Consider the following 108,384-nt stretch of genomic DNA (forward strand, 5'->3'; position numbering starts at 1 on the left):
CTCCGGCAATCCTGGTGGTTCCGGCAACTCCGGGCGCTCCGGCAACTCCGGCAGCCCCGGCGGTTCCGGCAGCCCTGGTGGTTCCGGCAGCCCTGGTGGTTCCGGCGGCTGCGGCAACTCCGGGTGCTCCGGTGGCTGCGGCAACTCAGGTGGTTCCGGCTGTGGCTGTGGCTGTGGCTGTGGCTGTGGCTGTGGCTGTGGCTGTGGCTGTGGCTGTGGCTGTGGCTGTGGCTGTGGCTGTGGCTGTGGCTGTGGCTGTGGCTGTGGCTGTGGAAGCAAGGGTGGCAGGTGCTGCACCGGGATGTGCAGTGCATCCGGCATGTCGAAGTCGTAACGCTTCGGCAGGTGCGGGATGTGCGATCGCAACGACGAACCGGGCAGGTAGGAACGATCCGGAACGCCCTGCGGGTCCGGCTGCGGGCCTGGTGGTTCCGCGCCGCCGTCGACGTTTTCGCCAATGGTTCCGTCCGGCGGGTTCGGTGTGCCTCCGCGCCCGGAACGTGCTCCGGTCTCCGGGCTCTCCGACGGTTCCGCGTCCGGGTCCCTCGGGGAGTCGGCGTCCTCCTCGTCCGGCTGCTGCTCGTCGCGGCCGGAGCGTCCTTCCGCACTGTCGGACCCAGTGCGTTCAGCGGATTCGTCTTCGGACGATATGCGGTCGTTGGCCCTGCCCTCGGCCGTCTCGGGTCGTGCGGCCTGGCGCCCTTGCGGCTCCGGCCGTTCGCCGCCTTCCGCCGGTGCCGACAACTCGTTTCGGGCAGGACTGCTGGCGGGGGGAACCGTATCGATGTCTCCCGCAGTCGATTCCGACGCCTGGCGGCTGGCGCCCTCGGATCCCCCATCGGTACGGCCGCCTCGTTGGCGATCCACCACTGGAGTCTGTTCGTTCTCCGACCGGCCCACCGCCTGCGGCGATTCACCATCCGACCCGTCCGCGCCCTCGCCCACCGGCGCACCCACCACCTGCGGCCGTTCACCATCCGACCCATCCGTGCCCTCGCCCACCGGCGCACCCACCACCTGCGGCCGTTCACGATCCGGAAGGTCGCCTGCCACGCTCCGCTCATGTTCCGAGTGAACTACCGCCTCGGGCTGCTCGGGCTCGTCACCGCGCGATCGGCCGCGCTCCGGGCGATCGGCACCGGGCGCGTCATCCTGCCGCACCGGCGGTTCGGCGGCGGTACCTGACCCCGGTCGATGCGGTTGCGGACCACGCGATGCGACCGTACCCGCACTGCCTTCCTCCGGTCCGCCACGCTCGGCATCGGGATCGGCGGGCGGGCGCGCACCCACGGATTCCTCCGGCACATCCCGCGACCGGTCGGCGCCTTCCGTCCCCTCACGTGGCGCCACCTGACCGATCGGTTCGCCACCGCGCCGGTCCGCCTCGGGGGATCCGTCGTTCTCCTCGGACGGCGAAAGACGCTCCGCACTTACGCTATCCGCGTCCCGCATGCCGTCGGTGCGCGACCCCACACCAGGCTCGGCTGCCGGAGGCGCGGGCTGTGTGACGCCGTGCTCGGCATCGGAGTCCGACGGGAGAGGGCGCGAGCCCGCCGAAGCCTCCGGAACGCCTCCCACCTCGTCGGCAACACCGCCGGTCGGATCAGGCGACGTCATCTGCCCGGCCGGATCTGGTTCCGTCGACGTGCCATCCTCCGGCCGGGGAATCGCCTCGGCAGTCGCTGTGTCCGCTTCCGGTGTGCCGTTCGGACGCGGGACCGGTGCGGTAGTGGCGTCCGGAGACGCGCTGTGCGGCGGCTCTGCTGCGGGACGGTCGGAAGGCGACGACTGTTGTGTGGCAGCTTCGTCGGGAAGCGTGCTCGGCGGACTGTCAGGAGTGGGCTCTGGGCCGGGCGGGAGCTCCGGCGTGTCCGGGCGGGGCGGGAGCTGGCGGTCCGGTGTGAGCGGCGCTGGCGCGTAGGGGATTCCGGCGCGCCAGCCGGTCAGCGGTGGGCGGTTGGCGTTCCAGTCCAGGCCGATCATGATGACGTGCTGGTTGGCGTCGCGCCAGGTGGCGGTCGGGTTCGCACGCAGGTAGTTCGACTCGGCCAGCCCGTCGCGCAGCATCAAGATGTCCTGGGGCAGCGGCTCGCCCGCGATGAGGCGGTTCCATGCCTCGGCGACGTCGGCGACCGCGTCCAGCGGACGGCGGACCAGCACGCCGTCGCGCGGGTCGCGCACCAGGTGCTCGTCGCGCATCAGGTGGTTCTTGATCTGCTCGATCTCGGCGCGGGTGAACTCCGGCGTGCTGTCGGCGAGCTGATCGGCCACCGGCCGGGCGAGATCAGCGAGGTCGACCACGCCGGTGGCCTCGCGCAGCACGTCGCTGATGTCGGTCACCAATTGGATTGCGTCGCCCGGCTGTTCGTCGCGCAACTGACCGGCCAGGCCTTCCGCGAGCCCGTCGACATCGACCTCGCCTCGGGTCGCGAGCTGCTGCGCGATGCGGGCGATGAGATCCCGTGCGCGGGCGGTCCGGTCGGCCGCACGGTGTGCGGCGAGGTTGTCGGTGATCGTGGCGATGTCGCTGTCGTCGGCGCGGAAACGCTGGTACTCGCCGTCGGCCCACTCCTGCACCCGCGCCCAGTTCTGCTGCGCCTCACGCTGTCTGCGCAGGAACGGCTCGGTGAGGTCGCCGCGGTCGGGCACCTCGTCGCGCACATTCCACTCCCGCGCCATCGGCTGCACGTCGGGACGCGGCGCCCGGAACCACGGATGCCCCTTGAATCCCGGGCGGATGCGTCCGGGATGGTTCTTGTCACTGAACCAGGTGAACCCGGAGAGCTTCGCCGACTCGAGGATGATCCGCATCGTGTTGTAGAAGACGTCGGCGAATGGCAGCTCATAGGTCGGCACGCCCGGGTCGAGCGGCTTGCCACCCGGAATCACCGGCAGGAAGTCCGTGTTGACGCCGGGCCCATTGTCGACGAACGGATCCACCAGCGCCGCCTGGAACGGATCGACCGCCCACCCGCTGACGCCCTCGGGCAGATCGCGCGGGGAGAACTTCTTCGGCACGGTCCCCGAATGGCCGCGCTGCTCCCAGCCGGGCCGGTCCGGGTCCACCGGATGCCATTCGCCCTCGGCGTCCTGCCAGCGGGTCAGGTGGATGCCGGGGTCGCCGTCGCGCCAGCGCGAAGTGACGAACTCCCGGCGCGGCGGCGCCAGATCCTCGGTGTGCCAGCCGCCTTCGCGGTCGGCGATGATCTGCCGGTACTCGATGGTCGTCTCCGGCCGGGTGAAAGCCTGCGCGAGAGCGGCATTGCGCCGCAACGCGTCGTGCAGCGCCGCGTCGTGATCGGCGCGCGGGCTGTCCAGCGCGCCCCGCGGAGCGACGACGATGATGCGCGGCCGCTCCCCGTCGACGATGCCGACGCGATCGGTGACGCGGCGCGCACCCGCCTCGGCCAGGACGTCCCGTCCGGCGCCGCCCAGTTCGGCGATGCGGTCCTGGAGCCTGCCGATCTCGTTCTCGGCGCGGTTGACCCGTTCGGCCGCCTCGCGCAGCAACTCCAGGTTCCTGGCTCGCTCGGCAACCTCGTCAGCACGAATGGTGCGACCGGCCACCTCGTCGAGCGTGTCGGCCAGATCATCCGGACCCAGCCGGTCCGGATCGATGCGCAGCCGCGCGGCGATGTCGTCGCGCATCACCCGCCACGGCTTGATGCCGAGTACCAGGTCGGCACGCTCGCGTCCGAGCCGGTCGAGCTCGGCGGCGACCTCCGCGGATAGCGACGGCTGCTGCCGCGCGAGTTCGGCTCGCAACGCGTCGATGCGCCGATCCAGTTCCGCGAGAGCGACGTCCGGGTCGGCGAACTTGTCTTTGGCACTGGAGATCTCGGCGCGTTCGGCGACAAGTCGTTCCAGCTCGGCCACGGTCTCCGCGTCCGGAGGACGATGCGCACCGGCCGCTTCCAGCCGGGCGATGCGCTGGTCCAGTTCCGCCAGCCGCTGGTCCGCCTCGTTGAACCGCTCCGCCGCGTCCTGGAGTTTGAAGATCGCCGCCAAGCGCTGCGCGCGCTCCGCCTCGCCGATCACTTCCGGGATCTGCGTGTCGGTCTCGTCACCGAAACCGGCGACATCCCGGACGCCGACCAAGTCCGCGGTCAGCTCCTCGATCATCGCGGTCAGGTTGTCCTGGTTGAGCGCCACGTTCGGGTCGTGGATGGTGCGGCCGGGAGTATCGAAGCGGGAGAACCGGTCATCGCGCTTCGCCCGCCAGAACTCGCGTTCCGAGGCCAGGGCGGCACGCTCACGCAACAGCGCGTGGTAGACGCCTTCGGGTGTTCCCGCCAGATACGCCGCCTCGATCCGCTCGTCCACCGCGGCGACGCGCTCGTCCGCCTCGTTGCAGGCCCTTGCAGCATCCTCCAGAGCATCGATGGCCGCGTGCCTGCGCGCCATTTCGTCGACCCGCATCGTCTTGCCGCGCAGTGCCGCCAACGTCTCGTCGAGCCGCTCGGGGGTCAGGTCGGTCGCGGGGTCGACCGGCAACAGTTCGGCCCGCTGATCGCGCAGGGCGCGCAGTTCATCGGCGCGTGCGACGGCGTCCGCGCGCTCGGCACGCAGTCGGTCCAGCTCGGCCTGCGCCTCGGGCGTGACCTGGTCGGTGCGGGCGTCCTCCGGCGCGGAGGGCTGCCCGGGTCGTGCCGATTCGCCGTCCGGATGTACGTTTCCGGGGGCGGGCGGGGATTCCGGGGCAGGGCGAGCGGTTTCGCCGCCTGCTGTCTCCGCGCCCGCGGTAGGCGGCTGCCCAGGCCGCTGGTTCGACTCGCCCCCGGTAGGCGGCTGCCCAGGCCGCGATCGGGGCGCACGCGAGTCGCCCTGCGTGGGGCCGGAACCGGGCGTGTCCGGTGCGGGCCGCGCGGGCGCTCCCCCCTCCTCGGGCGGCCGGATCGTTGTGACATGTACGCCGTTCTCGTCCACCGTGACGAGGCGGAAGTCGATGCGCACACCCTGATCGGTCAGTTGCCGCCTGGTCTCCGGCGCCAGCACCGGATCCGGCTCGGCCAGCGGAGATGCCACCACGACCCGCTGCCCGTCCGGCAGCACACCGACGCCCTCGGCGACCATCCGCGCGCCCTCGGCGGCCAGTACGTCGCGTGCCGCGAGGAGCCCGGCCTCGGTCCTGGCGTTGTTCTCCTCGGCGACCGCCTGGTGCAATCTGTTCAAGTCGGATCGGATGGCGCGGATCTCGGTGGTGAGATCGGCGACGCGTCGCTCGGCCGCGCGCAGATCGTCGAAGTACTGCACCATCTCCTCGCGCGGCACATGCTCGCGGTCGCGCAAGGCTTCCGCGCGCCCGATCTCCGCCTGCATCAGCGCGTCGACCGCACGCGAGATCTCGTGCGCCGTCATTCCCTCCGGACGCACACCGAGCAGCCGGGCGCGTTCGGCGATGCTTCGATCGAGCGCGGCGCGGGCGGCCGCGGCGTCGGCAATCCGCTGTTGCAGCTGGGGCAGCGCGTTGCGCAGTTCCGGCGTGACGGGTTGGTGCGAACGCGCCGGTCCGTCCTGCCGCCACCCATTCGGTTCGGGCTCACCGGGCTCGGGCCGCGCCGCGCTCGGCGGCTCATGCGGTGGATGCTGCGATCCGCCCGCACTATGCGGCTCGGGCGCGGTGTTCTGCTCCGCGTCCTCCGGCGGCCACACGCGGATGTCACCGGGCTCCGCGGTCGGGTTCTCCGCAGGGTTGGGAGTGTCCTCGCCGACTGTGGGTTCTGCCTCGGGAACGCGGGCGGCGCCGGACGATGGGCCTTCCGGTGGTCGCGACGGCGGTTCCTTCGGCCGCGGGGCGGTTCCGTCGTCGTCGGGTTGCGGCCGGTCCGGCGGGTCGGGTTCCGTTGTGGCATGAGGGCCTTCGGTGTGCGCCGGGCCCGAAGGTTCCGGCAAGCCCGCCATGTCCCGCAGCCAAGCGGCGCGCTCGGCGCCCATGCGGGCCTCCCACTCGGCCTGTTCGGCCTGCAGACGCGCCCAGCTGTCCTCCGGATCGCGGTCGGACAGACCGCGCAGCCACTCGGCGCGCTCGGCGTCCATCCTGGCTTCCCATTCGGCCTGTTCGACGCGCATCCGCTCGAACCAGTCGTCCGGGCTTCCCGGGCGGACCGGGGTGTCCGAATCGGCCCGTGCGGACCGCGACGAGGCGTCCGGACGGGCAGCGGACGATTCCGGCTCGGACACCTGGCGTTCGGGCTCGGACGTGCGGCGCGTGGCGGCGATATCACGCAGCTCCTGCACCCGCTCCCGCGCCACACGAGCCGCCATATCGGCGTTCTCCGCGCGCATGCGGGCGGCGAACTGCCGCATCTCGTCGACGATCGTCGCGTCCCGCGGCAACGGCTGCTCGGCCATCTCGTGCAGCCACGCCGCGTGCTCGGCCGCCATCCTGGCGTTCCACTCGGCCTGCTCGATCTGCATGCGATGGAACCAGTCCGATGGTTCCCCGGGCAGCTCTGGCCGCGACGGCCCGTCCTCGGGCGGCGGCGCGGGCGTCGGCGGCTCACCGGGTGGCTTCTGCGCTGCACCACCCGCATTCGCCTCAGGTCGGTCGGCGGTGCCGGACTGCTCCGCGGTGTGCCGCGGTTCGGGCGGCCACACCCGGACATCCCGGGGCTCGCCGCCCGTACGCGCTGGGGCCTCCGCCGCGTCGTCCCGTCCAGCGGTCGTGGACTCGGGCGGTTCGCCTGCCCCGGCCTCCGGTCGACCAGCCGAAGGCTCACCCGACTCCGCAGCCCCGGCCTCCCTACGGGCCGAAGGCTCGGACGCGTCCGTGACTTCCTGCTGCGTCGGAGTTGGCCGCGACTCCGGCGGCCACACGCGCACATCACCCCGCTGACCGTCCGAACGCGCCGGATCATCGGACGCGTCATCCTGGCGGCTGGCCGAAGCCTCCGGCCGCACACCGGATTCGGACTCCCGCCCGCCGGTCGCTGACTCGGGCGCCTGGTCCGGATGAACTGCCGGGGGTTCGTGCGGCGGAGTCTCGCGTCGGCCGGTCGCCGACTCCGGCGATTTCGCCGCATCCGGATCTGAGGTTTCCGGACGTCGGGTCCCGCCGGAACTCGGTGCGTCGGGGCGCGGTGGAAGTGCGGCAGGCTGCGGTCCATCGGGGGGCGGCAGTTCGGGACCGTCTGTCCGCGAAGCGGGCGGCAACCAGGCAGGATTCGGCGCGACGGGGTGCACGGCGTACGGAATGCCCGCGCGCCATCCGGTGAGCGGCGGGCGGTCTGCGTCCCAGTGGTAGCCGAGGCCGATGGCGTGCATGTTCGCCTCGCGCCAGCCCGCGCTTGGATTGGCGCGCAAGAACTCCGACTCGGCCAAGGCGTCTTGCAGTAGCACGAGGTCTTGCGGCAGCGGCTCGCCTGTCATGAGGCGATTCCACGCTTCGGCGATATCGGCGAGCCGGTCCATCGGCCGCCGCACGTACGCGCCGTTGGGGTCGGTGTAGTCGCGCACCCGATGCTCATCGACCATGAGGTGGTTCTTGATCTGCTGGAGCTGCTCGCGGGTGAGCACCGGGACGTCGTCGCGCATGTGTTCGGCGAGCACGGCCGCGATGGCGTCGGGATCGGTGCCGTAGTACAGCAGTTCGCGAATGTCCTCGATGGTGTCGCGCACCGCGTCCGCATCGTCGGAGGCGAAGCGGCCCGCCAGCCGCTCGGCCACCCGATCGATGGCATCCTGCATCTGCCACAGCTGGGCATCCACGTCGAGCAGCGGATTGACGCCGCGATCGCCCGTGACCAGCTCGTCGCGAACGATGTCGACCACGTCGCGCGCGGCCGCCTGCTGCTGGGCCTGCCGATGCGTCTGCAGCCCTTCGGCGATCCGGTCCAAGTCGGTGTCGTCGGCCAGGAACCGGTCGTATTCGCTGTCCGCCCATTCCTGCACGCGGCGCCAATTCGCGACGTCCGTATCCCATTCGCGCTGCAGAGATTCCGGGATCTCCACGCGATCGGCGGGGTCGCCGTGCTCGGCGGGATCCCATGGCCGATGCATCGGCTGGATATTGCGCTCCGGCGGCGCGAACCACTCGTAGTCGCGGAATACCGTGCCGAACGGCGGAATCTTCTGCAGCCACGGCCGCGCCTGCACCCACTCGCCGATCTCCGGATGACGCTGGATCCAGCCCTTCACCGCCGGGTGGTTCGGCACCAGCGCCGCCATCAGGAGCAGGCGCACGATGTTGTAAGAGTCGGCGCCCCAATGCTGCGCGAAAACGTCCGTGCCAGGCGGCACCTGCGAGGTGTCGTACTGCGCCGGAGCTTGCGGCATGTGCACCGGCAGCGAGCTTTCCGGGATCTGGCCCGCTGGTACATCATCGGTGGGCAGCGTGATGTCGTTGACGACGTCCTCCATCGCCCATCCGCTCACGCCGTCCGGCAGGTCCTTCGTCTTGTACTTCTTCGGCATGGTGCCGCCATCCCGGTTCGTCGTCCAGGTGGGGCGGGTCGGGTCGACCGGGTGCAGGTTTCCTTCGGCGTCGCGCCAGGCCGTCATGTGCAGCCGCCTGCCCTCGTGGAAGCCGCTGCTGAGATGCTCCACTTCCGGCGGTGCCAGGTCCGCCCTTCGTGCGTTGCCTTCGCGGTCGGCCAGCACCTGCCGGTATTCGACCGTCGTCTCCTCGCGCACGAATGCCTGGGCGACCGCGGCGTCGCGGCGCAGCGCGTCGGCGAGGGCGCGATCGTGATCCGCGCGTGGCGCCGCCGGGTCGCTGCGCGGACCGAACACGATGATCCGCGGCCGCTCGCCTTCCACGATGCCGACCCGGTCGGTCACCATCCGCCCCCCTTCGGCCTCGACGAGCCGCCGCCATACACCGGCGGCGCGCGCCATCTCGTCCTGCAAGCGGCCGATCCGGTTGTGCGCTTGGTTGACATCGTCCGCGGCATCGGCCAACCCGTCGATCTGGAGCAGCCGGGTGGGCAGTTCGTCCGCGCCCAGCGTGCCGTCGCGCAGTTCGTCCCGCACCCGCGCGCGCAGGTCGTCGATCGTGTCGCGCAGCCGGTCCTGGGCCAGCGCGGCCTCGTCGGGGTTGCCTGAATCGTCGACCACCCCGAGCCGGACGGCGAGGTCGTCGCGCATGCCACGCCGGGGCTTGATCCTCCGGAGCTCTTCGGCCCGCTCCCGCGCCATTCGGTCCAGATCGGCGGCCGCGTCGTCGGACGGCGGGCGGTGCCGGGCAACGCCCGCCTCCTCCAGCTCGGTGAGGCGCTGGTCCACCTGGCGGATCCGCTCGTCGAGGGTGGTGAACTCCTCGGTCGCGGCAACCAGTTTGCGCAGGGCCTCGGTGCGCCGTTCCCGCTCCTCGGCGGTCACCGGCTTGCGCACCTGCCGGTCGGCTTCTTCGAGACCGCCGCTCACCTCGACGACATCGGTTCGTGCGCTCGCGTGCAGCGCCTGGATCGCCTCGTCGCGGGAATCCGCGTCCCGGCGCACCCATTCGGTGGAATCGTCCACACCCAGGTTGGCCGCGCGTTCATTGGCCTTGGCACGGACGAACTCACGTTCCCGAACGAGGTCCTGGCGCTGCCGGAGCAACCCGTCGTATTCCTCGATCAGGCCGATTCGCGCCGCCAGTTCGCCCACCTCGGCGGCCGCGCGCTCGAATTCCGGCACCAGCATGCGGAGTTCCGCCACCAGGGCGTCATCACCCTCCGGCAGCAGCTTTCTGCTGGACAAGTCGGCGACGGCCGCTCGAATCCTTTCGGGAGCAAGGTCTTCCGGGTCAACGGAGGTCTGTAGTGCATCGACCAGTTCGCTGACTCGCGCGGCCAGCTCGTCGCGCTGGGCGACGGCATCCGCGTGGGCGCGAACCGCCTCCTCATGCGGCGAGCGTGGCTGCCCGCTGTCGGGTTCGCCGGGCCCGGGCGGCGGCGAGTCGCCGCCGGCATCCGGCGGGACCGCCATGTCATCGAAGTCGGTGCGCGGAGTCCCGGTTCCTCGGCGTGGTGTCCCGTACTGCTCCAGCGCACGCAGCAAGGCGGCATTGAGGACCTTCGCGGGCTCGGAAGCACTGTCCCCGTTGAGTTCTACGTCCGCGAATCCTTCGGGCAATGCCTCCGAGTTGTAGAGGGCGTCCATGGCGTCGAAACACAGCCTGGGCATCTGGCGCAGCCACGCGTCGTAGCCGTCGGGCGTCGGGTTCTCGTGCGTCGCCGTGTAACGCCGCACCAGGTCCGCGTCGACGCGGAAGCGGGTCAGCGGCGAGCCCGAGGTGTCCATGGCGTGGCCGACCTCGTGCACGATGATGCTGTAGACGGGCCTGCGGTTGTAGGCCGGATGGAACCGCCCGTCGTCGACATTGAGCGCGACAGCGCGGCGCAGCTTCGCCGGGTCCGTCGCGAGGGTCTCGTTGAGCACGATGGCTTCGGCATACGGCGGGCGACCGTCGGTCGGCCGGTGGATCGAGACGGTTTTCGCGAAGATTCCGTCCGCCAGCGGCTCGATCCGGACGCTGTCCAGGTGGATCCGCGGGAACCGGATGAGGCGTTCATCGATCGCCCTGGCGAATTCTCTGAGGGCGTCGACATCCACCCGGGGGTTGTCGAACCCGATGACCTGAAGCCCATGCCGCTGTTCCAGCGTGTGCTGGATCTCGGCGGCGTCCATGCGCGACCATTCATCGTCGAACACGGGCTGCTCGTCGGGCGCATCGAGCGCGTCGTTGTCGCGGTGTGGTTCGTCGTCGCCTGTCCGGGGCGGTTCCTGGACGCCGCCCGGGTCAGCGGTATCCGGCCGTGGAGCGATGCCGAGACCGTCCGGCGGCAAGCCCGCGGCCCGGCGCACCAGGTCGTAGATCAGCCGGGCGGGCTCGCTGGCGTTCGGGCCGCGCAGCACCACGTCACGGAATGCCTCGGGCACCGCCTCTTTCGGGTCGAGGACACCGTGTTCGTCGAAACTGTAGCCGCTGAGCTGACGCAACCACGCCTGGTAACCCTGGATCGTGGCCGGGTCGTGGTTCGCGGTGTAGTGCCGCAGCAACGCGTCGTCGACCACGTTGTGGACCGCGCGATCGCCCGCGTGATCCATCGCGTGCCCGTACTCGTGCACGAACACGCTGTAGATCGGCCGGTCGACGACGCTCGGGTCGAAGCGACCGCGATCCGCATTGCGCTGCAGGCGATCCCGGAACGCACCGGGGTCGGAAACATCCCGGTCGCTCAGCACGATCGAGTCGGTGTACGTCCGGCCGGTCGCCGGATCGATGGCCGAATATGCCCGTCCGGCGACCCAACCGCGCAGCGGGCCGATACCGACCCGGCGCAGATCGACATCCGGATGATCCGTGCGCATATCCACGACGGCCCTGGCGTATTCGCGCACCGCTTCGGGATCGAGTCCGGGCAGGTCGAATCCGAACGTCTCCAGACCTGTCAGCGCCGAGAGTCGTTCGCCGACCTGCCGCGGATCGAGTCGTGACCACTCGTCCTGGATCGGTGCGCCGGTCCGGTCCGGCGCATGGCCCGTGCCGTTGTCATCGACCGCCATTTCATCCGGCCGGTCCGGGCGTGTTTCCGCACCTGGGTTCTGCCGAGAACGGTCCGGCAAAACAGGCTTCTCGCCCGTTCTGGCCGACTCGGCACCGTCGTCATGGCGCGATCCGAACGACAACCGATCCGAGACCCGGCCCAGCAAACCGCGCGGCGCAGCACGCTCATTCAGGTCAGCCGAACCATCCTGCAGTAGTCGGCCGATCCGATCGGTGAGCCGTTCCGGGCTTCGGTCGGACAAACCCTGGAATTGCCGAGCCAGCACATCGGAGATCGAGCTGGAACCGCGCGGCGTCGGCACCCGCCACCCGCCGTTACCGTCGCTGAGGAGCCGGATGGGCAGGGACTCCCCACGCACCCTGACGTGTTCCGTCGTCCACCGCATGTCGTACCTTGGCGCGGGCCCGTCACCAGCCGGCAGCCGCACCGGCAGCCTCAGCTGGCGGGTGTACAACCGATGCGCTACCTCCGCGGGATGCGGCGGCCCGATAGTCGGGTCGGCCTGGACCGCTCGGTGGCCGATCGCGGTGAAATTGTCACGCAGCCTGCCCTCGGCACGCCACGCCTTCAGCGTCGGGCGGGCATCCCGCTGATCCGCCTTGGTATAGAACGCATCCCGGTCGAGCTGTCCGATCCATTCGTCGTAGCCGAGGTTGGTCAGGCCTTCCGCGCGGTAGCGCAGGTAGTGGGCGAGCATGTGCGCGACTGCGTCGTCCCGATTCGGGCGGCGGTGCGGTCCCTCGGCCTGCGGCGCGGTGATCTCCTCCGTCACGAGCTCGCCGTCGGGTCCGCGCGACACCTGCCGGTAGTCGAGCCAATGCGTGCGGTCCCACAGCACATCGCTGTACTCCGGCCGGGCCGCCGCCAGCTCGCGCAAGGCGTCCATGTGCCGCCCTTCGGTGGCCATGACAACCAGTCGGGGGGCTCTGCCCCATCCCTCCGGGCGCGGATAGGCCAGGACGTGATCGGTCAGCGGTTCACCGCCCGGTTCCAAGCGCAACTGCCCTTCGACGGCACGGCGAACGAGATCGGCGGCGTCGGACTCCGACAGTGGAGGCGTCGCATCGGCGGATTCGCGGATCGGGACGCTGTCTGAAACGTTCGGCTCCTCGGGGCGCGGGTTCGCCCACCGAAGGCCTTCGTTGTCGACGGAACGCGCGACATCGAAGGCGATCTCGGTCGCCTCCAAGCCGACCTTGTCGATATAGCGCCGAAGCGCCGCCTGCCCGGCCTCGTAGGCGACGCGTTCCGGCGGCGGTGCGTCGGCCGAACGCGCGGCGGCTCGGCTCGCCTTGCGATACGCCTTGTCGTAGGCATCGGCGTACGCGCGTTCCGCGGGACTGATCGGAACGAATCTGCCCGCCTCCCGCAGCATCCGGAAGGTCTCGATATCCAGCGCGTAATCCCGGCTGCGCTGGTTTCGCATCGCGGGGGTGTCACCGCGCGGAGCCCGCGGAGCATCCGACGGTGTGGCCGCGTCCGTGCCCGGCCTGATGCCATGGGCCCGGTCCCACTCCGCCCCATACCGCTGGGCATAGTCGAGGCCGTCGACGAGCGGGCCGAGATCGCTCAGGTGCGCGCGCACCGCGCGGACGCCGGCGCGGTGCGCCGCCGCGTCGAGCCAGTCCCCGGCGATGATGAACCGATTGCCGTAACGCCGCCTGCGGTAGATCTCGCTCGCCGTCTGCCTGGCCTGCTCATGCGCGGCCAGATACTCCCTCGCCAACGGATCCGCCAGCGACCCGATGGCACCGGTGGTATCCCGCAGCTGCCTGCTGAAGGCGAACCCAGCGGCCTGGGCCTCGGCCTGGCGGTCCAGCATCAGAGCCACGTATTCGTCGCGCGACAGCGTGAACCGCTCCAGCGGGTGGCCTTCGGTCACGCTCAGCTGATCGGCCAGTACCGCCGCGCGGACCAGAGCCACCGCTTGCTGACGGGCATTGTCCGCCAGGTCCAGCACCACGGTGTTCGTGACCGGGTCGTAGCCGGCGACCCGGCCCAGCTCGAACCGGCCGCCGTCGCTTCGCCGGGCGTGCGCCTCCGGCTCGGTGCTGTACCGGATGCGCACTCCGTGGCGCTCCAGCGCGTCGGCTGCCCAGCGACCGAAGTCGGTGGAGTCGAGCAGTTTCCGGGTCCGGACGAGTGCCTCGTCCGCTCGATCGGCGACCGCCCTCGAGTTGCTCGGCAGGTCCGCTTCGGATGGCGGCGCTGCGTCGTCCGGTCCGTCGGATCGCACCGGGTCCGGTCCGTCGGATCGCACCGGGTCCGTGCCGTCACGAGACACGAAGAGGACGCCGGATTCATCCAGGTGGATCCGGACCGGTCCGGTCGGCGCGGCGTCGGTCCGCACGGGCGTGTCGCGCTGAACGGCTGTGGAGATCGCGTCGATGATCCGGGTGCGCTCGGTTTCGGCCCGGGCATGCCGCTCGGCCAGATCGGCCAGCAACCGCACATCGACATCGGAGTTCCGGAAGACGACGAACTTGGAGCGATCCATCAGCAAGTCGAGCACGGCCCGCCGGTCCGGTCCGACGAGGTGGTCCGGAACGAGGAATGCGCCCTGTAGGCGCTGCACGAGTCGATCCCATTCGGCATCGATCCGGGTGATCTCCCGCACGAGGACCGCGTGCTCGCGCACCAATTGCTGTAGTGCACGAGCGGATTCCGGTGACGAAGGGACGTGCTCGTGAATGCCGTCCGGCGCGGTGCGATGCTGCTGGGCATCCCATTCCCGGCCCGCCACATCGCGGTGGCTGTGGCCGGCAGTTGGGAAGTCCGGCGAATCGAACAGCTCACTCGCCAGCAGGTCAGCCATACCGGCCGCGCGACCGATACGACGCAGCTGATCGGCATCGATGCCCGGATCTCGGTGACGGGCGGCGGCGACCGCCGCGTCATAGGCGTCCAGGTACGCCGATTCCAATGCCCTTCGATACGCCACTTCCGTTACGTCATGCAAGGGGCCGGGTGTCGGATCGTAGCCCGCCGCAAGCAATTCCCGGTTGAACTCGGCTTCGCGGCCCAGAGCGGCAGCCTCCGCCCGCAGATGCGCCGCGACATGATCCGCGCGATCCATCGCCCGGATCGCCGCCGGTGTCACCTCGACCCGACCGGCGAGCACCGCTTCGGCCAGCACCGCGGCACGCACCACCGCGGCGGCCTGAGCCAACTGGCTCCGGTCCCGAGTCCCGACGACAACATCCATTGTCCTGCCGTTGAACGAATCCGGCCGCACCGCGCCGTCGCCGGAGTCGCCGAACCGAACCGCCGCACCGGCCTCCCGCAATGCGGCCGCCGCCGCGCGGCCGACCTCGGTCTGGTCGAGCACCTGCCAGACCTGCGCCGCCTCCTCGTCCGGCGGCCTGCTCAGCCAGCCGTCCGGATCATGCTGCTGCTCGGGCGGTTCCACTGCCATGTCGTCGGAGTCCGACGGCCGGTCGTGCGGCACATCGCGATTCGATTCGCGCGGGTGGTCGGCGTCGCGTTCGGGCGCAACGGATTCCTCCGGTGGCGGCGAAGCCGTCCGCTCCGCCGGCTTGATCACCAGGTAGCCCTTGGCGAGGGCTTCCTCTTCCGTAAAGACCCCGGCGACGTCTTTGACCATCGGAATCGGGCTCTGTCCCTCGCCGTGGGTATCCATCAGCGCGAACAGCGATTCCGCGGTCGTCCCTGCGACGTCCAGGTCGCTGTCCGGACGGAACGGAAGGCCGGATTTCTCTGACACACCCGTCTGCCGACTGCCGAAGACCACCAGCGGAACGCCACTTTCGGCTACCGACCGCATGGCCGCGCGCAGCATCTCCGGCGTGACGCCGGGTCCCGGTTCGCCGAGTACGTCGACATTCGGAGGATTCGGTTGCGACGCCGCGTCCTCCGGCAGCGGTGCCGCGGTCGGCGGCTCATCCGGCTGCCGTTCCCGCCGATCCTCCGAATCGCCGACCCGGCGCTCGTCTCGGTCCCCGGTCCGGTCGCCGGACCACACGGCATCGGAACCGGCGGGATGCAACGGATTGCCCTGCGCGTCGTAGAGGATCACCGAGACGCGGCGCAGTTCCTTCGGCACGTGCGGCGGGAAGCCCTCGCGGACACCGGCGCCGGGATCGGACACCTCCACGAAGAGCTCGCCGGTCTGCGGATGCCGCCGCACCGTCAGCACATAGGCGTGCGCGCCGACGCCGTGCTCATCGGTGGGGCCCGCGTATTCGTCCACGACCAGGGCGCGTGCGCCCTCCTCGTTCCGCGCCAGCAGCGCGTCGGCGATCGGCTGGTGCCGCGGTTGGCCGGGCTTCGCCTCCGGGACGTCGCGCAACGGAGCTCCCGCCGCGTCCTCCACTTCGCTCCGCGACATACCCGCAGGACCCACCGGCTCCTCAGGCACCCGGATCACGTCGCTGCCGGTGCCCTGCTGGATCTCGTCGAGCGCCAACCTGGCGCATTCGCCCCGGTTTTCCGGACGGACCTGCGGCGCACCGGGTTCGGCCGTTGCGGTCGGTTCCGCGCGGGTGGCGCTGTTCGTGTCGCCGCCCGGGTCGGCCCGCGACCCGCCCCGCGACGGCTGGCCGCTGCTGGAGTCCACCGCGGGCAGCGGCGGGGCGACCAGCAGACTTTCCGGCGGAATCGAAACATCCGGGTCCGGGTCGACACGGGTTTCGGGGACATCGACGGCGTCTGTGCGGGCACGGGCTTCCGCCGTGTCCGCCGACCGCGTCCGGGGCGCCTCGGAGTCGGCCAGCCGGGCCTGTGCCGCCCCTTCGCGGGCAGCGGATCCGGCGGCCCGTTCCGCGGCGCCCGCGCGGCTCTCCGGCACCCCTGACGGCCTGCGCGCCGGATCGCTTGCCCCGGTCTGGGTGCGCGGCTCGCCAGCTCCTGTCTGCGTGCGCGGTTCGCTCGTCGTGGGTGCGTTCGTGCGGGTATCGGAAGTCGTGTGCGTCGGGGTGGCGTTGTTCGATGGTCCGGCCGTGGTAGCCGTTGGTCCAGTGGAGTGCGTGGGCGCCGAAGGCGGCGCGGCCGTTGCCGGTCCCTGCGAGGCGAGCGGAGCGGCGACCGTACCGTCGGTCCGGGGCACAGTACCGTCGATACCGATGCCGTTGACACCGCGGGTCGCGGTTGCCTCGGGATTGTGCGCCGCTGTTGTCTCCGGGTTGCGCGTGGAGGCGATGGTGTCCTGCTGTGGCGCAGCAGTATTGGTGTCTTTCGGCGCGCTCGGCTGGTTTGCGCCTCTATCGGGGTCAGCCGCGGGACTCGCCGTGTTGTCGGAACCCGCCGGTTCCGCTCGACCCACCGAATCGTCGGCGCCGCGCGCGTGCGTGTCGCCCGAGGACGGACGATCAGTCGCTACTTGGTCGTCGGAACGAGCACCGCCCGCGTCATCCGGCGAACGGGTGGCGGTCTCGTCGCCCGCTCCGCGTCCATGCGCTGCGCTGTCACCTGCCTGCCCGTTGGTGTCCCCGTCAGCGGCGCGACCGTTCGTGGCGCCGTCACCCGCCGCGTCGCTATCCGCGGCATTGCGATCGGCAACGGAATCGTCCCCGGCTACACGCCCATTCGCGTCGTCCGCCCCGCGGCCATCGGTCGTCTCGTCCCCAGCCCGGCGCCCACTCGCGTCGTCCGCCCCGGGGCCATTGGCCGTCGCATCGCCCGCCCCGCGCCCGTCGGCCGTCGCGTCCCCAGCCCCGCGCCCATTCGCCGTCGCATCACTAACCCCGCGGCCAGCCGCATCACCAGCTCCGTGCCCGTTCGCCGGATCGCCTGCACCAGGGGCGATTCCATTACCGGACGCGGGCGTCATCGCACCGTCGTTACCGAAACCCGAACCATCAGGCCGAAATCCGATACGTGGCTCCGGAATGGGGCTGTTGCCGCCGGAAGGCGTATACCACTCCGGATGCCGGGAGCGGTAGAACATATCCGCCTGCGCGCGGCTCGCTCCGGACATCGCGCCATTGGACACGCCCGCCGTGATCATCCGCGGGTCGAACTCCGTGTTCTTCGCGTTCGCTACCGCCGCATCCCAGCCGTCCTGCGCCCAGTCGATGCCGAACTGGGTGACCACGCTGGCGCCGAATCCCGCGACCGCGCCCACCCCGCCCGCGGAAGCACCGGTGATCGCGCCACGCAACCAAGGTCGCATCTCCTGGCCGAGCTTGTTGCCGAGCCAGTCACCGAACGGGCTGGCCGCACCCGCGCCTGCCGCCGAGCTCACCGTGGTGACCGCGACCTGCTCCCAGTTGATCGCGTCCCGATGCCCCGCGTTCACCTGGTAGGCCTGGATGCCCAGGTCCTGCATGGTGCCGATGAGTGTGTCGAGGGCAAGGTGGCGCACCAGGAAGGTGGCGAGCTTCTCGCCGAGGAATCGCGAGGTCCACTGGATGATCTTGTTCATCACGCGCTGGGCCAGCAGCCGGATCCCGATGCGCGTGAAGCCGATCGCGGCCGCCTCCACCGCGGGCGCGGTCGGCGGGAAGATCCAGGCCGCGGCGATCTCCGCCGCGAGCAACGCCAGCGACGAAATCATCATCAGCTGCGCGTATTCGATCTCGGTTCCGACCTGATTGGCGCCCTCGCCGACGTTGTCGAACACCTCGGCCAGCTTTGCCAGCGACTGATCGCCGCTGCGCAGTTGGTCGAACAGCTTCATGGCCTCGTCGCTGCCCCGGCCGTCCGGATACGCCGCCAGCGTGGCGCTCTTGGCGGCGTCGATGTCGGCCAGGATGTCGCGCAGACCGTCCGCGGCGGTACGCCAGTCGCCGGCGAGCGCCCACATGCCGTCAGGGTCACCGGCGGGCCAGTCGGAGCCGGCCACCCATTCCAGCCACCGCAGATATCCGGGCAGCTCAGCCATGCGCGATTACCTCAGATCACCAGCTGGAATCGGTGACTCCGCGGTCCGTGGTCCCGTCGTGGTCGTAGGCCTCCACATTGCTGAATCGCATGCTGCCGTCGTCCGGACCGGCGGCATGCACCTGCCGCTCGGCCGCTCCCGGCGGCGCCGTGGACGCTCTGGGCGGTTGCGGGACCTGACTTGCGAAGTCGGGCATGTCCTCGATGAGATCCGACAACTTCGGCAGCCGCGCCCGTCGATCGTGCAGCGGCGCCAGCAATTGCTGTCCCTTGTGGGCGACGTCCACGGCCGCCGCCTGCGCAGCCTCGGTGATCGCCTTGGCGATCTCCGCATAACTCAGATCTTCGATGCCGGGCCCGAACCGCGTCTCGATGACCGTACCGTCGGCGTTCACGAACACCGTCACCCGTTTTCCGCGCGCCGAAGCGCTGCCGACCAGCTGGGCGCGCTCCTGCTGCACCTTGGCGACGGTGCGCAGCTGCTCCTGGACTTCCTCCAGCAGCGCGGCCATCTCGGACTTGGCGAGTTCGTTCGTCATCGTCGGTGTCGCGGGATCAGCGGCGGAAACCGTCGGCGTTGCGGCGGTCCTGACGCTCGAGGTAGTCGGCGGTGCGCGTCTGGTTGGTGGAGAAGTTGCCGAACGTGGAAGCCATGTTCGCCGAGTTCGTCGTCAGATTCTTGCGCGAGGCGGAATAGCCGTCGTTGCCGTTGGGCCCGTTGACGAACTGGTCGCCCATCTTGTCGTTGCCCCACGGCGCTCCGCGACCGGCCAGCGAGGTCTGCAAGGTGGACAGCACGGAGTTGATGCGGTCGCGAACGTGGCTGGTCTTCTGCGCCGCCTGCCGCAGCAGGTCGGGGTCGAGTTCGATCCTCTCCGCCATTGCGTCGTCCTCCTGCGCTCGCGCGGGGCGGACCCGCCCGCTCATTCGGTTGGTGTGTTCGACGATGACAGTCGAGGGCAACTCACCCGTAGCCCGGACGTGAACGGAAAGTGCCCGCGCAGTTACATGCGACTTCGACGTACACCTATCGATGGGCACGTCGAATTGCGGTATGTCCGTGTGGGTTTGGCGAGGCGGGCCACCTGGGCCGATTCGCAAGCCCCGATCAGCAGTTCACATCTCCACCAGCAGAGTGACCGGGCCATCGTTCACCAGATCGATGTGCATATGCGCACCGAACCGCCCGGTGGCCACAGTGGCGCCCAGCTCACGCAGCGCCCGCGCGAAAGCTTCGACGAGCGGTTCGGCGACGGCGCCGGGCGCGGCCGCCGACCAGGACGGGCGCCTGCCCTTGGTGGTGTCGGCGTACAGCGTGAACTGACTGACCACCAGAATCGGGGCCAGCAGATCCGCGGCCGATCGCTCCCCGTCGAGGATGCGCAACCGCCATACCTTGTCGGCCAACGCCTTCGCGGTGGCTTCGGTGTCGGAATGCGTCACGCCGACCAGGGCGACCAAGCCGTGCGGAACACCGCAGGCCACCGGATCGATGCGACCGACGACCTGGTCGTCGACGGTCACCCGCGCCGAACTCACACGCTGCAGAAGGGCTCGCACAAGGCTCGATCATGCCGCCACGCCCAGCCGGGACGAGCATCTGGGTGGCGACCCGCCGTCCTGCCTGATCGGCCTGGCCGGATACAGGTGCGCGCGGGCGGCAACCATGACAAACTCGGTGCCCAGAAGGATGCGTGCGCGGGTGCCGCGCGGTGGCGGAGGATCATGCTGGAAACGAGGAGCGCGATGGATCTGGACGCGTTGGAGCGCCAGATCGCGGCGGATCGGTATGCGGCACTCGACCGTTCGGTCGATTCCGAGCTGCGTCTGGCGACTTCTCTCGGCGAACTCGCCAAGGGTCTGATCGCCACGAAGACCAACGGGTCGGTGCGCGACCGGACCAGGGAGGCGCTGGCGCCCGCCGAAGAAGCGGTGGCGATCCGCCTGCGCCTGCTGTCCCGGGGCCAGGTGCTGACCGCGCGCTTGGCCGGGGAGCTGAACGATGCGCTGCGCTCCTTCGAGCAGGCGGCGCGGCACAGTGGCCGCCGGGAACTCGCGACCACGACGATCCGCCGCGCCTGCGATGTCTATCGTCAAGTGGCGCAAGCACATCCAGAAGTCGCGGGTCCATGTGCGGACGGATTGTCCAAGTGCGGCGTATGGCTGGGCCGGCTGGACCAGGACGCCGCGGTGGCGGCCACCGAGGAGGCGGCCCGCATTCGCGCCGGCCTGGCCGCGGCGAACCCCGAACTGTCCGGCAAGTACCTGGCCAGCCTGAGCACGCTGCTGCGGACGCTCATGATCGGTCGTTCGCGCAAGCAGGCCATCGCCATGTATCGCGAACGGTACGCCGCGCTCACCTCGACCAGCATGTCGATCCGATTGCGCGCGTGCGGCATCCAGGACCTCGATCTCACCCCCAAGTCGCACCGGGCGCTGGTCGAACTGAACTGCCGCACCCTGGAGCAGGCCGGGAGGCTGACCCAGCAGCAGATCATGTTCAAGTCCTCCGGCGATCTGTCCACCGTCGAGGAGATCAACTGGAAGCTGGCCCTGGTCGGCCTGCGACCGCTCGCACCCGGTGCGGAGCCGGATCAGCCGGCGATGCCGGTGCAGATCGGCGCGACCTTCGGCGCGCTGAGTGTCTACTGCCCGGAGCGGGATGCCATCTCCCAGGTGCGCGCGGCGATCATCGCGGCATATGCCATCGATGACGCTTACCCCCTCGACCGCGAGAGTTACCTCGGCACGCACGAGTCGAAGTGGAAGATCCGCGAACCCGAGCTGAACACCTCGGCCACCCTCGGCGACGACATCGTGCTGATCGATCAGCCCTACGGCGGCTGGGTGACGGTAATGAGCCTGAACTGGGAGCTCACACCGGTTGCGAAACACCCACTGGCCCTGCGCCTCTCGCAGGACTGGCCGGTGGCGGCGATCACGGTCACCGAGAACGTGGCCTACGAGCTGTGCTGGTACGAGCACGGCGCGGCCACCCAGTACGCCGCGCTCGGCCGGCCGGCCGGCCAGGCTCCTCTCGACAAGCCGCTCGCGCCCCTGGACTTCGAGACGCTGGCCCTCTACAACCCCGACCGGGCGACCGAGAGCAAACTGCGCGCGGCCTTCGGCAATACGAAGGTGTTCGCCAACCTCACTTATCTGCCCGACAGCGGCCTGCGCCAAATCAGTGTGGACACCCCGCTGTCCGAGCACGGTGACCGCGTGCTGTTCTTCCGCACAACACCCTGAGCGCCCCGCCAGCAAGACTCCGGTCCGGCTGACCGGCGCGAAACAGCGCGCCGGTTGGATCGGCGGTGAACAAAATGCCGGAGGTCTGGACTCCAGTTCTGCGCAGGTCATTTGACCAGGTATTACGTACGCCGACGTGAATACGGTTCTCGGCGCAGCAGGATACCAATTACCGAAACTAACGGTAACCCCTAAGCACGTAAAATTCTCGCGAACTAATTGAACGGAACGTTTATCCCGTTCCATGGAGTGCTCTACTGAGACAGCCCCCAATGGTGAGACGGATCACAGCACTGATGTCCCATCACCAGCCGGGCACCTGGAGAAAAAGTCAGACGAAGTTACCCGAGGCCCCCCATGGACCAAATGGCGTTGGCGGATACCCCGACCGCCCGATGCGCCTACTATCGACACACTTGCGACCTGCCCGCCGGAGTCCATCCGGAGATCGGCCGAATCACCGTCCGCGCCGGACTTGTCGGCGCGATCACGATGCCCGCCGCGCTGGGGCAAAAGGTCCGCGATGATCTCACCCACCGCCGAATCGGCCTGGGTCCGATCATCTGTCACGAACGATCCGAACGATGGACCTTCCTGACCCGCCCAGACCTATCCTACGACGTTCGGCTGTTCGCCGAGCTGTTCCGCCTCAACGTCTCGATCGTGCCGTGCGGCGGCGAGATCGCACTGCCATCCCCCGATGACGCCAGCGTGCGGTATCGGCACTGGATCGTGGCCCCGCGCAGCGATTTCCGCCCCTCCGGCTCGTCCGTCGTCGATGCCGTCCGGTCCTGCGTGAGAGCGGGGAAGCGATGACGACCGGCGCCCTGCCCGCGAAGCATCAGGTGCTGCAAGCATGCCGAGGTGAGCTCCAGGAAGGCAATCAGCTGCTGCGCTGTGCACACCAGCTCACCACGTTGCACGAGCGCAGGCTCAGCGCGGAATGCGACTCGTTGGACGAGATCGATGCGTTGCGCGCGAGCCTGGTTCGCGATATCGACCGCTGGATCACCGTGCAGTTGCCGCCCGCGCACGGCGCTGCGCATGTGCACACCGAGACCATGGGCTCCGTGATCGACCGCATGGCCCAGTTCACCGCGCACGCCTATGCTGCGCTGGCCAGCGCCTCGGAATGGGATCTCTGGGATGCCTGGCAGCGCTTGGCCGAACTGGCCGTCGGCTACGACGACCTGGCCGCCGAGGTCTGCGCGGGCGTCCGCCGACTACCGGGCGCCTCCTAGGGTCCGCAGCGGTGTCCCATCAATAGGGTGGGACACCGAGGCCGACCACAGTCACATCGCCGGCAGCCTACGTCGGTCGGCTGCCGCATCAATCCGAGCGATCTCGGCGCTCGGCTCACCCCGGTGCACCATCGGCCGAGTCGCTACCTACGCATACGAAATACGCACCCCACAGCGGTTCCCGACGCTGCGGGCGGACCCACACGCAGCGTGTATCGAATCGAACTGGGTGGTCCCCCAACCGAATTCGAGTAGCGATCTACTCACGTGCCCCGTACCCGGCCGGCCATACGCTGACGGCATCGTTCAGGACAGTTCGGCACGAAGGAGGGACACATCCCGCACCGGCACCGCCGCGGGCATATCGCTTCGGCCAGACGCACAGGACGCGGGTGCAAGGAACGACGTCACCGATCCAGCGCGAGCTGGGTATCGCCTGGTGATCCGCGGTCGGCGCATGGTGCCGATACCGCGCACCCGGCGAGATCGACCAGGATGCCTGGCGTCGGTGCGGCTCGGATCCTCGCCGCGCAGCGTCACCGAATCGGGACATCCGACCGGCGACCGCCAGGTGCTACTCGGGACGCAGGGTCAGGATCCGCGGCCCGTCCTCGGTGACGGCGACGGTGTGCTCCCAATGTGCAGCACGACTGCCGTCGACGGTGACCACGGTCCAGTCGTCGTCCAGCACCTTGGTCTGAGTGGTGCCGAGCGTCAGCATCGGCTCGATCGCGAGAACCGACCCCACCACCAGCTTCGGGCCCTTGCCCGGTTCGCCTTCGTTGGCGAGGAAGGGATCGAGGTGCATTTCCCGGCCGATGGCGTGCCCACCGTAACCGTCGACGATGCCGTAGGCGCGCCCGTGTTCCTTCTCGGCTGCCCGGGTGCCCAGTTCGATGGCATGCGAGACGTCGGTGAGCCGGTAACCGGGCAGCATCGCCGCGATACCGGCCTCCATCGACAGCTTGGTCGCCTCGCTGAGCAACCGGTCGGCCTCGATGATCGTGCCGACGCCGAAGGTCCAGGCCGAATCACCGTGCCAGCCGTCGAGAATCGCCCCGCAGTCGATGGACACCAGGTCGCCCTCGGCGAGAATCTCCTCGCCGGTCGGAATCCCGTGCACCACACGGTCGTTCACCGACGCGCAGATGGACGCGGGAAACCCGTGGTAGCCCTTGAACGACGGTACCGCGCCCGCGTCCCGGATCACCTGCTCGGCGACCTCGTCCAGTTCCAGGGTGGACACCCCGGGCTTGGCGGCCGCGCGCACGGCGACCAAGGCCTGACCGACGATCGCGCCAGCGGCCGCCATGGCATCCAGTTCACCAGCCGTCCGGAATGGCACGACCTTCTTCTTGCGGTGGAAGACCATGCGGCCTCAGTGGCCGAGCGCGCGCAGTGCGCGCGTGTTGACGTCGTCGACCTCGCCGACGCCGTCCACCGAGACGACCAGGCCGTCGTAGTGCTGCAACAGCGGCTCGGTCTCCTCGCGGTACACCCGCAGCCGGTTGCGGATCACGTCTTCGTTGTCGTCGGCACGGCCGCGGGCCAGCATCCGCTCGACCACCGTGTCCTCCGCAACGACGAAGCACAGCACCGCGTCGAGCTTGGTGTCCATGTCCTTGAGGATCTTCTCCAGCGCGTCGGCCTGGTCCACCGTGCGCGGGTAGCCGTCGAGCACGAAACCGTTCGCGGCATCGGGCTCGTTGACCCGGGCTTCGACCATTCGGTTGGTCACGTCGCTGGGCACCAGGTCGCCCGCGTCCATGTACTTCTGTGCTTCGCGACCCAGCGGCGTCTGCTGGCTGATATTCGCGCGGAACAGGTCCCCGGTGGAGATGTGCGGAACGCCCAGCTTCTCCGACAGCAGGACAGCCTGGGTGCCTTTACCGGCGCCCGGCGGACCGAGCAGTACAACTCTCACTTGAGGAACCCTTCGTAATTTCGATTCATCAGCTGGCTCTCGATCTGCTTCACGGTGTCCAGACCGACGCTCACCATGATCAGCACCGCGGTACCGCCGAACGGGAGGTTCTGGACGCCACCGGAAGCACCGATATCGAGGAACACGTTCGGCAGCACAGCCACCAGACCGAGATAGATCGAGCCGGGGAGCGTGATACGGCTCAGAACGAAGTTGAGATAGTCGGCCGTCGGCTTGCCGGGGCGATAGCCCGGAATGAAGCCGCCGAACTTCTTCATCTCGTCGGCGCGCTCCTCCGGATTGAAGGTGATCGCGACGTAGAAGTAGGTGAAGAACACGATCAGACCGAAGTAGATCGCGATGTAGATCGGGTTGCTCGGATTCACCAGGTATTTCTGGATGATGTCCTGCCACCAGCTCGGATCCGGATTGTTCTGCGACGAGGTCAGCTGCGCCACCAAGTTGGGCAGATACAGCAGCGACGAGGCGAAGATGACCGGGATGACGCCCGCCTGGTTCACCTTCAACGGCAGGTAGGTCGAGGAGCCGCCGTACATCTTCCGGCCGACCACGCGCTTGGCGTACTGGACCGGAATCCTGCGCTGACCCTGCTCGACGAAGATCACGGCGGTGACGATCGCCAGCGCGGCGACACACACCAGGGCGAATACCAGGCCGCCTCGGCTGTCCAGGATGGCCTTGCCCTCGGTCGGGATGCGGGCGGCGATACCGGCGAAGATCAGCAGCGACATGCCGTTGCCGATACCGCGCTCGGTGATCTGCTCGCCGAACCACATCACCAGCGCCGCGCCCGCGGTCATCACGAGCACGATGATGATCATGCCGAAGATGCTGGTGTCGGCGAGGATGTCTTCTTGGCAGCCCTGCAACAGCTGGCCGCGGGCCGCCAGCGCGACCAGACCCGTGGCCTGCAGGATCGCCAGCGCGATCGACAGGTACCGGGTGTACTGCGTCATCTTGGTCTGGCCTGCTTGGCCTTCCTTGCGCAGTTCCTCGAACCGCGGGATGACGACGGTGAGCAGCTGGATGATGATGCTCGCGGTGATGTAGGGCATGATGCCGATCGCGAAGACCGACAGCTGCAGCAGCGCACCACCGGAGAACAGGTTGATCAGCTGGTAGATGCCTGCGTTCTCACCACCGGAGACCAGGTCGACACATTTCTGGACCGCCTGATAGTCGACGCCGGGGGAGGGCAGCGCGGCACCTACGCGGTACAACGCGACCAACCCCAGCGTGAAGAGAATCTTCCGCCGTAAGTCCGGAGTCCGGAAGGCCGATACGAAGGCGGAAAGCACTGATCCTCCTGGCGCGAACGACATGGTCATGACATGGGTTGTTCAGCGATTTGTGTCCCTGCTAAGCACAGAAGGGACGCCGAAACCCATGACGAGGCTTGGCAGACAACAATTGAACTCTAACAGTGGCACCGGACGAGCCTTCACTCGTCCGGTGCCACTACTTGCAGAGTACCGTCAGCCCAGCTCGGTGACGGTGCCACCGGCGGCGGTGATCTTCTCCTTCGCCGCGCCGGTGACCTTGTCGACGGTGACCTGGACCGCGACGCCGATCTCGCCGTCGCCGAGGACCTTGACCAGCCGGTTCTTGCGAACCGCGCCGGCGGCCACGAGCTCGGCCTTGCCGACCTCGCCACCCTCGGGGAACAGCTTGGCGATGGCGCCGACGTTCACGACCTGGTATTCCGTGCGGAACGGGTTCGTGAAGCCCTTGAGCTTGGGCAGCCGCATGTGAATCGGCATCTGCCCACCCTCGAAGGCGGCGGGCACGTTCTTGCGCGCCTTGGTGCCCTTGGTACCGCGGCCCGCGGTCTTGCCCTTGGAGGCCTCACCGCGACCCACGCGGATCTTCTCGGTCTTGGCGCCGGGAGCAGGACGCAGGTGATGCAACTTGATGGTCATGTCAGACCTCCTCAACGGTCACGAGGTGGCGCACGACGTTGATCAGCCCGCGGTTCTGGGCGTTGTCCTCGCGGACCACGGTCTTGCGAATGCCGCGCAGACCGAGCGTCCGCAGACTCTCCCGCTGATTCTTCTTGGCGCCGATCGAACTCTTGATCTGGGTCACCTTGAGATCTGCCATTACTTGACACCTCCGGCAGCCTGAGCGCGCGCACGCAGCATGCCCGCCGGAGCGACGTCCTCGAGCGGCAGGCCACGACGGGCCGCGACCTCTTCCGGACGCTGCAGCAGCTTGAGGGCCGTAACCGTCGCGTGCACGACGTTGATGGCGTTGTCGCTACCGAGCGACTTCGCCAGAATGTCATGGATACCGGCGCATTCCAGCACGGCACGAGCCGCGCCACCGGCGATCACACCGGTACCAGGCGAGGCCGGACGCAGCATGACCACACCGGCCGCCGCCTCACCCTGAACCGGGTGGGTGATGGTGGAGCCGATCATCGGGACGCGGAAGAAGTTCTTGCGAGCCTCCTCGACACCCTTCTGGATGGCCGCGGGAACTTCCTTGGCCTTGCCGTAGCCGACGCCGACCAGACCGTTGCCGTCACCGACGATCACCAGGGCGGTGAAGCTGAAGCGCCGACCACCCTTCACGACCTTGGAGACGCGGTTGATCGCGACGACCCGCTCGAGCTGGTTCTTCTCGGCGGCACTCTCGCGACGGTCGCCGCCACCACGACGGTCGCCGCCACCGCGACGATCGCCGCGGCCGCCCTCGGGGGCGCTGCCATTCTGTCCGGCGGGTCCGCTTCCGCCGTCACGCCTCTGACGTCCCGGCATCAGACGTTCCTTCCGTTCTTGTTGGTCACGATCATCAGAATTTCAACCCACCTTCGCGAGCGGCGTCGGCCAGTGCGGCGATCCGGCCGTGGTAGTCGTGGCCACCACGGTCGAACACGACGGCCTCGACACCGGCGGCCTTGGCACGGGCGGCGAGCAGCTCGCCGACCTTCTTGCTCTTGGCCGACTTGTCGCCGTCCACCGCGCGCACATCGGCCTCGATGGTCGAGGCGGCGGCGACGGTCTTGCCGACCGAGTCGTCGACCAGCTGGGCGTGCAGGTGCCGCGAGGAGCGGTTGACCACCAGGCGCGGACGCTCGGTGGTTCCGGCGACCTTCTTGCGCAGGCGGAAGTGACGGCGCGTCTTGGACAGACGGCGCTGAGTCGACACGTCCTTGCCCACGGGGATGCGCTTGGCCTTCTGGTTTTCGGTTTGCGCCATGATCACTTACCCGTCTTTCCGACCTTGCGGCGAACGACCTCGCCGGCGTAGCGGATGCCCTTGCCCTTGTACGGGTCGGGCTTGCGCAGGCCGTGGATGACCGCCGAAATCTGGCCGACCTTCTGCTTGTCGATTCCGGACACGGAGAACTTGGTGGGCGATTCCACCGCGAAGGTGATGCCCTCGGGCGCCTCGATCGGCACCGGGTGGCTGTAGCCAAGGGCGAACTCGAGGTTCTGGCCCTTCAGCGCGACGCGGTAACCGACGCCGAAGATTTCCATCTTCTTCTCGTAGCCCTGGGTCACACCGACGATCATGTTCGACACGAGGGTGCGGGTCAGGCCGTGCAGCGCGCGGCTGCGGCGCTCGTCGTCGGGACGGCCGACCTGGAGCTGGCCGTCTTCCTTGGCGACCGTGATCGGCTCGGCGACGGTCAGCGACAGGGTGCCCTTGGGCCCCTTCACCGACACGTCCTGGCCGTCGATGGCGACATCGACGCCGGCCGGGATGGCGATGGGCTTCTTACCAATACGCGACATTAGTCCTGACCTCCCTTACCAGACGTAAGCGAGGACTTCGCCGCCCACGCCCTGCTTGGCCGCCTGCTTGTCGGTCAGCAGGCCGGAGGACGTGGAGATGATCGCCACGCCGAGGCCGCCGAGCACCTTGGGCAGGTTGGTGGATTTCGCGTACACGCGCAGACCGGGCTTGGAGACACGGCGCACACCGGCGAGGCTGCGCTCCCGGCTCGGGCCGTACTTGAGGTCGACGATGAGCGTCTTGCCCACGGCCGCGTCCTCGGTCCGGTAGTCGGCGATGTAGCCCTCGCGCTTGAGGATCTCGGCGATGTTCGCCTTGAGCTTCGAGTGCGGAGCCTTCACCTGATCGTGGTACGCCGAGTTGGCGTTGCGCAGACGTGTCAGAAAGTCTGCGATCGGATCAGTCATGGTCATGGTTCGACCTAGACACCTTTCTCGCCGCGGTTCCCATACAGCGCTCACATGCGTATCCGCAGGTCAGCGGTGGGCCTACGACAATTCGGATGGTCCGGCCTGCACTTGCCGACCGGATAAGGTATGTATCGCCCGAGCGCACGCATGCGGACATGGAGGTGCCCAGGCAACCGCTCTAGTGTAGGCAAGGGCGTCACCAGGACAAAATCGGGGTCCGTCGGCGGCCGCCTTCTTGTGCATCAGGTGACCAGCAGAAACAGCCTGTGATCGGCATAACATGTCACCATGCCGAGCCCAGGCATCCAACGACCCGACCTCCCCGAGACCATGACGTGGGAGGATCTCGAGCAACTGCCCGAGGAGATAGCCGAGCAGATCGAGCTATGGGATGGGCGGGTCGTGTGGCGAGAGCGCGGACCGGCCGAGCACCAGGAATTCACCAACCTCCTGTGGAGCGGGTTGCGCCGATGCCTGCGCGAAGCGGTGGTCACGGATCCACAGCAGTGCTGGAAGGTCCACACTCGAACGGTCTTCTTCGACGCTTCGGAAAAGTCCGACTTCGTGACGCCGACGTCCTGATGCCGCAACTCCCGAGGCCCCTACCAGGACGTTCGCGCCGACGATGTGCTACTGGTCTGCGAGGTGTTGTCACCGAACCCGCACACCGACCTGGAGGCCAAGAAAGCGCGCTACGCGAAGGCGGGCATCACCTGGTACTGGGAAGTGACGCTCGAGCGCGAGAAGAGCGCCATCGAAATGGTCCGCGCGTTCGCATTGGAAACCACCCACGGCGAGCTTCCGCAGGGAGCGCGCCCGCTTTACCCAACCAACTACCTACTCATCAGCGAGTGGTCGCCGAAGGATTCCGACGCCATCACCACCGACTTCCCGTTCGCGATCCACATCCCATGGTCGGAGTTGGAGTTCTGAGTCGGCGAAGGCAGCAGCATCGATAACCACGAGCTCCGCCAGAGTCCTTCTTGTTGGCGGTACCAACTACGCCCTCACGCGGGACTTTGCATGTCGGCCGCCAACATGTCGTCAACGACATACAGACTGCCTCGACCCCCTGCTCATGCAGGACGGTGGCCGCGGCGGCGGTGAGCCGTTCCCGCTTGCCCGGTTCTCGCGCAGTTGAGTGAGTCGCATGACTAATGCCTAGACAAGTCGCCGCGGCCTTGCTAACTTCCTAAATAAGTCAGTCAACTAACTAATTCTGAGGAGTAGCGGTGATCGTGGTAACTGGCGCGACCGGAAACGTCGGCGGCGAGCTGGTCCGGATTCTCACGGCTGCCGGCGAGGAGGTAGCCGCGGTGTCCCGCCGACTCGGGCCACTGCCGGACGGTGTGGCGCACCGGGCGGCCGATCTCGGTGACCTGGACGGCCTGCGGGACGCGTTCGACGGAGCCGACGCACTGTTCCTGCTCGTCGCCGGCGACGACCCGGATGCGATCCTTGGCATCGCCAAGGAGAAGGGGGTCCAGCGGGTTGTGCTGATGTCGTCCCAGGGCGTCGGTACACGACCAGCGGCGTACGGACACGCAGCGATGTTCGAGGTCGCGGTGCGTGGCAGCGGGCTGGACTGGACGATCCTGCGCTCCGGCGGCCTCGACTCCAACGCGTTCGCGTGGGTCGAGTCCATACGCGCCACCCGCACTGCCGCAGCACCGTTCGGCAGCGTCGGGCTGCCGAACGTCGACCCAGCCGACGTTGCGGCGGTCGCCGCAGTGACGCTGCGCGAGGACGGACACGTCGGCCGGACATACGAGCTGACCGGCCCGGAGCTGGTAACCCCGCGTGACCGGGCCGCAGCCATCGGCGCCGCACTCGGCGCCGCGGTGCGCTACGTCGAACAGACCCGCGACGAGGCGCGTGCCCAGATGCTCACGCTCATGCCCGAACCGGTCGTCGACGGTACCTTGGCCATCCTCGGTGACCCGCTTCCCGCCGAAGTGCACATCAGCCCCGACGTGGCGCATGTCCTCGGTCGTGCCCCGCGCACCTTCGCCGACTGGGCCACCCGCACTGCCGACGCTTTCCGGTGAAGCCCAACATCAAGGCGTTCCTCGCCGAGCCTCGGATCGCGACCCTCACCACGATCCGCTCGGACGGTACACCGCATGTCGCACCGGTGCGGTTCACCTGGGACTCCGTGACGAGCACCGCCCGCGTCCTGACGGTAGCCACATCTCGTAAGGCACGGAACGTGGCCGGCGGCGGGCGCGTGGCCCTCTGCCAGCCGGACGGTTTCCGGTGGGTGACGCTCGAAGGTGCCGCTACCCTGTCCGACGCCGCCGACCGGGTGACCCTCGCCGCCCAGCGCTACCAACGGCGCTACGGATCCGCTCCACCCGACCCCACCGGCCGTGTCGTCATCGAGATCGCGGTCGATCGCATCCTCGGTCTCAACCTCTGAAAGGACGCCCATGCCCGACACCCGTGTACTCGACTCAACCATCCACCACCGCGAAACCGGCACCGGCGTGCCGATCGTGTTCCTGCACGGGAACCCGACCTCGTCGTACCTGTGGCGCAACGTCCTGCTCGGCGTTGGCCCCGGCCGGCTGCTCGCCCTGGACCTGATCGGCATGGGGGACTCGGGCAAACCATCGATCGATTACACGTTCGCCGACCACGCGCGATATCTGGATGCCTGGTTCGACGCGATGAGGTTGGACCGCGTGGTGCTAGTCGGCCACGATTGGGGTGGCGCGCTCGCGTTCGACTGGGCGGCCCGACATCCGGACCGGGTACGCGGGATCGCGTTCACTGAGACCATCGTCAAACCGATGAGCTGGGACGAGTTCCCCGAGGCCGGTCGAGACCTGTGGCGCGCCATCCGGACCGACGGCGTCGGCGAGTCCATATTCCTGGACGACTCGTTCGTCCAGGACGGGCTACGTGCGATCTCGGATCAACTCGACCCCGCCGACCTAGAGGTTTACCAGCGGCCGTACCCGACGCGGGAAAGCCGGCTTCCGCTGCTGCGCTGGGCACGTTCGATGCCGCTGGACGGGACACCGAACGACGTCGTCGCGCGCGCCGAAGCGTACGACGAATGGCTGGCGTCCAGCCCAGACGTACCGAAGCTCATGGTGACCTTCACGCCGGCGTATGGAACGATGACCGAACCCGCCGTCATCGACTGGTGCGCGAAAACTATCTCTGGCCTTCATATCCAGCGGTACGACGAGGTTGCCGGCCACCATACGCCCGAGGACCAGCCGGACCTGCTCGCCGCCGCCATCTCCGACTGGCTGGACCACAACAACCTCCGCTGACCCGTCACGCGACCCCAGGCTGACCGATCTTGTTGCCGACCCGCGGCAACCGGTCGGCGTGTCGGCCACAACAGGGCAAAGGTTCCCGGGCGCGGCACTAGCCGAACGCGCCACCACACTCGGCGAACCCTTCTCCCGCTATCTGGGCGAGGCTGTGCGGGAACTCCGACCCACGCTCGACGGAGCTGCGACGCGGATCACCTATTGGCTCCGACCTGACCGCACAATCGTATTGCTGACAACATTCCGCAAGACCAAGAACCGCGAGGACGCCGAGGTCAAACGCGCGATCGAAGCGCGAAGAATCTGCGAGACCGATCACGGCCCCGCTCACGAAGAGTTCCTGCGCACTATCGAAAAGGGAGAGCTGTGATGCCCCACAGTCGATGGAAGACCAGAAGGGACGGCGAACTGACCGAACCCGAGGCCGTCACCGAAGTGCGTCATGAGATCCGACTGGCTATGGAGCTGGCCGCCGCCGTCTACAACCGCCGAACCGAGCTCGGGCTCACCCAGGCCGAACTCGCTGCCAGGGCAGGTCTGACTCAGGCGAAGATCTCCCGCATCGAGGGATCGGACTCAGTCCCTACCCTCCCCCTGCTGACCAAGCTGGCACGAGCCTTGGATGCTTCGCTGAACATCGCCATCGATGCCGACGACGCCCGCGTCAGCTTCACACCACACAGCAGCGCGGCATAACGCTGGCGCGTCGACTTCGAGACTCGTCCTCGGCACGACTCATATGCCACAGTGCTCATATGCCTCTCGAGCGCACCTTCATCTACGCCGATGCCGACGACTTGGCCGTCATCAAGGACGCAGCGGAGCGGAGCGGTGTCAGCGAAGCTGAGATCATCCGCGAGGCCGTACACTTGGCCGCGATGCGGGTGCGCCGCCGATCGCAGCCGTTACTTCTGACGCGTTTCGCAAGCGGTGATCCCACGCTTGCCGAACGCATCGACGACCTTTCCGCGGATGGCTTCGGCGAGGACTCCGACGGCCGATGATGCTCGGCGTCAGAAGGCATCGCAGCCATTGACCAGAGAGTTGCCTTGCGCGAGCCAAAATCATGCAAGGCATGCAGGGCCCTTCGGAAAAATCGACCCGGCCGTCACGGTTCGAGAAATAGACGCTCACAAGGCAACCTTGCCAATCCGGTTGCGCTGCCTGGAATCACAGCGATGCCGTCAGCGGCTCGCACAGCGCACCACTCCCGCACGAACCGCATGGCCGCAGTGTGGCACGCGGCGAAGTCCAGGCTGATGCCGCCGAGCAGGACGCGTACATGAACATCGGGCTCGTGTGGGCACGGGCTGGTCATGGTTCCAGATCGTTCGTGTCCGGCTCCGAATGCGTATACCGCGCGATGCCGCATCGAATCCGTAGCCGTACGCGCCCAGCCGCCACCGCTTCCACCATGGCGTTGAACCCGTCCCAGTGCCGCACGTGATGAAGCACCTGATCATCGGTGATTCCGCCGGGTTGCCGCTCTTCACGGAAGAGATGCGAAGGTAGGAAGCACAATGCCGTGCCGATATGGCGCGAAATCATTCAGCGAGCCAGGAACACTTCCCTGACCCGGATGGGGTACACCTCTACGGTTAGTTCCCCGGCCAGATCGGCTCCCTTTGTGGAGATCTTGATGATCCCACTTCCTTCGACTGCGATTCGGTGCACCTGCTCGCGAAAAAGATCGACGATAAGCGTCGAATCCTGCATCCACCGGATACGGACAGACCGCGCGATCACATCGTACGACAATTCCAGCTTGTTCCTGTCGCCGGAATCGATGTTGACAACAAAGGCAGAAGTCGTTCCCGGAATTGCGACACGTTCCGCACCGAACGCCTCGAGGAAGTCGGACTCCTCCGGTTCAACGAATTCATGGTCAGGCAAAATGCCCCGTCCTTTGGGATCGCAGCGGTTATTACTTGTGCATGAGTTCGCGCAGATTCCTTAGACCGGTTTCCGCGTCCGCAGAGAGCTTGGACCGGTCTATAGATAATGCATTGCTGAGCACCGGAAATTCATCGAAGTTATCCAGCTCACTCAGCATATATGCGGTGTAGTCGATGTCGGGATCGTCGCAGCGCCGACCCAGTTCAGTAAGTACCGCTAGGAGACCATCCTCTCCACCATAACGAACGAGTTGCTCTGCCGAATCGACTCGCACGGTCACAATATTGTCATTGGCCATCATCTCTTCGAGTCGTTCACGCGCAATGCTCGACTTGATATTCCGGCCGAGATCGGGTATTGCATCGATCCTCGTTGCATTGTTGTCGCTTTTGGATAGAGCCAATATAGTCGACAGGTCTATTTCGGCACCATGCACTACCGACTCCGACAGGTCTTCAAGCTGGCTGGATTCATCGAGAACTGAACCAGGCGCATATTCTTCTCCAATTTGAACGAGCCCGCTCGAGGACCGGCACTTCCTCGACGGCGGGATCTTCGTCATCCCGTAAGCGACGATCCTGCTGAGGCGCCAAATAGCCGAATAGCTGCTCGATCTGATTTATACCTTCGCTCACGTCAGACGGAGGGGACTGATTCAGAATTTCACGCGCGTTCTGCAAGATCGGAAATCGGTTATTGGTCTGCAATTCTTGCAAACGATAGGCGATATAGTCCGAATCGGGGTCATCCACTCGTCTCCCCAGTTCGCCGAGGATAGCGACCATTCCAGCCTGGCCACCGAATCGCGCTAGGACCTCTGTTGCCTCCAATTCGACCGCCATATCCTCATCACCGAGGAGCTCGGCCAGTCGGTTGATCGCTTCGTCGCACGGAAGCAGTCGACCAAGTTCAACAGCCGCACCCGCTCGGGCTTTCCAGGCCAGTGAGCGCGAATCAGCGAGCGCCTGGGTCAATCCCACGATTCTCCTATCACGGAATCTCCGTCGCTACTTTGCAAGTCCATCAGCGCCCCATGAGCTGGTGCAGATCGGTTAGACCTCGTCGCGCATTGGGTGATATCGCTGATTCAGCGATTGAGGATGCAGCCTCCAGAACGGGGAACTCTCCCAAATTGTCCAGATCGCTGAGCCGGTAGGCGATGTAATCGACATCAGCGTCGTCTCGCCGACCCAACTCCTCGAGAACCGACAGCAGACCCAACTCTCCGCCATGTCGGACCAGTGCCTCGGCGGCTTCGATTTGCATCGTGACTATGTCATCATCCAGCATTTCCACGAGGCGGCTGCGCGCCTGGGCGTCGGAGATCCAAGCACTCAACTCCGAGATGGAGCGAAGCCGTACCAGCCCATCGTGACTTCGGGAATGCTCCAAGGCCGCGCGCAGGTCGACGTGCCCGTCATTCGCATTCACTATGGGATCTCCTCAGGTAGAGCGGGTCGGACACTGTCATTTAGGGTACGCGCAAAGATTCGACCTGTCGCTGGATCAATATTTTTCTGGATCTCCACAACATGAGGCGTCGGGATGTACTGTCCTGTCGCCTTGTCCATATGCGGCTTTCCAACAAGATCTACGCGACTAGTCGCGACGCCATCGGCATCGAAAAATGAATAGTGCGTCACATTTCCCTGAGCGTCACGCTTTACAAGGTACCCATTCGGAGGACCACCCTGAGTCGGCAAATTCCGTCCAGTCCATGTCTGCGCATTGTCCAACTCTGCTCTGAGAGGCTTTTTCGGCGGCCTCGGGGGACCTTCGACCTTCTTACGCAGCCGATCACGAAGGTCGGTAACCACCTTCCTCGCTTTGACGACCGCGTCCTTGGCTTCCTGCTTGAGACCCGCGATCTGGAGCGCCTTGCGAGCTCGCCAGGCGATGATGCCGTCTTTGATCCTCCCGGCCCATTGATGGAGCGTGTGGACAGCCTTGGCGGCGGTGACCGCGCCAGCGCCGAAGCTTATCAGCGCGAGCCCGACCGTGATCGCGGCGTCGATGGCGAGGTCTTTGGCGAGACCCTCTAGAAAGACCCTGATCTCGGCGCGGAGTTCGTTCAGCGCGTCGCGATATTCGATGCAGGACTGGCTGATCTGCTTGCAGGCGGTCAACAGTTGATCGATGGAGTTGGCCAGGGATTTGAGATCGTCTCGGATGTAGGAGGCGTCGGCGGCGGTGACGGTGTCGAACAGTCCGGCGGCGATGGTGATTTTGTCGCGGGCGTTCGTGTTTGGTAGATCGTGCCGAGCCGGTCCCAGGCGTCGGCCGCGTTGGCGAGCTTTCCGGTGTCGCCATCGGGGATCGGTATGCCGATGTGGCTGGCGATATTGATGCCCTTGTCGAGGATGCCTTGTCCGGGGCCGCCTGCCGAGGCGGGGACCGAGAACGGCCCGAAGACCGGCATGTCGGGAGTCGTCGGCTTGTCCGGCTGCGGCGCGCCCTTCATCGAGGCGTCGGCTTGGGCGTGCGTGAAGCCGATGTCGTTGAGGGCACCGCCGTATGCGTACAGGGTGGAGTGGACATCCTGGAAGAACCCCACCGCCTCGAACGCGGAGGCGTTGTACGAGCCCGCCCACTGTTGGCCGTTCTCGTCCACACCCGCCATCGACCCGCAGTCGGACAACTCCGCGAAGATGTACAGAAAGCTGTCACGCAGCGCCGACGCGGCGTCGAAACAGTTGGTGGCTGCCTGGTAGTAAGCCTTCGGATCGACAGCCAGAGTCATATGCCGGGAATCCGCAAGCCCTCGGCTACAGCGCCGGTATAGCTTTCGTGGGCCTGTTTCGCCGCCTCTTCCAGGGCCGTGAGCCCTTCCCGGATATCGGTGGCACCTGCCAACCACTCGTCGTGCGCTTCGCGGTAGGCCGCCATCACCGCTCCGGCCGAGGCGGCGTCGACTTCTTTGGCTTTCCGGTCGATTGCCGCCAGCTGATCGGCAAGCAATCCGGCGAAAGCCCGGATTCGGGCAGCGAGGTTATCGAGTTTGTCGAGATCGACCGAGAAAGCTTGCGCATCCGCTGACATGAGATGTCCGTCCTCGCTCAGGGCAGTTCGAGCGAGCTGACGCCGGTGGCAAAGGTTTGATCGGTCTGACGCACGGTGTCGGCGGTCACCCCCAGCTTCTCCGCCAACTCGAACAGTGCGTCCCACACCTGCACCGCTCCTTGGTGAAACTCTTCCCAGCCGGTTGAGAACGCGCGGGCGTTGTTACCCGCCCAGCTCGCCAGCATGTCTCGAGCATCGGTCTCCAAGGCCGAGTAGCCATCACGGCACTGAGTCGCGACATCGAACGCCAAGCGCCCCAAGGCTTTGACATCATCGGTGTCGACCGACAGCGATGGCACTTCCCCCGCCAACCTCGACCCCCTCCATCGCAGAGTAGTTCAGCCGCAAACGTACCCGAAGGCCGGCGGCAGCGAAACCTGCAGCTCCCTACCACGCTTCGGAAGGTAGCGCCATGATCTTATTGTTCCTCAAGACTTTCCGTATGTCCGAAGTTCGCGAGGACGCGGAGGCTGGACACGCTGTCGATCGCGGCCGCTGACCGAGACCTAATCCGCCCGATGCTTCATGCCCTAGCGTCGACACAGGTCGTCGTACTTACGCGACAGCGAATCCATCTTCCAGATACGCCAGCGCTCCCTCAGCCCGAGCCCGGCGTGCTGCTGCCACGCGCCGAGCCAACACGTCCGGCAGTCGCTCCGCAGCCTCAAGGTCATCGCACCACGCCCAGCTCCGAAGCTCCTCAGTCTGAAGGACTATGTCCGCTGTCTGATCGGCGCCGAGCACTCCACCATCAAAGACCAGCATCACCCCATCGCTGGGATAGAGACCAGGCGGCACCCAATCCACCACCAACAGCCGCCCCAAAGACACCGCCAGGCTCAGCTCCTCATGGATCTCGCGGACAACCGCGGCATAAGGCGACTCACAAGCCTCCACAACGCCGCCCGGCAGCTCCCAATAGTTCTTATACGTCGGCTCGACCAACAGCACCCGGTCCGACGCATCGACGAACAACGCTCCCGCCCCCATCCGCTTACGAGGCAGCCTGGCGATATCTTCAGCTCGTTCGGACTCCACGGAGCACAACACTATCCGTCGCATATCACGTAAGGACGAACGTGCTGCGTTCGATGAGCCTGCCCATGAAGCAGCCCCAGGCGCATGACGGTGCAGAGGCGGCACTGGGGCGTTCGTCAGCCAGCCTAGCGAATGGGGCGGCGCGGCACCGGGCGATTCGGTCCCGAGCTTCGGGTGTCGCCGTCCGGACTGGCCAGGCGCCGTTCCAGAGCGGTGAACGCGGTGATCGCCTCCGGTGACTCGAATGCCCGGTTGCGGCGGCCGACGGTGAGCTGGCGAAGGATTCCGGCTTCGGTCAAACGCTCGATGGCGGAGTTCGTAGCGGGGAAACTGCGTCCGATCAGGGTTGCCGCAGTGGCGACGGTGAGGATCGGGGCGCCGACGAGCTTGCCGAGGAGCAAGTCCAGGGCGGAGTTCGCCCGCACCGGTTCCACCCGGTCTCGCCATGATCTTTGCAAGTCAGCAGCTTTCACTTCGAAAGCAGTCGCGTCCTCAGCCGCACAAGTGCACGCGGCGGCGAAGCGCGACACCCAGGTATTCAGATCGTCGATGGCTTGCTCCGAATCGGCTGCACCGATGTGCCGGAAGCGATTCAGACCGTCGATGTAGCTGTCGCTCCACGTGGCGAGGATCAGCGACACCGGCGCGACGACGCGTTCGGCTACACCGCGGCGGCGCAGTACCAGATGGATCAATGCCCGCCCGGTTCGGCCGTTGCCGTCGATGAACGGATGGATGGTCTCGAACTGCGCGTGTGCGATGGCGGCTTGGGCGACGGCTGGCAGGTCGTCGCTGTTACAGAAGGCGACCAGGTCCTTCATCAACCCAGGCACATAATCCGGCGGTGGTGGGACGAATTCGGCGGAGCAGGGGTTGAAAGAGCTGCCGCCGATCCAGTTCTGCACGTCCCGCAGGCATCCGCCGTGCTGCGCGATTCTGGTGCCGGACAGCAACCGTCGATGAATCTCGAGCAGATCATCCACGGTAATCGACTCACCACGAGCGACCGCAGTGGCCGCCACGGCCATCGCGTCGATGTTTGCGAGCACCTCGGCGGCGGTCACGTCGGATGGTGTGCCCTCGAGCTCCCGCGCTGCCTCCGCGCGCAGAAGTCGACGCGCGCCGATTTCCAGGCCCTCGATCCGCGAGGATGCGATGGCCTCGGCGCGCAGCAGCAATCGGGACAGCGCCTCCGTCTCGACCAGCGCCTTCGCCTCGGTATCGAGGCGGGTGATCGCCACTTCCGCGTCAACGACGTCAGCGGCGGTCTCGCTGGTCAGCGCAATGCGGCGGCCGACCAGAGGATCGGGCAGATATACCTGGTACGTGCCGGAGCCACGGTCTCTGCGGGACAGACCGCTGCCATCCAGGTTGCCGATCCAACTCCGCTGTGCAAACTTAGCCATGACTCCTCCTTATTTAAGGTTAGCATCTAACCTTAAATAAGGAGGCCAGGTGTAGAAGCGCCATTTCGCGCAGGCACACGCGGGCAGAGACCGAACTTGCGGTAGACCGCGTGCGGGCGGCCGCACCGCTGGCGGCGGGTGTAGGCGCGGACCGCGCACTACGGCTTGGCGTTGGCTTTGTTTCTCCTTGAACGGGAAGCCGAGGTGCTCAAGCAGGGCACGGCCTTCTCCGTTGTTGATCGGGTGGTCACTACGGCGATGTCCGTACCGCGCGGGCGGTCGATCTTGCGCGCCGACGACCTCCACGCCGCCCCCGTACCGGCGGCGTTCCCGCCAACTCAACTGATCACGCAGTCCGGCTGGAGTATCAGATTGCTGCACAACGCCGAGACGCACCGGTAGACCGAGAACGCACCGAACGATATCGGCATGCTCGCCCCGAAGTAGTGCGTCTTGACAGCGCCGAAACGAAAGTTTCGGGCAGCCGCCCGATGTGACGGCGAGGTCGGCGACAGCATTCGCTCTCGATTTGCCGAACCCTCATGCCGGAGGCGAATTATCCTGCTGCTCAATCGGTTCCACATTGTGGACAATCTCACAAGGTTTGCCTTGTTGACCGTGCAGTCGCTACCAATAGTGCGTTCGGTTCACACGACACGACGTTCGATTCGTCCACGTCGGGGGGTATCGGGGGTCGGGAGGGAATGAATTCAATGTTCTATCGCGCTGCAATGCGTATCGGTCGTAAGGCGCTCATCGGTGCGCTGCCGCTGGCCGTGGCGACTACGTTCGCCGGTGCCGGAGCCGCATCGGCCACCAACTACGCCGATCAGCAGGCGAAGTTGGCCCAGGCGATCTCGACGTCGGGCACGTCCGAGGACATCGGCTACAACACTACGGTCGCGCCGGACCTGCGCACCGTCTCCACCACGCTGGATGCCGCCACGTTCCAGCTCGGCGAGGCCTCGATCAAGGTCGTGAACAAGGCCGGCGCAGCGGTCACCGAGGTTCCGCGCACGCTGGCCACGCCGTCCGGTACCACCATCGCCCTTGATGCCAAGGTGTCCGAGGACGGCCGCACGCTGTCGGTGACCACACCTGAGGTCTCGGCAGCGACGGGCGCGGAGTTGAAGGACATCGCGACCAATCCGGGGGCGCAGTACCCGGATCCGGTCATGAACGGTGCCGCCGCGGGCGCGGGTGTCGGTGCGGTCGTCGCCCTCATCACCTGCATTCCGACCGTGGCGGCCTTCGTCGTCGGCTACGTGCTGTGCGCGGCGGTCGGCGTGGTGACCACCGCCATCCTGGGTGCGGTGGTCGGCGCGGTCGTGGGTACGGTCGCGCCCGATGTCATTCCGCAGGTGCTGCCCTGACAATCAGCGATTGACCTGCTGAGCTGAAGTCGCGAAAGGCGCTGCGGCGGACACGATCCGCCGCAGCGCCTTTCTTGGTATCAACCCCGATCACCCGCGTCTCGGGCAGAAGAACTGCGCGGCCTGTTTCGTGCACGCGCTTCACTGGTCGGCAATCACGGTTCATCCGGCGTCACAACTGTTTCGGCGAGATTTCATCCGTCGCTCGATGGCTGCGAGGCAGCTTGTTCGGCGGTACCGGCCGTGCCGAATCTGATATTCGCGCGTCCCCATCGAGCACCCTGTCCCACCGGTGAGAGCGGTCAGCGCCGGGCAGCTCTGGAGTTGGTGGCGGTAGCCGAGTTCGGCGAATCTGAGCAAATGGTCTGTGAACTGCGGCTGACGCAGAGAGAGGCCCATTCAGGAAACCGGCGGCCAACCGACCGGAACAGCTCAACCTCTGTTCACGGATTGGCACGGTTGCCCCAATAACGTCGAGTCCGTCGATGCTTCGGCGAGACCTACGTCAGGGGTTGCGATGGGCTACCACGAGCCTTCCCGCAGGACCATGCTCACCGCGCTTGCCGCAGTAGCCGCGCTTCCGGTCGGCGGATTGGCGCTGCTCGCGCCCCAGTCGCTGTCGATGCGAGCCCGGGATCTGGAGCTGATCACCGTGAGCGATCAGTCGGTTGCGGTCAGCTGGACGACCGCCGCGGCTGACCCGATCGGGCGCTGGCGGCCGGTCGAAGCGGACACCGAACTCGCACTCGGACCGGCGGATTCGCGTAAGCCGCTGCCGGTGGTGCACTTCGACGCCACACCCACCGCGTTCCACTACGTCGAAGTCACCGGGCTCGAACCCGGCAGACGCTACCGGTTGGAGGCCCGCTCCCGAGGCGTGCCGGCAGTTTCGGGTATGACGATGCGCTGGTGGAATGACGAGCAAGAACACGAGTTCGCCACCCTTACACCGCCGCCGGGGCGGCTGCTGCGCACCATCGCGCTAGCCAATGACCTGCACTTCGGCGAGGAGGTAAGCGGGCAGCTCGTGGCCGCGCTGCCGACCGGTGTGCGGCAGGAGCCCGGGACGGACCCGTATCCGGAGGTGATGCTGGACGCGCTGCTGACCGACGTGCGCGAGCTGGATCGCAACGTCGACCACCTGGTCTTGGCAGGCGACCTGACCAATGCCGGCACCCCGACGGAATCGCGCGATCTGAGGCGCTGGCTGGACAATTGGGGCACCCTCGGCCGAGACCTGTTGGTGTGCCGCGGCAATCATGACCGGCCGCGGGTCGGCGCGGGCTGGCGGTCGGGTCAGCGACTGCCGGGGACCGAGCACCACGACTGCTGGGGCCCGCACTTCCTCCCTCGACAGCGACTATCCAGCTATGACCTGGACGGCCTGCGGGTGATCGGGCTCGACACCACCGAACTCGACGGCTCCGGCGGGCGAATCGACGCCGAGCAGATGTCCCGGCTGCGCAGCGTGCTGCGCGATGAACCCGAGCAGCCGACACTGGTTTTCGGCCACCATCCGGTGACTCGGGAGTCGGCGATGACCAACCTCGGCGGTCCCGGCTTCGTACTCAACCGGCACGACGCGGCCACCTTGCACCAGCTCTACGGGCGCTCCCCCGGAGTATTCCTGCACCACAGTGGGCACACGCATCGCAATCGGCGCACACGCCCGGACACCCCCATCCCGGTGGAGTTCCTGGAGGTGGCCTCGATCAAGGAATACCCCGTCGGCTACGCGCTGCTGCGGCTGTACGAGGGCGGGTACATGGTTACCTTCCAGACCACCCGCACGTCCGCCGCCCGGCGCTGGAGCACCCGCACCCGCAGCCAGCTGTTCGGGCTGCAGCCACGCTACAGCCTGGGATCGCTAGCCGACCGAAACCATGTGGTGCGCCGCGATCTGTCCGGGATCGAGCAGGTACCGCGCCCACGCAAGGCCGCGGCGCATCAGTGCCAGCACCGTGGACTTCGCACTGCCGCTCAGCGATAGCAAGCGGAGCCGCGGTTCGAGTTCGGCGCGATCCGCGCGGCGAGACGAGATGTGCTGGGCGACATGGTGTTGTCCTAGCGTTCGGCGGCTGCCCGCAGGTTGGCCAGCCAGGCTTCGAGTCCTGCGCCGAGGAAATGGGTGGAGGTCGGTACATCTGCTTCGACTTGGGCTCCGTTCCAGTTCTCCTCGGTGCGTACGAGGACGCCGTCGTCGACGGGGGTGAAGGTCCAGACGTGAGTGCCGCCATCGATGCTCAGCCCGTCGCCGGTCGCCGGGCCGGTCCAGCGGATGCACCGGCCGGGTTGTATTTGCTGGACGGTGGAGGTGATGGTCAGGGTGGTCGCGGGAGTGGTGGCGGTGGCGGGAGCGGGCGTGGTCCATCGGAACTGCGAGCCCGGCTGTAGTGGCCCCGAGTCCAAGCGCTCCATGCTGGTGACCGGCTTCTGCCAGGTCGGCCAGCGTTCCACATCGGTCTGCAGGTGCCAGATGGTTTCCAGCGGCGCCTTGATCAGGGCCTCGGTCCGGTAGTGGATCGGCGCGGCGGGATCGATGCCCTTCCCCTCGCAGGTCAGCGGTGCCGGGTCCGCTGTGGGGCCGTCGGCGAGCGCGGGAGTCGCGGTGGCGCACAGGATTCCGGCGGTGAGCGCGAGCAGGGCATGCCCGGAGCGACGGGCGATGCCGGAGGTGAGTCGAGCCTTGGGGGTTCTGGAGGGGCGAGTGTCGATCATGGTCCTACTCCTCGTTGACGGGCGATTGGTTATCACCTCTTTTGTAAGTTAGAAGCTATAACCAACCTTGGTGAGAGTCAAGAGCAAAAGTGATAACCTCTAACCAGTTCGGTGACGCGCAGCCGGGAAAGGAGTTGTCCATGACGGACACAGATGCGAAGAGCCCGCGTGAGCGCTATCGGGTACAGATGCGCGCCGAGATCAAGGAGTGCGCCTGGCAGCAGATCGCCACGGCGGGTGCGTCCGCGCTGTCGCTCAACGCGATCGCCAAGCAGGTCGGCATGAGCGGGCCCGCCCTGTACCGGTACTTCGCCAGCCGCGACGAGTTGATCACCGCACTCATTCGTGACGCCTACCGAAGTCTCGCCGACACCCTCCGGGCAGCGCGCGACTCCGGTGCCGATGTGGCCGGACTCGCCTACGCCATTCGGGAATGGGCCTTGGCACATCCGCAGCGGTACTTCCTCATCTACGGCACACCCGTCCCCGGCTACCACGCGCCCGACGACACCACGGAAATCTCCGACGAAATCATGACGATGCTGATCGAGGCCTTCTCCGCGCTGCCCTCCGGCAAGTCGGCGACACCGTTCGACGCCGATCTCGAGCACCATCACCGATCGGGCGACGGCGACTCGGTGCCGGTCGCCACCCTCCACCGCGCCGTGTCCTTCTGGACCCGCATGCACGGCGTGCTCTCACTCGAACTCGCCGGTCACTTCAGCGGCATGGGGTTCGACCCCGCCCTGCTGTTCGCCGACGAGTTGAATTCCCTGGTGGACGCGCCGCAAGTATGACGACGCGGTTCAACAGATGCCCGCCGGCGGTCATTCGTCCAGGAACCGCAAGAGCTCGGTGGTGACGAATCGGGGGTTCTCTTCGACGAGCCAGTGCCCCGCGTTCGGCACGTCGACAGCGCGCACAATGTCGGTCATGCGGGGGGCTACCGTGGCTCGGACCGCGTCGAGTTGCCCCTGGGCGGTCATCAGCAGAGTCGGGACCGATATCGGTGTGGCTGCCACGGTGTCGCGGACGTCTTTGTCGAGAGCGCGGTAGAGCTCGAAGCCAGCCGACAGGACCGGAAGGCGACGGTAAGTCCGTGCGTACTCGTCGATTTCGGCGTCGCTGAACGGGGACCGATCAGAGGTGCCGCCGAACGCCGTGCCACCGAAGGAGACTTGAGGGTAGAACAGCGCCAGGTATTCCCGCACGTCGTCGCTGACGACCTCCTCGGCGACACGTCTCTGGGCGTGGAAGGCGATGTGCCAGCTCAATGAGCGGTACGTGGACGCGTCGATGGCGGGCCCGGGCAGCGGCAGGTCGAGGTAGCCGAGACGTGCGGTGTCACCGGGAAATTGGCTGGCGTACTGGAAGGCTACCGCGGCGCCGAAATCGTGCCCGACGACGCGGGCGTCGCGGACTCCCAGCCGGTCGGCGATCAAGGTGTGCACGTACCGCGCCAGGGTGGCCTTGTCGTATCCGGTCGGTGTGCCCGTGCTGTCCCCCAGCCCGGGAAGATCGACGGCGTAGACGGTGTGATGTTCGGCGAGTGCGGGCATGATCGGCCACCAGCCGTACCAGGTCTGCGGCCAACCATGGATCAGCACTACCGGCGTTCCGCTGCCGCCGGTCACGTAATGCATGCGAACGCCGGAGATGTCGGCGAACTCGTGCCGGAAAGTGTTCTCGAACGCGGGGTCGCCCTGGGTCGCAGCGGCATAGGGAGCGACGTCGGGGGTGGTCGTGGAGCAGGCCGCGGCGCCCATCGTGATCAGGAGGGTGAGCGCGACGGTAGCCATCGCGCGTGCGGATCGGAGGAGGCCGTGCGGCCGGGTCGCGGTGATCATGTGTTCCTGTCTTGGAGAGGGTGATCGGGTCAGCGCCCGGTCGTGCCGTCGATGAGTTCGCGGAGGATGTCCGCGTGGCCCGCGTGGCGGCCGGTCTCCTCGATCATGTGGGTAAGCGCCCAGCGGACGCTGGGAGCGGGGCGCCCCGGCCGCGACCGCGGGAGGGGTGCGCCGAGATCGGTGCACCCGTCGAGAATGTCGTTCGCGCGCTCGACCGTGGCTCGGTAGCGCGCGACGACATCGGCCACGCTGTCCGCAGGCGACGCCAGGAAAGTCGCCTGCCAATCGGTCACAGTGTCCCCGAGGAAGATCGAGCGCTCGACGAAGGTCAGGTGCTCGAGCAGCCCGAGCAGGTTCGTGCCCGACGGCACCGCGGCCGTTCGCACCTGCGGTTCGGGTGCGCCGTCGACCTTCGCGGCAATCGAGGCCCGGAGGTAGTCGAGGAATGCGCGCAGGGTCTTGGTCTCACTGCTTCCGGTTCGGGGCGGCGGGGTGTCGTCCCAGCGCTTGCGGCGCGAGATGGCAGGCACGGTGGTCTCCTTCGTCGGAGGCGCATCAGGCGGTGCGGCGGATGAGCAGGACATGGTCGGTGACCTCGGCGGTGCGCGCGTCCGGTCCCGTCGCGATCCGCCGGGGAGCGTCGGCCCGCTCGACCGTCCACGCCGCCGGATCCAGAGCGATACCCGCGGCGACCTCCTGCGGGCTCGGGTACCGGTGGCCGTGATCCTGATTCCACGACCATGGCGCGGTCGAGCCGTGGTCGACGACCAGCAGTCGGCCGCCCGGACGCAAAGCGTGCGCGGCCAGGCGCAGGACGGTGGCCCTGTCCAGGTCGAACGGGGTGTGCAGGTAGTGGGCGGAGATCAGGTCGAACCGGTCCTGTGGGAAGGACTCGCGCAGATCGTGCCGCTCCGCGACGACGCGGTCGGCCAGGCCGTGCGTGCGGGCGAGGTCGGCGAGCCGCGCGACCGCCACGGCTGAGATGTCGATGGCGGTGACGTGCCAGCCCCGGCGGGCGAGCCACAGCGCGTCGCCGCCGTCTCCACATCCGAGGTCCAACGCGACTCCCGGCGATAGGCTCGAAACCGTTTCGGCGAGACGGTAATTCGGTTGCGGGTCAATGGCCGGTGTGCGGGCGGCGTAGACGCCGTCCCAGAACGTGACCGCATCGGTGGTGTTCATCGAGGCTCCTTCGGTCGGGACACGCTCAGTCTTTCCCGACGCAGCACGATGTGGCACGCAATCTTGCGGTTCCGGCAAGATGCTCTCGTGGACCCCGAAACAACTGACGTGCTCGACGCGGTGGGGCCGCGGCTGCGCGCGCTCCGGCGCGGTCGTGGCATCACCCTCGCCGACCTCGCGACGCGGACCGGGGTGTCGGAGAGCACCCTGTCCCGCCTGGAGAGCGGGCAGCGCCGGGCGACTCTGGAGTTGCTGCTGCCGCTCGCTCGCACCTACGACGTCCCGCTGGACGACCTCGTCGGCGCTCCGCGCACCGGCGACCCCCGAATCCACCTGAAGCCGATCCGCCGGTTCGGGATGGTCTTCGTACCGCTGTCCCGGCGGCCGGGCGGGGTGCAGGCGTTCAAGATGATCATCCCCGCACGACCCGAACCGGTGGAGCCATCACCGCAGACCCACGACGGCTACGAATGGCTGTACGTGCTCAACGGTCGCCTGCGGCTGGTGCTCGGCGAGCGCGACCTGACCTTGCCGCCGGGCGAGGCCGCCGAATTCGACACGTCCGAGCCGCACTGGCTCGGCAGCGCCGACGGCGGCGTAGTCGAGCTACTCATCTTGTTCGGCTTGCAAGGGGTGCGTGCCCACATCCGCGCCGACCCGAATCGGTGAAAATGCCGGAGTAATTCGTCGCGGTGCAGCCGATGCAGGCGATACTCGGCGGCGTTGGCGTCGCACGACCGTGAATGCGAACAAGGGCACGGACTCGGGTGGAGTCCGTGCCCTCGTTCGGGTTCAGTGCTGGAAGACGCTCACCAGGAGCGCGAGCTCACCAGGAGCTCCTATGCACGCCCGGCAGCTCGCCGCGGTGCGCCATTTCGCGCAGGCACAGCGGCCTCCGTCGTCGGTTACGTGTCTGCGCGGCGGTCGGCGTGGTGACCACCGCCATCCGGAGTCAACGGGAAGATCACATCGGGTACACCGGGTGCTTGCGCGGGTTGAACTCCGGCTTGACGGGCGGCTTGTCCCGCAACAGGCGCAGCGCGTTCCGGATCTCCAGACGGGTGCGCGCCGGTTCGATGACCGCGTCGATGTAGCCGCGTTCGGCGGCGATCCACGGGGTGGCGATCGTCTCGTTGTACTGGTTGATCATGAACTCGCGCGCCGCTGCCCGATGCTCCTCCGGCACCGCCGCCAATTGCCGCTTGCCGATGAGGTCGACCGCGCTGTCGGCGCCGATCACCGCGATCCGGGCCGTCGGCCAGGCGAAACTGATATCGGCACCCACCTGTCGGGCCGCCATCATGCCGTAGGCGCCACCGTAAGACTTGCGCACGACCAGGTTGATGATCGGGACCGTCGCCTCGATGATCGCACGCGGGACCCGCCCGCCGCGGATGATCACACCGTTGGCTTCCTGCTCGAGGCCCGGCAGCACGCCCGGGGTGTCCGCGACGAACACCAGCGGGATATTGAACGCGTCGCAGAGCCGGATGAAGTAGGTCGACTTGTCCGAGCAGGCGGCGTCGATGGAACCACCCAGCACCAGCGGCTGGTTGGCGATCACACCGACCGGATAGCCGTCGACCCTGGCGAATCCGGTGATCAGATTCGGGGCGAACGCGGCACGGATTTCGTGAAATTCACCGTCGTCGAAGATCCGCAGCAGGATCTCATGCATGTCGTAACCGGCGCGATCGGAATCCGGAATGATCGTGTCGAGCTCCCGATCGGCAGCAGTGATCTCCGGCTCCAGGCCGGGGTTCACAATCGGCGGCTGCTCGAGACAGCTCGTCGGCATGTAGCTCAGGTAGTTGCGCGCCCACTCGTAGGCTTCCTGCTCGGTGTCGGCCACGTGATGCAGGGTGCCGCGTTCGGCCTGTACCTCGGCGCCACCGAGCTCCTCGGCGGTGACGTCCTCACCGTTGACGGCTTTGATCACCTCCGGCCCGGTGACGAACATGTAGGAATCCCTGGTGCCGATGAGCACGTCGGTGTTGATCGGCCCGTACACCGAACCCGCTGCGCATTTGCCGAGAATGATCGACACCTGTGGCACATACCCGGACAGTTTCTCCAAGACCCGGGAAATATCACCGAACGAAGCGATCGAACCCACCGCGTCCTGGATACGCGCACCGCCGGAATCATTGATCGTCACCACCGGGCATGCGTTGTCGAACGCGAGTTGCAGCGCCCGCATGAACTTGCGGGCGGATGTGATACCGACCGACCCGCCGTACACGGTCTGATCGTGGGCGATCACCACCACCGGACGGCCCCCGATCAGACCGCGACCGGTGACCAGACCGTCACCGTAGAGAGCATCCGGTTGGCCGGGCTGACGAGCCAACGCACCGGTCTCGATGAACGTCCCACGGTCGAGCAGCATGTCCACACGCTGGCGAACGCTCGGAATGCCCTTCTTCTCCCGCTTGGCGGCACCGGCCTCACCCGCCGGTTCGGCAGCGATCGTCAGGATCTTGACCAGTTCATCAAGCTTCGCCTCGGTACCTGTCACGCTCGCCGCCACCTTCCGAACCAACTGTTGTGCCTCCGCGACGTTAAGCGGTATCGACACAGAACGTGTCATTGAACCGGATATCCGGGACAAATCACAGCTGAGGCCGGCCGCGCATGGCATCCCCAAGAGTCCGAACACAGTCAGAGGAAGGAAGGACAGGCAAGACGCCGTTCCAGGGCCGGAAGCGAGTCAGACCGTCGATGTAGCTGTCGCTCGACGTGGCGAGGGTCAGTGACACCGGCGCGACGACGCGTTCAGCTACACCGCGGCGGCGCAGTACCAGATGGATCAACGCTCGACCGGTTCGAGTCCGCCGGTCGAGCCGGCGACCCGAGCCAGCGGCTAGCGGACCAAGTCGGCGAAGCTGATATCGCCGAGTACTACATGCTCTAAGCGAAGGAATCCGTCGCGGTGCAGCCGATGCAGGCGATATTCGGCGGCGTGGGCGTCGAGCCGGAATTCCCGCACCTCCTCGATGTCGAACTTCGTGTCGAGGACGACAACCAGGTAGAGCGGAATACCTGCTCGAGCGTACTGAACCTTTTTGTCCAGCAAGTCTTCTGCGGCGGTGGACGGCGAAGACACCGCCACGACGATCAGCGCGTCGCCGGCCTCCGGCTTCGCTCCACGCTCGGGCAGGCAGCGATACACCGTCACATCCGGTCTCCGAAAAGTGAACTTCGGTATCCGCCAAAGGACCACATCCATATCGGTCTCGACTCGAATGCACGGCTCAGTGCTCGGCAAGTCCTCCATGGAGCCGGCCAAGCGGCGTGCCACGCGATTGTGCTCGGGCACCGGCGATTCACAGACGATCACATGCCCGTGCACAACCTCGATCTCGCGCGCGACACCCTCGGGCAGCTGACGGTACTGCTCCTCGGTCATCTCGTGCGGCAAGTGGTCCGATGCCTGGATCGTCATGACCGAAGCCTACCTAGACCGCCGTTGCGAGCAGTCATCGTGAATGCGAACGAGGGCACGGACTCGACTGGAGTCCGTGCCCTCGTTCAGGTGTTCAGTTGGGGACGCTCAGAAGAGCGTCCGGCTCACCAGGAGCTCTTGTGCACGCCCGGCAGCTCGCCCCGGTGCGCCATTTCGCGCAGGCACACGCGGCAGAGGCCGAACTTGCGGTAGACCGCGTGCGGGCGGCCGCACCGCTGGCAGCGGGTGTAGGCGCGGACCGCGAACTTCGGCTTGGCGTTGGCCTTGTTGACCAGTGCTTTCTTTGCCATGTGCTCAGTTCTCCTTGAACGGGAAGCCGAGGTGCTTGAGCAGGGCACGGCCTTCTTCGTTGTTGGTCGCGGTGGTCACCACGGTGATGTCCATGCCGCGCGGGCGGTCGATCTTGTCCACGTCGATCTCATGGAACATCGACTGCTCGCTGAGGCCGAACGTGTAGTTGCCGTTGCCGTCGAACTGCTTCGGCGACAGGCCGCGGAAGTCGCGGATACGCGGAAGCGCGATGGAGACCAGGCGGTCGAGGAACTCCCACATCCGGTCGCCACGCAGGGTGACCTTGGCGCCGATCGGCATGCCCTCACGCAGCTTGAACTGCGCGATGGACTTGGTCGCCTTGCGGATCTGCGGCTTCTGGCCGGTGATCAGGGCCAGGTCCTCGACGGCACCGTTGATCAGCTTGGCGTCGCGAGCGGCGTCACCGACACCCATGTTCACGACGACCTTCACCACGCCCGGGATCTGCATCACGTTGGCGTAGTTGAACTCGTTGTTCAGCGCGTCCTTGATTTCCTCGCGGTAGCGCTGCTTCAGCCGGGGCTGCACCTTTTCCGTGGTGGTCATGTCAGATGTCCTTCCCGTTCTTACGGGAGATCCGGACCCGCTTGCCGCTCTCCTCGTCGGTCCGGTAGCCGATCCGGGTCGGCTTGCCGTCGGAGTCGACGACCATCACGTTCGACACGTGGATGGGGGCTTCCTGGGTCACGATGCCGCCCGAGGAGGCGCCGCGCTGGGTGGCGGAGTTCGCGACGTGCTTCTTGATCCGGTTCACGCCCTCGACGAGAACCCGGTTCTCCTTCGGGTAGGCCTGGATGACCTTGCCCTTGGCACCCTTGTCCTTGCCCGAGATGACGAGCACGGTGTCGCCCTTGTGCACCTTCATGTCAGAGCACCTCCGGGGCCAGCGAAACGATCTTCATGAACTTCTTGTCGCGCAGCTCGCGGCCGACCGGGCCGAAGATGCGGGTGCCGCGCGGGTCGTTGTCCGCCTTGATGAGCACGGCCGCGTTCTCGTCGAAGCGGATGTAGGAACCGTCCGGACGGCGGCGCTCCTTGGTGGTGCGCACGACGACGGCCTTGACGACGTCACCCCGCTTCACGTTGCCGCCGGGGATGGCGTCCTTCACGGTAGCGACGATGACATCGCCGATACCGGCATAGCGACGCGACGAACCACCGAGAACGCGGATGCAGAGAATCTCCTTCGCACCCGTGTTGTCGGCGACGCGCAGTCGCGACTCCTGCTGAATCACTTCAGCGTCCTCCTTGACCTGGACGTTTAGCACGCCGGATTGCCGACCCGACGGGCATGGTCGGTTGCCCTCCGGACGCGCGCCTGCCAGCGGTTTTCCTCGATCTGAGCGATAACGCGGAACCAACCACTGGGGGTTCACTGCCGGATTGCGGGCATAGCTCCCGCAGGCAACCGGTCTAGTGTATGGGAATCCGCAGGTCGTTCCCAAATCGGGGCGGTCGCCGACGTGCGGCGGACCTACCGGGGCCACGTTTCCGGGCTGTACCGGCCCCACGCCGGTAGCCTCGGTGTCCTGCAAGCAGCCTTCACGTACATCTGCGGCAACGCCGCGTCGGGGAGAGGACTCTCGTGACATCAACCGGTCGTCCAGGCAAGCTGGACCGTCGTGCGTTCCTGATCGCGCTCGGGGCGGTCCCTGCCGCCGCCGCGCTGGTCGCCTGCTCGAACGAAGCCGAGCCGGCGAGCCGGACGCTCACCGGTGTCGACATGAGCGGGGCGGACGAGACGATCCGGCCGCAGGACGACCTGTACCGGCACGTCAACGGCAAGTGGCTGCGGGAGTACCAGCTGCCGCCGGACAAAGTCGCCTTCGGTTCGACGAGCGAGGCCGCCGAGCGCACCCAGCAGCAGTTGCGGGAGATCATCGAGGGCATCCAGGACCCGAAACCCGGCTCGGAAGCCCAGCAGATCAAGGACCTGTACGACGCGCGCCTGGACTGGGACGAGATCGAACGGCTCGGCATGACTCCGCTCGCGGGGCTGTTCGCCAAGATCGATGGCGCCGCGACCAAGGCGGACCTGGCGAAGGTGATGGCCGAGCTGCCGATCGGCGGGCTGATCGGCCTTGGCATCGGCGTCGACCGGAAGAACTCCGACGCCTACATTCCTTCGGTCGGCCAGTCCGGTCTCGGACTCGGTGAGCAGTACTACCGGAAGCCCGAGTACGCCGAGGTGCTCGCGCAGTATCGGGTCTTCCTCGAGCGCATCGCGGCGGGCGCCGGGTTCGCCGATCCGGCCGGTATCGCACAGCGCGTGTTCGACCTGGAGAAGCGCATCGCGCCCGCGCACTGGGACAACGTGCGCAACCGCGACACCGACGCGACGTACAACCTGTACAGCTGGGCCGATATGACCGCACTCGCGCCGGGATTCGACTGGGACCCGTGGCTGGCGGGGAACACCGACCGCCCGCGCGAGCTGTTCGCGTCGATCGTCGTCAACCAGCCGTCCTACCTCACGGCGGCGGGTCAGCTGTGGACCGAGGTCGATATCGCCACCTGGCGGGACTATCTCAAGCTCTACGTGCTGCGGGAATTCGCGCCATACCTGCCCAAAGCCATCAACGACGCGAATTTCGATTTCCGGGGCAGGGTGCTCAACGGTCAGGACGAGCGCCCGGAACGCTGGAAGTACGGGGTCGGCATCGTCGACGAGCGGCTCGGCGAACAGCTCGGCAAACTGTACGTGGACAAGCACTTTCCACCGGAGGCCAAAGACCGCGCCAAGGAAATGCTCGCCGACGTCATCGCGGCTTACCGGGAGAACTTCACCAACTCCACCTGGATGTCGCCCGCGACCAGGACGGCGTCGCTGGCCAAACTGGACAAGATCGACCCCAAGATCGGTTACCCGGACAAGTGGATCGACTACTCCAAGCTGCAGGTCACCAGGGGCAAGCTGATCGAATCCTTGCTCGCCATCAATGAATTCGAGGTCAAGCGTGCCTTCGCGCGCCTGGGCACCCCGGTCGACAAGACCGAATGGGGCATGTCGCCGCAGACGGTGAACGCCTACTACTCGGCGACCTCCAACCAGATCGTCTTCCCGGCCGCCTACCTCCAGCCGCCGTTCTTCGACAAGGACGCGCTGCCCGCGGTCAACTTCGGCGCGGTCGGCTCGACCATCGGTCACGAGATCGGCCACGGCTTCGACGACCAGGGCTCCAAGTACGACGGTGACGGCAACCGCCGCGACTGGTGGACCCCCGAGGATCGAGCGGCGTTCGATGCCAAAGCCAAGCAGCTGGTCGAGCAGTACAACGTGCTGGTCCCGGAGGGCCTCGAGCCGAACCAGCACGTCAACGGGGAGCTCACCGTCGGGGAGAACCTCGCCGATCTCCGCGGACTGCAGATCACGCTGGCCGCATTCCGCATCGCGGAGAAGAGGCGCGGCATCGACAACCCTGATTACCGCACCATGTTCCTGTCCTGGGCCCGCAGTTGGCGGGAAAAGCAGACGGAGGAACTGACCGTCCGCTTGCTCGCCGGCGACACCCACTCCCCCGCCGAATTCCGGTGCAACCAGGTCGTGCGCAACCTGGAGGAGTTCTACAAGACCTTCGAGCTGAAAGAAGGCGACAAACTCTTCCTGCCCGCCGACCAGCGCGTCACGTTCTGATCGCCGAGCGGAGTGAAATGGCGGCTCGGGCGAGCCTGACGGCCACCATTTCACTGCGCTCGATCAATCGCGCACCGGATGGGCACCGTGAGCGCGTGTCTCGGCGCGGGTGTACTTGCAAGCACCTGTCGCGCGGTGAACACGCCGGACTGTTTGTCCCGCAACTGCTCCAAGCCGGGGTCGCACGCATTCAGCCTGCTTCGCCTCGCGCTCCAACCAGCGCACCCCACCAGCACCTACGCCGCCCTGTGGATATCCGGCCGGGTGTGGATTCCTCAGCGAGCGCAAGGAAAAGGTGGTTCGAGCGGCCGCACGAGCCACCATTCGACTCCCGTCACGAAAGCAGGCCGGTGATCAGGGCGCGGAGACCGAGTTCGTAGGTGTTCCCGGCGGCGAGGGTGAGGTAGTCGGGGCCGAGGGTGGCCAGGCGGGGGTAGATTTCGGCGTCCAGGTCGGCAAAGACCTGGGCGCGGAAGGTGGGGCGGTTCTCGGCGGCGCGGCGAATGGATTTCGCGCGCACGATCAGGTCGCCCGCTGTGTAGTGCCAGATGGTGCGATATGCCTGAACGGCACGGTCCAGCGGGAGGCCGCAGGCCACGAAGCCGTCGATGACGGATTCGCTGACCCACAGCGCGGAGACGCCGAAAAGGTCGTCGGCGGCGAGGACTTCGACGATCCACGGGCGTGCGGCGAGCACGTCGTGCATGGCTAGCGCCGCGATGCGGATGCGCTCCTTCGGGTCTTCCGGCAGATCCGGCCAGACCACTTGGTCCGCGTAATCGTTGAGTAGCAGCCGGAGCAGGTCTTCCTTGTCCCGGACGTGGTGGTACAGCGCCATCGGCGTGCAACCGAGTTCCGCGGCCAGACGGCGCATGGTCAGCTTCTCCACACCGTCGGCGTCGATCACGGCGTTGGCCGCCGCGACGATCTCCGTGCGGGAGATTCGCGCAGGTCGGCCGGTGCGTTGGGGCTGCGACGACGGGCTCGGCATGGCTCCATCATCACGCATCGAGCCGCATGGGTGTGGACATGGGGCAACCAATGCGGTTAATTTTTATACATGTATAAAAACTCCAGAGGGCGGCCGGGCGTCGCCTTGACCGCGGTGGCCGTGGCGCAGTTCATGGTCGCGCTCGACCTTGCGGTGGTGAATGTCGCGCTCCCCGCGATCCGGACCGATCTGGGCTTCGCACAGGTCGATCTGGCGTGGGTGGTGCACAGCTATGCGCTGACCTTCGGCGGATTCCTGCTGCTCGGCGGAAAGGCGTGCGACCTGTTCGGGCGGCGCAGGTTGTTCGTCGGCGGGCTCGTCGCGTTCGGCATGGCCTCGCTGGCGGGCGGTTTCGCGCAGGCGCCATGGCACCTCGTCACCGCGCGAGGGATCCAGGGGCTCGCCGCGGCGGCCGTCGCTCCCGCCGCGTTGGCGACGTTGACCACGACCTTTTCCGAGGGGCCCGCACGAGTGCGAGCGCTCGGTGTGTGGAGCGCGGTCAACGCGGCGGGTGGCGCGATGGGAGTGCTGCTCGGCGGACTGCTGACCGAGTACGCGAGCTGGCGTTCGGTGATGCTGATCAACGTCCCGATCGTGGTGATCGCGCTGGGCGCGGCAGTAGCGGGTGTGACCGCCGACCGGCCCGGCGCGGGCGGGCAGATCGATGTGCCCGGCGCGGTACTCGGCACCGGCGGAATCGGTTTGGTGGTGGTCGGCGTGGTGCGAACCGATCACTACGGTTGGCTGTCCACCGCGACCGGAGTCACCATCGGCGCGGGCGCGCTGCTGCTCGCCGCATTTCTCATGGTGGAGGCGCGGGCGGCGGCACCGCTGGTGCGGCTCGGGCTGTTCCGCAACCCATGGGTGGCGGGCGCGAACCTCTTCGTATTCCTCGCGGGCGCCGGTCAATTCAGCGCGTTCTACCTGCTGTCGCTCTATTTGCAGCAGGTCTTGGGCATGAGCGCGGGCGCGGCGGGTGCCGCTTTCGTTCCGTTCTCGCTCAGCGTGATCGCCGGGACGGTGGTCGCGACCCGTCTCGGCGGCCGACGCTCACCCAAAGCAGCACTCGTCACCGGCGGACTGCTCACCACGGTCGGCATCGGCTGGTTCGCCTTGATCAGTTCCAGCGGCAGCTTCCTCGCCGACGTCCTCGGCCCGTCCCTGCTCGGCGGCTTCGGACTCGGACTATGCCTTGCCCCGGTGGCAGCGGCAGCGACCACGGGCGTCACCCCGGGCGAAGCGGGGATGGCCTCCGGCGTGTTCAACAGCGCCCGCCAGCTCGGCGGGTGCGTCGGCGTGGCCTCGCTCGCCACCATCGCGGCCGCGCGGACCGGCGACAACACCGGGCTCGTCGCCCTCAACGAGGGATATGCCCTCGGACTCGGCTGTGCCACAGCACTTTTCGCGATCGCCTGCGCGGTCGCCGCGTTCGTCCTTCCGTCGGCGCGCCGCTATCCAGCACAGCCGCTGGCGGAAGAACCGATCTCGACAGAACTTTCCCCAGCACGCCGTTGAACAGCTTTCTCCCCGCAACCGAAAGGAAACCCGATGACCTCCACACCGATCGACCTGTTCGACCTCGGCCTGCACTTCCAGGCGACCGGCGACGTGCGAGCCGCGCAACGGCGGATGAGCAGCGGCGACGGCGACTGGCAGCTCGCCACCTTCCACGTCGAAACCAACACTGACGTGCACGCCGGTCACTGGGAAGTGCACCCCGCGGGCGACGAGGCAGTGTGCTGCTTGACCGGCGCGCTGCGGCTCTATTTGCGACCGGAGCAACCGGGCGACGCCGAGTCGATGGTCCGCCTCACCGCGGGCACCGCCTTCGTCGTTCCCCGGAACCGCTGGCACCGCATCGAACTCGACGAACCCTCCGACATCATGTCGATCGGCCAGCGCCACGGCACCCGCCAGGAGTCCGTAGCAGCCGGCTGACCCGCGCACACCGGTTCCCGCACACCGTCGCTACGTGGGCGGGAATCGGACTGCGCAGCGCAACGTCCGATAACCGCCAGTTCCGCGATAGGCCGATCGCGAGACTGGCCACATGACGCGGACTACCAGCGACCCGATGGACGTGCTGACCGGAATGTATGCGGCCGAGGCGGAATACCTGGCCGCAGGCGGCCCAGGTGCCGCCTCGTTCGACCTGCTCGCCCCGTTCTTCTCCCCTACCGTGGTGCTCTATCAGGCCGAGAGCCTGCCGTACGGCGGGACCTGGCGCGGTCACGAAGGCATGGAGCGCTTCTTCCTCGCGATGAGCGATACCTGGGCGAAGTTCGACCTGCTCGATCAACGATTCCTGACGACCGGCGATGCCATGGTGGTGCATACCGAAGTGCACGCGCGGGCCCGTGCGACCGGCCGGGAACTCTACTTCGCGATCCTTCAGACGATCATCTTCGCCGACGGCCGAATCGCTGAGGTTTATCCGTTCTACTGGGACACCGCGGCAATTGCGGCAGCATGTGGAGTGTCGGACTCATAGCCCCAAGGCCGCAATCGCTTTCGGCCATTCATGGGCAAGTTCGAACAGATACCGCAGCTCCGCCGCGCGATCTCGGAACTCGTGCACCGAGCCCCGACCAGCGCAGGTAGCTGCCGGTGTTTTGCCTTCATGCTTCGCGCACGGCTTGCGGAAACTGCCGCGCGTAGCCGCGCACGTCGGACTGCTCACAAACGAAGCTGACCAGCAGATCGAAAACGCCAGTAATGCCGCGTAGGTCAGCCTTTCTTTGATCGAGAAACCTGCGACGTGCAGCTCGCGGGCACCGGCACGCCCCAAGAGGAATCCACCGGGCACAGGAATCCGTTTATCGAAGAGGTCCTGCGGGCCGGAGGTGACGGATGGCTGAGCCGAACACGCGGTTGGGATAGTGGGAACTCGGCTGGACATTGGCACTCTGTTCCCCAGTAACTTTCGACCATTCACGGGCGAGTTCGAGAAGATACCGCAGTTCTGCGGCTCGATCGCGGGGCTCGGATGGTGCCGCACTGCGCGTGACCGGGTTGACGGCCGGTGCGCCGCCGGCGTGCTTCGATCGCACGGCGCGCGCCAGCCGGAGTGCGTCGCCGCGCACGTCGTTGTCAATCTCGGCAGGAGTGATGTGCTCAGGTGATTCCGGTAGGTACGGCTTCAGGTGCAGTAGCGCATCCCAGATCTCTACGGTCATTCGATACAGCCGGGCAGCGGACTCCGGCGGAGCCGAATGATCGTGTAGCAGGACGACTTCCGGCACCGTGGCGGTCAGGTCGTGCCACAACGGTCGCAGGCGGCGGCAGGTGCGCCCCGTCCGATCCCATCCCGCCCGGGCGAGCAGCACCACGACCAGCGGGATCGCGGTGAAGAGGGTTATCGCCAGAAGCATGAGGAAGGCAAGGACAGCCCAGCCCTTTCCCGGCTCGCTCGGCGGCGTACCGGCGAGCGAGCGGACGATCATGATCACCGAGCTGACCGACCAGTAGACCGAGAACGCCAGTAACACAGCATAAGTGAGCCGCACACTGCTCGAGGTGCCCGCGACGCGCAGTTCGCGGATGCAGGCCCGGCCGATGACAAGACCGCCATAGATCGCCGGAAGCGTCGACAGCGTCCAGACGACTTCCGCATAGTCGAACCGCAACGCGCCATGCACAATCGGTGTGCCAAGTACTACGGAAACAGCGACGGCGGCGAACGCCGAATCGTATCGGCGCTGACTCCGGTAGGCAGCCTCGGCATCGGCGCCGCCGACGAGCCGGGCGAGCCCGTAAAAGCTGGCGGTGGCCATCAGACCGACACCGAGGAACAGGCGCCGCGCGAGGTCGGGGTGCTGCAATGCCGACGCGACCTCGTACGACAGGATCGCGACCAGCATCCAGCTCCATATTCGATTGATCAGTCGATCGGCGATCGTATCGCTGACGAAACGCCACCGGCCGACCGTCATCAAGGCGAGACAGAGGCCAACCACCACCAAGATCGAAGTCGGGACAGTGCTCATCGCGGTCGACACTAGGTCGTCGAGCGGGGCAGGCCAACTCGAGCGTCGAGGAGCTCAGCGCAATCGGTCCGACTGCGCTGTCCTTGCTCCATCTTCCGGACGAGATATGCGCCCGTACAGCAAGCAGGCGGTGATTCGGATGTAGGTTATGCTTAGGCAAACCTAGCCTTCGTCGTTCCCCGGAACCGCTGGCACCGCATCTAACTGGATGAACCCTCCGACATCATGTCGATCGGCTTGCGCCACGGCACCCGCCAGGAGCCCGTGGCAGCCAGCTGACCTCTTCGCCGACGGCCGGATCGCCGAGGTGCACCCCTTCTACTGGGACACCGCGGCAATCGCGGCAGCACGCGGAGTGCTGGACTTGTAGCCAAGGGCCGCGACCGCTTTCGGCCATTCGTGGGCGAGTTCGAGCAGATACCGCAACTCCGCCGCACGATCGCGGGGTTCCAGCACGGCGCCCCGAGCGGGTAAGGCAGCTGCCGGTGCGTTGCCTGCACGCTTCGCCCGCACGGCTCGTGCCACTTGGCGCGCGTAGCCGCGCACGTCGGTTTCGATCGCGACGGGCGAAGCAGATTCGGAAACATACGGTTTCAGGTGCAGTAGTGCGTCCCAGATTTCGACGGTCATCCGGTACTGCCGGGCGGCCGAGTCCAATGGCGTCGAACGGTCGTGGCGAAGGACGACTTCCGGCAGGGCGGCGGTCAGGTCGCGCCACAGTGGACGCAGGCGACGGCAGGTGCGTCCGGTCCGATCCCATCCTGTCCGCGCCAGCAGCACGGTGATCAGGGGGATCGCGGTCACGATCGTGAGCACGAATTGCATGAGGTAGGCCACGACAACCGCTGCTGTGCCCGACTCACTCGGCGGCGTGCCGGCCAGTGCGCGGCCGATCATGATCGCAAACGAGGCTGACCAGTAGATCGAGAACGCGAATAATACGGCGTAAGTGAGCCTTTCGCGCGCCGACGAGCCTTCGGCCCGCAGCTCGCGAATACAGGCACGCCCCAAGTGGAATCCACAGAAGGCCGCTGGAACCGCCGAAAGCATCCAGACCACTTCGGTGTAGTCGATCCCGAACGCTCCCCGGACGATTGGCGTGCCGAGTATCAGCGAGATGGCGACGACGGCGGATATCGAATCGTATCGGCGCTGACGTCGGCGCGCGCTCCCCGGATCGGCGCCGTCGAGCAGCCGGCACAGCCCGTAGAAACTGGCGATCCCCATCAGCGCACCGCCAAGGTATAGAGACAGCCCTAGGCCGGGACGATGCAACGCGACCGCTGCCTGATACAGCAGGATAGCAACGACATCCCAGCTCCACGTACGGTTGATCAGCCGATCGGTGCCCGTCTCGTTCACCAGAAGCCACCGCCCCAAGGTCATGAGGGCGACGAAGACGACGACCGACAGCACCGCCGAAGCAGGAACAGCATTCATCGCGCTCGACAGTAGGTTGTCGGGCGGTCCGGGTCCAGCCGCCAGCCAAACGCGGTGTGTTCGACCCCGCAACGGCGAGCCGCGCAACGCAGGGTATAGACCGCCACCTGGGCAACTCGCGAGACTGATGCGTCGGAGGTGCCGCCGTGTGACTACGTTCGCGGCAGTAAACCGCCGATCAGCGCAATCGGGGTCGGCCGCAAATTGCCAGCCTGAAGGTTCTCTGCCGCGACGGCTTTCGGCCATTCGCGGGCCAAATCCAGCATGCTCCGCAACTCGACGGACCGGCCGGCGCCAGCACGGGTGCCGGTACCGCTATGTCCAGCCTGTGCGATGGGTCCTGCACCGAGCGCTTTGGCCCGCGCCGCCGACTTCCGGTACCGCCGTTGTCAAGTCCCGCCACAGCGGATGCAATCGGCGACAATGCACACCGGGCTGGTCCCATCTCGCGCGCGCCAAAACCGCGATGACCAGCGGAATCGCCGTCAGCAGAGTGATGATCAACAGGCCGAGGAAGGCCGCGACCGGCGGCGTACGCGGCGCAGGGGGCGTGGGCCGCGATCGTCCGTGGGCAATGCCCACAAGTCGTCAGCCTCGGTCAGTTCGATCCACTCCATGGAAGTGACACCATGAGAACCAGCGGTGCCCGGCTTGTTCAGTTGACCGGGTGCTCTGTGATCCCCGGACAGGGTTGAAGCGATTCTTCCCTGGGACGTAAAGTAGGTTAGCCTTGGCTGACCAGCTGGTCGCTGTAGGCACGAAACCAGATCATCCAATCGGCCAGCGGAGGTCAGCGGTTTGCCCGCCATCACAAGTACCCACCAGACCAGCTACACGGTGCGCGACGGTGGGCGCGACCTCTATACCATCCGGCCATATGGCGAGCCACCAGCTCGTCCCGCGACGAGTCTGCCTGCGTGGTCGGCCACACTGTCGAAGTTCGCCGTGCTCCGGCGGGACTCCGAGGGATTCGTGCTCGAACATCCGACTTCTTGGTGCGTACTGCGCATCCACGACCCGCGCCTGCTCGCCCTGCTGGACGGTCTCGGAGCAGCGGATTCGGCTGTGCCTATCGGCGTCAAGGCACAGTTCGCCGACGACCTGTACTGGGGCGGGTTCTTCGTCGCGGACTCCGATCCCGAAGAGTACACGCAGGACCTGACCGTCCGACGTGGATGTCGGTGCGGAGCGGCTGCCGGTTCGAAAACGACGAGCCACACCACCGCAGCGGATCGTTCACCGATATCCACACACGCCAGGCCAGGCCCTGGACGGATTCAGTAGGTGCACCAGTTCGGCCTCCAGCTCACACGGCACCGGGTAGTGCGTTTCCCTGCAACTCGATGAGACTGCGGGGCGACAGTTACCCGGTTCGCACGGTCGGCTGGTCCTGCCAGCCGGAGATGACGGGCTGAGCCGAACCTGCGGTTGAGATGGTTGGGACTCGGGCTGGCTGTCGGCACTCTGCTCCCCAAGAACTTTCGACCATTCACGGGCGAGTTCAAGAAGATATCCGGACCACGCGGTTGAGATCGGTCGCGGAGCTACTCGGTCTTCGTGTCGCCCGACGCGAGCCGCGCGGTACCGATCACGAAGATCGCCACGCACACCGCGCCAAAGTACAGCAGTGAACCGGTCTCGCCACCGAACAGGGTCTTGATGGTCGACATCTGGCCGACGCCGAGCTCGCCGTTCTTGAACGGAGACAGTCGCTGGAGCAGGATGCCCGGGTCACCGGGGATGAAGGTGACGAATACCTCGACGCCGAATTTCCACAGCAGCACGATCATGACCACGAGCCCCGGTTTGGGCAACAGGGCCGACAGCCCGAGGCCGAGCGCGCAGATCAGGATGGTGAAGATCGGCACGCAGATCAGCAGGCGGACGCCCGCGCCGGAGAACGCGTCGACCCTGCTCCATATCTCCGGGAACACCCGTGGGAAGCCCCCGAGCATGATGAAGGTCGTCACCAGCGCGACCACACCGGAGATGGTGCCGAACACGATCAGTTTTGCTACCGGCAGCAGCCAGCGCCGTGCCTGGATGCCGAAGGTGGTCTCAACCGTCTTGTCGTTGAATTCGGCGCACAGCGAACTCACCCCGCCCGACATCAGGATGAACGCCGAGAAGATCAGGATCCAGTAGGTCGAATTGTTGGTCTCCATCCCACCGCTGCCGTTGAAGGACTGCGCCTCGGTGGCTTTCGCGATACCGAGATTGATCAGCACCGGGATCAGGATCGCCAGCGGGACGACCGTGTACCACAATGAATTCCGCCAAGAGAGCTTCACCAGCTCACTGCGTACCGATCGTGCGAGGTACGTGCCGAGCATCAGCGCTCACCCTCTCCCGCGGTGTATTCGACGCTGGTGCGGGTGAGGTCGATGTAGGCCGACTCCAACCGGCGAGGGCCCGATCCCTTGGCCACTAGTTCGTCCTTGCTCGTATCGGAGAGCACTTTTCCCTTGCCCATGACGACGATCCGGTCACCCGTGATCTCTACTTCGGTGAGATTGTGCGAGGCGATCAGCAGGCATTTGCCCTCCGCGGCCAAACCGACGACCAGGTCCCGCAACCACAGCGTGCCCTCGACGTCCAGACCGTTGGCCGGTTCGTCGAGCACCAGCGTGCGCGGATCGCCCAGCAGCGCCGACGCGATACCGAGCCGCTGCAACATGCCATAGGAGAACTTGCCGACCGAGCGGCGCGCCACCCTCTCGAGTCCGACCCGTTCGAGCGCCAGGCCGACATTCGATGCGGGCACGCCACCCAGCCGAGCCTGCCAGAGCAGATGCTGTTCGGCGGTGTGCTTGGGGTTGCGGGAGAATGCACCGAGACTGAAACCGATCTCGCGGATCGTGTCCCGGAAGTCCAGCAGCCCGTTCCCGTTAATGACGACCGAGCCGGAACCGGCCTGCGTGAGACCCGCGACCATGCGCATGACCGTGGTCTTGCCCGCACCGTTGGGCCCGAGCAGATAGGTGATCGAGCCCGCTCCGGCCTCGAAGCTGACGTCGTCTACGGCGATGTTCTCGCCGAAGCGTTTGGAAACGCCGCGAACGCTGATCATGAGAGAAATCCTGGTAAGTGTTGCTGAGGATGCCACACCACACGACGCAGCGACTCTCCGTGTGGCCGTAGCGTTGCCGAAGAGTCGCTGCGGGTGATTCGAGGGTGGATCAGGCGGGGATCAGGCTCGCCGCCGAGGAGCGGCGCAGCTTGCCGGACGGGGTTTTGGGCAGTGCGCCCTTGTGCACGACCGTAACCACCGCGGGCGCGATGCCCACGTCGTCGTAGACCGCGCGGGCAACCTCTTTGCGGATCCGCTCGCTCTCGTCGGCGTCGGCCGCCAAATCCGATTCGGCGATGACGGCGATGCCTTCTCTGGCCATATGGGGCAGCCGGACCGCCAGGGCCGCGACACTGCCGGGCCGCACACCGGAGACGACACCCGCCGCCCGCTCGACCACGGTCGGGGAGATATTGCGGCCGGCGACGATGATGACGTCCTTCTTGCGGCCGGACACCACGACCTCACCGGTCCCCGCGACGATGTAGCCGAGATCGCCGGTGGACAGCCAACCCTCGGCGTCGTTGGCCGAGACGTAGCCGTCGGGGCCGAGGTAGCGCTTGGTCACGGCCTCGCCGCGCACCAGGATATTGCCGACATGGTCGGCGGGCAGAGTGTCGCCGTTGTCGTCGACCACCTTCAGTTCGATCCCCGGGACAGGGACGCCCAGCCGCATCATCGTGCGCGAGCGCGTGATCTCCTCGCGCAGCACGACACCGTCGGCCTCGACCCGCTCCGCGTCGATGACGTCCACCGTGTACCGCTCGGCGGCGGCGGTGTACGACACCGCGAGCGTGGTCTCGGCCATGCCGTAGGCGGGCATCAGCGCTTCCGGCCGGAAGCCGAAACGCGCGGCCTCGCCGACGAACTCCTCCAGCGTGCTCTCGTCGACGGCCTCCGCGCCGTTGACCGCGACGCGCATGGACGACAGGTCGTAGGCACCGTCGGCTGCCCGGCGCAACCGGCGGGCGAGCAGAGAATAGGCGAAATTAGGTGCTGCGGTGAGGGTTCCACCGAATCGGGTGATGAGCTCCGCCCACGACAGCGGGTTCCCGAGAAAGCCGAGCGGTGTGATGATGACCGCCGTTGCCTGCGCGAACATCGGCGTCAACAACATGCCGACCATACCCATGTCGTGGTACAGCGGCAGCCAGCTCACGACCACCTCGTCGGCCGTGACTCCGGCCGCCGCGACCATCGCCACCTGGTTCTGATGCAGATTCGCGTACGAGATCGCGACCGCCTTCGGCACGCCCGTTGTGCCGGAGGTCAGTTGGAGGATCGCGATATCCTCCTCATCGGCGGGCACATGCCGCAGTTCCTCGGACCGGTCGGCCAGTTCGTTGATCGACACGAACGGAACACCGATATCCAAACCCCGCACTGCCTCGGCGAACGGTGCCCCGACCACCACAACGCGAGCGTTCAGCATCTCGATCACCGCGCGCGTATCCGTCACCCAGGTCTCGAGATTGGTGCGTGGGGTGGGCTGGTGCAGCATCGTGAAAGCCCCGCCGCGCATCCAGATCGCCTGCACGGTCACCGCGACGTCGCCGGGGGTACCCACGAGGATGGCGACCGAGTCGCCCGGCACCACACCAGCTTCGGCCAGACCGCACGCGACCCGGCCCGCCACCGACCGCACCTGAGACCAGGATCGAAACGCCAGATCCGACGACTCGATACCGGTCCACAGGCCGTTCACTTCGGAAACATGCTGCTCGAAAAGCAACTCGGTAATTCTGCTCATTGGTATTCCATTTTCTTCCCGCACGCCTGTTGCGCAGCACGCACCGCGGCATCGAATCGGAGTCGGTTCCGGCTATCCATTCCGTCGACGCCGGGACACGGCCGCGGTCATTCCGGTGTAGCTGTTTCGCGAAGCATCCGGTCGAAATGCTCTACGAAGGTGTCGGCGTACCCCACCGGCAGTGCGGCGGGATCGGTAACAATGCCGAACGATGTCTTGCTGCCCAGGATCAGCACAGTCACCGACAGCGAATAGCCGGCCAGTGGTGAGAACGGGGTCAATTCCGCGATCGGCTTTCCGAGCACAGCACGAATCCGCGAGAAACCGGGGTTCAACCCAACATGGATGTCCGGGCTCATATGCGCCATGGCCGCAACCGCGATCGCCCGCTGCAACGCCCACGGCAAGCCGGGCGCGGTGGCGGGGGCCGCGGTCGCCAGCTCGGGACGGCGCTGCTCGATGGTGGCCAGCTCCGACCGGGTCCGCTCGATCTGGCGAGCCAGATCGGTCTCGTTGCCGAGCAGGTTGAGCGGGGAGACCAGTACCGCGTTGCCGGTGTGGCGGAAGGCCGGATCGTTGGTGACAGGCAGCGTCACCCGGATGATTTCGGCCGGTGTCGTGGTGGCGGGCGGCGCGATGCTCGCGGTGCGGCCGATCGCGGCGAGCACGAACTCATGCACGGTCGCGCCATTCTTCTTGGCGGCGCGGCGCAGGTCGCGGGTGGACGCGCTGTAAAGGGCGTACTCGCGTTTGCCGGTCTTGGTGAGCTTCGGCCAGCCGCGGCTGTTGCGGCCTGCGGCCCACTGCTCGTTGAACGCGGCCTTGGACTCTTTCAGCACCTCGGGGTCGACGGCCGGGGTGCGGAAACGCGGACTGGTCGCGAACCGCTCGAATTCGGTGAGTTCTTCCGGCGTACCGTCGGCCAGCAGCCCGGCGAAGGCCGCACCCGCGATGCCGTCGGATACGGCGTGGTGCACGCGCAGCAGGAAGAACTGGGAGCCGTCACCGCTGGGGGTGAACATGGTGATGTGCCACATCGGCTCTGGCCGGGGCAGCGGCGTCTCCAGCAGGGTCGCCACCCGTTTGCGCAGATCGGCCTCGTCGGCGTAGTCGACTGCCGTGAGATGCCGGTCCACATCGACCTTTTCCGCCAGCACCACCTGCGGCTTGCGCCAGCGCCCGTTCAGGATGCCGATGCGGAATAGCTCGAACAGCTCGCTGCGCTCACGCACCCGCTCGCGCACATCCGCGACCGCCAACTGCGGGCCGCCAGTCGCCAGCTCCAGCAGCAGCGACCAGTGCATCGGCCGACTCTCGCTATCCAGGTGCAGGTAAGTGTGATCCGACGGCGTCAGCTCGGTGACGGCGGACGTGATCTGGGTACTCATGACTGTTCCACCTTCGCCATCATTTGCGCGTAGCGCTCGTTGTCGGGCTTCATGGCCGCCGCGACCAGCTCCCACAGCACCTCGTCGGCGCCGCCGCCGACGCGGGCCAGCTTCATGTCCCGGTACCAGCGTTCGAACGGCAAGCCGACTTGTAAATAGCCGATGCCGCCGAAGATGTGCAGGCACTCCGAGACGACTTCTTCGCCGAGTTTCGCGGCGGTCGCTTTCAGCGCGGCGGCCGTGCGCAGGTTGATCTTGCCTTCGGCGGCAACACCGGCCAGTGCGTAGCGCAGCAGGTCGACGCGCGATTGCAGATCCGCGATCCGCAGCCGCAACGCCTGGTGGTCGTATAGGCGCTTGCCGAACTGGACACGGTTGTACATCCGGGCCAGGGTGACGCCGAGCATCACCTCACACGATGCGGCGATCTGACCGGCCACCGAATAGCGCTCATGGGCCAGGCCCCAGCTGATGACCGCGAGCCCGGTCGCGGGGCGCGCGATGAGCGCCTCTTCCGGGATCCAGGTGTCGATCGTCACCGGCGCGGTATCCAGCGGGCCCGCGCCCAGCTTCTCGTACGGTGTGCCGACCTGCACCTGCGAGGTGGGTACTGCCGCGAGCGCGACATTGCCCGCGTCGCCCGCCGAGCCGCTGGTGGCGCTGCGGGCGACGATCAAGATGTAGTCCGCGATCGGCGAGAGCGACACGAACTTCTTGTGCCCCACCACCCGGTAGCCGTCGCCTTCCGGCTCGATCATGGTCTGCGCGTTCTGCAGATCCGAGCCGCCCGACTCCTCGGAGGCGCCGATGCACAGCACTTTCTCCACGGCGATGCTCTCATCGGCGAGGTTGCGCAGGAAGTCGTTGCGCCCGAAGCGGCGCAGGATCGCGATCGCCGAATCGTGCAGGCTGACACCGACTCCGATGGCCGCCGAGCCGAGCGCGCCCAGCTGGTAGGCCAGCGCGAAGTGGTGCTCGAGCTCGGTGATCTTGCGATCCTCCCACTTACGTGCGAACACCCCGGCGGCGCCCAGGTGCTCGAGCAGTTGGCGCGGAAACTTCTTGTCCAGCTCGGCCTGCTCGGTCCAGGCGACCACGTGGTCGTCGAACGCCTTGACGAGTACCTCTTGATATGAAATGTCGGTCACTGCTCGAGCTCTCTGTCCTGTCCGTCCGCGGTCGCGAGGACCCGATCGAGTTCCTCATGGATGCGTGTCACGGTCTGCTCGTCGAAAAGATCGATCTGATAGGCGATCTGTACATCGGTGTGGTCGGCGTGTAGGAACGCTTCCACGGTCAGCGGGAGCAGGGCGTATCCCTTCTCCGCAAGTTCCCAGGTGGTCGTGCAGCCGGGGAGCTGTGGGCCGTCGATCTTCTGCTCCAGGAACAGCACCAGCGATTCGTACGGCCTGGCCGGTCCTCCGACCTGTCGCGCCGCCTCGGCGATGCGGTCGTAGGGGAAGTTCCGGTGGCCGAACGCGGCGTCGGTGACCGCGCGAACGTGCGCGACCAGATCGGCGAAGGAGGCGTCGTCGGCGCCGATACGCAGCGCGATGGAATTGCTGAAATTGCCGATCAGCGACTCCATCCCGAATTCCTCGCGATTGGCGACCGCGGTACCGATGAGAATATCGCGCTGACCGGTGATCCGGTGCAGCGTCAGGTAATACGCGGCGAGGAACACCGAGAACGCTGGAGTGCGCAGGGTCGTGCTCAGCGCGCGCAGATTCTTGTCGGCCGCCGTGCTCAGCGTGCGATCGGAACGACCGCCGCGTTCGGAGACGATATCCGGCTGCCGGTCGTACGGCAGGCGCAGCGGTTCGAGTCCGCCGAATTGCCGCTCCCAGAAACGGATATCGTCGGCGTGGTCGGTCTCGACGAACCGATTCTGTTCCCACTCGGCGAAATCGGCGACCTGCAACGACAGCGGTGCGAAATCCAGTTCCGAACCCGGCCGTTCCTTCGCGCGCACATAGGCGCGTTCCAGATCCCGCGAGAGGACGGGCAGAGTCATACCGTCCCAGGCGATGTGCTGTAGCGCCATGACCACGGCGGTTTTCGGTTGTCCCGAATCGTCCGGCGGCAGCTTCACGAAGGTCAGCCGCAGTGACGATTCGGCCGCGAGATCGAAGGACTCGGTGCCGGCGGCGGCCATCACGGCGCGCAACCGCGCGCCAGCTGCGGGCTCGTCACGCAGATCCAGCGACTCGACGCGCGGCGGCAGATCCTTGTGAATGCGCTGGTACGGTGTGCCATCCGGGTCCGCGTGATAGGTGGTGCGCAGCACTTCGTGCCTGCGGACCAGGGCGAGGAACGCGCGGCGCAACGCGGGCCCGTCCACTTCGCCGGTGAAAGTGAAGGCGAGGCAGAGATTGTGGGCCGTGCTTTCCGGTGTTTGCCGCTGGTACGCCCACACAGTGCGCTGGGCGAACGACAGCGGTGCCCGGCCCCGATCGCGCCGGGTCGCCACGCCTGCCGCGGCCGCGATGCCCACATCGCTGAGCCGGGCCCGCATGGCGGCCTGAAGATCCTCTAATGACGCCACTTCGATCGTCCCTCGCCGATCAGACGCGTGCCGCGGCCAGATCGGCCGACGGGTCGGGAATTCCAGCGACCTCCAACAGGATTCGTGCCACCTGGGTGAGCTGGCCCGGCACCTGCTCGCGTTCGACGAGCCGGGCCGCGAAACCGCGCACCGTCTTCGCGCCGAACACATCGGTGACGCCCACGCCGTCGACGGCCAGCAGTCCGCGCACGTTCGCCACGAATGTGGTGGCCAGGATCGAGTTGGCGCCCGCATCGAAGAAGTCGGTAGTCACGCCGATCCGCTCGATGTCGAGCACCTGCGCGGCGATGTAGGCGACCGCTGCCTCCAGCGCGGTCTCCGGCGCCACGTACTCGACCTCGGCACGCCCCTGGGCCGCGCGCTCGAGCACCGCGCGGATGGCCGCGCGGTCGATCTTGCCGTTGCTGGTGAGCGGTACCTGCTCCAGGAAGTGGAGGACGTCGGGGACCATGTACTCCGGCAGCAGCTCGGCCAGGGCGGCGGCCACCGCGACGGTGTCGACCACTTGCCCGGACTCGGCGCCCACCGCGGCCAAGCTCAGCCGTCCGAAGACGACCGCCGCCACCGCCTCTCCGACCTCGGGCAGGGTCTTGGCGGCGGCCTCCACCTCACCCAGTTCGACGCGGTAGCCACGGATCTTCACCTGATGGTCGGCCCGGCCGAGGAAGTCGATGGTGCCGCCGGGCAGATAGCGCGCCAGATCGCCGGTGCGGTACCAGCGGATGTCGTTCGCCGTGACGAACCAGTCGGCGGTGCGCTCGGGATCGCCGCGGTAGCCGTCGGCCACGCTGACGCCGCCGATCCACAGCTCACCGGTGACCCAGTCGGGAGCGTCCTCGCCGCGCTCGTTCACCACGCGGCAGTGCACACCGGACAGCGGGCGGCCGTACGGTACGGCGGTCCACTCGGCGGGGAACTCGTCGGTGACCTCGTACACGGTGGAGTGGATCGCGGTTTCGGTGGTGCCGCCCAGACCGGCAAAGCGCAGTCCGGGAACCTGAGCCCGGATCCGAGCAGCCACCCCCGCATCCACGCGGTCGCCGCCCGTGATCACCACGCGCAGGGTGCGTAACTGCTCGGCGGTTGCGGAATCGAGCAGCATGCCGATCAGGGCGGGCGCGCAGTTGAGCACCGAAACCCGGTGCGCCGCGATGAGTTCCGCCCAGGACGCACCGTCACGCATCTTGTCAGCGTCGATACAGACCACCGCGCCGCCGAGCGCGAGCGGGCTGAACATGTCGAACACCGACAGGTCGAACTCCAACGCTGACAGGCCGATGGTGCGGTCGTCGGCGTGCAGCGCGAATTCCTCGGCGATCGCGTCGATGGTGTTGGCGGCCGCGCGGTGGCTGACCTCGACACCCTTCGGTTCGCCGGTGGACCCGGAGGTGAACAGCACGTAGGCGAGGGCGTCGGGAGCAGGCACGACGGCCCGCTCGGCGCGCGGGCCGGAGACGGACTCGTCGAAGACGATCCGCTCGATATCCTTGGGCACGTCGACCGCCGCACCGGTGATCACGGCACGAACCAGGCCGCGCGCGAGGATGCGGTCGCGGCGGGCGACCGGCTGATCGGTGCCAACCGGCAGGTACACCGCGCCCGCGGCGAGGACGCCGAGCACGGAGATCACCTGCTGATGACCCTTGTGCACGATAACGGCGACGGTGTCGCCGTGATTCACGCCCGCGGTGGTCAGCGCCTTCGCCAGCGACAAAGCCTGCTCGGCGACCGCGCCGTAGGTCAGTTCCTCGCCCTGCGACGTCACGACGGCGACGCGCTCCGGCTGACATACCGCGCGCTCGAAGAAATCCGCGTGCAGGCTGCGTGGCGCGATGGACGCCGACGTGGTCTCGACTGCCCCCCGCGCGGAGAGCTGCTCGGCGGGCAACGCGATGGACAGCGGAGCGTTCCAGTCGGCCTCGGGCGCCAGCAGGCTGTCGAGCAGCACCCGGAACTCGGCGAACATCGACTCCATGACGCCCTCGGGCAGGGCGTCGCGGCGGGTGTCCCAGTTCACCAGCAGTCCGCCGCCGACCTCGGCCACCTGGGCGTCCAGATCGACCTGCGGGCCCTGCGACAGGATCCACACCGGGCTGCCGAACAGTCGCGTCACGCGCTCGGAGAACAGCTCACCGAGCCCGAGGCCGGAGGTGAACACCACCGACGGCGTCACCGCCGAGCCGTGCAGCTTGCCCAAATCGCGCAGCACGTCGAGACCTTCGTAGGTCGCGTTCGCCGCACAGCTGTGCAGCTCGCGCTGCAAGCGGCGAGCGCGCGCCAGCAGCGATTCGCTCTCGCGCGCGTCGACGTCGACCAGCACCGAGTTGGTGAAATCGCCGACCACCTGGTCGATCTCGTCGTGCACCGGCTCCCGGTTGAACAGCGGCAGATTCAGCAGGAACCGCTGCCGCGCCGACCAGCGCGCGATCACCTCGGAGAACACCGCGGCCAGCGTCACCGCAGGGGTGAGGCCATGGCCGTGGGCCAGGGCGTACAGTCGCGTCTTGCCTTCCGGCTCGAGCCAGTGATGGAAGCGCACGCTTCGCGACTGGTCGGCGCGACGGGCTTCCGGGATCGTCGGCAGTTCGGCGGTTCCGGGCAGGCTCGGCAGCTTCTCGGTCCACCAATGACGAGCGGCCTCGTGCTCATCGGCCGGGATGCGGTCGCCGCGCTCGGCCAGGTACTGCCGGAAGCTGTAGCCGACCGGCGCCAGCGCCGCGTCGGACTCGTAGGCGGCGGCGAGATCGTCGAGGATGCGCCGGTAGCTCATGGCGTCGGCGGCGAGCATGTCGACGTCCAAGTGCAGGCGGTGCTTACCGCCGGGCAGCAGGGTGAGCACGAACTCGACCACCCGGCCCGCTGCCACGTCCAGCAGCTGGTGGCTCATCCGGTCGCGCATGCGCTCGAGTTCGGCGTCCGCGTCGGCGTCGTCGCGCAGGTCCACCACGCGGTACACCGACTGCGGCGGTTGCGCCAGGATGCGCTGCCCGCCGGCCTCGCCGAAGGCGGCCCGCAGCTGGTCGTGCCGCGAGACCACCTGTGCGACAGCACGTTCCAGACGATCGGGATCGGCACCCGCGCCGTCGAACTCGACGTATAGGTGCGCCGCGACACCGCCGAGGGCCTGCCCGGACTGGCGTCCGACCCAGTAGGCGTGCTGCATGGTGGCCAGCGCGAATTCGTCGTCCTCGGTACCCGTGGTGTCCTCGGTGAGCGGCGCGGAGTCGGCTGGAGCCGGCGTGGGGCTGGCCGGGGCGGCGGGCTTACCACCGGACAGCAGCCCGGCCCACGCCTCGATCGTCGGTTCCAGCGCCAGTTGCGAACTCTGCACCCGGTAACCCTGGCGACGCCATGTGCCGGACAGCTTCATCAGCAGCATGGAGTGCAGGCCCAGGCGGACCAGATCGTCACTGTCGCCAATGGACTCACCGGGAACACCCAGTAAGGCCGCGACATCAGCACGTAGCTGGTCTTTCGAAATCACGTGACTCCTCAGATCAAAACCTATTAGCTAGGTTAGGCTTGCCTAGCCTAACACGACAGGGAATCTCGCTTCGGCATTACCCGGGCGGGCCCGTGCAGGTCCGCGATGTCTACGCGCCTGCCGCGGCACGGAGCGCACCGAATAGGTCCGAGAGCGGCAGGTCCAGCGCATCCGGCACGCGCGCGACGAGTTCGGCGACCACCTGCGCGGCGCGCTGGGCATACGTCTCGTCGAGGATGTCGGTCCGGTACTCGACCTCGAGGCGCACCTGCTCGTCCTCGCCGATCTCGAACGCCAGCGCCAGCGGATAGTGCACGACGCCCTTGAAGACGGTCTCGCAGGTCACGCGCGCGCAGCCGGGAATCGGGACGCCACGCAGCGGGGTGTTCTTCACCAGCGCCATCACCTCGGCCACCGGGAAACGTCTGCCGTCGCCGCGCAGTGCGGTGAGAATCGGGCCGTAGTCGACGGAGGAGAATTCCATCGACCCGTAGACCGTCGAGACCGCGTCGCGCAGCGCGTCCTTCGTGCTCGCCGCCGGATCGAAGGTGAAGCGCATGGGCACCACGTTGCCGCAATAGCCGACCTTGTCGGCCGCATCGCCCGGCTGCCGGTTGTCGGCGGGCACCAGCAGCACATAGTCGTCGGCGCCGGTCAGAGCGGCGATACTCAGCGCGGACAGGACGATGAGTACCGCATTCGGCGTCGCGCCGATCTCGCGGGCGACGCCGGCGAGCGCGGCGACATCGGCGGGATCGATCGGGCGGGTGAGATAGGCCCCCGGCCCCTCCCCCATCACCGAGAACCAGCTCTCTTCGGGAGTGGTCTCGGGCAGCCTGCCGGACAGCGGATAGCGAAGACCCTCGGCCGCCCAGGTCCGTACCGCGTGCCGCACGGCCCGGTCCAGCGCGGCGACCGGACGTGTGGGCGCCTGCGGTGCGGACGGCGCAGCCGCCTCGGCCGAACCCGCACGCGCCACCAGCTTACTGAGAATCGGGGGCAGCGCGGTCTCATCACCGGCCAGGTGGTGCAGTACCAGCACCATGGCGACACCGTTCTTGCCAGCGTAGGCGCGCGCGCGAATGGGCGGGTCCTGTCGTAGCCGGAACGACGCGGTCGACAGCGCCACGGCGGCGGCACGGACGGTCTGCTCGTGCGTGCGCCCCTCGGCGGCCTCCTCGGATTCGGGCATCGAGCCCCACTCCCAGACCTTGCCCGGGACGACCCAGCGACCGTCCCGGCGTTTCGGCTCGCGCCGCGCCACGCCATCGTCGCCAACGACGATGACCGAACCGAGCACCTCGGAGGCGTTGACCAGCCGCTCGTACGAGGCGACGACCTCGTCCAAGGTGTAGGAGTCGTCGAATTCCAGCAAGACGCCGTAGTTGTGCGAAATGGATTCCGGGTCCAGCTCGTAGATCTTCCACATCCGTCGTTCGGCGATGCCGAGGCCGCCGTCCGATCGTTCGGGCCACGCGGGCTCGGCGTCGGCCGCGCTCTGATCACCCGCGATGCCCGCGTCGGCGAGCCGCCGTCGCATGAGTTCCATTTGCGCGTCGGTCAGTACGTTCATGCTTCTCCTAGCCGTGGAGTGCGGGGCCGGCCGTACCGGTCGTCGGCACCGGGAAGTGCCGGCGGCACAGCGGAATCAGTAGTCGAACTGCGGGTCGCCCGCGCAGTCGACGTTCTGGCAGAACGCCTTCCAGTCGAACTTCCACAGACCGCCGTCGCGCACCAGGTAATAAGTCGCCGATGTTGCCGGGAATCCGGCGATGAGCCCCTCACCACGGACGGTGAGCCGGTTACCGTTGATCTGCACCGGACCGACCGCACGGCCCTGAATAGTGAAGAAATCTAAGGTCTGACTGAACGACATGGCCTGCTTGACGACGGAGCGCACCTTGTCGCCGCCGTAGCTGACCTCGACCTTCTGATCGATGGAGATATTCGGGTTGTAGAACGCCGCGTACAACCGCTCCAGCTTCTCCAGCGAGGGGACCTCATCACGGACGTAGAGGTCCGCGGCGGTGGCGTCGCGAATCGAGATGTCCGCGGCGGCCGGGTGGGCCAGGCCGAAGCCGAGCAGAGCGGCGAGTACCGAGACGACAGCGACCTTGATGAGTTTTGTCATGACAACCTCCATTGACTTACCGAAATCCATTGCCGGGCAAACTTGTTTCCGACGCGCGCCCAGCAGTACGCGCCCGGGGGAAACGGCGATGCAGATGTCACCGTGGCGGCAACATCGGCATCCGCATTCGAGCGTGGGATTCGCAGCAGGTGATTACCGCGCGACGCTGCCCGCCTTCGAGCGGATGAGGTCTTCCAGATCGCCCACCGAGGCGGCCTCCGACATCTCCCGCTCGGTCAGCTGCACGCCGAGCCGCTCCTCGATGGCGACGACGCCGATGGCGAAGGCTACCGAGTCGAGACCCAGATCCTCGACCAGCAGCGAGGACCGGCTGACGTCGGCGAGCGGGAGGTCGAGATCTTCTTCCAGAATGCTGTTGAGCGTGTCACGGATGTGGTCGGACATCAGGTACTCCTCAGAGACGAAACGATTAGTTCTGCCGGCATGGCCTCGGAAAGCGCACAACCCGGGTGCGTGGTCATCGGCGTGCGGGCGCGTGGTCCGGGAACCGGTGGACCTCAGCGCCGGTGGGTGTCCTCTTCGAACACCTCCTCGTCCGTTACACCGAAGCTGGTGAACGCGGTATTGCGCTGCAGGCGGTACACCTCACGGCCGAGCACGGAGTTGAGGATCTTCGCATTGCGGACCGCGCCGATGTCCAGGTTGGGAGCAGAGACACCGACGGCATGCGCCTCGGCATTGGCCACGAAGATTCGGCCGGACAACGCCTCATCAGCGGCCACGGCGTGGTTGGACTCGATAACCAGGCGGTCGCGGGAATCGCGCCTCAGCCGGTCGGCGACCTGGGCGAGAAAATCGGTCTTGCGCTGTGTGTACCCGGTGGCCGCGATGACGAGGTCCGCGGTGTGCGCCAGCGATGATCCGGTGTCCAGATGCCGTCCGCGGATGCGCAACCGGCCATCGGCCAGCGTGTCGAGGCCCTCGACCGCGACACCGTTGCGCAACTGCACTTGCGGCAGCTTCTCCAGCAGCCGGCGACGGTAGAGCAGATCGTGCAGGCGTGCCAGGGTCTCGCTGGAGATACCCTTGTGGAACTGCCAGTGTCCCGCGCGCACCTGATCGCGAGTCTCCTCCGGCAGGCTGTGGAAATAATCCATGTAGGCCGGGGTGGTCATTTCCAGCGACAGCTTGGTGAAGTCGAGCGGAGCGAACCACGGAGTGCGGGTCCACCACTGCACCGCAGGACCGCCCCGCAGGTTGGCCTCGAGCAGATCGATGACGATCTCGGCGCCGGACTGGCCGGAGCCGATCACGGTGACCGAATCAGCCTGGTGCGCCGCATTCTGATGGAACAGGTACTGCGAGCTGTGCACCAACGCGGGTGAGGCGGTCGAGAGTTCGCGAGGGATCGCTGGTTCTGTGCCGACACCCACCACCACGTGGCTGGCGTGGATCACCGAGGCGTTGTCGTGACCGGTCACCGACACCTCGAAGTGCTGCGCCTGCTCGTCCCAGCGCACCGCCTCGACCGTTGTGGAGAACCGCAGCGACGAGAGCTTGCCGACCGCCCACAGCAAGTACGCCTCGTACTCGCGCCTGGTCGGGAAGAAGTCCTCGCGCACCAGGAACGGGTACAGCCGGTCGACGTCGGCCAGGTAGGCGAGGAACGACATCGGATGCGTCGGATCGACCAGGCTGACCAGATCGGACAGGAAACTGACCTGGAGCTTGGCCTCCTCGAACATGAGGCCGGGATGCCAGCGGAACTCCTCGACGGAGTCGACCACCAGCACCTCGACATCGTCGACCGTCGAGGCCATGGCCGCCAGGCCGATATTGAACGGACCACATCCGATCGCGAGGATGTCGACCTTCTGGACTTCACTCATGGATCTTCACCATCTCGTCGCGATCGCTGCGCAAGCCTTCCGACTCCACTTCCAGGCCCATGCGCAGGAGTTCGTCGAACAACGAATCGATGTCCTGCTCGGTCGATTCGGGATTGAGCAGAGTGAGTTTCAGGCAGGTGCGCGGCGCACCCTCGCCGTGCACCCGCACCTGGGTGCGCCCGATCAGCGCCTTGCCGGAGCTGATCAGGCGGCGCCGCAGTTCGCCGTTCACCTGGTCCAGATCCAGATCCTCGCAGCGGTAGCGGAACACCACCGTGGTCAGGGTTACCGGCGCCACCAGCTCGAGCTGGAGCTCGGTGCCGATCCGGCGCTCGGCGAAGCGGGCCAGCTCATGACAGGTGTCGAGCATCTCGCCCAACCCATCGCGGCCGTAGGCCAGAAAGGTCGCGGCCACCTTGAGCACATCCGGACGGCGGGTGGTCTGGAGGGTCTGGCCGAGCAGACCGCCGAAACCGGCTTCCACGTCGTCGTCGGGGTTGAGGTAGGCGACCGAGCGATTCAGCGAGGCGAAGCGCTCCTGATTCGCGAGCAGCAGCACGCTGGCGGCGGCCGGTTGCCAGCCGACCTTATGCAGATCCAGCGTCACCGAATCGGCGCGTTCGATACCGGTGAGCAGGCCGGACAACCTGTCGGAGAACAGCGATCCGAAGCCGTAGGCCGCGTCGACGTGGAACCACACATTGTGCCGGGCAGTGATCTCGGCGATTTCGGGCAGCGGGTCGATCGAGCCGAAGTCGGTGGTGCCCGCGGTGGCGACGACCGCGACCGGAGTGTGGGTCTCGGCGAGTTCGGTCAGCAGCTGATCGAGGGCTTCCGGGATCATCCGGTGCTCGGAGTCGACCGGCACCGGGCTCGTCGCCGCTTCACCGAGACCCAGCGTGGCGCACGCGCGGTGGATCGAGAAGTGCGCCACCCGCGAGCACAGCACCACCGGACGGGGCAGCACGCTCACACCGTTCTGCCGGATATCGAAGCCGAGCTGCGCCGCACCGTAGTCACGAGCGATCAGCAGCGCCAGCAGGTTGGAGTAGGACCCGCCGGGACCGAAGACACCACCGGCGGTCTCGGGAAGGCCGACCAGACGGGCCAGCGCGCTGACGGTCCACTTCTCGATGGCCAGCGTGGCCGGGCCGGAGTCGTAGGTGTCCAGCGAGGCATTGGTGGCGCTGGCCAGCGCGTCGGCGACCACCGCGACGGTCAGCGGCGGAGGCTGTAGGTGTGCCGCGCACAGCTTGTGGGTCAGGTCCAGGCCGTAGGCGGCGATCAGATCGGCCAGCTGCGCCAATGCGGCCGATTCGCCCACCCCGGTATCCGGAATGCGCTCGGGCCCCAGCGCTTCCGCGACGACGTCGAGCACCTCGGCAGGATCACCGGATGGCAGCGGCGACCGATGGTGACGGCTCTCCTCGACCGCCGCGGCCAGCTGCGCGAGTCCGCCACCTGCGGCAGCCCAACCGTCGCCCGGACCGGCGAACTTGGATGACCTCCCCCAAGGGAAAGTGGATTCATGTGACACTGAAAGCCCCACTACGTTGAATGACGTTGAGAACGAACTTGTTTCGGCCGAGATGGTCGGCGCGCGCGAGCCTCGTCGCAGCGACCCGCACCATCACCTCGCGGTGGCTACCCCGGCCGTAGCGGCACCGCCGCCGCCCGCGCGCCCGAGCGGACCCGCCGTCGCGCATGTTCCGGCCGGGCGTAGGTCGAGACGGTCATGCTCCTCCCGGCGTCGGGTCGTCCGTGGCTCCCGGTGGATCCGTCCGCGCGAGCCGGTAGGCCGCGGTACCGGAATCAGCGTCGGAGGTCGCGGCCCGGTCGAAGACCACACGTCGGTGAGCGGATGCCCGCACGCTCACCCAGTCACTGCGAATGGGAATGAGTTCCCCGCGCGCCCAGTACGGCGCCTGATCCTCGAAGTTCGGCGAGCGCGGATCACCGCTGACACCCAGCGGCACGATCCAGCGGCCGGCGTCGCGGTCGGCCAGATCCCAGACGTATCGCGCCGCCGAGCCCAGGCTGCACGCATGGGAGAACCCGACCGCGCTCGCATTGGCGAAAACGCATTCGGAATCACCGCCCAACGGCAACCGGCTCGGCCGCACGCGGGCCGACATCTCGGGATGCTTCGGCGACATCCCGGCCAGATCCATGCCGTGCAGCGGGTGCAGCACGTGCACGCTGCCCCAGGTCGGAACGGCCTCCAGCTCGGCCAGATGCGCGGCGACCGCCTCGACCGACTCGGCGAGCAGCCGGTTGACGTCCACGCCGACACCGGATGCGCCGCGCAGCACCGAGTCCAGGGCCGCCGCGAGCCGCGTCTCCACCACGAACCACGGGTTGAGCACCGGCGAGAACAGATGTGGCTCGGCCAGTCCGGCAAGGGATTCGTGGCGGGCGATGGCGCGGACCAGGCGGGTGCGCACTTCCGCGAACACGTAGGCGTCGGTGCTGTCGGCCCGCATGGCACCGTCCCAGGTGAGCAGCCTGCGACGCACCTCGTCACCGGCCGGGGTCAATGCGGTCAGCGCCGGTAGCATGCCGCGGATGACGTCGGCTTGTTCATTGGCGACATCGCCGTGGATGCGTTCGCAGCCATCCACGGAGACCGCCGGATCAGCGGCGAGCAGCTCACCGATCCGCGCCCCGCGCGCCGATGCCGCGCATTCGGTGGTGACCGGTTGCAGCGGAAGCGAATCCGAGATGCGCTGGTTGGCGATCACCGAATAGTCGGACACGCCCGCGTCGAAGCTGTCGTCGGTCACCGACGGCGTGACGAAGCCGCGCCACTGATACCGCTCGTCCCAGCCGGGAACCGGCAGCCAGTAGTTCTCGTGCGCGCGCACCGGAATCTTGCCGACCACATGGTGGGTTACCCGCCCGCTGGTGTCGGCGATGACAATCCGGTTGACCGGCTCCACCCACTCCCGCATGGCCTGCTCGACATCGCCGACGGTCTTGGCGAACAGCACGTCCAGCGCGGCGTCGAAGGTGACCTCAGGGTCGTTCAGCATCGGGCTGCGCAGGCTCAGCGCGAAGGACTCATCCGGCTCGCCGAACAGCACCGGTCCGTTGCCGGTGGTGATGATCTCGAGTTCGACCGGGTCGCCGTCGCGCACCAGGATCTGCTCACGCCGGATATCGGCCGCGCGAACACCGTCGGCCGATTCGGCGTGCACCTGGGTGCCCGATCGGCTGAGCCGCTCCAGGTAGAGGTCCTGATAGTCAGCCATGGCATTGGTGATCCCCCACGCCACCGTGCCGGAATGGCAGAAGTGCGGAACTCCGGGAACACCGGCGAAGGAGAAGCCGACGACGTCGAACTCCGGACAGGCGAGGTGGAACTGCTGGTAGATTCCGGGCAGTTCCAAGAAGCGATGCGGATCGCCCGCGATCAGCGGCGCACCGGTCGCGGTGCGCGTCGCGGCGACACCCCACGCATTGCTCCCGGACAGGGGTTCACCGAACGATTCGCGCGGTGCCTCGGTCCCCGGCGCGGCATTCTCGGTGAACTGGGCGAGCAGGTCGGTGACGAATGCCTCGTCGGGGTAGTCGGGCACGGTCTCCGAGGTGGCGTCGACGCCCTCGCAGTCGAACAGCGACAGTGCGCTGGCGCCGAGCCCGCGGACCGCGTGCACACGCCACAGCTTCGTGGTGAAGCGCCCAAAAAGAATGTGGTGCAACAGGAAAGCCGAGATCGGGGTCCACGGCTGCCACGGTGTCGGCCGATGGCCTAGTTCGGTCAGCTCGATAGCGTCCGCGGTGTCGACTGTGGCGTTGACACCGTCGACGTAGGCGCGGATCAGCCGCTGCGAACGCTCCGACGACGCTTCATAGATCCGGTGGGCGGCACGGTCGAGCTGGGCGCGACGGGCGAATTCGTCCCAACCGATGCCGTCCAGCCCGAAGACCTCAGCGCTGCGACCCTCGGCACGCAGGCGGATGAACTCGAGCTGCCAGGCCCGGTCGACCCCGCACGCATAACCCTGGCCGAAGAGCGCGCCCTCGGCCGAATCCGCGACGATATGCGGGATGCCCTCGGCGTCCCGGATGATCTCCAGGTCCGCCGTCACGGCGTTGCCGGTCGTCATGAGACCGCCACCTCCTCGGCGCGCAGCGAATCGGCCGCGGACCGATGGCCCGCGATTGGGTTCACCAGTTCGTGGTCGGCGTCGACCAGGGTCGAATACGAATCACCGAGATTCACCATGCGCCGGTTGTTCGACAGCTGAAGACGATTCATATGAATCGCCTTGAAGGTCGGTGCGAACAGATTCCATCTCCGGAACTTCTCCGCCATATCGGGATGCAGTTGCTGAAATTCGATCACGCCCCGCGCGACAATGGCCCAGAAGTCCTCGTCCGCGACCAGTCCGCGCGAATGCAGGATCAGCGCCAGGTGGCGCAGGTAATCGTCGAAGATATCCGAGAGCACACCCATATTGCGGATCTCGTCGGCCTCCTCGGTCACTGCGCGACGGCAGGTGTCCGGAATACCTTCCGGCGCCGCGAAAATGGAGACCTCTTCACCGATATCCTTGAGGATGCCGCGCACCGGCACACCGCCGTCGAACACGAGAATCAGGTTCTCGCCGTGCGGGGAGAACTTGAACTCGTACTTGTACAGCAGATACATGATCGGCTGGAGGTAGCAGCGCAGGTACCGGACCAGCCATTCCTCGGCGGGCAGACCCGAACGACGGATGATCGCCCCGACCAGCGGATCGCCGTGGTGGTCGAGATGCAGCAGCGCGGCCATGGTGGCGAGCCGCTCGTTCTCGTCGAGCAGCGGAACCGGGCTCTCACGCCACAGCGCCGACAGCAGCTTGCGGTACTCCGAGCCCGGCTCGGTGAGGGCGTTGTAAGTGGTGCTCCGGTAGCCTATGGCCGCCACCTCGTACAGCATCTCGAAGCCGAGCGATTTCAGATATGGGTCGCCATTCACCTGGGCGCGGACCCAGTCGTTGATCGGCGGGGTGGTCCGCATGTAATCAGCGGACATGCCACGGGTGAAGCCCATGTTGACGATCGACAGCGCCGTCTTCACGTAGTGGCGGGCCGGATTCGACACATTGAACAGGGTTCGGATGGACTGCTGCGGCTGGTACAGATCCGGTGCGTCGCCGACCTTCACGATCTTCTGCTCCGCGATATCGACCGCGTAGATGCGCGCGATCTTCTGCACCCATTGCCACGGGTGCACGGGCATGTAGTAGTAGTACGCCGGTTCGAGGCCGCGGGCGATGAGCACGGCGTCGAAACGCCCGAGCGTCTCCGCGCCGAGTTCTTCGCGCACCAGGCTGTCGTAGTCGAGCCCGGACACCGCGGCGAAATCGGTGTTCTCCCGCAGCACGGCCACCCAGGTCAGCGGGAATCGCTCACCCGATTCGGGTGCATAGCGCTCCACATCGTCGGCACTGAAGCCGAGCCGTCCGGCATTGGCGACGATGCAGGGGTGCCCCTCGGTCATTGTCCGCTCGATGGTCTGGAAGTCCGCTTCCGCCAGCCCCACCGCCGCGATGCGCCGCGAGTCGGGACGGTTCGTGCTGATGGCCAGGGTGTTGGTGAGCTCCTCGAGGTATTCCGGCAGGGCGTGCGAGGCAATGCCGAGGGAGTTGCTGAGATCGACGATGAGGTCGATCGCATCGACGCGCAATTCCTCGCCGTCGCGTACCCGCCGCAGCGATGATTCGTCGATGCTCCAGCTGTCCAGCAACAGGACCTCGGCGCGGAACCGGTACTCGGTACGGCCGTCGTCGGAATGGACCACGTACACACCGGGCGACAGCTCGACGGGCTGCACGAAACGCTCATGGCAGAACTCGGACAGGATCTTCTTCGCGATCCTGGCGTTGTAGGTCTGCCAATACGAACAACTGTGGGCCGAAGCCGCGATACTACTCAAAACGCTGCCTTCTCAGGAATTGGAACGCTGATCGACGGCTGCCAGAGACCGCCCGTTGTCGGTCACCCGAATGAAATCCGCCCGGGTGCAGTAGCTGAGCCGTGCTACCTTGTCCGCCACCGGATAATCGCCGACGACCACGAATCCGACCCCGGCATTGAGCGCCTGCACATCCAGGTTGCGCACATCCGGCTCGACCACGACGCGCTGCGCGCCGAGTTCGAAGAACGCGGTCCGCATGATGTGCAGCATCACGTTCCCGGTGAACGCCGGTAGTCGGCGATCGGTGCTGGCGACCAGCAGGTGCATGCCGATATCGCCCGGCTCGTGTGCGTACCCTGTGCCGGGTTTGGCCAGATCGCTGGTCACGGGGTTGTACAGCTCGAAGAGAAACTGCGGTTCGTTCTCGAAGTAGCCGATGCGCATACCGAACCGCGGGTCGGGATCGGTGCCCGCCTCCCGGATCAGTTCCACCACGTCGGCCACGCTGCTGTTGAGCATGCCCCAGTACGCCGACTTCGGATGATTGAGCCAACGGTGGGCGACCACCGCATCACGCTCGATATCCATTGGCCGGGACTCGAAGTGATACACCGGCGTGGTCATACTCTCCGGGCCGGGAGCGGGGCTGTCCCACTTCCCTTCGATCAGCAGATCGAGCAGGCGCACGTAGTAGTCGAACATCGACCGCGCGGTTTTGGGCGCCAGGTCCGGGGTGCGTACGCCCCAGTTGACCAGCAGACCTCCCGACACCTCGACGACTTTCGCGTCGAGCACCATCTGCGGGCCCTGCGAGACGATCCAGGACGGCTCGCCCAGCACCTCGGACACCACCGGGGAGAACAACTCACCGAGCCCGAGCGCACTGGTGAACACCACCGGGGACACCATCGGTTCGCCGAACTCGCGCAGCACATCCAGGCTCCCACCGGTGCCACGGCCCGCGGCCTCGTGCATCGCCGCACGCATGCCGTCGGCACGCTCGGCCAAGGGCCGCTCCTCGGCGAGGTCCACGTCAACGACGATCGTAGAGGTAAACGCACCGACCACCTCATCCACGCCGGCATGCACGGCATCACGATCGAACAGCGGCACCGTCAGGTGGAAGCGCCTGCTGGCCGAGAATGCGCCGACGGCCTCGGCGAACGCTGCCGCCATCGCCGCAGCGGGCGTCACCCCGCGCTTGCGGGCGCCTTCTTCCAGCCGCTGCCGGGCGGCGGCGGCGATCAGGTGGTGTAGACGCAGCGTCGCGGACGCCGCGTCGGCGCCAACCTCGTTCACCGGAAGTTCAGGCGGGCCGGGCAGTTCGGCGATCCTGGCCTTCCACCAGGCCACATCGGCTTCACGCGCGCGGCGGCGAGCCGACAGCGCCGCGAAGGTGACCCCCAGTTCCGGCAGGTCCTCGCCGAGGTAGAGCCGCGCCAGATCGTCCACGAGCACGCGGTAGCTCATGGCGTCGGCAGCGATCATGTCCACGGCCAGGTGGACCCGTCCGCGGCCCTCCGGCAACAGGGTCAGCTCCGCGCGCAGCACGGCACCTTCTTCGATCGGCAGGCTTCGATGGGTGCCCTGTTGCCGTCGCTGTTCCAGGGTCTCGGCGACAGACGTCGGCGAATCCTGACGCAGGTCGTGCACGGCGACCACGTCCGCATGAGCGGTGCCGATGACCTGGGTGCCGTCATGCAGAGGGCGAACGCGCAACATCGGATGGCGCTCCAGCAATGCGCCGACCGCAACACTGAAACGCTCCGGATCCATTGCGGGGCCGTCGAATTCGACGTACAGATGTGCTGCGCCGCCGCCCAGTGCGTGATCGCGCGAACGGCCGGTCCAGTACGCGTGCTGGGTGGTCGCGAGCGGGAAGGCGGCTGCCAGATCCGTGTCGTCGAAATCAAAAGTGGCGGAATCGCTTTCGCCCATCTGACATTCGGCGAGCAATGCCGCCCAGGCGTCGATCGTCGGATCGGCCGACAACCGCGCCAGATCGACGTCGTAGCCGAGCCGGCGCCACCGGCCCACCAGCCGCATCATCCGAACGGAGTCGATGCCCTGCTCGATCAGGTTGCCACCACGATTGATCTCGTCGGCGGAGATCTCGAGCAGCGAAGCGATCTGCACTCGGAGATCGATCTCCGTACCCAGCTCTGGACGAGCAACCACCATCAGAACGCCTCTCGCAGATCAAGAACTACGCCCAGTTAGTGCACCCTAAAAAATTAGGGTGCACTAACTAGCCATCCGAGCATAGCTAATCATGACCCGCGCAAGCAAGCTTAGGCTAAGCTAATCACCTGGCCAGGGTCCACTGCCGGAGAACTCCCGAAACGCGAAAACGGGGACACTCGGGCGAATTTCCCCGCCGCTCAGGCAAATGTCCCCGTCGCTCAGTTGGTGCTCACCGGTGCCGAATTCGAGGTGATCCGCCATTCGGCGGCGTCGTGTTGATGCGCCCAGAACTCGGCGAACCGGCCGTGCGCGGTCAGCAACTCCTCGACCGTTCCGTCCTCCACGATGCGGCCTTCCTCGAGGAAGAGCACACGATCGGCGCCCGCGATGGTGGACAGCCGGTGGGTCACCACCACCCGGGTACGGTGCTGCGGATCGTCGGTGATCGCGGTGACCACTGCAGCCTCGTTCTCCGCATCCAGCGCGCTCGTACCCTCGTCCACGAGCAGCACCGACGACGGCTTGAGCAGTGCCCTGGCGATCGAAACCCGTTGGCGTTCACCGCCGGACAGCGCGGTGCCCGCGTCCCCCACCAATGTGTCGAGCCCGTCGGGCAGTCGGCTCGCGAACTCCTCGACCCGCGACAGCCGCAATGCCGAGGCCAGTTCTTCCTCGGTTGCTGCAGGGTTACCCGCGAGCACATTCTCCCGGATGGTGCCCGCGAACAGGTACGGCTGCTGGAACACCATGCTGGTCACCACCGGACGCTGTACCGGATCGAGCGCGCTGCGATCGATCCCACCGACCAGGACTCGGCCCGCCGTTGGCTTCTCCAGCCCGGCAACCAGGCTGAGCAGAGTGCTCTTGCCGGAGCCGGACGGCCCGACCACGGCGGTGACCTCACCGGAGCGGAACTCGATGTCGAATCCGTCGAGAACAGGCGGCGCGTCGTGCCCGTAATCGAATGACACCCCGCGCAGTTCGATTCCCGCTTCACCTGCCGCGGACTGCGGCTCGGCGACCGCTTCGGCAGCAGGCTCGGGCGCGTCGATGACGGCGCGAATATCGCGCAGGATACCCCGGCTGGTCTCCAGGGCGGGCGCCAGATCGGCGAGTGCGCCGAACGGCTCCAGGAACCGGACAACCACGACGATCAATGCCACCGCCTCGGGCACACCGATGGTGCCGTTCACCGCCAGCCAGGCAGTGGTGCCCGCGAGCAGCACCAGCGCGATCTGGCTGGCGACACTGAACAGGATCTGACCGGGAATGTTCAGCAGCAGCAGCCGAGTCGTCGCGCCGTGCTGCGCGGCGAGCGCAGCGCCGGCCTGGCTGCGTGCGAGTTCCACCCGGCGGGCGGCTCGCAGCGCGGCCTGGGTGCGGGCGAACTCGAGAATGCGCGCGGTGAGCGCACTGTTGGCATCCTTGGCCACCTCGTCGGCCCGGCGGGTGATCCGCCCACTCGCCCACAGCGCTCCGAGTAGCAGCGGGACGACCAGCAACGAGGCCGCGCCGAGCTGCCAGGCGACGGGCACCAACCCGATGCCGATCGCGAAGGGCAGCAGTACCGACTGCACCAGCGGCGCCACCTGATAGCCGAGCAGTCCGACCAGGTCGGGGCCGGTGCTGGCAATGGCTCGGCGGGTAGCGGCCGAGTTCTCTTCGTCGAACCAGCGCAGCGGGATGCGAGCGACCTGTGCGGAAACGTCGCTCTGCGCGTGGTCGAGGATGGTGAAGCCGAGGTCGAAGCCGACGCGCGAGGCGATGGAGTCCACGATCCAGCCCGCGGCAACCGCGACGGTCAGCGCGCCGACCACAGGCCATGCCTCGGCGGGATCGTCGCCGAACAATGCGGCGACGAGCGGGACGATCAGCACCACGCCGATCGCACGTAGGATGGTTGAGACGACGATCAGCGCGAGGTGCACGCCGAAGCGGCCACGACGCTTCGGGGGAAGCAGACTCAGCAGGGTGCGCGTCATCGGGCGTTCTCCTTCAGATCGGCGGCGAGAGCGCCTGCCTCCCACAGTTGACGGTAGCGGCCATCGGCGGTGAGCAGTTCGGGATGGGTACCCGACTCGACTACCCGACCGCCCTCGAGCACTACGATGCGGTCGGCGCCGGTGATAGTGCGCAGACGATGGGCGATCACCACCACGGTGCGCCCGACGGTCAGGCGGTTGATGGCCTGCTGCACCAGATACTCCGACTCCGGGTCTGCGAATGCGGTGGCCTCGTCCAGGATCAGCACCGGGGTATCTGCGAGCAGTGCCCTGGCGATGGTGATGCGCTGACGCTCGCCGCCCGAGAGTGCGGCATCGGCGCCGAGCACCGTGTCGTAGCCCTGTGGAAGGCGCAGGATTCGCTCGTGGATCTGCGCGTCGCGGGCCGCCTGCCGCACTGCCTCGTCGGTGGCGTCCGGCACTGCGAGGGCGATGTTCTCCCGCACCGTACCGTGCACCAGCTGCGCGTCTTGGAAGACGAATCCGACGTGCTGGTACAGCTCGTCCGGGGCGAGGGTGGCGATATCGCGGCCACCCACCCGGATACTGCCCCTGTCGAGATCGTGGAAGCGCGCTAGCAACGCGGCCAGCGTCGATTTGCCCGCACCCGACGGCCCGACCAGGGCGGTCACAGTGCCGGGCTCGAGGGTCAGGGAAACAGCGTCCACAACGGGCACACCGGGGCGGTATCCGAATGTCACCTCGTCGAGCACGACCCGGCCCGCGGGTTCGGCCGATCCCGCACCGGCGGCTCGCACGCCGAGGTCGGCCTCGTCCAGCGTGAGCTGGATGTTGCGCGCGGCGATGCGGCCTTCCTTCAGCCCGGCCAGGCCGTAGCCGATGCTGAGCAGCCGGGAGCCGAATGTGGTGCCGAGGAACAGGAACGGCAACAGATTCACCGGATCGAGGCGATCGGTTGCCACCAACGCGGTACCGACGACCAGGATCAGCCACAGGAAGGTGACGGGCCGGGTGACGATGTCCATCATGGCCTTCTTGCCGACGAACGGACGCTGCCAGGTGTCGAGGAACCGGATGTAATCGTCGAGGCTGCGCCGGAACGGCGAGGCCGCCGTGCCGCCGAAGATCCGGATGACCAGCTGACCGTCGAGGTAGGAGGTGGCCTCGCCGTTCATCCGCTCAGCCCAGCGCTGCGCCTGCACGATCTTGATGCGCGACTGCGCCACCATCGAGAACATGATGAAGACGTAGACGAGCACCGGCACCAGCAGCACCAGTCCCAACCGCCAGTCCACCCACAGCAGGTAGCCGAGCACCACCAGCGGTGCGACGACAGCGGCCACCGCATCGATGACGGCGTGCGTCACCAGATAGTGCAGCGACAGCGTGTCATTGGTGATCAGCTTGTTGACCTGCCCGGAGCTGCGCCCGGTGAACCAGCCCAGCGGCAACCGGGCAAGTTTGGTCAGCAGGCGTCCGCGCAGGTCGCGGCCGAACCGCGCGTCGACGCTGTGCAACCACAATTGCAGCGCCAGTTCGAGCAGGGCGCCGAGGCCCAGCAGCACCAGCACCCACACACCCAGTGCCCACAGAGTGGACTCATCGCTGCCCTCGAGCAGGTTGCGCGCCAGCTCCACCAGCAGCACGTACGGCGCCAGCTGAACCAGCGTGATGAGGAACTGGAGCACGCCCGCGATGTAAAGCTTCGGGCGTAACTCGGCGAACAGTCTGCTCGCCGCCTGCGAACGCCAGGTGCCCGTTAGCGCCGTGGTCGCCGGGGCGGAGTCGGCGGCCGCGACAGCAGGCTCGGGTGCCGACGCGGCTTCCGGTGCTGCTTCGGCGGCAGCCGACGCAACCGCGGCCGTGGTCTCGGTGGCCGAGGCGGGCACGAGGTCGGTGGTCTGCGCGGCCTCGATTTCGGCGCCGTCGCGCTGCTTGCCCATGGCACGCCCGTGCACCCAGTAGGCCTGGGTGTAGACGTCGGTCTTCGGGAAACCGAATTCCTTCAGCCGGGCACGGATGTGTTTGAGCGCCTTGGACTCCGGACCGGCCCACGCGTACCAATTCGACCAGTCGCGCGCCGCGAGGGCGGCGGAAAGAGCCTCTTCGGACGTGCGCGGCACCCAGTACACCTGTGCGCGCGGGTGCGGGGTCAGCGGGATGAGCAGATCGTCGTCGTGATGCTGCTCGAGATACACCTCGACCGGTATCTGCGGCGGCACGGCGGCGAGGATGGAGTTGACGGCGGGGATCGATGCGGAATCGCCGATCAGCAGGTAACCGGCCTGATCCTCGGCGACCGAAAAGCCCTTCGATCCGAACGAGGTGACCTCGATGGTCTCGCCACTCTGAACAGTGGTCGCCCACGCCGATGCAGGCCCGGCGGGTTCGTGCAGGACGAAATCGATTGCGAAGCGCCCGGATTCCTGATCTGCCTCGGCGATGGTATAGCCGCGCTGGAACTCGGTCTCCGAGCCTGCCGGGTCGGGGAACCAGATGCGTAACCAGGCGGTGGGTTCGAGGTCGATCTCATCGAACAGCGAGGGGGCGCTGAGCCACACCCGCCGCATCCGTGGTGTCGTCTGTTCGGTGCTCAGCACCGTCGCGTTGTGGTACTGAACGCCGAACGCATTCAAGACCACGGCCGAGAATCCTCTGCGCGCCATGTATTACCTGTCCTCCATCCGGTATGCCGCAAGTAGCCGACCCGGCACCGCATCGACAGAGCATTCGGGTGTGGCGGTGGTGACGAGCCCGCTCATCGCGTCCGCAGCCGGTCGGATCGGCCGCGTGCCATTGATCGGCAGTCCACGGCGACACGCGAGACGACTTGATTGCCGGTGCGGGCAACGTTGACCTGAAGCGCGCCTTGCCATCCCATCTCCGATTCAGTGTCACCGTTGCAAACTTTGGTTAGCCTACACATACCAGATTCGATTGACCAGGACGTCGAGAGTCCGCTCACCAGGCACCGACCAGACAAACCACGGCCAATCAGGCAACAATCTCGTTCGAAGTAACCGCGAGGTGGTGGCCATCCTGCGCCCACCTGCGCCCGGTGCCGCGCCGGTCACGCCGGCCGACAACCCGTGCTCCCGTAAAGCGCACGCGCCGCGGGCGGTCTTCGCCGACGCGCCCTGTGCTGAACTTCCCGGGTTCGATCATTCGCGCGGACAGGCAGGATGAACCGCGGATGGCTGGGTACACCCGGCTCGGATGTACCCAGTCGATCGCGGCTTACTTTCCGACCGCGGCGAAGGTCGGGTTGAGCCGTTCGAGCACATAGGGCACCGACAGCGCGGTCGGGGTGTTGATCGCACTGATGGTCAGGGTGTCGAGGAAGGTCATACCGCCCGACTTCACCGATGGCAGAGCGTTGTAGCCCGGGAGTTCCTTGAACTTCTGCTCGAACCCGGGCATGGCGCCGCACATCAGGATGTCGGAGGTCAGCTCGCTCAGCCGCTCCGGCGACAGCGCCAGCCGACCGCCCGCGGGTGCCTCGGCCACGATGTTCTGCGGCATGCTCAGGCCGAGGTCGTAGAACAGCTTCGCCGAACCGTCTTTGGGATCGGCCAGCACCATGAGCTGCGACGAACCGGTCAGCATGCAGGTCAAGAAGGTTTTAGCGGTCAGGTTCGGGTACGCGGCGGAGACATCTTTGATCTTGGTTTCGACATCGGCGATCACCTTGGTCGCTTCGTCCTCCTTGTGCAGCACCTTGCCGAGCGCGGTCACCTGATCGGTCCACCGATCGACCTGCGCCCCCTCGGTGACGGGGCCGATCGTCGGCGCGAGCTTGGACAGCTTGTCGTACATCGCCCGGTCCACCAGGAAGGCGGGCACCAGGATCAGATCCGGATCGAGGGCGGCGATCTGCTCAGCCATATCGGAGCCCTGCTTCAGCACCGTGGCTTTCGACAGCGAGTCCGGCTCCCACGGGACCTTCTGCCCGCCCGCCATCACCGAGACATTGTCGGCGTAACCGACCGGCGTGACGCCGAGTGACAAGGTGGCATCGAGCCACTGGTTGCCGATCGCGACCACACGCTCCGGCGTGCCTTCGACCGTCGTCTCACCGAGGCCGTGCTTAATGGTGACGCCCTCGCCACCGTCGCTCCCGGAGTCGGAGCCGCAGGCCGCCACCGACACGGCGAGCGCCGTGGCTACCGCAGCTAATCCCAACCGCGCGAGCACACCACGCCGCGCTGCCGTTCGTGCCAGCTTCATTCCGTAACTCCTTGCAGTTCGACTCCGACCACTCGGCCGACTGTAGGTAAGCCTAAGCTAATGCGAATGCGAGGCGCCCGTCGACGGTCCAGTGGGCCGTGTGCGCGCCTGGCAGCTGTCACGCAGCGGGCCGCGCGGCTGCACCGAGGTAGCCGGGCACCCGGTAGGCGAAGGTGGCGACCGAAGCCGACGCCAGCTCCCGCAAACGTGCGGAAAGTCCTGGGGCCCAATCGATCCCGGTGACATCCCTCCGGTGCACAGTGGACAGCTCCGCGATATCGGCCGCGGCGAGCTGGACGAGCAGCTGCGCCGGTACGCAGAGCCGATAACCGCCGAGATGTATTCCGGTCGGAGCCGGTCGCGGGCGCGCGACCAGCACCGCGATTCGCGACGGCTTATCCGAACCAGCCCCTCGGCTCACCGGCTGTTGTCCTGCACGACTTATTTCGTCAATGTACGAAAACTATTGAAGAGCCGAGGTTTTCGAGCTATCGACCGATTGAGGAAACCTCCGTGAACGGCGACGCATCCTGGTCCGATAGCTCATGCACATCGCTAACTTCGACGGAAAGCAAACCAATTGACCACATAGGAGTACCGAATATGTATGGCATGGAGGTTTTTTCGGTTCTGGCGAATTGCACCCGGGACCCGGGTGAACTCAGCGCAGGCCAAGCGCACCGGGCAATGCAGGTGCACCTGGATTGCAGCGTCGAACTGTGCCGGGTCCGGCGGCGCGCGCGCAGAACGCTGGTCGAGGCCCGCTTGATGGTGCTGGACGAGCGGGCAACGCCGTAATGGCTTCCGCGATGCGGGTCCCGCGCCCGTGTGGCCGGGTGTCTTTGCGGGCGACGGTGGGTTCACAGACACCGAATTGGCTTTTCTGTGCCGAGCGGAATCGTCCCGGGTGTCGTGGTGTTGTCTCTGCCATGACCACAACGGCATCCGACCGATCCGCCCCAGTCGTCGACACCGAGACCGAGTTCGGCGCGAAGGTAGCCGAACGCCTGAACCGCGAATCCATCCTCTGGCTGACCACCGTCGGCCCCACCGGAACACCGCAGCCGAACCCTGTCTGGTTCCAGTGGCGCGACGGTGAATTCCTGATCTTCAGCAAGCCCGGCCAGCCGAAGATCCGCAACATCCTGCGCAATCCCCGGGTCGCGCTGAACCTCAACAGCACCACCCACGGCGGTGACGTCGTCGTGCTCACCGGCGCGGCGCGCGTCGACGAACAGCGGCCCGGCGCGGACGAAATCGCCGCATTCACGACGAAATACACCGACGGCTTGCGCTCGATCAACCTGACCGACGAGCAGTTCTACGCCGAGTATTCGGTCGTCCTGCGCGTCACCCCGGATCGGCTGCGCGGGTTCTGACCGGCGATGACGTTCGCGCCGCCGCCGTCCACCGCCGCCTGGCGGCATCGGACCGCACGCGAAGGTTTCGAGGTGGCCTATTTCCGGGTCACCGAACTGGGCGTGCTCATCGACGGCTGTACGTCGGCTGTCGAGGACGGCGCGGCGTGGGTAGTGGACTACCAGATCGCGCTCGACACCGAATGGCGGACGCGACGGGCTCAGGTGGCGATCCGCAAGCCGGGCGGCTGGAACACGCTGGTGCTGGAGTCGGACGGCGCGGGCTCGTGGTTGCTGGATGCCATGCCAGCGCCACTGCTCGACGGTTGCCTGGACGTGGATCTGGAGTCCTCCGCGCTGACCAACGCGCTGCCCGTGCATCGGCTGGCACTGGAGGCCGGCGAGAGCGCGGAGGCACCCGCGGCGTACGTCTTCGCGTTGGGTACCGCGGTGGCGCGGCTGGAACAGCGTTACGTCCGCATCGCCGACGGCGAGCACGGACCACGGTTCGACTACACAGCGCCGGAGTTCGACTTCACCTGCACCATGGAGTACGACAAGTCGGGATTGGTACTCGACTACCCGGGTATCGCGGTCCGGGCACAGTGAACCGGCGGTTGGCGTACCTCCACCGCCCCCTTCGGCACCACAGCTCGACTACTCGAGCTCGCGATCTACGCTCCTTGAACGCGGCAGATCCGGCTCCGGCATCCGGCTTCATCCGGATCGGTGCTACCAGGGATCGCAGTCGTACTCCTTGCACGCCGCAGGTCCGGCTCCGGCATCCCGCCTTCGTCGAGGCCGGTGCTCGACGACCAGCGACCTGGTCCACGCTCGAGCAGCGGACGACCTCGGGGATCCTGCGGTAAACCTCCGACTAGGGTCGTTACCGATGAGAAGGCGGCAACAACCGCCGTTGCCGAAGCGGCACGGCTTGGATCCGGCCCGGCTGCGACTACCGGAGCAGGGCCACTGGGCGACCATTCGGGACCACCTGGTGGAGCGCCTGCCCCGGGTGGCCGCCGCACGGATCGACGAACTGCTGCACACCGGCGGCATCGTCGACCTGGACGGGCCGATCGCCCCCGACGCACCGTACGTCCCGGGCGGAGCGATCTGGTTCCACCGCGACCTGCCCGACGAGACGGTGGTGCCGTTCGATATCCCCATCGTGCACCGCGACGAGGATCTGCTGGTGGTGGACAAACCGCACTTCCTCGCCACGATCCCGCGTGGCCAGCACATCCTGCAGACCGCGCTGGTGCGGCTGCGCCGGGAACTCGACCTCCCCGACCTGGTCCCGGCCCATCGGCTGGATCGCGTCACGGCGGGCCTGGTCCTGTTCGTGATCAATCCCGCCCGGCGCGGCGCGTATCAGTCCATGTTCCACAAGCGCACCGTTCGCAAGGAGTACGAGGCGATCGCCCGGTTCGATCCCAGCCTGGCGCTGCCGCGCGTGGTGCGCAGCCGGATCATCAAAGAGAAGCACGTGCTCGCAGCCCAGGAGGTGCCGGGCGAACCGAACGCGGAAACCGAGATCGAACTTCTCGAGCACCGCGACGGGCTCGGCCGCTATCGGTTGCGCCCGCATACCGGCCGCACCCATCAGTTGCGGCTGCATATGAACAGCCTCGGCATCCCGATCCTCGGCGACGATTTCTATCCCGTCCTCACCGACAAGCCCGTCGACGACTTCCGCAGGCCGCTCCAGCTGCTGGCCGCCTCGTTGGAGTTCACCGATCCGGTTACCGGGGAACCACGCCGCTTCGACACCACCCGCACGTTGCAGGCCTGGACCGATCCGCACGGGTGGGCCGGGTGACCGATCCGGCGTCGCACCGCGTGATGTGGGGAGTCCGGTAGACCGCGGACCCGCGCAGTCCGGGAGGCGACGGAGAAATGTGACCCGTCCAGCTCCGGGGTCCGCCGCGCGAGCCGCAGCTCGTGAACCGCGCCAGGCCAGCGCAGTCCCGGAACGACCGAGTAACGTCGCCCCGTCCGGCCCAAGGGGTGGCGCTGCAGCTGACGGACCGCGCGGAGTTCTGTGCTCCGGGACGACGGAAATGTGACCTGTCTGGCAGCGGGAACCATGGCCCGTTGCCGGTCTGTAACCGATTCGTACACTGGTCGGGATGCCTGATCAGGACCGAGCCGCAGCGCCCCAGCCACGCCACAAGATCCATGCCTACATCGATGTCGCCGTCGTGGTGGTCGTCCTGGCAGGAACCAATCTGATCGCACACTTCACCACGGCGTGGGCGAATATCGTGACGGTCCCGGTCGCCGCCGTGGTGCTGCTCGCGCTGATGCGCAGGCGCGGCTTGCGCTGGTCGGAACTGGGCCTTTCGCCACGGCACTGGCGGCGCGGTTCGCTCTACGGTCTCGCCGCGGTGGGTCTGGTCCTCGCGGTCGTCGCGATCGGCGCGGCGCTGCCGATCACGCGTCCGTTCTTCCTGGCCGATCGGTACGCGACCATATCCGGCGCGCTGATCGCCTCGATGATCGTCATCCCGCTGCAGACCGTGATCCCGGAGGAACTGGCTTTCCGCGGTGTGCTGCACGGCACACTCCACCGCGCGTACGGTGCGCGCGGCGTCTTCGCGGCGGGCTCGCTGCTGTTCGGACTCTGGCACATCGCGTCCTCGCTCGGGCTCACCTCCGGCAACCGCGGCCTCAGCGGCTTCATCGGCGGCGGCGTCGCCGGACAGGTCATCGGGATCCTGCTCGCCGTCGCCGCGACGGCCGCGGCGGGCGTGGTGTTCACCTGGCTACGCCACCGCAGCGGCAGCCTCCTCGCCCCGATCGCCCTGCACTGGTCGGTCAACGGCCTGGGTGCACTGGCCGCCGCCGTCGTGTGGCACACCACGCTGACCTGATGACTAGCGGCCAGGGTAGAGGTCGCAGAAGTCTTCGGGTTGGAGGAGGCTGCCCCCGCGGGCGGCGATGCGAGCCCGCTCCTGGGTGACGCACTCCTGATACCGCAGCCGCCGTTCCAGGTCGTATTCGTAGTTGGTACCGAAGATCACGTCGATGAGCAAACACAGCACCACGACCACTACGCACAGGATGACAACTACCTGCCGCATTGGCACGGGGGCCAAGGGTGCTGCGTCCGCTGGGTTGGAGTCCACCCCTCCGTCGACGTCTCGATTCGCGTGATCGAGGGGTTCGAAGTCATCTGTCACCATGGCTACCCGTCTCGCTGATTCCGTTGTGCCGGAAGTAATATCGCGGACGCGACTTGGAAAATCGTTAACACGACCTTGTGCAGGCCACAGCAGGCGGCTTGTCCTCGGCCGGAATCCGCATTCGCGGCGACCTCGCCATCCAGCGTCTCCTTCGTGACTCGTGGGCCCGGAGCCTGAACCGAGCCACCAGCCACGAATCTCGACGCGCTAGAGATGTGTACATTCGAACTGAGTTTCGACACGCGGTTGCTTCGACAAAAAGGCTGCTTACCCGGATATTCGGGGGTAACCGAGATTTTCGACGTCCCGGCGTGTCGCCGCTGGGCCCCTTCCGGCGACATTGACCACGCGCAGCGGCCGGTTTAGTCTCACTCCGATCACACATATGTTCGAGCACCCATGTCTCCACCATTCGACATGACACCTGCTCTCGGGAAGGCTCGCGATGTCCGACGCAACGTCGAACGGTAGTTCCGAGATTGCCGCGCTGGCACAGCAAGTCGAGACCGCGCGCGGCAAATTGCCCCTGCAGTACGACCCGGCACTGCTGGAAGTGCTGTCCGAGCGGGAGATCGCCGCGGAACGCGAACTCGCGGAGTGGATTCGCGCCCAGCGTCGCAAACAGCGGCGCAGAGAGATCGAAGCCGAGCTGGCAACCGAGCTGCGCGACCGCAAGTCGGCCGCCGCCCTGCGGCGCACCGACGAGGACGACGCGCGCTGGCATCGGCGCGCACTGGCGGCGCGGCGGCGGGTGTCCAGCCAGGACGCTCGGCTGGCGCAGCTCTACCGGCGGGCCGAGTGGTCGTCGCGCGCCCTGATCGCGGTGGTCGTGCTCGGCATGGTGTGGGCCGGAGTCAACGTGCAGCACAATCTGGTGCCCAGCGGTGACATGTCGGATCCGCTGTACTGGTTGAGCTACGGCATCGAGGCGATGATCTCGATCCCGATCATCACCATCATGGTCGCGGCGACGACCGCGGCGCGATGGGGCCGCGAATTGGCGCGCGGCAAGGTGATCTTCTTCGAGGCGGCGCTGCTCGGCACGACCGTCGCGCTCAACACCGGACCGCATCTCGCCGCGGGCAACCTGGGCCGCGCGGCCGAGTACGCGATCGCGCCGGTGATGGTCGGCGTGGTGATCTGGCTGCACGCCTGGGTCTCTGCACGGTACGCGGTGCTGATCGACGGCGCGCCGGTGGTCGACCGTGACGCGCCGATCCAGATCGACGCGGAGCACGTCTCGGCGAGGTCCGCCTATCTCGACCACGGGAACGCCCCGGCGAACGGCGGTCGGTTTCGTTGGGACGCAGGTGCTGACGCGCCGTACCCGGCTGGCATGAACGACACTGGCGCCCACCGCTGGGCCGCCGCCACCGACCGGGATGCTTTCACCGGCACCGAGACCAGGCGCAACAGATCTGCCGCCTCGACGGCCGTGAGCCGACCCGCCCCGATACAGGACAAGGATACGGATCCGTCACCGATCGAGCGGCCCGTGGTCAGCTCGCCGATCAACAGCCACGCCACCTACCGGCAGACCAATGGCCGCCCGGTTGAGAATTACGACACGAGTAAGGGCCACCCGCGCGCGTCGGCAAACCATGCGGACGACGAAGAGCGCCGCACTTCCACCACCTCAGGCCGAGCCAACGGATCCTCGAGCAACGGGCATCCGGTCGCAGCTGTCGACGCCAACGCGTTCCCGCGGGCCAATGGCTACCCACTCCCGAGGAACCATGTGCCCGGCGACGTCGGCGAAACATCCGCCACATCGGCCCGAACCGACGAACATCGGTCGAACGGCCACACCGTCCCACCTCATGCCAACGGACACGCATTCCGCCAAGCCGCGAATGGCCATACGGTCGAGACTTCGGCCAACGGGCGTGCACACAGCCTGGTGCAACGGAACACCACTACCACCGGTCACACCGCCGACACAAGCGATGCAGACGAGCAGCCGGACGGTGACGTTCGAGACACCTCCGCCACCGTGAGCAGCGCCGACGGACCGTCGACCAACGGACACCCGGTAGCAGCTGCCAACGGCCGCGCATTCCCGCAGCCCACCAACGGACACACCGCGGAACCCTCCAGCCACGGCTACGCTCGCGAAATCCCGGTCAACGAACACACCACTCCGCCGGACAGCAACGGGCGCATCACTCCACCGAACACCAACGGGCACACCGGTCTCCCTCCCGGCAACGGCAACGGCAACAGCAACAGCAACGGGCATGATCCCGCGGCGAACGGGCGCGCTCTCCTCCCGCCGACCAATGGCGATACCACCGCGACCGCAATCAGTCACGCACACAACCTTCCGGCCGCCACCGCCACCGTTCCGGCACCCCGCAACGGCCACACCGCCGAGGCGTCCTCCACCAACGGCTACGCCCACAACCTTCCGGCGGATGGGTACGCCCGCACTACCGCCAATCGCCCCGCGGATGCGCCCGCTCACAACGGAAGCCCGGTCGCCTCGGTCGTCGCCGGTCAGCACGCGACGCCCGCGCCTGGGGATCGCACGGCGGTCGCAAATCAGGTCTTCGATCGTCCCGCCGACGTGCGCAACACCCGATCGACCGATACCACTGCGCCACAGTCTTTCTCCGTCGACGCCGATGCTTTCGGCCACGCAGTCGGGTCTTCGTCCACCGGCACGGGCGCCACGATGAACGATCCGGAAGCGCCGGTCGCGAGCTCACCCGCGCCGCACCGCGAAGCCACGAAGCATCCCGCGGCCCAGCGTGGCTCGAGTGCACCCGAGCCACGCGAAGCTGAGAAGCCTCTTACCGCACATCAGATCTCGATCGAAGACCTGCACGGAGAATTCGTACTCGGGCAGCGGTCGGCTACGACGAGCACTGAGGGCACCGCTGCGGCACAGCCGCTGTCGAGTTCAGCGCTCAGCGGCCATCGGATGGAGCGAGCGCATGGCGGGTTCGACGGCACCGGGCACGCGAGCACCGGCGCCACCGAACCCACGCGCACGCCGAATACGCCAACCACCGACGTTGCCGCTCAGGCGAATCCGAATGCCACCGCACCGCGGGCTGCGAAACGTGGAAAGTCCGTTTCCGCCGAACAGGGCGACCGCACAACCGACGCGGAGAGCGAACAACTCACGCTCAACGAATCCCCCGAACCTATGCACCCCCACCTGCACGCCGAACCAATGCCGATTCTCGACGAAGACGACGAGGACGAGGACGACGAACTGCTCACCGAGACCGACGAAGCCGACACCAACGACGACGAAATCTCGGCAATCGCCCGCGCCATCACAGGCCGCCGCCTGTCGAACCTGCCGCTCGAGGAGGTGAGGGAGATCCTTACGCTCGCCGACCAAGGCGGAAAGACGCCTGCCATAGCCAACGAACTAGGAGTCTCCCGCGCCGCGGTCACCCGCGTCCTGGATTCGGCGATCAGAGTCCACCGCCCTTACCTCGTCATCGGCTGACCCAGCAGATCGGCGACACCTCAGCGTCGCACAGTCGGCTGCGCCGACGCGGTACTCCAGCGGTGAATGCCAACCCGGCACATGATGCGCACAAACCGCGCAGAGTGAATCAGCGCCGCGTCGACCGATAGGGCCACCGACCGCCGGAGGGGACCGCCAGCCCAGCGAAGCGGGGAAGCCGGAGCAGGCCGCCGACTTCGAACCATCGTCCGATGTCCTCGAATTCAGGGCGCAGCCAGGGAGTATCCGTGCTGTCAGCGGAGCGACGTCTACCGGACGCGCCGGCGCGGACTCAGCTGCTGCCGCCTCCGCAACTGCTACCTCCACCGCAACTGCTGCCACCCCCGCAACTGCTGCCTCCGTCGCCTCCGGAACTACTCCCGGAATCGCCGCCACTGTCCCCGGCAGCCCACCCACCGCGCCGCCGCCGTCGCTGCTCGCTGCCGGACCTGCTATTGGCCAAGCCGACGACCACGGCGATCACGATCACCACGACGACGGCGCAGAGCAAGTACTCCATAGCCGAACGTTATCCGCCCGCAGGCCGTCGCGCACCGCTTCCGGTACGGGAAACGGCTGTGCACTCGGGGATTCCGAGTGCACAGCCGTTGATCTACTCGCCCGCCTCAATCGCCGGTGTTCGACCAACCCCACCGGGATCCGCTCTTCGCGGCTGAGGCCTCCGCCGCGCCCTGGTAGTAGGCGGGATTGTAGGACTCCGCCGACCGCTGCTCACCGGGCCTCGCGTCATCGGACTTCCGATCACCGTGCCCCGGCCACCACGCCTTGTGCCCGATCATCGCCGTGAGCGCGGGTGTGAAGAACATCGCCATGACGAACGCGGCGATCGCGATGCCCACCGAGATGGCGAAGCCCATCTGTGCGAGCACGTTGTTGCCCGCCAGCATCATCGACGCGAACGTGCCCGCCAGGATCACTCCGGCCGCCGCGATGGTCGGACCGGTGTGCCGGACTGCCAGGGCCGCAGCCTGTTTCGGCTCGTTGCCCTCGCGCGCTTCCTCCCGCAGCCGAGCGACCATGAGGATGTTGTAATCGGTGCCGAGTGCGACCACGAACAGATACATGATCACCGGCAGCGTGAAGATCAGGCCGGACTCTCCTTGGATGTGCTGGAACACCAGCACTGCGGCGCCGAGCGTGGCCGCGAACCCGAGGAACACCGACGCCATCAGGTACCACGGCGCAACCAGACTGCGCAGCAGCAAGCCGAGCACGATCATGATCAGGATCGCGGCCACCGGGAACACGATCGCGTAGTCGCGTGCCATCGCATCCTGGAAGTCGACGAACACCGAGGTCAGCCCGCCGACCGCCGCCGTTGCACCGGCGGGTGCGGCCGACTGCGCGACATCCCGCAGCGGTCCCTTGACGGTGTCCAGAGCGGCATCCGACTCCGGCACGTTCGCGAGTGTCACCACGAAATCGGCGATCGTCTTGTCCGCGGACAGCTTCGGTTCGGCAACGTGTCCCACGCCGGGCACCGCGGCCAGCGCGCTTTGGTAGTCGCTGAGCTGCTCTTCGGTCAACTCGCCACCGCCGGAGCGCAGCAGAACGTCCGAGGGCTGGGTCGTCCCCGCGGGCATGCCCTTCACCAATTCCTTGCTGTAGACCACGGACTCGGACGCCTCCGAGGTCGAGCCGGAGCTGAGGTCGAAGGTCGGGTGGAAACCGAACGCGAACACCCCCAGCGCGACCAGCACACCACCGGACACCACCGCGAAAGCACCTGGCCGTCGACCCAGCGCGTTGCCGGCCGCGGCGAACCGCGCGCCCTTCGGCTCGGTCCGCCAAGCCTTGGACGGCCAGAACACCTTGGTGCCCAGCAGCGAAACCACCGCAGGCACCAGTGTCAGCCCGGCCAGCAGCGCCACCGCGACGGCGATCGCGAGTGCCGGACCCATCGCACGGAACATGCCGAGCGTCGACAACACCAGCGCCATGAACGCGATGATCACCGCGCCCGCCGCCGAGGTGATCGCCTCACCGACCCGGGTGACGGCACTGACCATGGCGGTCTTCGGATCTTCGCCCGCACGCAGCCGCTCCCGGTAGCGGAACATCAGGAAGAGGATGTAGTCGGTGCCGACGCCGAACAGCACGACTACCAGGATGGCGTTGATCGACGCATCGATCTGCAGGTCGAATGCCTTGGCCACCATGGCGATCAATCCACCGACCATGCTGGAGATCGCGCCGATCACGACGATCGGCAGCAGCGCGATCACCGGGCTGCGGAAGATGACCAGCAGCAGCACCAGAATCAGCACGATGGTGGCGACACCGATGATCGCCATGCCCTTTTCGCTGGATTCCTGCTGGTCCAGCACCTGAGCCGCTTGACCGGTGATGCCCGCCTTCAGATCGGTACCCGCCACGCGTTCCTTCAGCTCCGCGCGCAGCGCCTTGACCGCGTCACTCTGCGTGGTGTCATTCGGATTGGTCACCTTGGTCATCTGTACGGCAATGATCTGGATCAGCCGGTTCTCCGATGGCGGTACCGGCTGCATCGCGGTGACGTCCTTGATCCGCGCGCCGAGCAGCTCGGTGCCGATCGATGCGACCGAGGCCGAATCGCCCTCGGTGAGCGGCGCCCCGTCCTGCCTGGCGAACACGATGATCGCCGCGGGCGCCGAGCTCTGCGGAAATGCTTCCTGCTGCATCTCCAGCGCCTGGATGGATTCGTAATGCGAAGGCAGGAAGGCGGATTGATCGGTCGTGGATTTGAGTTCCGGCGCCGAAGCCACCACCGCGATGGCGAGCAGCACCCACAGGCCGATCACCTTCCACGGATTGTGGACCACCACGGCCCCCAGTCGTGCGAACATCTGCGAAGAAATCCTTTCCGGTTTGTAAAGGCCTGGAGTACTTCAGATCTCGAGGTCTTGGGAACTCGGGTTCTCCGCCACGTCGACGACCGTCCGATAGATGTGCTCCGGAATCCGGCCCTCCAACTCGGCAGGCGTATCCACGATCTCGACCGTGTAATCACCCCACTCGCGCTCGTCACCGGTGAACCCGAGCAGGACGCGCCAGCTCTTCCAATCGGTCCAGTCGGTCGCCGCCGCCATCTCGCGCCAGTTCGATTCCTGCCGATGCACCACGAACTTCCCCTTACGGCTCACATAGACCCGCACCACGTCCACCCCCACCTTGGTGTACTCCCGCGATTCCCCGAGCAACTTCCCGAAGAAACGCTGCCTGCGCCCACCACCCGGCCCGACTTTCAGCACGATCTCGCGGAAGTCCTCCACCCGGCCCGGCTCGGCTTCCTTCTTCGCAAAGGTAACGCCACCGCCCGCCTCTTCTACGACATCCGCGCTGGTCAGGTTGTTCGGATCGCCGGTCATGACAATTCCCCATTTCATAGCTGAATGCGCACGTAAGCATGCGTCTACCGTCAACGGCCCCAGCTCGGATCCCGTTGTACCAGTGTCGATTTGATGTTGTCTGCGGCGCCGCGCTCGCAGCAACCCGCCGAGCCCACTATAAGTAGATGTATACGTATAACGCAAGATCTGGCCGGCTCGAGCCACAATCCCCTGCCGACGCCAACGGGCGGGCGAATGACCTTCGCGAGCAAAATCAGGGAGGTTATCGTTATGGACATGGCCGCCACTTACGCCTACGACGAACAGCCGAGCGGCGAGCATCCGCTGCTCCCCGGCGCGTCGCCGCAGCACATACGCTCGGCGCTGATGCCGTCGGACGTCGGTGCGTTCGACGCCGCCTACGCGCTGGCATTGGACGACGCCCGCCGGAGCCTGGACCTCACTGATCTGTTTCGGACGCTCGAGCACTGGCGCCGTCTCGCAGTCCTCCAGAGCGACCCGGACAACTACCGGCGTGTCGTCCGGCGAGCCGCGGAACTGTTGACCGGACAAGCCATTCCGGAGGACGAACCACTGGAGGTTACTCGGGCCAAGGCTGGCATGTAAGTGTTCCTAGTCGTCACCGACTCGGGCGCCAATGACCAGGTCCATGCTCTCCCCGACCACGCGCTCGCACTATACGCAGAACTGCGCGTCGTACTCGAGGTCAGCCCGTGGAGCGGCGAGTCGATCAATAGAGCGAATCCAGACGCACCGGTACGCCAGATGACCTTCGGGCACGATCACGAAGGTCTGGTGACGTATCTCGTCGCCGACCGACAACGTGAAGTTCACATACTCGCCGTCCAGTGGCTCGGCGGCAGTTCGTAGCGCCCGCGCCCGCCAGGGCTGTCCGAACCGCCCCGACCGGGCCCACCAGCCGCCAGCCTTCGGTGAGGGGCGTGATTCAGGGGATCATCGAAAGCGATTCACTGGGGCGCTGGACTCGAATCGTCGGGCAGAATCCGGAACGCGGGATACCGGTCGAGGGGCCCTAAGCTCGGAAATCGCGTCTGAGGGCCGCACGTTGAATGCCGCACACCGCGCGGCATCTATCTCGGCCAGCTCGGCCGCCGCCTGCGCCTGCAATCCGGCATCGGTGCGGCGGCCGGACCAGTCGACAACCCTGCGGCGCAAGGCGACGCCGCACAGGAGGCCCTACCGAGAGTGATGCACGTCACTCGAGATGCTGTCACGGCGGCCGGAAAACCTGTGTCGAAACCGGTGTAAGCAGCTGAATCAACCCGAAAGGGCGGATATGAAACACCTGAATCGATTGGCACTGCTCCAGGTGGTGGGCGCGGTGGCGCTCGTCGCGAGCAGCACCGTCGCGTGTCTGGCAAAGCCTGAGAAAGGACACTCCATCGTGCATAACGTCGATGTTCTCGATTCGTTCATCTCCTACACCGACATCGGATCCGGTGACACACCCGTTGTTTTCCTGCACGGCAACCCGACCTCGTCGTACCTGTGGCGCAACGTGATTCCGCATGTGTCGGAGAAGACCCGGGTATTGGCGCCGGACTTGATCGGCATGGGTGCCTCCGGCAAGCCAGACATCCCATACCGTTTCGCCGACCACGCCCGCTACCTCGATGCCTGGTTCGAGGCACTCGACCTCGATCAGGTGATCATCGTCGGCCACGACTGGGGTGGGGCGCTCGGCATGGATTGGGCGGCACGGCATCCCGGCCAGGTACGCGGAATCGCGGTGATCGAAACCTTCCTACGGCCGGGCAAGGCCAGCGAATCGGCACCGCAGGCCAGGGAGCTGTTCGCCAAGTACCGCAGCGCCGAGGGGGAACGAATGGTGCTGGAGGAGAACATGTTCATCGAGTTCAACCTGCCCGCGCAGGTGACGAACCTGTCGCCGCAAGACCACGACGTTTACCGTGCGCCGTACCCGACGCCCGCCTCGCGCAAGCCCCTGCTGGCGTGGCCGAGGGAAATCCCGCTCGATGGTGAACCCGCCGACGTAGTGGCCATCATCGAGAACTACGGCCGGTATCTGACGACCACACCCGAGATCCCAAAGCTGATCATGGCTTTGGAAAACGGACAGGGCGCCACCGCGGCGGCAGTCGAGTGGGCCGCGACTACATTCGCGAACGCGGAGAAGGTCTCGATCCCGCCCGCCAAGCATCACGCGCCGGAGGATCGCCCGCATGAGATCGGTACCGCGGTCGCAAGCTGGATGGACAAGCACGCCCTGACCGGTGCCAGGGTGTCCTGACAAGAGTCCGGCACGGACCTCGTGCTCCGCGCGAACAACGTCAACGCGCTCGCGGTCACCGGAGTCGCGACCATCGCGATGGTCTGCCGCGACGTGCTACGAAGCGGCAGACCGTAACTATCGGGTGACCGTCCGGCGTGACGGCCGCGCCGACGGCGATCCGGCAATGCACGACTTCGTCAGAGAGCCGACTCGACCTGAAACGACGGCAATCGGGTAACCGACAATTCGGAGAAATCGGAGACGCGTGGACCACCGTCAGGAGAACTGACGGTATACGCGGACAAGCGTGCGACGGTGTAGCTATGAGAGACGCAAACGCCGAGCTCACGGTGAACCGAAGGGTTGCCTTCTACCGCAAGAAGCGGGGCTTGACGCAGAAAGCGCTCGCGGAACTGGTAGGCAAGGGCGAATCGTGGATGCGCGGCGTCGAGGCCGAACGGCTCGATCTTGATCGTCTGTCGGTCATCAGGGATCTCGCCAACGCGCTTGGCGTCACCGTGGGTGACCTGATCGGCAACCCGATTCTCCTGGAATGGAAGTCGCAGACCGAGCGCGCCAGCGTTCCAAAGATCCGAGCTGCGCTCACCGCATCGTTCCTGCCTCTGCCGGTCAATCCAAGCACGATCGATCTGGATCAGACCCGCGCACAGCTCGAGCACGCGTGGACGGACTGGCAAGCCAACGAGTACCACAAGCTGACGAATGAGCTTCCGAATTTGGTTACGTCGACTGTCGCGGCTGCACGGAACCTTGAAGGGGATGCTGAACGACGGGCCCAGCGTCAGGCAGCTTCGGTGCATCAACTTTGCGCGGTCTACCTCCCGAAGCTCGGGGAGACGGACCTTGCCATGCTGGCAGCCAGCCGCGGCCTCGAACTCGCGCAGTTGTCAGGATCGGCGACCAGTCTCGGATCTCTCTATCGAATCGTTGCGTACGCCCTCGGAAGCCTTGGTGAGTACGAACAAGCCATGTCGGTGGTTGATCAGGCCGTGGCAGAGCTGGGAAGCAGCCTCACCGGCATCGATGCAACAGGCGATCACCTGAGCGTGTACGGAATGCTCTTTCTCATTGGGTCTCGTGCCGCGGCCCAGGCGGGCAACCGGGAGCAAGCCAACACGTACCTTGCCCAAGCCGATCGGGTGGCGCGCCATCTTGGCGGCGACCGAAATCACCTTTGGACGAGCTTCGGTCCAACGAACGTGGCTATTCACCGCACTGTCGTTGCTGCCGAGGCCGAGAACTACGCCCAAGCGGTGGAAATCGGGATGTCTCTGGATACCTCGATGGTTCCGGCTGAACGTCGCGGCCGACACGCGATCGAGACAGCGCGATCTTTGTCGGCAATCGGTCGGATGGACGATGCGGTCGGCGTGCTGCTCGAAGCGGAACAGACCGGCCCGGAGCAGATTCGGCACCATCGTTTGTCGCGTGAGGTGGTCCGCCGTGCTCTCCGCGCACGTACACCGAGTGCAGGCGCTGCGTCATTGGCGTCGAGAATGAACATTGCCGAACTCTGAGTTGGCGAGACTGTGACGACCTGAATTACAGTAACCTCCTCTGACAATGAACCTGCGACTCGCAAGAGTCATAGGGCCATTGTTTCAGGGTGTCAGCGTTAGTCGAATGATCCACTGCCTGATACGAGCTGAGGCAGCGTACCGTCACAAATCCTGATGGTCACCGCGATTTCATACCGTCTGCGTAGGTGGCGGTCCAAACTAGCTTTTTAACTGACGCTTTGGATATGGATTCAAAGTGTGCCCCCACGTCACCCAAGACTGAGATCACGGCCACCGAGATGCTCGGAAGCACGCTCCCCTGGGAGAGCCGTGAAACGATCGTCACCCCGCCGACGATCTGCGCGTTCGCCGGAATCGAGTTCGCCCACCAGCAGATGCGCAAACACCGCGCGTGCAACATCGACCGGTGCGCATGGAAGCGGACTGCCTTTCATACGCTGGTCCACTTCGGCCGGATCGTTCCGCAGGAACTGAGCCCACGTGAACGCGCCCACCGGCGCGGCATCGACTACCCCATGGAGGACACTCACAACGCGCTCGCCGCCGCAACACCTACAGCGCAAACGTTCCAACAGGTTCTCGACGGACTGACCCCGTCGGTCCGAGGTGAGCAGCCATGAGCGCGTGGAATGTAGTCTGGAGCGTCGGTGCGGTCCTCGCCACGAGCGCGTTGGCAATCACCGCGATCGGGTGCGTATGGCCGAGCGGCCAACGGCACAAATCCACTACCGTGCGACGGCACGCCCGAACCCGCTGCGCCCTGCGGCCCGTGCCGTGGCCGCAAGCATGGACCTGCGTCCCACCCACGCGCCCGCTCACCCTCACCGAAGCCCATCACGCAATGCAGCTCCACCGCGAACATACCTGTGCCCGAAAGCAAGCCGCGTTCGCCGCACTCGTCGCCGCTGGCCACGCAACACCTGATTCCGGACGCCGGCACCGCCCCTGGGAGTCCGGTCGATCATGAGCGCCCCTGTCCGTCAGGTAGACAGCTTAACGACACTCGGCCATAGGAATCGCTTCTCGATACCAGTCCTTCCGAAGTTGTGAGCACACGACGAAGGCCCGCCTCCCAACCAGGAAGCGGGCCTTCGTTATTCGACCGATCAGCCGCGGAGCAGGCTTACTTCGCCTTCTCCAGGACCTCGACCAGCCGCCAGCGCTTGGTGGCCGACAGCGGACGGGTCTCCATCAGCTGGACGCGGTCGCCGATGCCGGCGATCTCGTTCTCATCGTGCGCCTTCACCTTGGAGGTGGTGCGGATGATCTTGCCGTAGAGCGGGTGCCGGTGACGGTCTTCCAACTCGACGACGATCGTCTTGTTCATCTTGTCCGAGACAACGTAACCGACACGCACCTTGCGGGTGCCGCGCTGCCCTTCTACTTTGTCGCTCATGCCGCATCTCCCTTGCCAGCGGGTCCGGTGGCCAGACCGAGCTCACGCTCACGCATGACCGTGTAGATGCGCGCGATCTCGTGACGGACGACGCGCAGACGACGGTTGTTGTCCAGCTGACCCGTCGCCATCTGGAAGCGCAGATTGAACAGCTCTTCCTTGGATTCGCGCAGCTTGGCCACCAACTCGTCTTCGGTGAGCTCGCGGAGCTCTGCGGCCGGTGTTCCGGTAGCCATCAGAACTGCTCCTCCCTGGTCACGATCCTGCACTTCATCGGGAGCTTGTGCATCGCGCGGCGCAACGCCTCACGAGCGGTCTCCTCATTCGGGTAGCTCATCTCGAACATCACCCGACCCGGCTTCACATTCGCGACCCACCACTCCGGCGAACCCTTACCCGAACCCATACGGGTCTCGGCGGGCTTCTTGGTCAACGGACGATCCGGGTAGATGTTGATCCAGATCTTGCCGCCACGGCGGATGTGGCGAGTCATCGCGATACGCGCCGACTCGATCTGCCGGTTGGTGACGTACGCCGGCTCCAGCGCCTGAATGCCGTACTCGCCGAACGCCACCGAGGTGCCGCCCTTGGCCATGCCGGAACGGCCCGGGTGATGCTGCTTGCGGTGCTTCACCTTACGAGGCATCAGCATGCGTCAGCCCTCCTGTGTCTTCTCTGCCGGAGCATCCGCCACCGCGGTGGCGGCGCGCCCGGCCTCGGTGCTGGTCGCCGTGGTGCCGGCGGAACCGGACCGACGCGGA

Annotated in this window: 93 protein-coding genes and 3 pseudogenes; 32 read left to right on the plus strand and 64 right to left on the minus strand. The window is 66.7% G+C overall.

Features of this window, described 5'->3' with window-relative positions; translation table 11 throughout:
• The 4 genes from NA4_RS04200 to dtd all read right to left on the minus strand — a co-directional run.
• Window positions 1-18,333 (minus strand): WXG100-like domain-containing protein (locus tag NA4_RS04200; protein ID WP_444980033.1); only part of this gene is annotated, 18,333 nt, incomplete at its 3' end.
• Between the two features lie 16 nt (window positions 18,334-18,349).
• Window positions 18,350-18,871, minus strand: a complete 522-nt coding sequence (locus NA4_RS04205) for a YbaB/EbfC family nucleoid-associated protein (protein ID WP_067464120.1) — start codon at window positions 18,869-18,871, stop codon at window positions 18,350-18,352.
• 16 nt (window positions 18,872-18,887) lie between these two features.
• Window positions 18,888-19,214 (minus strand): WXG100 family type VII secretion target, encoded by a 327-nt coding sequence (locus tag NA4_RS04210; protein ID WP_157128797.1) that lies wholly within the window; start codon window positions 19,212-19,214, stop codon window positions 18,888-18,890.
• A gap of 234 nt (window positions 19,215-19,448) precedes the next feature.
• On the minus strand, window positions 19,449-19,892 hold the full coding sequence (gene dtd, locus NA4_RS04215; RefSeq protein ID WP_067464127.1) for a D-aminoacyl-tRNA deacylase: 444 nt from the start codon (window positions 19,890-19,892) through the stop codon (window positions 19,449-19,451).
• A 165-nt stretch (window positions 19,893-20,057) separates the two neighbouring features.
• On the opposite strand from dtd, the gene NA4_RS04220 reads away from it, so the two are divergent.
• The 3 genes from NA4_RS04220 (at window position 20,058) to NA4_RS04230 (ending at window position 22,822) form a co-directional block, all read left to right on the plus strand.
• Entirely contained in the window at window positions 20,058-21,581 is a 1,524-nt protein-coding gene (locus NA4_RS04220; protein WP_245671100.1) for a hypothetical protein, read from the plus strand.
• A gap of 366 nt (window positions 21,582-21,947) precedes the next feature.
• Window positions 21,948-22,397, plus strand: coding sequence for a DNA-directed RNA polymerase subunit beta (locus tag NA4_RS04225; RefSeq protein ID WP_245671102.1), 450 nt, complete (start codon window positions 21,948-21,950; stop codon window positions 22,395-22,397).
• On the plus strand, window positions 22,394-22,822 hold the full coding sequence (locus NA4_RS04230; RefSeq protein WP_067464132.1) for a DUF4254 domain-containing protein: 429 nt from the start codon (window positions 22,394-22,396) through the stop codon (window positions 22,820-22,822). The genes NA4_RS04225 and NA4_RS04230 overlap by 4 nt, the downstream gene beginning before the upstream one ends.
• 574 nt (window positions 22,823-23,396) lie before the next feature.
• On the opposite strand, the gene map is transcribed toward NA4_RS04230, so the two are convergent.
• From map to rpsH, 9 genes are all read right to left on the minus strand, one after another.
• Complete coding sequence (gene map / locus NA4_RS04235; RefSeq protein WP_067464135.1) at window positions 23,397-24,194, minus strand: type I methionyl aminopeptidase; 798 nt, start codon at window positions 24,192-24,194, stop codon at window positions 23,397-23,399.
• A 6-nt stretch (window positions 24,195-24,200) separates the two neighbouring features.
• Window positions 24,201-24,746, minus strand: coding sequence for an adenylate kinase (locus NA4_RS04240; protein WP_067464137.1), 546 nt, complete (start codon window positions 24,744-24,746; stop codon window positions 24,201-24,203).
• On the minus strand, window positions 24,743-26,065 hold the full coding sequence (gene secY, locus NA4_RS04245; protein WP_067464330.1) for a preprotein translocase subunit SecY: 1,323 nt from the start codon (window positions 26,063-26,065) through the stop codon (window positions 24,743-24,745). The genes NA4_RS04240 and secY overlap by 4 nt, the downstream gene beginning before the upstream one ends.
• A 177-nt stretch (window positions 26,066-26,242) precedes the next feature.
• On the minus strand, window positions 26,243-26,686 hold the full coding sequence (gene rplO, locus NA4_RS04250) for a 50S ribosomal protein L15 (protein ID WP_067464140.1): 444 nt from the start codon (window positions 26,684-26,686) through the stop codon (window positions 26,243-26,245).
• 1 nt (window position 26,687) lies between these two features.
• Window positions 26,688-26,867: a 50S ribosomal protein L30 gene (rpmD, locus tag NA4_RS04255; RefSeq protein ID WP_067464143.1), complete on the minus strand. Its 180-nt coding sequence runs from the start codon at window positions 26,865-26,867 to the stop codon at window positions 26,688-26,690.
• Entirely contained in the window at window positions 26,867-27,526 is a 660-nt protein-coding gene (gene rpsE / locus NA4_RS04260; protein WP_067464146.1) for a 30S ribosomal protein S5, read from the minus strand. The genes rpmD and rpsE overlap by 1 nt, the downstream gene beginning before the upstream one ends.
• A 34-nt stretch (window positions 27,527-27,560) precedes the next feature.
• Window positions 27,561-27,968, minus strand: coding sequence for a 50S ribosomal protein L18 (gene rplR / locus NA4_RS04265; RefSeq protein WP_067464150.1), 408 nt, complete (start codon window positions 27,966-27,968; stop codon window positions 27,561-27,563).
• 2 nt (window positions 27,969-27,970) lie between these two features.
• Window positions 27,971-28,507: a 50S ribosomal protein L6 gene (rplF, locus tag NA4_RS04270; RefSeq protein WP_067464153.1), complete on the minus strand. Its 537-nt coding sequence runs from the start codon at window positions 28,505-28,507 to the stop codon at window positions 27,971-27,973.
• Window positions 28,508-28,522: 15 nt separating this feature from the next.
• Window positions 28,523-28,921 (minus strand): 30S ribosomal protein S8, encoded by a 399-nt coding sequence (rpsH, locus tag NA4_RS04275; RefSeq protein WP_067464156.1) that lies wholly within the window; start codon window positions 28,919-28,921, stop codon window positions 28,523-28,525.
• 285 nt (window positions 28,922-29,206) lie between these two features.
• Here rpsH and NA4_RS43465 point away from each other — a divergent pair, with 285 nt between their 5' ends.
• The 8 genes and pseudogenes from NA4_RS43465 to NA4_RS04310 all read left to right on the plus strand — a co-directional run bounded on the left by NA4_RS43465 (window position 29,207) and on the right by NA4_RS04310 (window position 33,209).
• Window positions 29,207-29,500: a hypothetical protein gene (locus tag NA4_RS43465; RefSeq protein ID WP_307188568.1), complete on the plus strand. Its 294-nt coding sequence runs from the start codon at window positions 29,207-29,209 to the stop codon at window positions 29,498-29,500.
• Window positions 29,501-29,542: 42 nt separating this feature from the next.
• Window positions 29,543-29,851 (plus strand): annotated as a pseudogene (locus NA4_RS43470) (Uma2 family endonuclease); the annotation flags it as partial.
• A gap of 299 nt (window positions 29,852-30,150) precedes the next feature.
• Window positions 30,151-30,966, plus strand: coding sequence for an SDR family oxidoreductase (locus tag NA4_RS04285; RefSeq protein ID WP_067464159.1), 816 nt, complete (start codon window positions 30,151-30,153; stop codon window positions 30,964-30,966).
• Window positions 30,963-31,337, plus strand: a complete 375-nt coding sequence (locus NA4_RS04290; protein ID WP_067464162.1) for a pyridoxamine 5'-phosphate oxidase family protein — start codon at window positions 30,963-30,965, stop codon at window positions 31,335-31,337. Before NA4_RS04285 ends, NA4_RS04290 begins: the two co-directional genes overlap by 4 nt.
• A gap of 10 nt (window positions 31,338-31,347) precedes the next feature.
• Complete coding sequence (locus tag NA4_RS04295; RefSeq protein ID WP_067464165.1) at window positions 31,348-32,202, plus strand: haloalkane dehalogenase; 855 nt, start codon at window positions 31,348-31,350, stop codon at window positions 32,200-32,202.
• A 58-nt stretch (window positions 32,203-32,260) separates the two neighbouring features.
• On the plus strand, window positions 32,261-32,575 hold the full coding sequence (locus NA4_RS04300; RefSeq protein WP_218022249.1) for a type II toxin-antitoxin system RelE/ParE family toxin: 315 nt from the start codon (window positions 32,261-32,263) through the stop codon (window positions 32,573-32,575).
• On the plus strand, window positions 32,575-32,901 hold the full coding sequence (locus tag NA4_RS04305; protein ID WP_067464168.1) for a helix-turn-helix domain-containing protein: 327 nt from the start codon (window positions 32,575-32,577) through the stop codon (window positions 32,899-32,901). Before NA4_RS04300 ends, NA4_RS04305 begins: the two co-directional genes overlap by 1 nt.
• Window positions 32,902-32,960: 59 nt before the next feature.
• Window positions 32,961-33,209, plus strand: coding sequence for a ribbon-helix-helix domain-containing protein (locus NA4_RS04310; RefSeq protein ID WP_067464171.1), 249 nt, complete (start codon window positions 32,961-32,963; stop codon window positions 33,207-33,209).
• 544 nt (window positions 33,210-33,753) lie between these two features.
• On the opposite strand, the gene NA4_RS04320 is transcribed toward NA4_RS04310, so the two are convergent.
• The 11 genes and pseudogenes from NA4_RS04320 to NA4_RS38695 all read right to left on the minus strand — a co-directional run bounded on the left by NA4_RS04320 (window position 33,754) and on the right by NA4_RS38695 (window position 39,817).
• On the minus strand, window positions 33,754-34,098 hold the full coding sequence (locus NA4_RS04320) for a hypothetical protein (protein ID WP_067464176.1): 345 nt from the start codon (window positions 34,096-34,098) through the stop codon (window positions 33,754-33,756).
• A 31-nt stretch (window positions 34,099-34,129) separates the two neighbouring features.
• On the minus strand, window positions 34,130-34,537 hold the full coding sequence (locus NA4_RS38680) for a hypothetical protein (RefSeq protein ID WP_157128798.1): 408 nt from the start codon (window positions 34,535-34,537) through the stop codon (window positions 34,130-34,132).
• 34 nt (window positions 34,538-34,571) lie between these two features.
• Window positions 34,572-35,081 carry a HEAT repeat domain-containing protein gene (locus NA4_RS38685; RefSeq protein ID WP_169810973.1) on the minus strand — a complete coding sequence of 170 codons (510 nt, stop codon included), beginning with the start codon at window positions 35,079-35,081 and terminating at the stop codon, window positions 34,572-34,574.
• Between the two features lie 43 nt (window positions 35,082-35,124).
• Window positions 35,125-35,532, minus strand: a complete 408-nt coding sequence (locus NA4_RS04330) for a HEAT repeat domain-containing protein (protein WP_067464182.1) — start codon at window positions 35,530-35,532, stop codon at window positions 35,125-35,127.
• Window positions 35,532-36,227 (minus strand): polymorphic toxin type 24 domain-containing protein, encoded by a 696-nt coding sequence (locus NA4_RS41235; RefSeq protein ID WP_067464185.1) that lies wholly within the window; start codon window positions 36,225-36,227, stop codon window positions 35,532-35,534. Before NA4_RS41235 ends, NA4_RS04330 begins: the two co-directional genes overlap by 1 nt.
• Window positions 36,224-36,841, minus strand: a complete 618-nt coding sequence (locus tag NA4_RS41240) for a hypothetical protein (protein WP_067464188.1) — start codon at window positions 36,839-36,841, stop codon at window positions 36,224-36,226. The genes NA4_RS41235 and NA4_RS41240 overlap by 4 nt, the downstream gene beginning before the upstream one ends.
• Window positions 36,838-37,140: a WXG100 family type VII secretion target gene (locus NA4_RS04345; protein WP_067464191.1), complete on the minus strand. Its 303-nt coding sequence runs from the start codon at window positions 37,138-37,140 to the stop codon at window positions 36,838-36,840. The genes NA4_RS41240 and NA4_RS04345 overlap by 4 nt, the downstream gene beginning before the upstream one ends.
• Before the next feature lie 17 nt (window positions 37,141-37,157).
• The gene (locus NA4_RS04350) at window positions 37,158-37,460 is read right to left on the minus strand and encodes a WXG100 family type VII secretion target (protein WP_245671105.1); all 303 of its coding nucleotides are present in this window, start codon (window positions 37,458-37,460) and stop codon (window positions 37,158-37,160) included.
• Between the two features lie 256 nt (window positions 37,461-37,716).
• Window positions 37,717-38,199 carry an NUDIX domain-containing protein gene (locus NA4_RS04355; protein WP_218022250.1) on the minus strand — a complete coding sequence of 161 codons (483 nt, stop codon included), beginning with the start codon at window positions 38,197-38,199 and terminating at the stop codon, window positions 37,717-37,719.
• 125 nt (window positions 38,200-38,324) lie between these two features.
• Window positions 38,325-39,605 carry a Fic family protein gene (locus NA4_RS04360; protein WP_067464197.1) on the minus strand — a complete coding sequence of 427 codons (1,281 nt, stop codon included), beginning with the start codon at window positions 39,603-39,605 and terminating at the stop codon, window positions 38,325-38,327.
• A 19-nt stretch (window positions 39,606-39,624) separates the two neighbouring features.
• A pseudogene (locus NA4_RS38695) lies at window positions 39,625-39,817 on the minus strand (uS14 family ribosomal protein).
• Between NA4_RS38695 and NA4_RS41880 the strand changes: the two are divergent.
• The 3 genes from NA4_RS41880 to NA4_RS04375 all read left to right on the plus strand — a co-directional run bounded on the left by NA4_RS41880 (window position 39,777) and on the right by NA4_RS04375 (window position 42,968).
• Complete coding sequence (locus NA4_RS41880; protein ID WP_174552904.1) at window positions 39,777-40,007, plus strand: hypothetical protein; 231 nt, start codon at window positions 39,777-39,779, stop codon at window positions 40,005-40,007. The pseudogene NA4_RS38695 and the gene NA4_RS41880 sit on opposite strands and share 41 nt — an antisense overlap.
• Before the next feature lie 329 nt (window positions 40,008-40,336).
• Entirely contained in the window at window positions 40,337-40,978 is a 642-nt protein-coding gene (locus NA4_RS40070; RefSeq protein WP_157128800.1) for a DUF8020 domain-containing protein, read from the plus strand.
• 517 nt (window positions 40,979-41,495) lie between these two features.
• The gene (locus NA4_RS04375; protein ID WP_084496798.1) at window positions 41,496-42,968 is read left to right on the plus strand and encodes a metallophosphoesterase family protein; all 1,473 of its coding nucleotides are present in this window, start codon (window positions 41,496-41,498) and stop codon (window positions 42,966-42,968) included.
• A 74-nt stretch (window positions 42,969-43,042) separates the two neighbouring features.
• Here NA4_RS04375 and NA4_RS04380 read toward each other — a convergent pair whose 3' ends face one another.
• On the minus strand, window positions 43,043-43,696 hold the full coding sequence (locus tag NA4_RS04380; protein ID WP_084496799.1) for an SRPBCC family protein: 654 nt from the start codon (window positions 43,694-43,696) through the stop codon (window positions 43,043-43,045).
• A gap of 140 nt (window positions 43,697-43,836) precedes the next feature.
• Between NA4_RS04380 and NA4_RS04385 the strand changes: the two genes are divergently transcribed.
• Complete coding sequence (locus NA4_RS04385; protein ID WP_067464203.1) at window positions 43,837-44,493, plus strand: TetR/AcrR family transcriptional regulator; 657 nt, start codon at window positions 43,837-43,839, stop codon at window positions 44,491-44,493.
• A 30-nt stretch (window positions 44,494-44,523) separates the two neighbouring features.
• On the opposite strand, the gene NA4_RS04390 is transcribed toward NA4_RS04385, so the two are convergent.
• Genes NA4_RS04390 through NA4_RS04400 form a run of 3 tightly spaced genes read right to left on the minus strand, consistent with a single transcriptional unit; the run spans window position 44,524 to window position 46,725 of the window.
• A complete protein-coding gene (locus NA4_RS04390; RefSeq protein WP_067464206.1) occupies window positions 44,524-45,543 on the minus strand; it encodes an alpha/beta fold hydrolase in 1,020 nt (339 codons plus the stop codon).
• Between the two features lie 29 nt (window positions 45,544-45,572).
• The gene (locus tag NA4_RS04395; protein WP_067464209.1) at window positions 45,573-46,073 is read right to left on the minus strand and encodes a DinB family protein; all 501 of its coding nucleotides are present in this window, start codon (window positions 46,071-46,073) and stop codon (window positions 45,573-45,575) included.
• 25 nt (window positions 46,074-46,098) lie between these two features.
• Window positions 46,099-46,725 (minus strand): SAM-dependent methyltransferase, encoded by a 627-nt coding sequence (locus NA4_RS04400; RefSeq protein WP_067464212.1) that lies wholly within the window; start codon window positions 46,723-46,725, stop codon window positions 46,099-46,101.
• Between the two features lie 87 nt (window positions 46,726-46,812).
• Here NA4_RS04400 and NA4_RS04405 point away from each other — a divergent pair, with 87 nt between their 5' ends.
• Window positions 46,813-47,394, plus strand: coding sequence for a helix-turn-helix domain-containing protein (locus NA4_RS04405; protein WP_067464346.1), 582 nt, complete (start codon window positions 46,813-46,815; stop codon window positions 47,392-47,394).
• A gap of 157 nt (window positions 47,395-47,551) precedes the next feature.
• Here the strand turns inward: NA4_RS04405 and NA4_RS43585 are convergent, their stop codons facing one another.
• From NA4_RS43585 to rplN, 7 genes are all read right to left on the minus strand, one after another.
• Window positions 47,552-47,671: a hypothetical protein gene (locus NA4_RS43585; RefSeq protein ID WP_084496801.1), complete on the minus strand. Its 120-nt coding sequence runs from the start codon at window positions 47,669-47,671 to the stop codon at window positions 47,552-47,554.
• Between the two features lie 18 nt (window positions 47,672-47,689).
• On the minus strand, window positions 47,690-49,243 hold the full coding sequence (locus NA4_RS04410; RefSeq protein WP_067464349.1) for an acyl-CoA carboxylase subunit beta: 1,554 nt from the start codon (window positions 49,241-49,243) through the stop codon (window positions 47,690-47,692).
• 345 nt (window positions 49,244-49,588) lie between these two features.
• The gene (locus NA4_RS04415) at window positions 49,589-50,170 is read right to left on the minus strand and encodes a Uma2 family endonuclease (RefSeq protein ID WP_067464215.1); all 582 of its coding nucleotides are present in this window, start codon (window positions 50,168-50,170) and stop codon (window positions 49,589-49,591) included.
• A gap of 125 nt (window positions 50,171-50,295) precedes the next feature.
• Window positions 50,296-50,481, minus strand: coding sequence for a type Z 30S ribosomal protein S14 (locus tag NA4_RS04420; protein WP_014981705.1), 186 nt, complete (start codon window positions 50,479-50,481; stop codon window positions 50,296-50,298).
• A gap of 4 nt (window positions 50,482-50,485) precedes the next feature.
• Window positions 50,486-51,049 (minus strand): 50S ribosomal protein L5, encoded by a 564-nt coding sequence (gene rplE, locus NA4_RS04425; RefSeq protein ID WP_039822453.1) that lies wholly within the window; start codon window positions 51,047-51,049, stop codon window positions 50,486-50,488.
• A gap of 1 nt (window position 51,050) precedes the next feature.
• Window positions 51,051-51,368 carry a 50S ribosomal protein L24 gene (gene rplX, locus NA4_RS04430; protein WP_067464217.1) on the minus strand — a complete coding sequence of 106 codons (318 nt, stop codon included), beginning with the start codon at window positions 51,366-51,368 and terminating at the stop codon, window positions 51,051-51,053.
• 1 nt (window position 51,369) lies between these two features.
• Window positions 51,370-51,738 (minus strand): 50S ribosomal protein L14, encoded by a 369-nt coding sequence (rplN, locus tag NA4_RS04435; protein ID WP_014349098.1) that lies wholly within the window; start codon window positions 51,736-51,738, stop codon window positions 51,370-51,372.
• A 350-nt stretch (window positions 51,739-52,088) separates the two neighbouring features.
• Between rplN and NA4_RS04440 the strand changes: the two genes are divergently transcribed.
• Window positions 52,089-54,137 (plus strand): M13 family metallopeptidase, encoded by a 2,049-nt coding sequence (locus NA4_RS04440; RefSeq protein ID WP_245671107.1) that lies wholly within the window; start codon window positions 52,089-52,091, stop codon window positions 54,135-54,137.
• Window positions 54,138-54,471: 334 nt separating this feature from the next.
• Here NA4_RS04440 and NA4_RS04445 read toward each other — a convergent pair whose 3' ends face one another.
• Window positions 54,472-55,128 carry a TetR/AcrR family transcriptional regulator gene (locus NA4_RS04445; protein ID WP_067464220.1) on the minus strand — a complete coding sequence of 219 codons (657 nt, stop codon included), beginning with the start codon at window positions 55,126-55,128 and terminating at the stop codon, window positions 54,472-54,474.
• Window positions 55,129-55,197: 69 nt separating this feature from the next.
• Here NA4_RS04445 and NA4_RS04450 point away from each other — a divergent pair, with 69 nt between their 5' ends.
• The 3 genes from NA4_RS04450 to NA4_RS04460 all read left to right on the plus strand — a co-directional run bounded on the left by NA4_RS04450 (window position 55,198) and on the right by NA4_RS04460 (window position 57,619).
• The gene (locus NA4_RS04450) at window positions 55,198-56,643 is read left to right on the plus strand and encodes an MFS transporter (RefSeq protein ID WP_067464223.1); all 1,446 of its coding nucleotides are present in this window, start codon (window positions 55,198-55,200) and stop codon (window positions 56,641-56,643) included.
• Window positions 56,644-56,676: 33 nt separating this feature from the next.
• Window positions 56,677-57,066, plus strand: coding sequence for a cupin domain-containing protein (locus NA4_RS04455; RefSeq protein ID WP_067464226.1), 390 nt, complete (start codon window positions 56,677-56,679; stop codon window positions 57,064-57,066).
• A gap of 112 nt (window positions 57,067-57,178) precedes the next feature.
• A complete protein-coding gene (locus NA4_RS04460) occupies window positions 57,179-57,619 on the plus strand; it encodes a nuclear transport factor 2 family protein (protein WP_067464229.1) in 441 nt (146 codons plus the stop codon).
• 325 nt (window positions 57,620-57,944) lie between these two features.
• Here NA4_RS04460 and NA4_RS04465 read toward each other — a convergent pair whose 3' ends face one another.
• From NA4_RS04465 to NA4_RS43590, 3 genes are all read right to left on the minus strand, one after another.
• A complete protein-coding gene (locus tag NA4_RS04465) occupies window positions 57,945-59,114 on the minus strand; it encodes an MAB_1171c family putative transporter (protein WP_157128801.1) in 1,170 nt (389 codons plus the stop codon).
• Window positions 59,115-59,432: 318 nt separating this feature from the next.
• Complete coding sequence (locus NA4_RS04470; protein ID WP_157128802.1) at window positions 59,433-60,554, minus strand: MAB_1171c family putative transporter; 1,122 nt, start codon at window positions 60,552-60,554, stop codon at window positions 59,433-59,435.
• A 315-nt stretch (window positions 60,555-60,869) separates the two neighbouring features.
• Window positions 60,870-61,136, minus strand: a complete 267-nt coding sequence (locus NA4_RS43590; protein ID WP_373862755.1) for a DUF6545 domain-containing protein — start codon at window positions 61,134-61,136, stop codon at window positions 60,870-60,872.
• Window positions 61,137-61,352: 216 nt separating this feature from the next.
• Here NA4_RS43590 and NA4_RS41885 point away from each other — a divergent pair, with 216 nt between their 5' ends.
• Window positions 61,353-61,838, plus strand: coding sequence for a hypothetical protein (locus tag NA4_RS41885; protein WP_067464236.1), 486 nt, complete (start codon window positions 61,353-61,355; stop codon window positions 61,836-61,838).
• A gap of 260 nt (window positions 61,839-62,098) precedes the next feature.
• On the opposite strand, the gene NA4_RS04480 is transcribed toward NA4_RS41885, so the two are convergent.
• From NA4_RS04480 to NA4_RS04570, 19 genes are all read right to left on the minus strand, one after another.
• Window positions 62,099-62,887: an ABC transporter permease gene (locus NA4_RS04480; RefSeq protein ID WP_067464239.1), complete on the minus strand. Its 789-nt coding sequence runs from the start codon at window positions 62,885-62,887 to the stop codon at window positions 62,099-62,101.
• A complete protein-coding gene (locus NA4_RS04485; RefSeq protein ID WP_067464242.1) occupies window positions 62,887-63,624 on the minus strand; it encodes an ABC transporter ATP-binding protein in 738 nt (245 codons plus the stop codon). Before NA4_RS04485 ends, NA4_RS04480 begins: the two co-directional genes overlap by 1 nt.
• 109 nt (window positions 63,625-63,733) lie before the next feature.
• Window positions 63,734-65,374: a long-chain-fatty-acid--CoA ligase gene (locus tag NA4_RS04490; protein ID WP_067464245.1), complete on the minus strand. Its 1,641-nt coding sequence runs from the start codon at window positions 65,372-65,374 to the stop codon at window positions 63,734-63,736.
• Between the two features lie 107 nt (window positions 65,375-65,481).
• Window positions 65,482-66,762, minus strand: a complete 1,281-nt coding sequence (locus tag NA4_RS04495) for a wax ester/triacylglycerol synthase domain-containing protein (RefSeq protein ID WP_067464248.1) — start codon at window positions 66,760-66,762, stop codon at window positions 65,482-65,484.
• Entirely contained in the window at window positions 66,759-67,910 is a 1,152-nt protein-coding gene (locus NA4_RS04500; protein ID WP_067464251.1) for an acyl-CoA dehydrogenase family protein, read from the minus strand. The genes NA4_RS04495 and NA4_RS04500 overlap by 4 nt, the downstream gene beginning before the upstream one ends.
• The gene (locus NA4_RS04505; RefSeq protein ID WP_245671109.1) at window positions 67,907-69,307 is read right to left on the minus strand and encodes a condensation domain-containing protein; all 1,401 of its coding nucleotides are present in this window, start codon (window positions 69,305-69,307) and stop codon (window positions 67,907-67,909) included. The genes NA4_RS04500 and NA4_RS04505 overlap by 4 nt, the downstream gene beginning before the upstream one ends.
• Before the next feature lie 19 nt (window positions 69,308-69,326).
• The gene (locus NA4_RS04510; RefSeq protein WP_067464257.1) at window positions 69,327-72,812 is read right to left on the minus strand and encodes a non-ribosomal peptide synthetase; all 3,486 of its coding nucleotides are present in this window, start codon (window positions 72,810-72,812) and stop codon (window positions 69,327-69,329) included.
• A 109-nt stretch (window positions 72,813-72,921) separates the two neighbouring features.
• Entirely contained in the window at window positions 72,922-74,385 is a 1,464-nt protein-coding gene (locus tag NA4_RS04515) for a condensation domain-containing protein (protein WP_067464260.1), read from the minus strand.
• 75 nt (window positions 74,386-74,460) lie between these two features.
• Window positions 74,461-74,943, minus strand: a complete 483-nt coding sequence (locus tag NA4_RS04520; RefSeq protein WP_067464355.1) for an MTB12 C-terminal domain-containing protein — start codon at window positions 74,941-74,943, stop codon at window positions 74,461-74,463.
• A 153-nt stretch (window positions 74,944-75,096) separates the two neighbouring features.
• On the minus strand, window positions 75,097-75,348 hold the full coding sequence (locus NA4_RS04525; protein ID WP_067464263.1) for an acyl carrier protein: 252 nt from the start codon (window positions 75,346-75,348) through the stop codon (window positions 75,097-75,099).
• A 113-nt stretch (window positions 75,349-75,461) separates the two neighbouring features.
• A complete protein-coding gene (locus NA4_RS04530; RefSeq protein ID WP_067464265.1) occupies window positions 75,462-76,793 on the minus strand; it encodes a lysine N(6)-hydroxylase/L-ornithine N(5)-oxygenase family protein in 1,332 nt (443 codons plus the stop codon).
• Window positions 76,786-78,330, minus strand: a complete 1,545-nt coding sequence (locus NA4_RS04535; RefSeq protein WP_067464267.1) for a pyridoxal phosphate-dependent decarboxylase family protein — start codon at window positions 78,328-78,330, stop codon at window positions 76,786-76,788. The genes NA4_RS04530 and NA4_RS04535 overlap by 8 nt, the downstream gene beginning before the upstream one ends.
• A 196-nt stretch (window positions 78,331-78,526) precedes the next feature.
• Entirely contained in the window at window positions 78,527-80,902 is a 2,376-nt protein-coding gene (locus tag NA4_RS04540; RefSeq protein ID WP_067464269.1) for a penicillin acylase family protein, read from the minus strand.
• Window positions 80,899-82,716 (minus strand): IucA/IucC family protein, encoded by a 1,818-nt coding sequence (locus tag NA4_RS04545; RefSeq protein ID WP_067464272.1) that lies wholly within the window; start codon window positions 82,714-82,716, stop codon window positions 80,899-80,901. The genes NA4_RS04540 and NA4_RS04545 overlap by 4 nt, the downstream gene beginning before the upstream one ends.
• Before the next feature lie 12 nt (window positions 82,717-82,728).
• The gene (locus tag NA4_RS04550) at window positions 82,729-84,879 is read right to left on the minus strand and encodes a GNAT family N-acetyltransferase (RefSeq protein WP_084496802.1); all 2,151 of its coding nucleotides are present in this window, start codon (window positions 84,877-84,879) and stop codon (window positions 82,729-82,731) included.
• A gap of 221 nt (window positions 84,880-85,100) precedes the next feature.
• Window positions 85,101-86,864, minus strand: a complete 1,764-nt coding sequence (locus NA4_RS04555) for an ABC transporter ATP-binding protein (protein ID WP_067464278.1) — start codon at window positions 86,862-86,864, stop codon at window positions 85,101-85,103.
• On the minus strand, window positions 86,861-89,512 hold the full coding sequence (locus tag NA4_RS04560) for an ATP-binding cassette domain-containing protein (RefSeq protein WP_067464280.1): 2,652 nt from the start codon (window positions 89,510-89,512) through the stop codon (window positions 86,861-86,863). The genes NA4_RS04555 and NA4_RS04560 overlap by 4 nt, the downstream gene beginning before the upstream one ends.
• A 571-nt stretch (window positions 89,513-90,083) precedes the next feature.
• Entirely contained in the window at window positions 90,084-91,073 is a 990-nt protein-coding gene (locus NA4_RS04565) for an ABC transporter substrate-binding protein (RefSeq protein ID WP_084496803.1), read from the minus strand.
• A 118-nt stretch (window positions 91,074-91,191) separates the two neighbouring features.
• The gene (locus NA4_RS04570; RefSeq protein ID WP_157128803.1) at window positions 91,192-91,494 is read right to left on the minus strand and encodes a hypothetical protein; all 303 of its coding nucleotides are present in this window, start codon (window positions 91,492-91,494) and stop codon (window positions 91,192-91,194) included.
• Between the two features lie 191 nt (window positions 91,495-91,685).
• Here NA4_RS04570 and NA4_RS04575 point away from each other — a divergent pair, with 191 nt between their 5' ends.
• From NA4_RS04575 to NA4_RS04595, 5 genes are all read left to right on the plus strand, one after another.
• Window positions 91,686-91,871, plus strand: a complete 186-nt coding sequence (locus NA4_RS04575; RefSeq protein ID WP_084496804.1) for a hypothetical protein — start codon at window positions 91,686-91,688, stop codon at window positions 91,869-91,871.
• Window positions 91,872-92,002: 131 nt separating this feature from the next.
• Window positions 92,003-92,452: a TIGR03667 family PPOX class F420-dependent oxidoreductase gene (locus NA4_RS04580; protein WP_067464287.1), complete on the plus strand. Its 450-nt coding sequence runs from the start codon at window positions 92,003-92,005 to the stop codon at window positions 92,450-92,452.
• 6 nt (window positions 92,453-92,458) lie between these two features.
• Window positions 92,459-93,040, plus strand: coding sequence for a putative glycolipid-binding domain-containing protein (locus tag NA4_RS04585; RefSeq protein ID WP_067464290.1), 582 nt, complete (start codon window positions 92,459-92,461; stop codon window positions 93,038-93,040).
• A 283-nt stretch (window positions 93,041-93,323) separates the two neighbouring features.
• Window positions 93,324-94,253, plus strand: a complete 930-nt coding sequence (locus NA4_RS04590; RefSeq protein WP_067464293.1) for an RluA family pseudouridine synthase — start codon at window positions 93,324-93,326, stop codon at window positions 94,251-94,253.
• Between the two features lie 310 nt (window positions 94,254-94,563).
• Window positions 94,564-95,307, plus strand: a complete 744-nt coding sequence (locus NA4_RS04595; RefSeq protein ID WP_067464296.1) for a CPBP family intramembrane glutamic endopeptidase — start codon at window positions 94,564-94,566, stop codon at window positions 95,305-95,307.
• 3 nt (window positions 95,308-95,310) lie between these two features.
• Here the strand turns inward: NA4_RS04595 and NA4_RS04600 are convergent, their stop codons facing one another.
• Window positions 95,311-95,523, minus strand: a complete 213-nt coding sequence (locus NA4_RS04600; RefSeq protein WP_157128804.1) for a hypothetical protein — start codon at window positions 95,521-95,523, stop codon at window positions 95,311-95,313.
• A gap of 541 nt (window positions 95,524-96,064) precedes the next feature.
• Here NA4_RS04600 and NA4_RS04605 point away from each other — a divergent pair.
• Window positions 96,065-99,082, plus strand: coding sequence for a hypothetical protein (locus tag NA4_RS04605; protein WP_067464301.1), 3,018 nt, complete (start codon window positions 96,065-96,067; stop codon window positions 99,080-99,082).
• Between the two features lie 626 nt (window positions 99,083-99,708).
• Here the strand turns inward: NA4_RS04605 and NA4_RS04610 are convergent.
• Both NA4_RS04610 and NA4_RS41250 read right to left on the minus strand, forming a co-directional pair.
• Window positions 99,709-101,928: an MMPL family transporter gene (locus NA4_RS04610; RefSeq protein WP_084496805.1), complete on the minus strand. Its 2,220-nt coding sequence runs from the start codon at window positions 101,926-101,928 to the stop codon at window positions 99,709-99,711.
• A gap of 42 nt (window positions 101,929-101,970) precedes the next feature.
• Window positions 101,971-102,450 carry an EXLDI protein gene (locus tag NA4_RS41250; RefSeq protein ID WP_169810975.1) on the minus strand — a complete coding sequence of 160 codons (480 nt, stop codon included), beginning with the start codon at window positions 102,448-102,450 and terminating at the stop codon, window positions 101,971-101,973.
• Window positions 102,451-102,708: 258 nt separating this feature from the next.
• Here NA4_RS41250 and NA4_RS04620 point away from each other — a divergent pair, with 258 nt between their 5' ends.
• The 5 genes from NA4_RS04620 to NA4_RS04640 all read left to right on the plus strand — a co-directional run bounded on the left by NA4_RS04620 (window position 102,709) and on the right by NA4_RS04640 (window position 106,847).
• Complete coding sequence (locus NA4_RS04620) at window positions 102,709-103,038, plus strand: DUF6247 family protein (RefSeq protein WP_067464361.1); 330 nt, start codon at window positions 102,709-102,711, stop codon at window positions 103,036-103,038.
• A complete protein-coding gene (locus NA4_RS04625; RefSeq protein WP_067464308.1) occupies window positions 103,039-103,302 on the plus strand; it encodes a hypothetical protein in 264 nt (87 codons plus the stop codon).
• A gap of 535 nt (window positions 103,303-103,837) precedes the next feature.
• Window positions 103,838-104,704 carry a haloalkane dehalogenase gene (locus NA4_RS04630; protein ID WP_067464364.1) on the plus strand — a complete coding sequence of 289 codons (867 nt, stop codon included), beginning with the start codon at window positions 103,838-103,840 and terminating at the stop codon, window positions 104,702-104,704.
• A gap of 305 nt (window positions 104,705-105,009) precedes the next feature.
• The gene (locus tag NA4_RS04635; RefSeq protein WP_067464312.1) at window positions 105,010-106,224 is read left to right on the plus strand and encodes a helix-turn-helix domain-containing protein; all 1,215 of its coding nucleotides are present in this window, start codon (window positions 105,010-105,012) and stop codon (window positions 106,222-106,224) included.
• 188 nt (window positions 106,225-106,412) lie between these two features.
• On the plus strand, window positions 106,413-106,847 hold the full coding sequence (locus NA4_RS04640; RefSeq protein ID WP_157128805.1) for a hypothetical protein: 435 nt from the start codon (window positions 106,413-106,415) through the stop codon (window positions 106,845-106,847).
• Between the two features lie 503 nt (window positions 106,848-107,350).
• Here the strand turns inward: NA4_RS04640 and rpsQ are convergent.
• From rpsQ to rplP, 3 genes and pseudogenes are all read right to left on the minus strand, one after another.
• A pseudogene (gene rpsQ, locus NA4_RS04645) lies at window positions 107,351-107,599 on the minus strand (30S ribosomal protein S17); the annotation flags it as partial.
• A gap of 20 nt (window positions 107,600-107,619) precedes the next feature.
• Window positions 107,620-107,859 (minus strand): 50S ribosomal protein L29, encoded by a 240-nt coding sequence (gene rpmC, locus NA4_RS04650; RefSeq protein WP_067464321.1) that lies wholly within the window; start codon window positions 107,857-107,859, stop codon window positions 107,620-107,622.
• Window positions 107,859-108,275, minus strand: a complete 417-nt coding sequence (gene rplP, locus NA4_RS04655; protein WP_067464324.1) for a 50S ribosomal protein L16 — start codon at window positions 108,273-108,275, stop codon at window positions 107,859-107,861. Before rplP ends, rpmC begins: the two co-directional genes overlap by 1 nt.
• Between the last annotated feature and the right edge of the window lie 109 nt (window positions 108,276-108,384).

Origin of the sequence: Nocardia amamiensis NBRC 102102, from assembly GCF_001612745.1 — a bacterium.
GTDB classification, from domain to species: domain Bacteria; phylum Actinomycetota; class Actinomycetes; order Mycobacteriales; family Mycobacteriaceae; genus Nocardia; species Nocardia amamiensis.

What these genes read in the sequence shown, in the direction of transcription:
- NA4_RS04490 (WP_067464245.1), bottom strand. Translation starts at nt 65,374, where the DNA reads ATGAGCAGAATTACCGAGTTGCTTTTCGAGCAGCATGTTTCCGAAGTG.
- NA4_RS04575 (WP_084496804.1), top strand. Translation starts at nt 91,686, where the DNA reads ATGGAGGTTTTTTCGGTTCTGGCGAATTGCACCCGGGACCCGGGTGAA.
- NA4_RS04380 (WP_084496799.1), bottom strand. Translation starts at nt 43,696, where the DNA reads ATGATCGACACTCGCCCCTCCAGAACCCCCAAGGCTCGACTCACCTCC.
- NA4_RS04635 (WP_067464312.1), top strand. Translation starts at nt 105,010, where the DNA reads ATGAGAGACGCAAACGCCGAGCTCACGGTGAACCGAAGGGTTGCCTTC.
- NA4_RS04230 (WP_067464132.1), top strand. Translation starts at nt 22,394, where the DNA reads ATGACGACCGGCGCCCTGCCCGCGAAGCATCAGGTGCTGCAAGCATGC.
- NA4_RS04550 (WP_084496802.1), bottom strand. Translation starts at nt 84,879, where the DNA reads ATGGTGGTTGCTCGTCCAGAGCTGGGTACGGAGATCGATCTCCGAGTG.
- NA4_RS04450 (WP_067464223.1), top strand. Translation starts at nt 55,198, where the DNA reads ATGTATAAAAACTCCAGAGGGCGGCCGGGCGTCGCCTTGACCGCGGTG.
- rplO (WP_067464140.1), bottom strand. Translation starts at nt 26,686, where the DNA reads ATGACCATCAAGTTGCATCACCTGCGTCCTGCTCCCGGCGCCAAGACC.
- NA4_RS04465 (WP_157128801.1), bottom strand. Translation starts at nt 59,114, where the DNA reads ATGAGCACTGTCCCGACTTCGATCTTGGTGGTGGTTGGCCTCTGTCTC.
- NA4_RS43585 (WP_084496801.1), bottom strand. Translation starts at nt 47,671, where the DNA reads ATGGCGGTGGTCACCACGCCGACCGCCGCGCAGACACGTAACCGACGA.
- NA4_RS04540 (WP_067464269.1), bottom strand. Translation starts at nt 80,902, where the DNA reads ATGACGACCGGCAACGCCGTGACGGCGGACCTGGAGATCATCCGGGAC.
- NA4_RS04385 (WP_067464203.1), top strand. Translation starts at nt 43,837, where the DNA reads ATGACGGACACAGATGCGAAGAGCCCGCGTGAGCGCTATCGGGTACAG.
- NA4_RS04585 (WP_067464290.1), top strand. Translation starts at nt 92,459, where the DNA reads ATGACGTTCGCGCCGCCGCCGTCCACCGCCGCCTGGCGGCATCGGACC.
- NA4_RS04225 (WP_245671102.1), top strand. Translation starts at nt 21,948, where the DNA reads ATGGCGTTGGCGGATACCCCGACCGCCCGATGCGCCTACTATCGACAC.
- rpsE (WP_067464146.1), bottom strand. Translation starts at nt 27,526, where the DNA reads ATGCCGGGACGTCAGAGGCGTGACGGCGGAAGCGGACCCGCCGGACAG.
- NA4_RS04415 (WP_067464215.1), bottom strand. Translation starts at nt 50,170, where the DNA reads ATGACGATCCAGGCATCGGACCACTTGCCGCACGAGATGACCGAGGAG.
- NA4_RS04455 (WP_067464226.1), top strand. Translation starts at nt 56,677, where the DNA reads ATGACCTCCACACCGATCGACCTGTTCGACCTCGGCCTGCACTTCCAG.
- NA4_RS41250 (WP_169810975.1), bottom strand. Translation starts at nt 102,450, where the DNA reads ATGACCGGCGATCCGAACAACCTGACCAGCGCGGATGTCGTAGAAGAG.
- NA4_RS04590 (WP_067464293.1), top strand. Translation starts at nt 93,324, where the DNA reads ATGAGAAGGCGGCAACAACCGCCGTTGCCGAAGCGGCACGGCTTGGAT.
- rpmD (WP_067464143.1), bottom strand. Translation starts at nt 26,867, where the DNA reads ATGGCAGATCTCAAGGTGACCCAGATCAAGAGTTCGATCGGCGCCAAG.
- NA4_RS04205 (WP_067464120.1), bottom strand. Translation starts at nt 18,871, where the DNA reads ATGACGAACGAACTCGCCAAGTCCGAGATGGCCGCGCTGCTGGAGGAA.
- NA4_RS04460 (WP_067464229.1), top strand. Translation starts at nt 57,179, where the DNA reads ATGACGCGGACTACCAGCGACCCGATGGACGTGCTGACCGGAATGTAT.
- NA4_RS04565 (WP_084496803.1), bottom strand. Translation starts at nt 91,073, where the DNA reads ATGAAGCTGGCACGAACGGCAGCGCGGCGTGGTGTGCTCGCGCGGTTG.
- NA4_RS04390 (WP_067464206.1), bottom strand. Translation starts at nt 45,543, where the DNA reads ATGATCACCGCGACCCGGCCGCACGGCCTCCTCCGATCCGCACGCGCG.
- NA4_RS40070 (WP_157128800.1), top strand. Translation starts at nt 40,337, where the DNA reads ATGCGTATCGGTCGTAAGGCGCTCATCGGTGCGCTGCCGCTGGCCGTG.
- NA4_RS04445 (WP_067464220.1), bottom strand. Translation starts at nt 55,128, where the DNA reads ATGCCGAGCCCGTCGTCGCAGCCCCAACGCACCGGCCGACCTGCGCGA.
- NA4_RS04485 (WP_067464242.1), bottom strand. Translation starts at nt 63,624, where the DNA reads ATGATCAGCGTTCGCGGCGTTTCCAAACGCTTCGGCGAGAACATCGCC.
- rplR (WP_067464150.1), bottom strand. Translation starts at nt 27,968, where the DNA reads ATGGCGCAAACCGAAAACCAGAAGGCCAAGCGCATCCCCGTGGGCAAG.
- rpsH (WP_067464156.1), bottom strand. Translation starts at nt 28,921, where the DNA reads ATGACCATGACTGATCCGATCGCAGACTTTCTGACACGTCTGCGCAAC.
- NA4_RS04495 (WP_067464248.1), bottom strand. Translation starts at nt 66,762, where the DNA reads ATGAGTACCCAGATCACGTCCGCCGTCACCGAGCTGACGCCGTCGGAT.
- NA4_RS04210 (WP_157128797.1), bottom strand. Translation starts at nt 19,214, where the DNA reads ATGGCGGAGAGGATCGAACTCGACCCCGACCTGCTGCGGCAGGCGGCG.
- NA4_RS04345 (WP_067464191.1), bottom strand. Translation starts at nt 37,140, where the DNA reads ATGTCAGCGGATGCGCAAGCTTTCTCGGTCGATCTCGACAAACTCGAT.
- NA4_RS04220 (WP_245671100.1), top strand. Translation starts at nt 20,058, where the DNA reads ATGCTGGAAACGAGGAGCGCGATGGATCTGGACGCGTTGGAGCGCCAG.
- rplF (WP_067464153.1), bottom strand. Translation starts at nt 28,507, where the DNA reads ATGTCGCGTATTGGTAAGAAGCCCATCGCCATCCCGGCCGGCGTCGAT.
- NA4_RS41240 (WP_067464188.1), bottom strand. Translation starts at nt 36,841, where the DNA reads ATGACTCTGGCTGTCGATCCGAAGGCTTACTACCAGGCAGCCACCAAC.
- rpmC (WP_067464321.1), bottom strand. Translation starts at nt 107,859, where the DNA reads ATGGCTACCGGAACACCGGCCGCAGAGCTCCGCGAGCTCACCGAAGAC.
- NA4_RS04530 (WP_067464265.1), bottom strand. Translation starts at nt 76,793, where the DNA reads ATGAGTGAAGTCCAGAAGGTCGACATCCTCGCGATCGGATGTGGTCCG.
- rplE (WP_039822453.1), bottom strand. Translation starts at nt 51,049, where the DNA reads ATGACCACCACGGAAAAGGTGCAGCCCCGGCTGAAGCAGCGCTACCGC.
- NA4_RS04620 (WP_067464361.1), top strand. Translation starts at nt 102,709, where the DNA reads ATGGCCGCCACTTACGCCTACGACGAACAGCCGAGCGGCGAGCATCCG.
- NA4_RS04420 (WP_014981705.1), bottom strand. Translation starts at nt 50,481, where the DNA reads ATGGCAAAGAAAGCACTGGTCAACAAGGCCAACGCCAAGCCGAAGTTC.
- NA4_RS04520 (WP_067464355.1), bottom strand. Translation starts at nt 74,943, where the DNA reads ATGACAAAACTCATCAAGGTCGCTGTCGTCTCGGTACTCGCCGCTCTG.
- NA4_RS04295 (WP_067464165.1), top strand. Translation starts at nt 31,348, where the DNA reads ATGCCCGACACCCGTGTACTCGACTCAACCATCCACCACCGCGAAACC.
- NA4_RS04515 (WP_067464260.1), bottom strand. Translation starts at nt 74,385, where the DNA reads ATGAACGTACTGACCGACGCGCAAATGGAACTCATGCGACGGCGGCTC.
- map (WP_067464135.1), bottom strand. Translation starts at nt 24,194, where the DNA reads ATGGTCTTCCACCGCAAGAAGAAGGTCGTGCCATTCCGGACGGCTGGT.
- NA4_RS04560 (WP_067464280.1), bottom strand. Translation starts at nt 89,512, where the DNA reads ATGGCGCGCAGAGGATTCTCGGCCGTGGTCTTGAATGCGTTCGGCGTT.
- NA4_RS04525 (WP_067464263.1), bottom strand. Translation starts at nt 75,348, where the DNA reads ATGTCCGACCACATCCGTGACACGCTCAACAGCATTCTGGAAGAAGAT.
- NA4_RS04480 (WP_067464239.1), bottom strand. Translation starts at nt 62,887, where the DNA reads ATGCTCGGCACGTACCTCGCACGATCGGTACGCAGTGAGCTGGTGAAG.
- rplP (WP_067464324.1), bottom strand. Translation starts at nt 108,275, where the DNA reads ATGCTGATGCCTCGTAAGGTGAAGCACCGCAAGCAGCATCACCCGGGC.
- NA4_RS04360 (WP_067464197.1), bottom strand. Translation starts at nt 39,605, where the DNA reads ATGGCTAAGTTTGCACAGCGGAGTTGGATCGGCAACCTGGATGGCAGC.
- NA4_RS04555 (WP_067464278.1), bottom strand. Translation starts at nt 86,864, where the DNA reads ATGACGCGCACCCTGCTGAGTCTGCTTCCCCCGAAGCGTCGTGGCCGC.
- NA4_RS04470 (WP_157128802.1), bottom strand. Translation starts at nt 60,554, where the DNA reads ATGAATGCTGTTCCTGCTTCGGCGGTGCTGTCGGTCGTCGTCTTCGTC.
- NA4_RS04375 (WP_084496798.1), top strand. Translation starts at nt 41,496, where the DNA reads ATGGGCTACCACGAGCCTTCCCGCAGGACCATGCTCACCGCGCTTGCC.
- NA4_RS04310 (WP_067464171.1), top strand. Translation starts at nt 32,961, where the DNA reads ATGCCTCTCGAGCGCACCTTCATCTACGCCGATGCCGACGACTTGGCC.
- NA4_RS04610 (WP_084496805.1), bottom strand. Translation starts at nt 101,928, where the DNA reads ATGTTCGCACGACTGGGGGCCGTGGTGGTCCACAATCCGTGGAAGGTG.
- NA4_RS04400 (WP_067464212.1), bottom strand. Translation starts at nt 46,725, where the DNA reads ATGAACACCACCGATGCGGTCACGTTCTGGGACGGCGTCTACGCCGCC.
- NA4_RS04580 (WP_067464287.1), top strand. Translation starts at nt 92,003, where the DNA reads ATGACCACAACGGCATCCGACCGATCCGCCCCAGTCGTCGACACCGAG.
- rplX (WP_067464217.1), bottom strand. Translation starts at nt 51,368, where the DNA reads ATGAAGGTGCACAAGGGCGACACCGTGCTCGTCATCTCGGGCAAGGAC.
- NA4_RS04605 (WP_067464301.1), top strand. Translation starts at nt 96,065, where the DNA reads ATGTCCGACGCAACGTCGAACGGTAGTTCCGAGATTGCCGCGCTGGCA.
- NA4_RS43465 (WP_307188568.1), top strand. Translation starts at nt 29,207, where the DNA reads ATGCCGAGCCCAGGCATCCAACGACCCGACCTCCCCGAGACCATGACG.
- NA4_RS04595 (WP_067464296.1), top strand. Translation starts at nt 94,564, where the DNA reads ATGCCTGATCAGGACCGAGCCGCAGCGCCCCAGCCACGCCACAAGATC.
- NA4_RS04305 (WP_067464168.1), top strand. Translation starts at nt 32,575, where the DNA reads ATGCCCCACAGTCGATGGAAGACCAGAAGGGACGGCGAACTGACCGAA.